110 protein-coding genes and 1 tRNA gene (1 of these 111 cut by a window edge) are annotated in these 113,755 nt (G+C 67.3%); 50 read left to right on the top strand and 61 right to left on the bottom strand.

Annotated elements, in window-relative coordinates; translation table 11 throughout:
• A protein-coding gene (locus tag KV110_RS37085; RefSeq protein ID WP_218471782.1) for a non-ribosomal peptide synthase/polyketide synthase crosses the window boundary here: on the top strand, positions 1 to 1,590 show its final stretch. Its footprint begins 42,159 nt before the window's first position; the window shows 1,590 of its 43,749 coding nt (coding positions 42,160–43,749); its start codon lies beyond the left edge, outside the window; the stop codon is at positions 1,588 to 1,590.
• An 85-nt stretch (positions 1,591 to 1,675) separates the two neighbouring features.
• Here KV110_RS37085 and KV110_RS37080 read toward each other — a convergent pair whose 3' ends face one another.
• Positions 1,676 to 2,296, bottom strand: coding sequence for a YHS domain-containing protein (locus KV110_RS37080; RefSeq protein ID WP_218471781.1), 621 nt, complete (start codon positions 2,294 to 2,296; stop codon positions 1,676 to 1,678).
• 124 nt (positions 2,297 to 2,420) lie between these two features.
• On the opposite strand from KV110_RS37080, the gene KV110_RS37075 reads away from it, so the two are divergent.
• Positions 2,421 to 3,035 carry a TetR/AcrR family transcriptional regulator gene (locus tag KV110_RS37075; RefSeq protein WP_218471780.1) on the top strand — a complete coding sequence of 205 codons (615 nt, stop codon included), beginning with the start codon at positions 2,421 to 2,423 and terminating at the stop codon, positions 3,033 to 3,035.
• 12 nt (positions 3,036 to 3,047) lie between these two features.
• Here the strand turns inward: KV110_RS37075 and asnB are convergent, their stop codons facing one another.
• Positions 3,048 to 4,886: an asparagine synthase (glutamine-hydrolyzing) gene (gene asnB / locus KV110_RS37070; RefSeq protein ID WP_218471779.1), complete on the bottom strand. Its 1,839-nt coding sequence runs from the start codon at positions 4,884 to 4,886 to the stop codon at positions 3,048 to 3,050.
• A 70-nt stretch (positions 4,887 to 4,956) separates the two neighbouring features.
• On the opposite strand from asnB, the gene KV110_RS37065 reads away from it, so the two are divergent.
• On the top strand, positions 4,957 to 5,565 hold the full coding sequence (locus KV110_RS37065) for a TetR/AcrR family transcriptional regulator (protein ID WP_218471778.1): 609 nt from the start codon (positions 4,957 to 4,959) through the stop codon (positions 5,563 to 5,565).
• Between the two features lie 42 nt (positions 5,566 to 5,607).
• On the opposite strand, the gene KV110_RS37060 is transcribed toward KV110_RS37065, so the two are convergent.
• Positions 5,608 to 6,747, bottom strand: coding sequence for a GDSL-type esterase/lipase family protein (locus KV110_RS37060; protein WP_246634200.1), 1,140 nt, complete (start codon positions 6,745 to 6,747; stop codon positions 5,608 to 5,610).
• 109 nt (positions 6,748 to 6,856) lie between these two features.
• On the opposite strand from KV110_RS37060, the gene KV110_RS37055 reads away from it, so the two are divergent.
• A complete protein-coding gene (locus tag KV110_RS37055) occupies positions 6,857 to 7,327 on the top strand; it encodes a MarR family winged helix-turn-helix transcriptional regulator (RefSeq protein WP_218471776.1) in 471 nt (156 codons plus the stop codon).
• A gap of 31 nt (positions 7,328 to 7,358) precedes the next feature.
• Here KV110_RS37055 and KV110_RS37050 read toward each other — a convergent pair whose 3' ends face one another.
• Complete coding sequence (locus KV110_RS37050) at positions 7,359 to 8,027, bottom strand: TetR/AcrR family transcriptional regulator C-terminal domain-containing protein (protein ID WP_218471775.1); 669 nt, start codon at positions 8,025 to 8,027, stop codon at positions 7,359 to 7,361.
• Positions 8,028 to 8,120: 93 nt separating this feature from the next.
• On the opposite strand from KV110_RS37050, the gene KV110_RS37045 reads away from it, so the two are divergent.
• On the top strand, positions 8,121 to 9,137 hold the full coding sequence (locus tag KV110_RS37045) for an NAD(P)-dependent alcohol dehydrogenase (protein ID WP_218471774.1): 1,017 nt from the start codon (positions 8,121 to 8,123) through the stop codon (positions 9,135 to 9,137).
• Positions 9,138 to 9,148: 11 nt separating this feature from the next.
• Here the strand turns inward: KV110_RS37045 and KV110_RS37040 are convergent, their stop codons facing one another.
• Positions 9,149 to 10,099 carry a helix-turn-helix transcriptional regulator gene (locus tag KV110_RS37040; protein WP_218471773.1) on the bottom strand — a complete coding sequence of 317 codons (951 nt, stop codon included), beginning with the start codon at positions 10,097 to 10,099 and terminating at the stop codon, positions 9,149 to 9,151.
• A 63-nt stretch (positions 10,100 to 10,162) separates the two neighbouring features.
• Here KV110_RS37040 and KV110_RS37035 point away from each other — a divergent pair, with 63 nt between their 5' ends.
• Positions 10,163 to 11,311: an epoxide hydrolase family protein gene (locus tag KV110_RS37035; protein WP_218471772.1), complete on the top strand. Its 1,149-nt coding sequence runs from the start codon at positions 10,163 to 10,165 to the stop codon at positions 11,309 to 11,311.
• Positions 11,312 to 11,399: 88 nt separating this feature from the next.
• Positions 11,400 to 11,552: a hypothetical protein gene (locus KV110_RS37030; protein WP_218471771.1), complete on the top strand. Its 153-nt coding sequence runs from the start codon at positions 11,400 to 11,402 to the stop codon at positions 11,550 to 11,552.
• Between the two features lie 5 nt (positions 11,553 to 11,557).
• Here KV110_RS37030 and KV110_RS37025 read toward each other — a convergent pair whose 3' ends face one another.
• The 4 genes from KV110_RS37025 to KV110_RS37010 form a co-directional block, all read right to left on the bottom strand.
• Entirely contained in the window at positions 11,558 to 13,543 is a 1,986-nt protein-coding gene (locus tag KV110_RS37025) for a 5-oxoprolinase/urea amidolyase family protein (RefSeq protein ID WP_393538228.1), read from the bottom strand.
• 83 nt (positions 13,544 to 13,626) lie between these two features.
• Complete coding sequence (locus KV110_RS37020; protein WP_218471770.1) at positions 13,627 to 14,238, bottom strand: urea amidolyase associated protein UAAP2; 612 nt, start codon at positions 14,236 to 14,238, stop codon at positions 13,627 to 13,629.
• On the bottom strand, positions 14,235 to 14,987 hold the full coding sequence (locus KV110_RS37015) for a DUF1989 domain-containing protein (RefSeq protein WP_218471769.1): 753 nt from the start codon (positions 14,985 to 14,987) through the stop codon (positions 14,235 to 14,237). Before KV110_RS37015 ends, KV110_RS37020 begins: the two co-directional genes overlap by 4 nt.
• Before the next feature lie 58 nt (positions 14,988 to 15,045).
• Entirely contained in the window at positions 15,046 to 16,584 is a 1,539-nt protein-coding gene (locus tag KV110_RS37010; RefSeq protein WP_218471768.1) for an amino acid permease, read from the bottom strand.
• Between the two features lie 150 nt (positions 16,585 to 16,734).
• Between KV110_RS37010 and KV110_RS37005 the strand changes: the two genes are divergently transcribed.
• Positions 16,735 to 17,403: a TetR/AcrR family transcriptional regulator gene (locus KV110_RS37005; protein WP_281427837.1), complete on the top strand. Its 669-nt coding sequence runs from the start codon at positions 16,735 to 16,737 to the stop codon at positions 17,401 to 17,403.
• Positions 17,404 to 17,406: 3 nt separating this feature from the next.
• Here the strand turns inward: KV110_RS37005 and KV110_RS37000 are convergent, their stop codons facing one another.
• The 7 genes from KV110_RS37000 to KV110_RS36970 form a co-directional block, all read right to left on the bottom strand.
• Positions 17,407 to 18,747, bottom strand: coding sequence for a TerD family protein (locus KV110_RS37000; RefSeq protein WP_218479352.1), 1,341 nt, complete (start codon positions 18,745 to 18,747; stop codon positions 17,407 to 17,409).
• A gap of 92 nt (positions 18,748 to 18,839) precedes the next feature.
• On the bottom strand, positions 18,840 to 19,370 hold the full coding sequence (locus KV110_RS36995; RefSeq protein WP_218471766.1) for a hypothetical protein: 531 nt from the start codon (positions 19,368 to 19,370) through the stop codon (positions 18,840 to 18,842).
• A 71-nt stretch (positions 19,371 to 19,441) separates the two neighbouring features.
• Entirely contained in the window at positions 19,442 to 20,242 is an 801-nt protein-coding gene (locus KV110_RS36990) for a family 1 encapsulin nanocompartment shell protein (protein ID WP_218471765.1), read from the bottom strand.
• A complete protein-coding gene (locus tag KV110_RS36985; RefSeq protein ID WP_218471764.1) occupies positions 20,239 to 21,258 on the bottom strand; it encodes a Dyp-type peroxidase in 1,020 nt (339 codons plus the stop codon). The genes KV110_RS36990 and KV110_RS36985 overlap by 4 nt, the downstream gene beginning before the upstream one ends.
• A gap of 55 nt (positions 21,259 to 21,313) precedes the next feature.
• Positions 21,314 to 21,646: a cupin domain-containing protein gene (locus KV110_RS36980; RefSeq protein ID WP_218471763.1), complete on the bottom strand. Its 333-nt coding sequence runs from the start codon at positions 21,644 to 21,646 to the stop codon at positions 21,314 to 21,316.
• A gap of 212 nt (positions 21,647 to 21,858) precedes the next feature.
• Positions 21,859 to 22,362, bottom strand: coding sequence for a dihydrofolate reductase (locus KV110_RS36975; protein ID WP_218471762.1), 504 nt, complete (start codon positions 22,360 to 22,362; stop codon positions 21,859 to 21,861).
• Complete coding sequence (locus tag KV110_RS36970; RefSeq protein ID WP_218471761.1) at positions 22,359 to 23,159, bottom strand: thymidylate synthase; 801 nt, start codon at positions 23,157 to 23,159, stop codon at positions 22,359 to 22,361. Before KV110_RS36970 ends, KV110_RS36975 begins: the two co-directional genes overlap by 4 nt.
• A gap of 43 nt (positions 23,160 to 23,202) precedes the next feature.
• On the opposite strand from KV110_RS36970, the gene cobF reads away from it, so the two are divergent.
• Together cobF and KV110_RS36960 are read left to right on the top strand one after the other, a co-directional pair.
• Positions 23,203 to 23,940, top strand: a complete 738-nt coding sequence (gene cobF, locus KV110_RS36965) for a precorrin-6A synthase (deacetylating) (protein WP_218471760.1) — start codon at positions 23,203 to 23,205, stop codon at positions 23,938 to 23,940.
• 40 nt (positions 23,941 to 23,980) lie between these two features.
• Positions 23,981 to 24,850: an Fpg/Nei family DNA glycosylase gene (locus KV110_RS36960; protein WP_218471759.1), complete on the top strand. Its 870-nt coding sequence runs from the start codon at positions 23,981 to 23,983 to the stop codon at positions 24,848 to 24,850.
• Here the strand turns inward: KV110_RS36960 and KV110_RS36955 are convergent.
• The 4 genes from KV110_RS36955 to pdxR are packed head-to-tail and all read right to left on the bottom strand — an operon-like array spanning position 24,843 to position 29,445.
• Positions 24,843 to 26,360: a carboxylesterase/lipase family protein gene (locus tag KV110_RS36955; RefSeq protein WP_218471758.1), complete on the bottom strand. Its 1,518-nt coding sequence runs from the start codon at positions 26,358 to 26,360 to the stop codon at positions 24,843 to 24,845. The genes KV110_RS36960 and KV110_RS36955 overlap by 8 nt on opposite strands.
• 13 nt (positions 26,361 to 26,373) lie before the next feature.
• The gene (locus tag KV110_RS36950) at positions 26,374 to 27,810 is read right to left on the bottom strand and encodes a dihydrolipoyl dehydrogenase family protein (RefSeq protein WP_218471757.1); all 1,437 of its coding nucleotides are present in this window, start codon (positions 27,808 to 27,810) and stop codon (positions 26,374 to 26,376) included.
• An 8-nt stretch (positions 27,811 to 27,818) separates the two neighbouring features.
• Positions 27,819 to 28,064 carry a DUF2630 family protein gene (locus KV110_RS36945; protein WP_218471756.1) on the bottom strand — a complete coding sequence of 82 codons (246 nt, stop codon included), beginning with the start codon at positions 28,062 to 28,064 and terminating at the stop codon, positions 27,819 to 27,821.
• 10 nt (positions 28,065 to 28,074) lie between these two features.
• Complete coding sequence (gene pdxR / locus KV110_RS36940; RefSeq protein ID WP_218471755.1) at positions 28,075 to 29,445, bottom strand: MocR-like pyridoxine biosynthesis transcription factor PdxR; 1,371 nt, start codon at positions 29,443 to 29,445, stop codon at positions 28,075 to 28,077.
• Positions 29,446 to 29,525: 80 nt separating this feature from the next.
• Between pdxR and KV110_RS36935 the strand changes: the two genes are divergently transcribed.
• Positions 29,526 to 30,218: a pyridoxamine 5'-phosphate oxidase family protein gene (locus KV110_RS36935; RefSeq protein ID WP_218471754.1), complete on the top strand. Its 693-nt coding sequence runs from the start codon at positions 29,526 to 29,528 to the stop codon at positions 30,216 to 30,218.
• 31 nt (positions 30,219 to 30,249) lie between these two features.
• On the opposite strand, the gene KV110_RS36930 is transcribed toward KV110_RS36935, so the two are convergent.
• A complete protein-coding gene (locus tag KV110_RS36930) occupies positions 30,250 to 31,488 on the bottom strand; it encodes a hypothetical protein (RefSeq protein WP_218479350.1) in 1,239 nt (412 codons plus the stop codon).
• Positions 31,489 to 31,561: 73 nt separating this feature from the next.
• Entirely contained in the window at positions 31,562 to 32,323 is a 762-nt protein-coding gene (locus KV110_RS36925) for a crotonase/enoyl-CoA hydratase family protein (protein WP_218471753.1), read from the bottom strand.
• 64 nt (positions 32,324 to 32,387) lie between these two features.
• On the opposite strand from KV110_RS36925, the gene KV110_RS36920 reads away from it, so the two are divergent.
• The 4 genes from KV110_RS36920 (at position 32,388) to KV110_RS36905 (ending at position 37,474) form a co-directional block, all read left to right on the top strand.
• Positions 32,388 to 33,035, top strand: coding sequence for a TetR/AcrR family transcriptional regulator (locus tag KV110_RS36920; RefSeq protein ID WP_218471752.1), 648 nt, complete (start codon positions 32,388 to 32,390; stop codon positions 33,033 to 33,035).
• A complete protein-coding gene (locus tag KV110_RS36915) occupies positions 33,022 to 34,641 on the top strand; it encodes an acyl-CoA dehydrogenase family protein (protein ID WP_218471751.1) in 1,620 nt (539 codons plus the stop codon). The genes KV110_RS36920 and KV110_RS36915 overlap by 14 nt, the downstream gene beginning before the upstream one ends.
• 377 nt (positions 34,642 to 35,018) lie before the next feature.
• Positions 35,019 to 36,677, top strand: a complete 1,659-nt coding sequence (locus tag KV110_RS36910) for a M4 family metallopeptidase (RefSeq protein ID WP_218471750.1) — start codon at positions 35,019 to 35,021, stop codon at positions 36,675 to 36,677.
• Between the two features lie 116 nt (positions 36,678 to 36,793).
• Positions 36,794 to 37,474, top strand: coding sequence for a nucleoside/nucleotide kinase family protein (locus KV110_RS36905; protein WP_246634199.1), 681 nt, complete (start codon positions 36,794 to 36,796; stop codon positions 37,472 to 37,474).
• 7 nt (positions 37,475 to 37,481) lie between these two features.
• Here KV110_RS36905 and pgi read toward each other — a convergent pair whose 3' ends face one another.
• On the bottom strand, positions 37,482 to 39,125 hold the full coding sequence (gene pgi, locus KV110_RS36900; RefSeq protein ID WP_218471748.1) for a glucose-6-phosphate isomerase: 1,644 nt from the start codon (positions 39,123 to 39,125) through the stop codon (positions 37,482 to 37,484).
• 146 nt (positions 39,126 to 39,271) lie between these two features.
• On the opposite strand from pgi, the gene KV110_RS36895 reads away from it, so the two are divergent.
• Positions 39,272 to 40,726 carry an NAD-dependent succinate-semialdehyde dehydrogenase gene (locus KV110_RS36895; RefSeq protein ID WP_218471747.1) on the top strand — a complete coding sequence of 485 codons (1,455 nt, stop codon included), beginning with the start codon at positions 39,272 to 39,274 and terminating at the stop codon, positions 40,724 to 40,726.
• Between the two features lie 126 nt (positions 40,727 to 40,852).
• On the opposite strand, the gene KV110_RS36890 is transcribed toward KV110_RS36895, so the two are convergent.
• Complete coding sequence (locus KV110_RS36890) at positions 40,853 to 41,146, bottom strand: chorismate mutase (protein ID WP_218471746.1); 294 nt, start codon at positions 41,144 to 41,146, stop codon at positions 40,853 to 40,855.
• 385 nt (positions 41,147 to 41,531) lie between these two features.
• Between KV110_RS36890 and pcrA the strand changes: the two genes are divergently transcribed.
• Positions 41,532 to 44,153 (top strand): DNA helicase PcrA, encoded by a 2,622-nt coding sequence (pcrA, locus tag KV110_RS36885; RefSeq protein WP_218471745.1) that lies wholly within the window; start codon positions 41,532 to 41,534, stop codon positions 44,151 to 44,153.
• A 74-nt stretch (positions 44,154 to 44,227) separates the two neighbouring features.
• A complete protein-coding gene (locus tag KV110_RS36880; RefSeq protein WP_218471744.1) occupies positions 44,228 to 44,653 on the top strand; it encodes a hypothetical protein in 426 nt (141 codons plus the stop codon).
• Positions 44,654 to 44,667: 14 nt separating this feature from the next.
• Here KV110_RS36880 and KV110_RS36875 read toward each other — a convergent pair whose 3' ends face one another.
• Both KV110_RS36875 and KV110_RS36870 read right to left on the bottom strand, forming a co-directional pair.
• Positions 44,668 to 45,987, bottom strand: a complete 1,320-nt coding sequence (locus KV110_RS36875; protein WP_218471743.1) for a DUF1731 domain-containing protein — start codon at positions 45,985 to 45,987, stop codon at positions 44,668 to 44,670.
• A gap of 120 nt (positions 45,988 to 46,107) precedes the next feature.
• Positions 46,108 to 47,385, bottom strand: coding sequence for a M23 family metallopeptidase (locus KV110_RS36870; protein WP_218471742.1), 1,278 nt, complete (start codon positions 47,383 to 47,385; stop codon positions 46,108 to 46,110).
• A gap of 546 nt (positions 47,386 to 47,931) precedes the next feature.
• On the opposite strand from KV110_RS36870, the gene sucC reads away from it, so the two are divergent.
• The 8 genes from sucC (at position 47,932) to purH (ending at position 59,014) form a co-directional block, all read left to right on the top strand.
• Positions 47,932 to 49,098 carry an ADP-forming succinate--CoA ligase subunit beta gene (sucC, locus tag KV110_RS36865; RefSeq protein ID WP_218471741.1) on the top strand — a complete coding sequence of 389 codons (1,167 nt, stop codon included), beginning with the start codon at positions 47,932 to 47,934 and terminating at the stop codon, positions 49,096 to 49,098.
• Between the two features lie 11 nt (positions 49,099 to 49,109).
• On the top strand, positions 49,110 to 50,024 hold the full coding sequence (gene sucD / locus KV110_RS36860; RefSeq protein ID WP_218471740.1) for a succinate--CoA ligase subunit alpha: 915 nt from the start codon (positions 49,110 to 49,112) through the stop codon (positions 50,022 to 50,024).
• Between the two features lie 187 nt (positions 50,025 to 50,211).
• Positions 50,212 to 50,391 (top strand): hypothetical protein, encoded by a 180-nt coding sequence (locus KV110_RS36855; protein WP_218471739.1) that lies wholly within the window; start codon positions 50,212 to 50,214, stop codon positions 50,389 to 50,391.
• 131 nt (positions 50,392 to 50,522) lie between these two features.
• Entirely contained in the window at positions 50,523 to 53,543 is a 3,021-nt protein-coding gene (locus KV110_RS36850) for an AfsR/SARP family transcriptional regulator (protein WP_218471738.1), read from the top strand.
• A 196-nt stretch (positions 53,544 to 53,739) separates the two neighbouring features.
• A complete protein-coding gene (locus KV110_RS36845) occupies positions 53,740 to 54,819 on the top strand; it encodes a DUF5336 domain-containing protein (protein WP_218471737.1) in 1,080 nt (359 codons plus the stop codon).
• A 232-nt stretch (positions 54,820 to 55,051) separates the two neighbouring features.
• A complete protein-coding gene (locus KV110_RS36840) occupies positions 55,052 to 56,578 on the top strand; it encodes a cell division protein PerM (protein WP_218471736.1) in 1,527 nt (508 codons plus the stop codon).
• 196 nt (positions 56,579 to 56,774) lie between these two features.
• On the top strand, positions 56,775 to 57,431 hold the full coding sequence (gene purN, locus KV110_RS36835; protein WP_218479348.1) for a phosphoribosylglycinamide formyltransferase: 657 nt from the start codon (positions 56,775 to 56,777) through the stop codon (positions 57,429 to 57,431).
• Entirely contained in the window at positions 57,428 to 59,014 is a 1,587-nt protein-coding gene (gene purH, locus KV110_RS36830; RefSeq protein WP_218471735.1) for a bifunctional phosphoribosylaminoimidazolecarboxamide formyltransferase/IMP cyclohydrolase, read from the top strand. Before purN ends, purH begins: the two co-directional genes overlap by 4 nt.
• A 212-nt stretch (positions 59,015 to 59,226) precedes the next feature.
• Here the strand turns inward: purH and KV110_RS36825 are convergent, their stop codons facing one another.
• Complete coding sequence (locus KV110_RS36825) at positions 59,227 to 59,688, bottom strand: hypothetical protein (protein ID WP_218471734.1); 462 nt, start codon at positions 59,686 to 59,688, stop codon at positions 59,227 to 59,229.
• Positions 59,689 to 59,898: 210 nt separating this feature from the next.
• Here KV110_RS36825 and KV110_RS36820 point away from each other — a divergent pair, with 210 nt between their 5' ends.
• On the top strand, positions 59,899 to 60,468 hold the full coding sequence (locus KV110_RS36820; RefSeq protein WP_218471733.1) for a LysM peptidoglycan-binding domain-containing protein: 570 nt from the start codon (positions 59,899 to 59,901) through the stop codon (positions 60,466 to 60,468).
• A gap of 77 nt (positions 60,469 to 60,545) precedes the next feature.
• On the opposite strand, the gene KV110_RS36815 is transcribed toward KV110_RS36820, so the two are convergent.
• Genes KV110_RS36815 through KV110_RS36795 form a run of 5 tightly spaced genes read right to left on the bottom strand, consistent with a single transcriptional unit; the run spans position 60,546 to position 65,698 of the window.
• A complete protein-coding gene (locus KV110_RS36815; RefSeq protein WP_218471732.1) occupies positions 60,546 to 61,334 on the bottom strand; it encodes an AAA family ATPase in 789 nt (262 codons plus the stop codon).
• 11 nt (positions 61,335 to 61,345) lie between these two features.
• Positions 61,346 to 62,974 (bottom strand): MFS transporter, encoded by a 1,629-nt coding sequence (locus KV110_RS36810; RefSeq protein ID WP_218471731.1) that lies wholly within the window; start codon positions 62,972 to 62,974, stop codon positions 61,346 to 61,348.
• Positions 62,975 to 62,992: 18 nt separating this feature from the next.
• Positions 62,993 to 63,661, bottom strand: a complete 669-nt coding sequence (locus KV110_RS36805; RefSeq protein ID WP_218471730.1) for a DEAD/DEAH box helicase family protein — start codon at positions 63,659 to 63,661, stop codon at positions 62,993 to 62,995.
• Entirely contained in the window at positions 63,658 to 64,656 is a 999-nt protein-coding gene (locus KV110_RS36800; RefSeq protein ID WP_218471729.1) for an AvrD family protein, read from the bottom strand. The genes KV110_RS36805 and KV110_RS36800 overlap by 4 nt, the downstream gene beginning before the upstream one ends.
• 52 nt (positions 64,657 to 64,708) lie before the next feature.
• A complete protein-coding gene (locus KV110_RS36795) occupies positions 64,709 to 65,698 on the bottom strand; it encodes a beta-ketoacyl-ACP synthase 3 (protein WP_218471728.1) in 990 nt (329 codons plus the stop codon).
• Positions 65,699 to 65,997: 299 nt separating this feature from the next.
• Between KV110_RS36795 and KV110_RS36790 the strand changes: the two genes are divergently transcribed.
• Positions 65,998 to 66,885 carry a TIGR01777 family oxidoreductase gene (locus tag KV110_RS36790; RefSeq protein WP_218471727.1) on the top strand — a complete coding sequence of 296 codons (888 nt, stop codon included), beginning with the start codon at positions 65,998 to 66,000 and terminating at the stop codon, positions 66,883 to 66,885.
• 70 nt (positions 66,886 to 66,955) lie between these two features.
• Here the strand turns inward: KV110_RS36790 and rpsR are convergent, their stop codons facing one another.
• The 4 genes from rpsR to rpmB are packed head-to-tail and all read right to left on the bottom strand — an operon-like array spanning position 66,956 to position 67,971.
• Complete coding sequence (rpsR, locus tag KV110_RS36785; RefSeq protein WP_040738992.1) at positions 66,956 to 67,210, bottom strand: 30S ribosomal protein S18; 255 nt, start codon at positions 67,208 to 67,210, stop codon at positions 66,956 to 66,958.
• A 33-nt stretch (positions 67,211 to 67,243) separates the two neighbouring features.
• Positions 67,244 to 67,549: a 30S ribosomal protein S14 gene (rpsN, locus tag KV110_RS36780; RefSeq protein ID WP_218471726.1), complete on the bottom strand. Its 306-nt coding sequence runs from the start codon at positions 67,547 to 67,549 to the stop codon at positions 67,244 to 67,246.
• 1 nt (position 67,550) lies between these two features.
• A complete protein-coding gene (gene rpmG, locus KV110_RS36775; RefSeq protein ID WP_011211511.1) occupies positions 67,551 to 67,721 on the bottom strand; it encodes a 50S ribosomal protein L33 in 171 nt (56 codons plus the stop codon).
• A gap of 13 nt (positions 67,722 to 67,734) precedes the next feature.
• Positions 67,735 to 67,971, bottom strand: a complete 237-nt coding sequence (gene rpmB / locus KV110_RS36770; protein WP_218471725.1) for a 50S ribosomal protein L28 — start codon at positions 67,969 to 67,971, stop codon at positions 67,735 to 67,737.
• Between the two features lie 104 nt (positions 67,972 to 68,075).
• On the opposite strand from rpmB, the gene mrf reads away from it, so the two are divergent.
• Genes mrf through rpmF form a run of 3 tightly spaced genes read left to right on the top strand, consistent with a single transcriptional unit; the run spans position 68,076 to position 69,824 of the window.
• Positions 68,076 to 69,389 carry a ribosome hibernation factor-recruiting GTPase MRF gene (mrf, locus tag KV110_RS36765; RefSeq protein ID WP_393537718.1) on the top strand — a complete coding sequence of 438 codons (1,314 nt, stop codon included), beginning with the start codon at positions 68,076 to 68,078 and terminating at the stop codon, positions 69,387 to 69,389.
• Complete coding sequence (locus KV110_RS36760; protein ID WP_218471723.1) at positions 69,386 to 69,649, top strand: type B 50S ribosomal protein L31; 264 nt, start codon at positions 69,386 to 69,388, stop codon at positions 69,647 to 69,649. The genes mrf and KV110_RS36760 overlap by 4 nt, the downstream gene beginning before the upstream one ends.
• Position 69,650: 1 nt before the next feature.
• Positions 69,651 to 69,824, top strand: a complete 174-nt coding sequence (gene rpmF, locus KV110_RS36755; RefSeq protein WP_218471722.1) for a 50S ribosomal protein L32 — start codon at positions 69,651 to 69,653, stop codon at positions 69,822 to 69,824.
• 197 nt (positions 69,825 to 70,021) lie between these two features.
• Here rpmF and KV110_RS36750 read toward each other — a convergent pair whose 3' ends face one another.
• The 7 genes from KV110_RS36750 to KV110_RS36720 form a co-directional block, all read right to left on the bottom strand.
• Positions 70,022 to 70,249: a hypothetical protein gene (locus tag KV110_RS36750; protein ID WP_218471721.1), complete on the bottom strand. Its 228-nt coding sequence runs from the start codon at positions 70,247 to 70,249 to the stop codon at positions 70,022 to 70,024.
• A 433-nt stretch (positions 70,250 to 70,682) separates the two neighbouring features.
• A complete protein-coding gene (locus KV110_RS36745; protein ID WP_218471720.1) occupies positions 70,683 to 71,699 on the bottom strand; it encodes a glycoside hydrolase domain-containing protein in 1,017 nt (338 codons plus the stop codon).
• A gap of 70 nt (positions 71,700 to 71,769) precedes the next feature.
• On the bottom strand, positions 71,770 to 72,528 hold the full coding sequence (locus KV110_RS36740) for an MHYT domain-containing protein (RefSeq protein ID WP_218471719.1): 759 nt from the start codon (positions 72,526 to 72,528) through the stop codon (positions 71,770 to 71,772).
• Entirely contained in the window at positions 72,525 to 73,091 is a 567-nt protein-coding gene (locus tag KV110_RS36735; protein WP_029900001.1) for a GTP-binding protein, read from the bottom strand. The genes KV110_RS36740 and KV110_RS36735 overlap by 4 nt, the downstream gene beginning before the upstream one ends.
• Before the next feature lie 52 nt (positions 73,092 to 73,143).
• Positions 73,144 to 73,515: a DUF742 domain-containing protein gene (locus KV110_RS36730; RefSeq protein ID WP_029900002.1), complete on the bottom strand. Its 372-nt coding sequence runs from the start codon at positions 73,513 to 73,515 to the stop codon at positions 73,144 to 73,146.
• 7 nt (positions 73,516 to 73,522) lie between these two features.
• The gene (locus KV110_RS36725; RefSeq protein ID WP_218471718.1) at positions 73,523 to 73,930 is read right to left on the bottom strand and encodes a roadblock/LC7 domain-containing protein; all 408 of its coding nucleotides are present in this window, start codon (positions 73,928 to 73,930) and stop codon (positions 73,523 to 73,525) included.
• Positions 73,927 to 76,719 (bottom strand): sensor histidine kinase, encoded by a 2,793-nt coding sequence (locus tag KV110_RS36720; RefSeq protein WP_218471717.1) that lies wholly within the window; start codon positions 76,717 to 76,719, stop codon positions 73,927 to 73,929. Before KV110_RS36720 ends, KV110_RS36725 begins: the two co-directional genes overlap by 4 nt.
• 367 nt (positions 76,720 to 77,086) lie before the next feature.
• On the opposite strand from KV110_RS36720, the gene KV110_RS36715 reads away from it, so the two are divergent.
• The 7 genes from KV110_RS36715 to KV110_RS36685 all read left to right on the top strand — a co-directional run bounded on the left by KV110_RS36715 (position 77,087) and on the right by KV110_RS36685 (position 84,426).
• Positions 77,087 to 77,773, top strand: a complete 687-nt coding sequence (locus tag KV110_RS36715; protein WP_218471716.1) for a response regulator transcription factor — start codon at positions 77,087 to 77,089, stop codon at positions 77,771 to 77,773.
• A gap of 8 nt (positions 77,774 to 77,781) precedes the next feature.
• The gene (locus KV110_RS36710) at positions 77,782 to 79,266 is read left to right on the top strand and encodes a sensor histidine kinase (protein WP_218471715.1); all 1,485 of its coding nucleotides are present in this window, start codon (positions 77,782 to 77,784) and stop codon (positions 79,264 to 79,266) included.
• A 202-nt stretch (positions 79,267 to 79,468) separates the two neighbouring features.
• On the top strand, positions 79,469 to 80,908 hold the full coding sequence (locus KV110_RS36705) for a S1C family serine protease (RefSeq protein ID WP_218471714.1): 1,440 nt from the start codon (positions 79,469 to 79,471) through the stop codon (positions 80,906 to 80,908).
• Between the two features lie 80 nt (positions 80,909 to 80,988).
• Positions 80,989 to 81,483: a MogA/MoaB family molybdenum cofactor biosynthesis protein gene (locus tag KV110_RS36700; protein ID WP_218471713.1), complete on the top strand. Its 495-nt coding sequence runs from the start codon at positions 80,989 to 80,991 to the stop codon at positions 81,481 to 81,483.
• A 698-nt stretch (positions 81,484 to 82,181) separates the two neighbouring features.
• A complete protein-coding gene (locus tag KV110_RS36695; RefSeq protein ID WP_218479347.1) occupies positions 82,182 to 82,856 on the top strand; it encodes an MspA family porin in 675 nt (224 codons plus the stop codon).
• Positions 82,857 to 82,927: 71 nt separating this feature from the next.
• Positions 82,928 to 83,596, top strand: a complete 669-nt coding sequence (locus KV110_RS36690; protein ID WP_218471712.1) for an MspA family porin — start codon at positions 82,928 to 82,930, stop codon at positions 83,594 to 83,596.
• Between the two features lie 167 nt (positions 83,597 to 83,763).
• Positions 83,764 to 84,426 carry an MspA family porin gene (locus tag KV110_RS36685; RefSeq protein WP_218471711.1) on the top strand — a complete coding sequence of 221 codons (663 nt, stop codon included), beginning with the start codon at positions 83,764 to 83,766 and terminating at the stop codon, positions 84,424 to 84,426.
• Between the two features lie 3 nt (positions 84,427 to 84,429).
• Here the strand turns inward: KV110_RS36685 and mscL are convergent, their stop codons facing one another.
• From mscL to KV110_RS36665, 4 genes are all read right to left on the bottom strand, one after another.
• The gene (gene mscL / locus KV110_RS36680; protein WP_218471710.1) at positions 84,430 to 84,834 is read right to left on the bottom strand and encodes a large conductance mechanosensitive channel protein MscL; all 405 of its coding nucleotides are present in this window, start codon (positions 84,832 to 84,834) and stop codon (positions 84,430 to 84,432) included.
• 123 nt (positions 84,835 to 84,957) lie between these two features.
• Positions 84,958 to 85,617 carry an SAF domain-containing protein gene (locus tag KV110_RS36675; protein WP_218471709.1) on the bottom strand — a complete coding sequence of 220 codons (660 nt, stop codon included), beginning with the start codon at positions 85,615 to 85,617 and terminating at the stop codon, positions 84,958 to 84,960.
• A gap of 88 nt (positions 85,618 to 85,705) precedes the next feature.
• A complete protein-coding gene (locus KV110_RS36670; protein WP_218471708.1) occupies positions 85,706 to 86,008 on the bottom strand; it encodes an FmdB family zinc ribbon protein in 303 nt (100 codons plus the stop codon).
• A gap of 69 nt (positions 86,009 to 86,077) precedes the next feature.
• On the bottom strand, positions 86,078 to 86,674 hold the full coding sequence (locus tag KV110_RS36665; RefSeq protein ID WP_246634198.1) for a 5-formyltetrahydrofolate cyclo-ligase: 597 nt from the start codon (positions 86,672 to 86,674) through the stop codon (positions 86,078 to 86,080).
• 79 nt (positions 86,675 to 86,753) lie between these two features.
• On the opposite strand from KV110_RS36665, the gene KV110_RS36660 reads away from it, so the two are divergent.
• From KV110_RS36660 to KV110_RS36640, 5 genes are all read left to right on the top strand, one after another.
• Complete coding sequence (locus KV110_RS36660; protein WP_218471706.1) at positions 86,754 to 87,710, top strand: UTP--glucose-1-phosphate uridylyltransferase; 957 nt, start codon at positions 86,754 to 86,756, stop codon at positions 87,708 to 87,710.
• A gap of 211 nt (positions 87,711 to 87,921) precedes the next feature.
• Positions 87,922 to 89,181 (top strand): molybdotransferase-like divisome protein Glp, encoded by a 1,260-nt coding sequence (gene glp / locus KV110_RS36655; RefSeq protein ID WP_218471705.1) that lies wholly within the window; start codon positions 87,922 to 87,924, stop codon positions 89,179 to 89,181.
• Positions 89,182 to 89,193: 12 nt separating this feature from the next.
• Positions 89,194 to 89,844, top strand: coding sequence for a GNAT family N-acetyltransferase (locus KV110_RS36650; RefSeq protein ID WP_218471704.1), 651 nt, complete (start codon positions 89,194 to 89,196; stop codon positions 89,842 to 89,844).
• A 285-nt stretch (positions 89,845 to 90,129) separates the two neighbouring features.
• Positions 90,130 to 91,335: a divisome protein SepX/GlpR gene (gene sepX / locus KV110_RS36645; protein WP_218471703.1), complete on the top strand. Its 1,206-nt coding sequence runs from the start codon at positions 90,130 to 90,132 to the stop codon at positions 91,333 to 91,335.
• Positions 91,336 to 91,439: 104 nt separating this feature from the next.
• A tRNA-Ala gene (locus KV110_RS36640) sits at positions 91,440 to 91,512 on the top strand.
• A gap of 193 nt (positions 91,513 to 91,705) precedes the next feature.
• On the opposite strand, the gene KV110_RS36635 is transcribed toward KV110_RS36640, so the two are convergent.
• Positions 91,706 to 92,161 (bottom strand): hypothetical protein, encoded by a 456-nt coding sequence (locus KV110_RS36635; RefSeq protein WP_218471702.1) that lies wholly within the window; start codon positions 92,159 to 92,161, stop codon positions 91,706 to 91,708.
• 224 nt (positions 92,162 to 92,385) lie between these two features.
• Here KV110_RS36635 and KV110_RS36630 point away from each other — a divergent pair, with 224 nt between their 5' ends.
• On the top strand, positions 92,386 to 92,556 hold the full coding sequence (locus tag KV110_RS36630; protein WP_218471701.1) for a hypothetical protein: 171 nt from the start codon (positions 92,386 to 92,388) through the stop codon (positions 92,554 to 92,556).
• Between the two features lie 132 nt (positions 92,557 to 92,688).
• Positions 92,689 to 93,066: a M24 family metallopeptidase gene (locus KV110_RS36625; protein ID WP_218471700.1), complete on the top strand. Its 378-nt coding sequence runs from the start codon at positions 92,689 to 92,691 to the stop codon at positions 93,064 to 93,066.
• A gap of 137 nt (positions 93,067 to 93,203) precedes the next feature.
• On the opposite strand, the gene KV110_RS36620 is transcribed toward KV110_RS36625, so the two are convergent.
• Positions 93,204 to 94,316 (bottom strand): DNA alkylation repair protein, encoded by a 1,113-nt coding sequence (locus KV110_RS36620; RefSeq protein ID WP_218471699.1) that lies wholly within the window; start codon positions 94,314 to 94,316, stop codon positions 93,204 to 93,206.
• Positions 94,317 to 94,578: 262 nt separating this feature from the next.
• Here KV110_RS36620 and KV110_RS36615 point away from each other — a divergent pair, with 262 nt between their 5' ends.
• Positions 94,579 to 94,980 (top strand): hypothetical protein, encoded by a 402-nt coding sequence (locus KV110_RS36615; RefSeq protein WP_218471698.1) that lies wholly within the window; start codon positions 94,579 to 94,581, stop codon positions 94,978 to 94,980.
• Positions 94,981 to 95,364: 384 nt separating this feature from the next.
• Here the strand turns inward: KV110_RS36615 and KV110_RS36610 are convergent, their stop codons facing one another.
• The 8 genes from KV110_RS36610 to KV110_RS36575 all read right to left on the bottom strand — a co-directional run bounded on the left by KV110_RS36610 (position 95,365) and on the right by KV110_RS36575 (position 104,854).
• Positions 95,365 to 95,691: a hypothetical protein gene (locus KV110_RS36610; protein ID WP_218471697.1), complete on the bottom strand. Its 327-nt coding sequence runs from the start codon at positions 95,689 to 95,691 to the stop codon at positions 95,365 to 95,367.
• A gap of 295 nt (positions 95,692 to 95,986) precedes the next feature.
• Positions 95,987 to 96,280: a tyrosine-type recombinase/integrase gene (locus tag KV110_RS36605; RefSeq protein ID WP_246634196.1), complete on the bottom strand. Its 294-nt coding sequence runs from the start codon at positions 96,278 to 96,280 to the stop codon at positions 95,987 to 95,989.
• 831 nt (positions 96,281 to 97,111) lie between these two features.
• On the bottom strand, positions 97,112 to 97,393 hold the full coding sequence (locus tag KV110_RS36600; RefSeq protein ID WP_218471696.1) for a hypothetical protein: 282 nt from the start codon (positions 97,391 to 97,393) through the stop codon (positions 97,112 to 97,114).
• 1,261 nt (positions 97,394 to 98,654) lie between these two features.
• On the bottom strand, positions 98,655 to 99,626 hold the full coding sequence (locus tag KV110_RS36595) for a helix-turn-helix transcriptional regulator (protein WP_218471695.1): 972 nt from the start codon (positions 99,624 to 99,626) through the stop codon (positions 98,655 to 98,657).
• A 132-nt stretch (positions 99,627 to 99,758) separates the two neighbouring features.
• Positions 99,759 to 100,700, bottom strand: a complete 942-nt coding sequence (locus KV110_RS36590) for a VOC family protein (RefSeq protein ID WP_246634195.1) — start codon at positions 100,698 to 100,700, stop codon at positions 99,759 to 99,761.
• 21 nt (positions 100,701 to 100,721) lie between these two features.
• Entirely contained in the window at positions 100,722 to 101,840 is a 1,119-nt protein-coding gene (locus tag KV110_RS36585) for an alpha/beta hydrolase family protein (protein ID WP_218471694.1), read from the bottom strand.
• Positions 101,841 to 101,893: 53 nt separating this feature from the next.
• Positions 101,894 to 103,021: an FAD-dependent monooxygenase gene (locus KV110_RS36580; protein ID WP_218471693.1), complete on the bottom strand. Its 1,128-nt coding sequence runs from the start codon at positions 103,019 to 103,021 to the stop codon at positions 101,894 to 101,896.
• 660 nt (positions 103,022 to 103,681) lie between these two features.
• On the bottom strand, positions 103,682 to 104,854 hold the full coding sequence (locus tag KV110_RS36575; RefSeq protein ID WP_218471692.1) for a serine hydrolase domain-containing protein: 1,173 nt from the start codon (positions 104,852 to 104,854) through the stop codon (positions 103,682 to 103,684).
• Positions 104,855 to 105,243: 389 nt separating this feature from the next.
• On the opposite strand from KV110_RS36575, the gene KV110_RS36570 reads away from it, so the two are divergent.
• The gene (locus KV110_RS36570; protein WP_246634194.1) at positions 105,244 to 107,037 is read left to right on the top strand and encodes a sugar-binding protein; all 1,794 of its coding nucleotides are present in this window, start codon (positions 105,244 to 105,246) and stop codon (positions 107,035 to 107,037) included.
• A gap of 37 nt (positions 107,038 to 107,074) precedes the next feature.
• Here the strand turns inward: KV110_RS36570 and KV110_RS36565 are convergent, their stop codons facing one another.
• The gene (locus KV110_RS36565; RefSeq protein ID WP_218471691.1) at positions 107,075 to 107,551 is read right to left on the bottom strand and encodes a DUF3237 domain-containing protein; all 477 of its coding nucleotides are present in this window, start codon (positions 107,549 to 107,551) and stop codon (positions 107,075 to 107,077) included.
• A gap of 168 nt (positions 107,552 to 107,719) precedes the next feature.
• Between KV110_RS36565 and KV110_RS36560 the strand changes: the two genes are divergently transcribed.
• Entirely contained in the window at positions 107,720 to 108,310 is a 591-nt protein-coding gene (locus tag KV110_RS36560) for a hypothetical protein (RefSeq protein WP_246634193.1), read from the top strand.
• Here the strand turns inward: KV110_RS36560 and KV110_RS36555 are convergent.
• Complete coding sequence (locus KV110_RS36555; RefSeq protein ID WP_218471690.1) at positions 108,298 to 109,185, bottom strand: esterase/lipase family protein; 888 nt, start codon at positions 109,183 to 109,185, stop codon at positions 108,298 to 108,300. The two genes, KV110_RS36560 and KV110_RS36555, sit on opposite strands and share 13 nt — an antisense overlap.
• A gap of 276 nt (positions 109,186 to 109,461) precedes the next feature.
• On the opposite strand from KV110_RS36555, the gene KV110_RS36550 reads away from it, so the two are divergent.
• Positions 109,462 to 110,718 (top strand): cytochrome P450, encoded by a 1,257-nt coding sequence (locus KV110_RS36550; protein ID WP_218471689.1) that lies wholly within the window; start codon positions 109,462 to 109,464, stop codon positions 110,716 to 110,718.
• An 82-nt stretch (positions 110,719 to 110,800) separates the two neighbouring features.
• Positions 110,801 to 111,844: an ABC-2 transporter permease gene (locus KV110_RS36545; RefSeq protein ID WP_246634192.1), complete on the top strand. Its 1,044-nt coding sequence runs from the start codon at positions 110,801 to 110,803 to the stop codon at positions 111,842 to 111,844.
• Between the two features lie 93 nt (positions 111,845 to 111,937).
• Here KV110_RS36545 and KV110_RS36540 read toward each other — a convergent pair whose 3' ends face one another.
• On the bottom strand, positions 111,938 to 113,098 hold the full coding sequence (locus KV110_RS36540; RefSeq protein ID WP_218471688.1) for an alpha/beta hydrolase: 1,161 nt from the start codon (positions 113,096 to 113,098) through the stop codon (positions 111,938 to 111,940).
• A gap of 69 nt (positions 113,099 to 113,167) precedes the next feature.
• Positions 113,168 to 113,563, bottom strand: coding sequence for a hypothetical protein (locus tag KV110_RS36535; RefSeq protein WP_246634191.1), 396 nt, complete (start codon positions 113,561 to 113,563; stop codon positions 113,168 to 113,170).
• Positions 113,564 to 113,755: the final 192 nt, after the last annotated feature.

Below are 113,755 nucleotides of genomic sequence, written 5' to 3'. Positions count from 1 at the left end.
GGCTGGCTGGCCGGGCGGGACCGCGCGGCATCGCTGCGGGCGTGGGCGACCGCGCTCGACGGTGTCAACGAGCCGACACAGCTTGCGCCGCAACCACGTTCGGCCGAGCAGTACGAGATCGGCAAGCTGATCACCGAGCTGGACGAGGACCGCACGCGGCAACTCACCAAGCACGCCGCCGAACTCGGCGTCACGGTGAACACGCTGGTGCAGGCGGCCTGGGGCATCCTGCTCGGACGGCTCACCGGCCGCGGCGATGTCGTGTTCGGCGCCACCGTGTCCGGACGGCCCGCCGAGCTGCCCGGCGTCGAATCGATGGTCGGCCTGTTCATCAACACCCTGCCGGTGCGGTTGCGGATCGATGATCGCCAGACCATCGGCAAGCTGCTGGAGCGGTTGCAGCACGACCAGGCGGACCTGCTCGAGCACCACTACGTGGGGCTCACCGACATCCAGCGGGTGGCGGGCACCGGATCGCTGTTCGACACGCTGCTGGTGTTCGAGTCGTATCCGATGGACAAGGAGGCCATTTCGGCCGCCAGCTCCATCGACGGCATGTCGGTGACCGGTGTCGGCGTCAACGACGCGACCCACTACCCGCTGACGCTGCTGGTGACCGCCGAGTCGACGATCGAGCTGACGCTCAAGTATCTTGGCAGCCGGTTCACCGCGGACGAGGTGGAGACTTTGTCCGCGCGACTGATCCGGGTGCTGGAAGCGCTGCTCGGCGATCCGGACGGACTCGTCGGCGACATCGACATCCTCGATGCCGGTGAACGGGCCCGTCTGCTGGTCGAATCCGGCATCACGGCAACCGTTTCCGCGCCGGAGCCGACCGGCCGGGTCGGCGCGCACACGGTCGCCAAGTTGCTCGCCGAGGTGGTCGAGGAAGATCCGGAAGCGCCCGCGCTGCTCGCCGACGGCGACGAAATCGCCTACCACGTACTGGATCGACGCTCCTCGCAGTTGGCGCGGGTGCTCATCGATCGCGGTGCGGGACCGGGCGATATCGTCGCGATGGCGCTGCCGCCCACGGTGGACGCGGTCATCGCGGCCTGGGCGGTGCAGAAGGCCGGTGCGGCACTGCTGTTCGCCGGTGATCTGTCCGCGGAAGACATGGCCGCCGCCGGAGCGACATTCGGCATTACTCCGAACCCGGTGCCGGACAGCGCGATCCGCTGGCTGGTCCCGTCGGAGCCGAAGACGCAGGCCGAGCTGGCCGCGGCCCCGGCGCACCCGGTCTCCTACGCCGATCGGGTCCGCCCGCTCGGCGAGGACCACCCGGCCTTCGTCGTCCCGGCGGGCGACGGAGTCCTCGCGATCACCCAGACCGAGGCGCTCGCCCAGGCCGAACACGTCAGGGAGGAGTACGGCATCGACTACGAGTCGACCACGTACACCGCGTCCGTCTCCGGCCGCGCCGCCATGCTCGAGTTCCTGGCCGCGGCCACGGCAGGCGCTCTCTCGGTCCTCCCGACCGGCGACATCGCCAGCGACCTGTCCGACGGCGAGGTCACCCACTGGTTCGTCACCCCCGCCGACGCAACCGACGTGGCGGACGACGAGGTCAAGATCGTGATCGCGGAATAGCTACCCGCACAAAGCGAATCGCCGGTGAAGAGCACAGTCGGTGCTCTTCACCGGCGTTTTCTGCCAGAGCCGGTGGGCGGCGCGGTCAGTGCACGATGTCCAGCGAATGTTCTTCGGCGAATATCTTGCGGCACACCGGGGCGCAGAAGGTGTAGTCGATGCCATTGTGGCTGAGGGTGATGTCGGCGGTGGCCAGGTCGACCGTCATTCCGCAGACCGGGTCGATGGCGTGGCCCTCGGGAGCTTCGGCTGCGGTGGCGGAGTCGCGGTAGTCCTGGGTCATCAGCTTGGTGATTTCGGTGATGGTGGTTTTCCGGCCGAGGGTGCCTGCGCAGTTTTCGCGCAGGCCGATGATCTGTACCACGCAGTGCGGTTCACGGGTTAGGCGTTCCGAGTCGCTTTCGGTGGCGGCGATGGTCCGGGTGATCAGCGGGATGATGTGGTCGCCGAATTCGATGTTGTTGCTCCACGCGCTCGGCACGGTGACGCGCACCAGGTAGCGCGGTGCGGCCACCGTGCTCGGCCCGCCGGTGGCCCAGACCTCCGGCCTGCGCACCAGAACGTGCGTCAGCTCCCTGACCTTGTCCATCACCGCGTCCGGCGCTCCCGGCTCGGTGGTCAACTCGCGGAGCAGGCGCTCGGCCAATTCGCGCTGCTGTTCGGCGCTCATCGTCTCGTCGGAGATGAACAGCTCGACGGTCATCATGGTTGTGTCTCTTTTCGTTGGCGGCAAGGTGAGGGTGACGATCAGCAGAATCAGGGGTTGCCTTTCGTAGGCGTACCTTGTACGCCTACGTCCAGTATGCGGGTGGCTTGTACGCTGTCAAGCCATGCCACGTCCTCGTTCGCTGACGAAATCCGATCTCGGTGCCGCCGCGCTCGCGGTGATCGACCGCGACGGGTTGTCCGCGCTGACCATGCGGGCCGTAGCGAAGGAACTGCGGATGGCCACGATGGCGCTGTACCGCTACGTCTCCGACCGGGCGGAATTGGAGGTCCTGGTCGTCGATGAGGTGCTGGTCGGGCTCGACGTGTCGACTCCAGCGGAGGCCGATGTTCGGGACCGGCTGAGCCTGCTGCTCGAACGGATGCGGGCCGCCATCTCCGCCCACCCGGCTACGGTCCCGCTGGTGCCTCGGCACCGGAAGTCCTCGACGGCCACCCTGCGCTGGATGGAAGCCATGTTGTCGGTACTCACCGAAGGCGGCTTCGCCGGGCCGGATCGGGTGATCGCCCAGCGCACGTTGGTCGCCTTCCTGCTCGGGTTCTTGCAGAACGAGCACTACGCGTCGATCACCGCGCCCGAGACCGCGGCCATCGCCCGACTCTCGCCCGACACGTATCCCATGCTGACCCAGACCGCGGCGCAAGCACGAGAGATGTCGGTCGACGACGAGTTCCGCGGCGGCCTCGGGATCGTGCTGCGCGGCTTGGCGATCGAGTGACGGTGCGCCGGGCTAGGTGAAGGTCGGCGCGTAGCGGTCCAGCCAGACCGCGAAATCGAGGAACTGTTCGAGGTCGAAGCGATCGGGTTCGATCATTTCGTCGGCGGGCCGATCGACCGCCTTGGTCACGGCGTCGTGGTCGTACAGTCGGAAGACCGGATGCTGTTGGGTCGCAAGGATATCGCTCGCCTGCCTGCGTATCGCCTCGGTGTAGTGCACGTCCTTGGTGATCGGGTAGTGGCTCTTGACGCGTTCGACGACGGATCGGGGCAGCGTATCGGCGGTGGCCGCGCGCAACAGGCTCTTCTCCCGTCCGTCAAAGGATTTCAGCGACCATGGGGCGTTGTAGACATACTCGACCAAGCGGTGATCGCAGTAGGGCACTCGGACTTCGAGTCCGACCGCCATGCTCATCCGGTCCTTGCGGTCGAGCATGGTGCGCACGAATCGGGTGAGGTGCAAGTGCGATACCTGCCGCATCCGGAACTCCAGGTCGCTCTCCCCGGCCAGCCGGGTGACCTCGGCGGTCGCGTCCGCGAAGCTGTCCGCGAGGTAGGTGTCGAGGTCGAGTGCGGCGGTCAGATCCGGATCGAGCAACCTGGTGCGCTGCACGAACGGCGGCGGCAGCACCGACAACCAGGGGAAGGTGTGCATCCCGTGCTCCGCGGCGCCGGCGAACCAGCGGTAGCCGCCGAAGAGCTCATCGGAGGATTCGCCGGACAGCGCGACCGTCGACTGTTCGCGAATTGCTTTGAACAGCAGGTAGAGCGACATCTCGCTATCGCCGAAGCCGGCGGGCACGTCGCGGGCCGAGACCACGGCGGCACGGACAGCCGGATCGGACAGGGTGGCGTCGTCGAGCACGATGTCGCGATGGTCGGAGCCGACATGCTCCGCGACGGCTCTGGCGTAGGGTGCGTCGAGCGTCGCCCGCCACTCGTCTGGCACGAAATCCTGCTGCTGGTTGTGGAATTCGATGCTGAAGCTGCGCAACCGCTCGCCGGAATTGCGTAGGTGTCGCGCGGCGAGGGCGGTCAACACGGAGGAGTCCAGCCCGCCGGACAGCAGTACGCAGCGTGGCACGTCGGAAATCAGTTGCCGGGCAACGATGTCCTCGAGTAGTTCACGGATGGTGCGGACGGTCGTGGCGCGATCGTCGCGGTGTTCGAGGGTTCGCAACGACCAGTAGGGGGTCGTGCGAATGCCCTCGCGGCCGACGGTCATCAGGGCGCCCGGCGGCACCTGATGCATGCCTTCCCAGATGGCCAGGTCCGGCCGGGCGATGGTCACGAACAACTCGCGCAGTCCGTCCATGCCGATGGTCTTGTCCGCCAGCGGGTTCGCGAGGATTGCCTTGGGCTCGGAGCCGAAGAGCACGCCGTCCTCGGTGGGGTAGTAGTAGAGGGGCTTGATGCCGAGGCGGTCGCGGACCAGCACCAGCTGATCGGTGCGCGAGTCCCAGATGGCGAAGGCGTACATGCCGTTCAGCCGCTCGGCGAAGGCCGAACCCCATTCCAGGTAGGCCCGGAGCACCACCTCGGTGTCGGATTCGGTCGTGCACCGGTGCCCACGGGCGCGTAGTTCGGCCCGGAGCTCCCGGAAGTTGTAGGCCTCACCCGAATAGACCATGGCGACAACGCCTTCCGGCGTTTCGACGGTCATCGGTTGCGTGCCGCCGACCAGGTCGATGACGGCAAGTCGCCGGTGGCCGATGGCCGCGTGCGGCGCGATCCAGCGGCCGCTGTCGTCGGGGCCGCGACAAGCCATGGTGGCCGTCATCGCATCGATGGTGTTGCTGCTTGCTGTCGAGAAGTCTCGCTGGAAGGAGACCCATCCGGTAATTCCACACATACCCCAATGTTAGAGCTACTAGAAAGATAGAGCAACTATAAGTTTGAGGTGAATATAGTAAGCTGCTCGCATGAGTGAACCCGGCCTGCGCGAACGCAAGAAGCAGCGCACCAGAGCGGCCATCGCCGAGGCGGCCTATAGGTTGTTCGAGGAGCGGGGCTACGACGAGACAACGGTCACCGAAATCGCTGCCGCGGCGGATGTTTCGCCCGCCACGTTCTTCAATCACTACCCGACGAAGGAGGCTGTCCTCTTCGCCGACGGCGGCCAGATCCTCGACGTAGCGCTTGCCGTGATCACCGACCGCGCGCACGACGCCAGTGTCGGGGAGGTGCTCGGTGCGGCGATGCGGGCGATGATCGCGGATATGGCGGGTGGTCCACGCGACCTGACGGGTGAACTCGAGGCGGCCAGGCTCCGGTTGCTGATGTCGGTTCCCTCGCTGCGCGCCGCCACGTTGCAGCGGTTGTTCGAGGTCGAGGATCGGCTGGCCAAGGCGTTGTGTGCGGCGTTTCCCGGTGAGCTGGACGAGGTGCGGGCCGCGGTGCTGGTCGGTGGGCTCTGCGGTGCGCTGTTCGCCGCCGGGCGCACCGCGATGCGGGAGGGGCGCCCGGCGGCGGCCGCGGTCGAGGAGGCCATCGAGTACGCGACCCGCGCCGCCGACGGCAGCGGCCGCTGAGCAGAGCCGTCGCCCGTTGTGGCGCAACGGCTCTCGCCACATTCAGCCGAACAATGCCGTGACGTCGATGGATTCGGCCATGGCGCGGGCGCCCGCGTCGTTGAGATGCATGCCGTCGCCGCAGTCGTAGGCGGGGCGGATGAAGTCGGGCCGCTCCGGATCCTCGACCGCGCGGGCGACATCGAACACCGAGTCGAAAACGTCGGTGGTGCGTAGCCATTCGTTCACCTGGCGGCGCGTCGGCAGGGTTTCCTCGATCGGCATACCTTCGTAGATGCAGGCAGCGTAAGGGCCGATGGTTGCGGCGTGGATGGTCAGTCCCGCGTCATGGGCGCGGCGGGCGATTTCGGTGAACCCGGCGATCAGCTCGTCGGCGGTGGCGGGTGGTTCGCCCGACATGCCGCCGAGGATGAGGTCGTTGATGCCGAAGTTGATCAGCACCGTGGTGGCGCCGGGGACGGTGCCGACATCTCGGCTGAATCGCTCCACGCCCGGCACGCCGATTTCGTTGGTCAGCAAGCGATTTCCGCCGATACCCTGGTTGACCGCCCAGCCGCGGTCGAGCCGACTGTTGAGGACGTCCACCGAGCGGCGGTTCGTGCTCATGGTCGAGCCGACGCCTTCGAACCACGAGTCACCCAGTGCCACGGCGATCGGGGTGTCCGCGGGGGCGAGTACATCGACGCCGGTGACGTAGAAGCGCGCGGGAACCTCATCGGCGATAGCGAGGCTCGTCTCCGAGACCACGTTGCCTGCCGCCACATAGGCTATTTCGTTGGGCTGGTGGGAGAAGGTCGCGAGCCCGGTCTGCTCGGGTAGGTAGAGGCTCAGCATCAAGTCGGCGCCCGCCGTGACGGCAAGCTCGATCGGATCGCTGATCACCTCGCCGCCGACCGGAATGGTGACCTGTGCCGCGCCGTCGAAGCTGAGCCCGGTGTCGGTGTCGGTGATGATGTCGCTGCCGGTCTTCCGCAGCGCGACCCGCGCGGCACCGATGACGAGCGGGACCCGTCCGTAGCGGTTGGTCAGCAGGATCCGGAGCTGTTCGCCGCCACCGGCCAGGTGCAGCACCTGGCGCACGGTTTCGTCGGCGAAGGCCCGTGATTCCGCCAGCTTGACCTGCTCGTACGGACTGATGACCGCGGAACGGAAACCGGCGACCCAGCGGGTGGTGTCAGGCATCGAGAGCTCCAGTAGTTGTCGCGAGGAATAATGCGTATGCATATTTCTACAACGAGATATTCCTCGTGTCAACTATCCTCACAGCAATCACTTCGGGTAGGTTGATGCCATGGATGTGGACCTGTTCGACGACCCCAGGCTGACCACGATGGGTCTGCTCTTCGAGGCGTACGCAGGGGTGGTCAGCAAGTTGGAGCCGGTATGGAACGCGCATGGCCTGTCCGCGCTGGACTTGAACGCCCTTATGCGCCTGAGCCGTTCGCCGAATCGGCGGCTGCGCATGACGGATCTGGCGACGCAGACCTCGCTGTCCACCAGTGGCGTCACCCGGCTGGTCGATCGGCTCGCGCGGTCGGGGCTGGTGGAACGCGAACTCGACCCCGGCGACCGGCGCAGTGCGTACGCGGTATTGACCGCGTCCGGCGCGGACCGGCTCGCGCAGGTGCTGCCGGACTATTTGGTCGCGGTCGACCGCTGGTTCACCGGACTGCTGCCGCCCGCGCAGCTCGACGAATTCATCGCGGCGCTGCGGATTGTGCGTGACGCGACCAATCCCGACGCGACCGTCGGCGCCGACTGATCGGCGCCAGTCGGCGAATTGCTGTTCGCCGCTAGTCGCGGGACTCGGTCAGCAGGCGCTCGAGCCCGTCGAGAATCAGGTCCAGTCCGAAGTCGAAATCGGCGACACCAGCGTGCTTTCCGTCGATCACCAGCTGTGCCAACGCGTTCATGTACGGATACTGTTCGGCGGGTATGCGGGGCAGGAAGTGCTGTGCGGCGGAAGCGTATTCGTCCGGACGTAGCGGGAAGTTGGACTCCTGCAAGGTGAATCCGTAGATATGGCTGTCCATCGCGTTCCATGCACGGTCGGCCAGCTGATAGGAGAAGCCCGCGGCCCGCAGGCAGCCGACGGTGGCGTCGACGTAGCGCAGCATGGCCGGGCCCACGTTCAGTCGCGAGCCGATCAGCCCAGTGGCCCATGGGTGACGCAGCAACACCTCGTGGGCGGCGGTCGCCCGCGCGCGCATGGCCGTCTTCCAGTCCCCGCCGACCTCGGGCACGCCCATCTCCGCGACCACCAGATCGGCGATGCCGTCGAGTAGGTCGTCCTTGTTGGTGACATGGTTGTACAGCGACATCGCCTCGACGCCGAGTGTCTGTGCCAGCTTCCGCATGGACAGCGCCGTGAGGCCATGCTCGTCGGCCAGGCGAACGGCGGTGTGCAACACCCTTTCTCGGTTGAGTGGAGCGCGCTGGCTGGTGGCGGTTGTCTTGGGCATAGGCCCTCTCTCTTGACGCACTTACGGTGTAAGTGTAGCGTCCGAGGTGAGCGACTTACGCTGTAAGTAGCCGTTTTCACGCGAGGAAGTTCCATGGCCGAGGTCCACAGCCCGCAATCCGCAGTCGATGTCAGCACGATGACGGCGATCGTCGCGCCGCAGTACGGTCCCAGCTCGGTACTTCGGACGGAGACAGTGGACCGGCCGACACCGCGCGCGGACGAAATCCTGGTCCGCGTCCGTGCCGCGGCGGTGAGTCAGGGCGACCTGCACTTGCTCACCGGAACTCCCTACCTGTTGCGACTCGGATTCGGCCTACGGCGACCCAAGGATCGGATCATCGGGCACGATCTGGCCGGGGACGTGCTGGCGGTCGGGTCCGAGGTCACCGGATTCCGGCCCGGCGACACGGTATTCGGTGCGGTGGACTCGGGCGCCTTCGCCGAATACGTCTGCGTGCCGGAGCAGCGGCTGGCGCTGGTCCCTGCCGGGCTGGGCATCGAAGAGGCCGCGGCCGTGCCTGATTCGGGAATGACCGCACTGCAGGGCTTGCGTGATGTCGGGCAGCTGCGGGCCGGACAGTCCGTGCTGATCAACGGCGCCTCGGGTGGTGTGGGTACCTTCGCGATCCTGATCGGCAAGGCACTCGGTGCCGAAGTCACCGCCGTCTGCAGCACTCGCCATGTGGCAGCGGTCCGATCCCTCGGCGCCGACCACGTAATCGACTACACCACAGAGGATTTCGCGATGAGCGGCCGCCACTACGACGTGCTTCTCGACCTGGTCGGCAATCGGTCACTGCGCGACTGCCGAAAAGTACTGACCCCGAAGGGCGTATTCGTCTCTTCGGCAGGCGCACCCGGCGGAAACTGGGCAGGCCCGGTCATCTGGATGGCAAAGGTCTTGCTGACCAACCTTTTCACCAGCCAACGGATAGCGCTGCTGCTCATGCGCCCGCGCCGCGCCGACCTCGAGTTCCTTGCCGGGCTGGCCGCGGACGGCAAACTCCGCCCGCTGATCGAAAAGCGCTATCCCTTGGCGCGGGCCGCAGCGGCCGTGCAGCACCTCGCCGACGGGCATGCCGAAGGTAAAACAGTGATCGTGGTCTGAACCACGAGTCTCTAGTTGACCGATTCGGCGAGGCGGGCGGTGAGTTCGCGGATGTGGGCGATGAGTTCGGGTGGCTCGTGGACGCGGAACGGGAAGCCGAAAGTGGCCACGTAGACGGCTAATTCGTCGAGGGAGTTCGAACCGGTGCGGAGGACGCAGGTTTCGGTGTCGACGGCTTCGATGACGCCGACGGTGGGGGCGATGCGGTCCGCTGCGGTCTCGGCGGGGACGGCGAGGGTGATGCGGGCGGAGTAGCGGTACGGCGAATCCGATACTCCCCGGGAGAGATAGCCGGACAGGTCGGTTTCGGGCGGCTCGCGCGGGGTGAAGCGAGGGCCGGTGGGGATGCGGGGGTGTAGGCGGTCGACTCGGTAGGTGCGCCAATCGGCGCGGTCGACGTCCCAGCCGATGAGGTACCAGCGGCGGCCCGCGTGCGCGAGGCGATGGGGTTCGGTAGCGCGCAAAGACGCTGTCCCGTCGTGGCTTCGGTAGTCGAAGCGGAGGCGGTGACTATCCCGGATAGCACCCGCTATCGCGGTGAGCGTGTCCGGGTCGACGGTCGGCCCACCGTCGCGCACCGTGACGGTGACCGACTGCAGCAGGCTGACGCGGTGGCGCAGCCGGGACGGCAGCACCTGTTCGAGTTTGGTGAGAGCCCGCAACGAGCTGTCCTCGATGCCGGTGATGGTGCCGCCCGCGGCGGTGCGCAGACCGATCGCCACCGCCACCGCCTCGTCGTCGTCCAGCAGCAGCGGAGGCAGCTTCGCGCCCGCGCCGAGCCGATAGCCCGCGACGCCGGGAGTGGCATCCACCGGGTAGCCGAGGTTGCGCAGCTTATCGATGTCGCGCCGCACGGTGCGCACGTCGACCTCGAGGCGTTCGGCCAGGTCGGTACCGGTCCAGTCGCGAGGAGTCTGGAGCAGCGACAGCAGCCGGAGCAGTCTCGCGGAAGTTTCCAACATGGATTTCAGTCTGCCGGAAACCTAGGGCGAAAGTTGTCCTAGGTCGGTCATATCGTTTTTTTCATGAGCGACGAGATCCACGAATTCCGCATCGACATTCCGCAGCAGCAACTCGATGACCTGCGCACTCGACTCGACAACGCCCGCTGGCCCGCGCCGCTGCCCGGCGACGGCTGGGACACCGGCGTGCCGACCACCTGGCTGCGCGGTCTGGTCGACTACTGGCGCACCGAGTACGACTGGCGCGCCGCTGAGGCACGGCTCAACTCCTACGCCCAGTACACGACCGAGATCGACGGGCAGACCATCCACTTCCTGCACGTCCGCTCGCCCGAGGCGGATGCGCTGCCGCTGCTGATGACACACGGCTGGCCGGGCTCGATCGTCGAGTTCCTGGACGTGATCGGACCGCTGACCGACCCCCGCGCGCACGGCGGTGATCCGAAAGATGCTTTCCACCTGGTGATTCCGTCGCTGCCCGGGTTCGGTTTCTCGAGCCCCGTGATCGAGGCGGGCTGGACGATCGAGCGGATCGGTGCGGCTTGGGCCGAACTCATGCACCGACTGGGTTACCGGCGCTACGGCGTGCAGGGCGGCGATATCGGCGCCGCGGTGAGTCCGCAGGTCGGCAGGGTCGCGCCGGAACACGTTGCGGGAGTGCATATCAACGGCGGGCCCATTCCGTCGCTGCCGCTGTCCGACGAGGAGATGGCGAGTCTGACCGAGCTGGAGCGGGACCGGATCCGCCGGATCGAGGCGTTCATGCGGGAGGAGTTCGGCTACATCGCGATTCAGTCCACCCGTCCGCAAACGCTGGCCTACGGTCTGGTGGATTCGCCGGTCGGGCAGCTCGCCTGGATCATGGACAAGTTCCGGGAGTGGACACACCCGCGAAACGTGGACCCGGACAAGATCATTGATCGCGATCGGCTGCTCACCAACGTGATGCTGTACTGGCTCAACGGCACCGCCGGTTCGTCGGCCTACGTCGGCTACGCCCAGGACGCGCCGTGGGGAGCGCGGCAGGTGAACTCGGGCGTGCCCACCGCGGCGCTGGTCTTCGCGCACGATGTCGGCATCCGCAAGTACGCCGAAACCGAGAACACCATCACCCGCTGGACCGACGTCGACCGCGGTGGTCACTTCGCGGCCATGGAGGAACCCGAACTGCTCACCACCGATATCCGCGAGTTCTTCCGCGATCTGCGCTGAAACCCGAAGTCCGTGAGCCTGTTCCGGCATGTCGCCGCCGGAGCAGGCCCACAATTATGGACAGCAGGACCGTCGGCGAGGTGCAGCCATGGACAAACCGAAACCATTGAGCCAGGAACACCGGGAAGACTTCTGGCGCCGCTGCGGGTGGTCGCCCGAACTTCCGGACACCGAGCGCGAAGCGATCGAACGCGCCTGGGACGACGAATCGATCGAAATGGCAGAGCTGTTCGGCTGGTGAGCCCACTATCCCGCGGTGAGTTCCCCGGCCAGCTGCCATGAGTTCCGTTCGGCGGCAAAGGCTGCTGCCTGCGTGGCGCGGAAGTCGGCGATGGATCCCTCGTTGGCGGCCAGAAAGGCGCGATAGTCGGCGAGGCGGAACTCGCCGTCCTCGGCGTGCACCTCGACGTTGCCCGCGGCGAAATCGGCGCGCAGGTCGAGCAGCTCATCGGCGGCGACCGGGTACCAGCGGATTCGATCGAAATAGCGGAGCAGCCAAGGCGTTTCGCCGCAGCAGGGACGCCGGTCCGCGCCAGGGCGACCGGCGAGCGGGCCCGCGTGATGGTTCCAGACCTGGGTGGTTCGGCCGACGAACTGGTAGCCGCCGGGCCCCTCCATCCCGTAGATGCACAGGTAGGCGCCGCCGATGCCGACCGCGTTCTCCGGCGTCCAGGTACGGGCGGGATTGTATTTGGTGGTGACCAAGCGGTGGCGTGGGTCGGTCGGGGTGGCGACCGGGGCGCCGAGGTACACGTCGCCCAAACCGAGGACGAGGTATTCGGCGCCGAAGACGGTGTCGTAAACATCTGCCACTGAAGCCAATCCGTTCATGCGGCGGATGAATTCGATATTCCACGGACACCAGGGGGCGTCGGCGCGGACGCCGTGCATGTAGCGGGTGATGGCCTCGCGGGTGGCCGGGTCGTCCCAGGACAGCGGGAGGTGCACGGTGCGGCTGGGGACGACGAGCTGATCGGCGGCGGGCAGGTGCTGTTCGGCTTCGGCCAGTAGATCGAGCAGGACGGGCACCGGCAACACCTGCGGGTCGACCCGGATCTGTAGCGAGCGGATGCCGGGGGTCAGTTCGGTCACGCCACGCACACACGCGGCGAGCAGGTGCTGATGCAGGGCATGCACGCGGGCGCGCAGGCCGAGGTCCAGTGTCATGATGCCGTATTCGACGAGCACAGCGTCGTCGCCCGCTCGGCGGTAGGTCACGCCGGTCGCGTCGTCGACGTCGGTGCGGCGCAGTATTCCGTCGTCACCGTCGCCGCCCGCCGACAGCACGGTGGGCCAGGCGGCACGGCGTGCGGGACCCAGGTCGCGGACCGAGGCGGCGCGATCACTACGGATCGGCACGAAACGCACGGCGTCGCCGGGTGTCAGCTGCCCGAGCTTCCAGCGGTCGGCGGCGACCACGGTGACCGGGCAGACGAAGCCGCCGAGGCTCGGGCCATCGGGGCCGAGCAGGATCGGCGTGTCGCCGGTGAAGTCCAGCGCGCCAACCGAATACGGGGTGTCGTGAATGTTGGAGGGGTGCAGTCCCGCCTCGCCGCCGTCGGTGCGCGCCCACTCGGGTTTCGGGCCGATGAGCCGCACGCCGGTGCGGTCGGAGTTGAAGTGCACCTGGTAGTCGGTACCGAGGATGGTGCCGAAGTCGGTGCGGGTGAAGAACTCCGGCGCACCGTGCGGGCCTTCGGTCACCGCCAGCTCCCAACGCCTGGACAGCGCGGGCTGGTCGTCCATCGGGACGGCGGTCGCGACGCGGCCGTGCTGGGGACCGAGCGGCAGAACCGCGCCGCCGCGCAGGGCATCACCGTCTCTGCCGCCGAACCGTCCGAGGGTGAATGTAGCCGCGCTGCCGAGATATTCGGGCAACTGAATGCCGCCCCCGACCAGTACATAGCAGCGCATCCCCGGTCCACGAACCGCACCGACGTCGAGGACGCCGCCCGCGGGGACTCGAACGGTCCGCCACTGCTCCACCCGAACGCCGTCCACCGTGACGTCGGTCGGTGCGCCGGTGACGCACACCCAGGTCGGCGCGGCGAACTTCAGCGCCGGACCACCGAGGGTGCACTCCAGCCCGGCCGCACCTTCGGGATTGCCGAGTACCCGATTGCCGAGCCGGAACGATAGATCGTCCATCGGTCCAGACGGTGGGACCCCGACGTGCCAATATCCGGTTCGCCCCGGCCAATCCTGCACTGTTGTCCGCATTCCCGGACGGATGACTTCGACGGTCGTGAGCGGAAACCTGCTGGTTTCGAGCGGATGGCCAGTGTGCTTCGTACCGTCGGACAGTTCCGTGACGGTCACCGCGACACCACCATGCGGATCGGCGTCGGGTCGAAACCGTTGCAGGGGTTATTGATCTGCGGGCAATTGGAGACGAGGACGAGCGTATCGACCTCGGCGCGCAGGGTGACTTTCTTTCCCGGAGCGGACAATCCGTCGACGATACCGAGCGTGCCGTCGGCTTCCACCGGCACATTCATGAACCAGTTGATATTCGACACCAGGTCGCGTTTGCCGAGGCCCCAGTGCAGCGCGGCGGCGAGGAAATTCTCCACGCAGGCGTGCTGGTGGCGGGTGTGGTGCCCGTAGCGGAGCGTGTTCGACTCCTGAGAGCAAGCGCCCGCGATGGTGTCGTGGTTGCCTACGTCGTCGGCGACGACGGTCATCAAGGCGGTTCCGGTATCGGTCAGCAGCACGCTGCCGGTGGTGAGGAAGATGTTGCGCTGCGCGGCGACGGTGGCCTGCGCGCTGTAGCGGTCGGTGTGATCGGCCGCCGAATACAACAGGCAGTCGACCGCCTGGTTGCCGTGCAGATCGATGATCTCCAGCTGGTCGCCCGCCGCGACCACCGCCGACCAGGGGGAGCGGGCGGGGACGATCTCGTCGAGCACGGTGGTGCGAGACGTCATCGACTTGCCTCCGTTGTGCGTGCGGCCGACCAGGCGCGTTCGGTGTTCACCACGGCCCGTTGGTATTCCGGATCGGTGTTGTGCGCGACGGCCAGATCCTCCGGCGCGGCCCAGGCGACGACATCGAGATCGGTGGCGGCGCGGTCGTCGAGCGGATGCGCGGCATTGGCGACGAGCAGGATCACCGGCAGGTGCACCAGCAGGTCGACCGAGGCACCGGCGGCGGCGCTGCCGGTGGCGGTCAGCGCGCCGTCGGATTCGACGCGCACGCCGCGGAAGAACGACACCGTCGGTCCGATATCGCGTGGTTGCAGACCATGTTTGGCCCCGGCCAGGCACAGCAGCTGTCGGGCTTCGGCAGTCGGCCCGCACAGGGCGTCGTGCCTGCCCGAGGTATCGGCGAGCACGGTGGCGAGAACGCGGCCCTGGTCGGACAGCAATGGATGCCCGTCGCCGAGGTAGGCCTGCCACGGAACCTTTACGGTGTCCGCGACATTCAGCCGTTCCCACGGTGCCTCGGCGCGCACTAGGAGCAGATGCGCACATGCGGCGCCCGTCGGGTCGGCCAGCCGGACCCGAGTGCCGCGCCCGAGCACGACATTCGCGGAGCCCGCGCCCGGAATGCGCTGAGTGAAGGTAATTCTCGTGGACTCGACACCATCGGGCAGATCCGGTTCCGCGACGGCCGCGGTGGCCGCCTGCGAACGCGCGTGCGCCCTGGCACCGGTGGTGGATGAGGTACTGGTCATTGTTGCCTCCTTCGGCGGGCGCTGTGCGGTGGTGGCGGGAGCGCCACCACGCTGCACATCAGACGGATTGTGTTGTGGCGTCCGAGGTTTCGGCGGCACGCCGCGTACCGCCGACCAACCGGTGTACGACCGCTCCGACGGCAACCACCAGCAGCACGAACAGCGGCGCGGCCCACTGCATCCACCAGCTGCCGCCGTTCGGCGTGTACACCTCGGCACGCGGCCAAGCCAGGTTCACCGCCATCGCGATGCCCCACAGCACCGCGAGCACGTTGATCGGGAATCCCAAGCGGCCCAGACTGAACAGGCCGGTCTCGCTGGCTTCGTCGGCGGGCATGCCCTTGAACCGGCGAATCAGCAGCGGCACCGTGACCAACAGGTAAGCCAGGTACAGCGTCACGATGCACACACTGGCCAGCGTCGCGAAGATCGCGGCATTCCCGAGATTCAGTACCAGCAGGCCGATGCCGAGCAGGCCGATGACGACCGCAGGCAGCACCGGCGTACCGAAGCGCGGATGTACCGCGGCCAGACTGTGAGCGAACGGCAGCTTCCCGTCGCGTGCCATAGAGAACATCAGCCGCGAGCCCGCGGTCTGAATTGCCAAGGTGCACACCGTGACCGCCACCGCAACGCAGCCGAGCAGCACCTTGCCCGCCGGGCTGTCCAGTTTCGAGGTGAGCACGTAGGCCAAACCGTCCGTGGCCAGTGATCCGTCGGACAGGCTCGGTGCGGCCATCAGCGCACCGAGGAGCAGCAGTCCGCCACCGAGCGCGGAGACCGCCAGCGCGGTCAGGATGGTGCGCGGCGCCACCCGGCGCGGATTCTTCGTTTCCTCGGAAAGTTCACCGGCGGAATCGAAGCCGACCATCACGTAGGCGGCCATCAGCCCGGATACCAGGAACGCGGCCCAGTACGCGCCCGGCACCGCTTGATCGGTGTCCAGCACCACGCCGGGCCCGCGCTCGGTGTGCGTGAAGAACAGCGCGATGATCGCGAGTACACCGACGATCTCGACGGTGACGCCGATCGAGTTGATCCGTGACATCAGGGCGATGCCGAGCACGTTGACGACCGTGGTGATCACCAGCAGGATGCTGCCGAGCAGCACCGCGTTCGTCGCGCCGGACGACGAGGTGAGCGCGGTGTCGTCGCCGACCAGCTGGAACCCCGGCCAGATCGACGGCAGCACCACCTGCAGTGCGATCGCCGCCGCGGCGGCGGTCACGATCTGCGCGATGACCATCATCCAGCCCGCGAACCAGCCGACGAGCTCGCCGCCGAGGCGGCGCGACCACTGATAGATGCAGCCCGAAATCGGGTAGCGCGCGGCCAATTCGGCGAAGTTCAGCGCGACCAGGAACTGTCCGGCGAACACGATCGGCCAGGTCCAGAAGAAGGCGGCGCCGCCGAACGAATAGCCGAAGCCGAAGAATTGGAAGATCGTGGTGAGGATGGAGACGAACGAGAAGCCGGCCGCGAACGAGGCGTAGCGGCCGAGTTTGCGGCGCAGGACCGGCTGATAGCCGAATCGGGCGAGGTCGGCGCCGTCCCGGCTGGTGTCGGGCGGCGGGGCGGGGACGAACGTTGTGGCCATGAGGGTCCTTCGGCGAGCGGCCAATACCTATCAGCTGACAGTTTTGCGGTGGCGATCGCGCTTTCGGTGACCCGCGTGTATCGCTTTGGGTAACCCCGGTAACGCCTGCGTTGCGGATCGGTCCAGCGGAGACCTGCCAGAATGAACCTTGTGGCAAACTTCGGCCCCGGCCGTCCTCGAGTGGAGCAACGACGCCGTCGCGGCCAGACGCCGCGCGCCGAGATCCTGGACGCTGCCGGGGAGCTGTTCACCACCAATGGTTATGCGAACACCTCCACCCGTGTGGTCGCCGACGCGGTCGGCATCCGTCAGGCATCGCTCTATCACCACTTCGCCGCCAAGGATGACATCCTCGATGCGCTGCTTGTCGAAACCATAGCTGCCCCATTGGAACTCGCGGAGCGATTGCGCGATGTGCGGGAACCGACGCCCGCGCGGCTGTATGCGCTGGCCTGGTTCGATGTGCGCCAACTCTGCGCGGCCCGGTGGAATCTGGGTGCGCTGTATCTGCTTCCGGAACTGCGCACCGAGCGGTTCGCCGCGTTCCGGCTGCGGCGCGACGAACTGCGTGGGCACTACGAGACGTTGGCGGCGGCGGTGCTGGCCGAAGCCGGCGGCGCGGGCATCGTCGGCGCGGCGGCGCTGCCGTTCCGGCTGGTCGAGATGGTGATCAACATGCGTTCGGACGAGGGCAGCGCGCCGGTCTTCGCGGAGCGGACGATCCCCGAGGCGGCGCTGCGGGTCCTCGGCTGGCCCGGCGACCTGGACGCGCTTCGTGGCCGGGCGCAGTTGCTGCTGGCCCAGCTCGAACCGGCCTGAGACCTACTTCCCCGCGCTACGTCCCCACTCGAGGCCCCAGCGGTAGGCCTTGTCGACTTCCATCTTCCCCCACAGCGGGCGCCGGGCAGGCGGCCGGATGAACACCCCTTGACGGTGAACCACGAACTCCCCGTTGACGTTTTCGATCAACGCGAGCACCATCTCCCGCGAATTGTCGGTGCACCCGCTCACCGACATCTCGATCGGCGGCGAGCCGATCGGGTACAGCGTGGCCGTAGCGTGCACGCCACGGAAATCGTCGGTGCCTTCGTACAGCGAGGCGAACACCAGAATCCGGCGGAACCGCGCGGTGTGGTCCAGGTTGATGTCGAGGTTCTCGCCTGCCGCGACGGCGCCGGTCCGATCGTCCTTGTCGAGTTGGATGAAGGGCGGCTGCTGCAACGAGCCGAACCCGTCGAGTGGGCCGATGGCGCCCTTGGTTCCGTCGGTCAGCTCCCAGAAACAGCACAGGTCCAAATCGAGACCGCGCTTGCGTTTGCCGAACCCGCGTCGGCTGTCGGTGGCACCGGACCAGTTCAGGTTGATCCGCATCACGCCCCCGGTCGCGCCCTGCTTGGTCAGCGAAATCGAGGGCGCTTCCTTGGTCAGCGAGATCTTGCTCAGGTTGACCGGTGCGTCCGGCGGCGGTGCGACCGATCCGGACTGCTGCCCGGGGAGGGCCGGTGGCGCGACGTGCGGACCCGCGGGTTGCGGCGGTGCGTACTGCGGAGCAGGCGGGGGCGGTGGCGGTGGGGCGGCGAACTGATGCGGCGGCGCGGCGGGCGGTGGCGGCGGGGCGAACTGATGCGGCGGTGCGGCGGGTGCCGGGGCATCGTCGACCGAGATGCCGAAATCGGTGGCCAGACCGGCCAACCCGGAGTCGTAGCCCTGCCCGACCGCGCGGAACTTCCACGCCCCCTGGCGCCGATACAGCTCGCCGAGCACGAAGGCGGTCTCGGTGCTCGCGCCGACGCTGTCGAATCGCGCCACCTCGGCGCCGTTGCCCGGATCCAGCAAACGTACATAGAGGCCATGGAATTGGCCGAAGGTGCCGCCATCCGCGGACGCGGCGAGCACGATGCTGTCGATCTGCGGTTCGACCTGGTCCAGGTTCGCCCACAGCACGTCGAGCACGGTCGGCCCCTGCTGCTTGCCCTCGTGCCGGACCGCGCCGGACGGATGCGCGGGCTGGTTGTAGAAGACGAAGTCGGCGTCCGTGCGCACCTTTCCGGCGGCCAGCAGCAGCGCCGAAGCGTCGGCGTCGGGCACCCCTGGCCCGCCCTGCCAGCCCAGTTCGATCCGGACGGCGGACGTCGGCACCGGCACGTTGGAGCCCTTTGTCATCGACACACTTGCCAACGTATCGGAAACGAGCCGCCGGTGTCCCGGCGCGTGAGCAGGCCTCGCCGGGTGACGATGCGGCCGCGGGTCGGAGCTCAGCGCGTCGGCGGCGCGATCTGCCAGTGCTGTTGCAGCGCACCGGCGATCTCCGGCAGTACGGTCACCGGAATGCGCTTGCGCCGCAACATGTCCCGGATCTCGGTGACCTGCTCCCGCTTACGCAGGTCGTAGGCGCCCGAGACCGGTCCGAGCACCGGCGGGATCGACAGCAGTACCAATTCGCCGTGTTGTTCGTCCCCGCCGACCAGGTCGAGTGCGAGCGACCAGCGGGATCGTTCGTCGAGGGTGAAGCGTCCGGCGACCACGCGATCCCAATCGATGCTGGACTCCGTCCACGGGGTGCGCCGGTAGATCACCCGCTCGGTGAGCACGATGGCGTCCCTGGTGAACAGCGCCGCCACCACGGCAACGCCCGCGACCGCGCCGAGCAGCAACCCGGTGACCACCCGGTTCACCCCGAACAGGGCGACCACCGCCGCGCACAGCGCCACGGTCACGAGGATCCCGAGGCAGCTGTAGAGCACCGCGCGCTGTGTGGGCACCACACCCGCCCGCACCATTGTCATCTCATCTACCTGCTTCCGGCGTGCTGCGGCACACGCTACCGCGCACCGCACTACCGCACACCTCGGCTGGGTCAGGCTTCCAGCGCGACCGCGGCCTCGGCGGTGTACACCAGAAAGGTCAGGCTCTGCTGGAAGTACAGCTGCACCGACTCGGCGTCGTGCGACAGGTAGCCGATCGACAGGTCCTGGCCGATCCGCAGGTCGTAGTCGCCGCCGCGGGTGGTCAGCACGAACGCGCCGTCGATGGCGGGCGCCCAGATGATCTCGCCGTCCGGAATGAGGCGCTCGATGTGGGTGCGGATCGGATGGCCGTGGTCGGAGGTCTCGCTGACCGCCGTGAAGAGGTCCGCGCTCAGCAGCGCCGAGTACGGTCCGTCCACGCCCGCCAGTCGCAATGCGGTGAGCGCCTGGGTGACGGACTCCGGCACCAGGCGCGGATCATTCGGCAGTGCGATCGCCTGGTTGGTCGAACTGGCCCGGATGCCGGTGATCTCGGCGGCCGGGTAGCCCTCGAAGATGGCCCGGTCCTCGGCGAACGCGATTCGCTTCGCGGCGTCCTTCACCGGATCCAGGTCGGTGTCGTTGGCGCCGCGTTCGACGTTGTCGAGTTCCTCGCGGGAGAGCCGGAACGGCACCCGCAGCTCGACCAGCGGCGCGACCACCCGCTGCCGGGCGATGACGCCCTCGTCGGGCGCGGCGATCGGGGTGGTGTGCCCGGTGCCGACCGCGGCGTAGTCGAGGCCGTGCGGGCCGGACAGGTCGACGACGCGACGCCCGGCGATGTGCCGTTTGAAGGTGCGCGTCGCCTCTTCCCCGATTGCCGACCACGCCTCGTCGGTGATCGGCGCGAGTTCGCGATGGAGGTTGTTCATGACTGCATGCTCCTTTTCAACGTGCCGATACCGAGTGAGCCCGAGCCGATGTCGTTGGGCTGCACGTTTTTCGCTGCGCTGGCTTCGTCCGGCGGCGGCGGAAGTTCGTCCAGGAAATCCAGGGGTGGCGCGAAGAACGAGGTGCCGGTGACCGCGATGGAGAAGTCGAGAAGGCGGTCGTAGGCCGCCTCCTCGGTGCCGACGAACATCCGGGTGAGCATCAGCTCGGTGACGGTCGGCGTCGCCGCGTAAGCGACGTAGTACGTGCCGAATTCGCCGTCCTTGACGCTGCCGAACGGCATATTGGCGCGCAGGATCTGCCGCTCGGTGCCGTCGGCGTCGACGATGGTGTTCACCGCGACGTGCGAGTCCGCGGGCTGGTCGGCGTCGGAGAGCTCGAAGTCGTCGAGCTTGGTGCGCCCGATCACCTTCTCCTGCTCCTCGACCGACAGCGCCCGCCAATCCGCCAGTGGGTGCAGGTACTTCTGCACGACGACATAACTGCCGCCACGGAATTCGGGATCTTCGTCGCCGACCAGTGCGGCCGCGTACGCGGCCCGGCCTTCCGGATTCTCGGTGCCGTCCACGAAGCCGAGCAGATCGCGCTGTTCGAAGTAGCGGAAGCCGACCGTCTCGTCCACGATCGTCACGGCGCCGGCCAGCCGGTCGGCGATCGTCATGGCGAGTTCGAAGCAGGCGTCCTGGTTCTCCGCCCTGATGTGGAACAGGAGGTCGCCCGGGGTGGCGGGCGCCTGGTGGTGCTCGCCGACGAAGCCGGGGAATTCGTGCAGTTCGGCGGGCCTCGGGCCGGCGAAGAGCCGGTCCCAGGCCGCGGAACCGATCGAGGTGACGCAGGTGAGCCCCGCACCGGGGATGCGGAACCCGACCGAGCGGCGCAGACCGGAAATGTCGGCGAGCGTGTCCCGCACGACCGCCTCGCCGCCCTCGTCGATGGTGGCGACCAGGAAGATCGCGGCCGGGGTGAGCGGATCGAGGATCGGCTGAGGCTCGCTCATGATGATCAGCGTAGTGCCAGGCACCCGATGACCGATCAGATGGCGGGGGGTGTGGCTACTGTGGCGTGGCCACGGTCAGCAGGAACGCCACGTCGTCGACGGCCTTGACGCTGTGCCTGGCCTTGGGCACCACGAGCAGGTCGCCCGCGGAGCCCTTCCACTCATTGCTGCCGCTGATCAAGGTCAGGGTGCCGCTGAGCACGAGCAGGGTGGATTCCCCATTGTTGTCGTGCTCGGCCAGGCTCTGACCCGCGCTGAGTCCGACCACGGTCTGCCGCAGCGAATTCGCGTGACCGCCGAAGATGGTTTGCGAACTGCGCCCGCTAGTGGCAGTGCTGGCCAACTTGAGCTGTTGGCGAGCAACCGCAGTCAGCGATTTCTTGTCCATGGACCGCCTTTCGCAATCGCAGCAACCTGGTGCGGGGCTGGCGCACCGGCTGGGAGCGTTCGGGCGAACGAAGGTCGCCCGCCGCTTACTCAGGAGTATGCCCGACCAGGCTAGGTCACGGGTCGGCTTTGCGCGGCCGGGTCGCCGCGCCGCGGGATCTGTGATCGAACGGTGTTGTGCGGCTCCAGCGATGGATGCGAGGAGTTTGCCGACTAGTCGGGTCGGCCGCGGGTATAGCGCCGGGTCCGGTACCGCAGACCGGTGCTCGATTCGTGCCACGGCGCGGTGTCGTCGGCGGTCCATTCAGGGCCGATGGGTGGGGCGTAGGCGTCGCCCTCGACGGTGGTGTCCACCTCGGTGACGAGCAGGTCGGTCGCAAAATCCATAGCGGCGCGGTAGATCTCACCGCCACCCATCACCCACACGGTGTCCTGATCGCCGAGCGCCAGCGCCTCGGCCACTGAAGCGGCCCGTTCGGCCCCCTCCGCCGCCCAGTCGGTCTGCCTGGTCACCACGATGTTGCGGCGTCCGGCCAGCGGGCGGAATTTCGGCGGCAGCGAATCCCAGGTGCGCCTACCCATCACCACGGGATGTCCCATGGTGACCTTCTTGAAGTTGGCCATGTCCTCGGGCACCCGCCAGGGGATGGTGTTCTGGAAACCGATCACCCCGTCCGGGGTTTGTGCCCAGATCAGTCCGATGGTGCGGGCACTCACACGGCCACCGGGGCCTTGATCGCCGGATGATGCTGGTAGTCGACCACTTCCACGTCCTCGTAGACGTAGTCGAACAGCGTCGGCGCCGGGCGCAGCCGCAGCGTGGGGAACGGGTACGGCTCGCGGGTCAGCTGTTCGCGGACCTGGTCGAGGTGGTTGTCATAGATGTGGCAGTCGCCGCCGGTCCAGATGAAATCACCGGGCTCCAGCTCGGTCTGCTGCGCGACCATGTGGGTGAGCAGGGCGTAGCTGGCGATATTGAACGGCACGCCGAGGAAGAGGTCCGCGCTGCGCTGATACAGCTGGCAGGACAGTCTGCCGTCGGCCACATAGAACTGGAAGAACGCGTGGCAGGGGGCGAGCGCCATCTTGTCCAGCTCGGAAACGTTCCAGGCGGACACGAGCATGCGCCGGGAGTCCGGATTGGTCCGCAGCGTCTGCAATACCTCGGAGATCTGGTCGATGTGCATGCCGTCCGGGGTCGGCCAGGACCGCCACTGCACGCCGTAGACCGGGCCCAGTTCGCCGTCGGCGTCGGCCCATTCGTCCCAGATGGAGACGCCATGCTCTTGCAGCCAGCCCACATTGGACTCGCCGCGCAGGAACCAGAGCAGTTCGTAGACGATCGACTTGAGATGCACCTTTTTCGTGGTGATCAGCGGGAAGCCTGCCGAGAGGTCGTAGCGCAGCTGATGGCCGAAGATGCTGCGCGTTCCGGTGCCGGTGCGGTCCGCTTTTTTCGTGCCGGATTCCAGCACCAGTCGGAGCAAGTCCTCGTACTGGGTATCGGTCGCCACGGCTGCCAACTCTAGTCGTCACCGCACCTGGCAAGCTCGGCGCATGCGCATGCTCTCCGTGATCGGCATCGGTGCGGGCGATCCCGACCAGGTGACCGTGCAGGCCATCAAGGCGATGCGCCGGGTCGATGTGTTCTTCGTCATCGGCAAGGGCGCGGACAAGCGCGAACTGGTCGAGGTGCGGGCCGCGATCCTGGCCGAGCACGTCGACCGGCCGTATCGGATCGTGGAGATCGCCGACCCGCCGCGCGACCGCGCACCGGCCGACTATCAGGGTGTGGTCGAGGACTGGCACGAGCGGCGCTCCGCGCTGCTGGAGGAAGCCTTTTCGCAGGTCGACGGGGTCGGTGGGATTCTGGTGTGGGGCGATCCCGCGCTGTACGACAGCACCCTGCGGATGATCGAGCGGGTGCTGGCGCGCGGTGCGGTGCGCTTCGACTACGAGGTGATTCCCGGTGTCACCAGCGTGCAAGCACTGGCCGCTCGGCACCGCATGGTGTTGCACCGCATCGGTGAACCGGTGCACATCACCACGGGAAGGCGGTTGCGCGAGGACGGGCTCACCGGTTCCGCCGTGGTGATGCTGGACGGCGACTGCTCGTTCACCCAGGTCCCCGGCGACGACATCCACATCTGGTGGGGCGCCTACCTGGGAATGCTGGACGAAACGCTGATCGAAGGCCCGCTGCGCGAAGTGGAGCAGCGGATCGTCACCAGCCGCGACCGGCTGCGCGCCGAGAAGGGCTGGATCATGGACATCTACCTCCTGCGCCGGGGCTGACGACCTGCTCTTGTCGGGGGTGGCCGGTAGCCTGGGATGCGTGCCCGAACTACCTGAAGTGGAGGCGCTGGCGCAGTTTCTGCGAGAACATGCCGTCGGCGCGGTGGTGGGGCGCGTGGATGTGGCGGCGTTGAGCGCCGTCAAGACTTTCGATCCGCCGGTGACCGCGCTGTCCGGGCGGGACGTGACCGGGGCGGGGCGCTGGGGGAAGTTTCTCGGGATGGAATGCGGCGGGTTGTGGCTGATCACCCACCTGTCCCGGGGTGGCTGGCTGCGCTGGATCGATGAACCGAGTCAGACGCCGCCGAAGCCGGGCGGTAAGAGTCCGCTGGCGCTGCGGGTGCATTTCTTCACCCCGGAGGGCGCGACGCCCGCCATCGATCTCACCGAGGCGGGGACCAAGAAGCGGCTCGCGGTCTACATCGTCGATGACCCGAAGCTGGTGCCGGGCATCGCGCGGCTCGGACCGGACGCGCTCGACGTGACCGAGGAACAATTCACCGAGATCCTGCGTGGCACCTCGCAGCGGATCAAGACCGCGATCGTCGACCAGACGTTGCTGGCGGGTATCGGCAACGCCTACTCCGACGAAATCCTGCACACCGCGCGCATCTCGCCCTTCGCCAATACCAAAACCCTTGCGGCGGACAAGGTTTCCGAGCTGTACGCGGCCATGCGCGCGGTGCTGACCGACGCCGTGCGGCGGTCGGTCGGCCAGGACGCCGCCCGGCTGAAGGGCGAAAAGCGGTCCGGCATGCAGGTGCATGCCCGCACCGGCATGCCGTGCCCGGTCTGCGGTGACACCGTCCGCGAGGTCTCCTACGCCGAGCGCTCTTTCCAGTACTGCCCGACCTGTCAGACCGGCGGCAAGATCCTCGCCGACCGGCGGATGTCGCGACTGCTCAAGTAATCGGTCCGGCCAACGTCGGCACGCGAACGCCTTGCCAGGCAAGGCGTTTGGCCTTGTCCGGGTCGTGTTCCAGGCGCGTGGGTGCGTCGATGATCAGGGTGGTGCGCCGCGACTCGGTGTAGGCAGGCCAGGAGGGCAGCGGTGCGCCGGTCCGGGCGAAGGCCAGCCAGTTGTCCTGGAATTGGTGGGTGACGGCCTGCAGGCCGCGACGGCCGCCCGCGGCGGTGATGGCGCGGCCGAACGGCGTCTCGCCCACGCCGAATACCGGGATCAGGTCGGAGGCGTGGGTGGCGCCGAGGCCAGCGAGATGTAGTGAGCGCGGGGCGAAGTCGTAACGGTAGGCGTAGGTGGGGGCATAGCGACTGTGCCCGGCCATCGCGGTGACCGACGGCCGCCAGAAGACGAAGTCGCCACCGGCACGCACCGCAGCCCTCGATGCCGGATAGCCGGGATATACCGCGGCGATCCGGGATTCGGCGTCATCGTCGGGCAGTGCGGCGCGCAGTCGCTCGGGTGTGGTCGGCAGCGAGTCGGCGAACTTCGCGAACAGCGTCCCTTCATCCCGGTTCGTGCCGATGATCAGCGGAACGCGATGCGCGTTGCCTTCGGTGATCGCATCGATCGGCGCCTGCGGGAGAAAGTCGCCGTCGACCATCGGCGCGACGGGGAACAGGCCACGTCGTTCGCGCAGCACCCGGTTGCTGGTGCGGTCGACGGCGCGCCGAATGTCGTTGGCGCTGGCGGTGAGCAGCGCCTCGGCCGCCGTGTCCGGAGTCGCACCGAGCGCGTCGACGCAGCGCCTGGCGAACTGGCGGGCATCGTCGGCGGTCATCGCCCAGTCGGCCGGTGGGCTCTGCGAAATCGCTTGGTGAAAAAGCCCTTTCGAGGTCGGCGTAGCCAGCAGGCTGAGCACCGCGTGCGCGCCCGCCGACTCGCCGAAGATGGTGACGTTGCCGGGATCGCCACCGAACGCGGCGATATTGGTGCGCACCCACGCCAGCGCGGCGACCTGATCGCGCAAGCCCAGATTGGACTCGAAAGAATGTGCGGGCGTGGAGAATTCGCCGAAATCGACATAACCGAACGCGCCGAGCCGGTAATTCAGCGACACCAGCACCGCATCCCCGCGCACGGCGAGCCGCCCGCCGGAATACAGCCCGAGCGCGGAGGTGCCGGTGAGGTAGCCGCCGCCGTGGATGAACACCAGCACCGGGCGCGGTGCCGCTGAAGGTGTCGCGGGCACGGTGACATTCAGTGTCAGTGAGTCCTCGTGGGTCGGTTGGTACCGGCGCGGCCCGATCCGCGCACCTGCCCGATGCTGCATGGCGGCGAAACCGAACTCGGTGCTCTCCCGCACTCCCGCCCACGGCTCGACCGGTTGCGGTGCCCGAAACCGCAACTCGCCCACCGGCGGCGCGGCATAGGGGAGGGAGCGCCAGCGCAACACGCGGCGGCCGCGACGACCGCGAACGACTCCGTCGGCGGTCTTGATATCTGTCGATGCCACCATCCACCGATGGTACTTACGCGCGTCGTGTCTCCAACAGGCGTAACCAGAACTCGCTCACCGCGGGGAAAGCGGGCACCGCGTGCCACAGAGTTGCCAACGGCACCTTGCCGACCACCGCGATGGTCGCCGCGTGCAGTTGTTCGCCCGCCTCGGGGCCGACGAAGGTGGCGCCGAGGAGGGTGTCGGTGGCGGTGTCGATGACCAGTTTGGCGTGCCCCGCGAAGTCGTTGCGCGCCAACGCCGATCCGGCTACCGCGATGTCGAGCTCCGCCGTCTCGACCGCGTGACCCGCGTCGCGGGCCGCCGCTTCGGTCAGTCCGACGGAAGCGACCTCGGGCGCGGTGTACACCACCTGCGGGACCTGTCCGTGGTCGGCACTGGCGGTGAACCGGGCGTCGGTGAGCGGCTTGCCCTCCGCGCGGGCCGCGATCACGTCGCCGCACACCCTGGCCTGGTATTTACCCATGTGCGTAAGGGCGGCGCGGTGGTTGAGATCGCCAACGCAGTACAACCATTCGCCCGCTACCTCGCGCACGGTCAGGTGATCGTCGACCTGCACGTAGCCGTCCGGCAGGCCGACGGCGGCGAGACCGAGTCCTTCGGTGGCCGGGGTGCGGCCGGCCGCCACGATGATCTCGTCGGCCTCGATCTCGGTATCGCCCTGGTCGCTGTGCAGCCGCACGGTGACCGGGCCGCCGTGGATCCGTCCTTCGCCGGTGTTCTTGGCGTCGGGCCGGTCCACGCTCCTGGGTTCGGTGCCGAACAGGACGCGGACGCCGCGCTCCGTCAGCGCGGCGACCACTCGTTCGCTCGCGAAGGGTTCGGCCGAGGCGAGCACCCTGGCCCCGCGCACGACCATGCTGACTTCGGCGCCGAGCGTGGCCAGCCAGGTCGCCGCCTCGCAGGCCACCACGCCGCCGCCGATGATGACCACGCGACGTGGGATCTCGTGCAGATTGGTGGCGTCGCGGGAGATCCAGGGCAGCGCGGCGCGCAGGCCGGGCACTTCCGGGATGCTCGCGCGGGTGCCGGTGGCCAGCACCACCGCGTGTCTGGCGCGCAACACCTGCCCGTCGACCTCGACTTGGCGCTCGCCGGTGAGCCGCCCGGTGCCGCGAACGATATCGATGCGGTTGTCGGCGGCCCATTTCACCTGCGAGCCGTCGTCGTGGTTGTCGACGAAGGAGTCGCGGCGGCGCAGCACGGCCTCGACATCGAGGCCGGTCGCGGTGATCCCGTCCATGGCCCGCGCGCCCGCCAGCACATGGCCGGGCCGCAGCAGGGCCTTACTCGGGATACAGGCCCAGTAGGAACATTCGCCGCCGACGAGTTCGCGTTCCACGATCACCGCGGTGCGGTCGCTTCCGGCGATGGCGTAGGCGGCGGCGTTCTCGCCCGCCGGTCCGCCACCGATCACGATGACGTCGTATTCGCGCTCGTTGTTCGGCATGGCGGCGGCTACTGCAGGTAGCCCTCGACCTGCCCGGGGGAACTCGGTTCCGCGGTGTCCGGAGACTCGCCCTGGTCGATCCGCGCCCGGCGGTGCCGCAGCAGATCCCACGCCTGGTCCAGCATCACCTCGAGCTCGGCGAGCTGCTGGCGCTCCGTCTTGGGATCCAGCTCACCCTTGCTCGCCTGCGCACGAAGCTCGTGCTCCTGGTCGACCAGTGCTTTGATGCGGGCCAAAACGTCCTGTTCGGTCATGTCGACCATGCTACGGCCGCGCCAGGCACGCGGCGGCGATCGGCACGGCCGTGGCCAGGTCCGGCCAGGACAGCGCGGTGTAGCCGAGCGCGATGCCGAAGTGGTGGCGCCGCGGGCCGAGGTGATGCCGCGACAGTGGGTCGAGCGCGACGCCCCGCGCCCTTGCCTCGGCCACGCCGCGTTCCTCCGCCGCGGCCGAGGCGAGCGGCACCACCACATGCGAACCGGCGTCGTCGCCGAGCACGTCGAGTCCGCGGCGGCGCAGCTCCGACACCACCAGCGCCCGGCGCGGTGGCAAGGCGCGGCGCAGGCGGCGCAGATGCCTGGCCAGGTCGCCATGGGTGGCGAGCGAGACGAATACCTGCTGGCCCGCCGGACTCGGACTGGTCCCGGTGCGATGCCGATACGCGACAATGGCGTCGGTGATCTCCGGCGCGGCGACCAGCCAGCCGACACCGAGGCTCGGCGACAGGATTTTGCTCGTGGTGCCCAGATGTACCACCACGTCCGGTGCCATCGCGGCCAATAACGGCAATGGCGCTGTGTCGTAGCGTAATTCACCGTCGTAGTCGTCTTCGATGACGAGTAGTCCGGCTTGTCGCGCGTGCTCGACCAGCTCGACCCGGCGCGCGGCGGGCAGGCGCGCGCCGAGCGGAAACTGATGTGCCGGTGTGCAATACACGGCCTTGATGTTCGGCGGCAGGCGGTCGACGCGGAGTCCGTGCGTGTCGACGGGGACGGGTAGTACGCGGACCCCCGCCGCCGCGAAAGCGCCTGCCGCCCGGTTATATCCGGGATCTTCCATCGCGACGGCATCCCCCGGGCGCAGCAGCGCGGCGGCGAGTTCGCTGACGGCCGAACTGGTTCCGGCCGTAGCGATCGGCACCGTGTCGCTGCCCGCGCCGAGACCGCGATGACGGAGCAGATGCTCGACGACCGCCGTGCGGAACTCCGGCTCGCCCGCACGGTCCTTGCGCACCAGCGGGGAAAGATCGGCGGCAACTCGCCAGGCGCGCCGCCAGGCGGGCCGATCGATGGCCTCGGCGCACGGCGCGCCGGGTTCCAGGTCGAGCAGTGCTGGCCCCTCGCCCGCGCCGTGCTGCTGGACCGGCCGCGTCGGTGCGGCGGGCGGTGCGGTGGTCAGGTAGGTGCCCGAGCCTCGTTTGCCGCTGATCCAGCCCTCGGCGTGCAACTGATCGAAGGCGGCGGCCACGACGGTGCGGCTTACGCCGAGCCGTTCGGCGAGGGAACGCGACGACGGTAACCGGTCGCCGCCGCGCAGCAGCCCATTGCTGGCCGCGGCCCGCAGACCGTCGGCGACCTGCACCGACAGCGGCTCCGGCCGCCCTCGGTCGAGGGCGAGGGGCAGTTCGTCGAGCACCGGTCACCTCACGAATGGACTGTGCGAATTTCGCTGAATTGGCACTTTGATAATGCCACTCGGCGGCCGATTCTGGACACATGAACGGATCAGCCACTTCGAGGCCCCCACTCTCGCCGACCGCGCGCAGCACGCTTACCCGGTCGAAGGAACGAGCGCGCGGCGATCGAGCCGACCTGGACGCGGTCCTCGACGCCGGTCTGGTCTGCCACCTCGGCGTGCTGCTCGGCGGCGCACCGGTTGTGCTGCCCACCATTTACGGACGCGATGGCGACACCCTCTACCTGCACGGCTCGACCGGCGCGGGCAACCTGCGCGCGGCCATCGCCGGTGCTGTCTCGGTCGCGGTCACCCTGGTCGACGGCGTCGTCTACGCCCGGTCGGCAATGCATTTCTCGATGAATTTCCGCTCCGCCGTGGTGCACGGCCGCGCGGTGGAGATCATCGACCCCGCGACGCGATTGCACGCCCTAGAGGTGATCACCGAACACGCCGCGCCGGGTGCCTGGTCGCGGGTGCGCCTGCCGAACAAGAAGGAGTTGGCCGCCACCATGGTGCTCGCGCTGGACCTCACCGAGGCCTCGGTCAAGGTCCGGACGGGTGGCCCCAACGACGAACCGGCGGACATCGAGAACGGCGGCGTGTGGGCGGGTGTGCTGCCGGTGCGCCAGGTATGGGGCGACCCGGTCGCTTCCGCCGACCTGGAGCCGGACATCGCGGTGCCGGCAGACGTACTGGACCGCGCCGCACCCGATCTCGTCCCGGTGCGGTGAGCTCGCGGTGGAGTGGCCGGTGTGCCGCCGTTCACCACCGACGTGCGGGGATACCGTGGGTGCGGAGGGCCTGCTGTGCCAAATCCGCTAGCGCGGTGGGTGATTCGATCCGCGTCGGGTCGAGGCTGACCAGGGACAGGATGTAGTCCTCAGCGAGGCGACAGAGATAGCCGGACAGCCGGGTCCTCGGCAGTTGGGCGGCAGTGAGGCCGGGGTGGATGGCCCGGGCGGCGACGCCGAGGCACCTGTGCGATCCCAAGGTCTGCAAGGTTGCAGGCAGGGTTCCGATATTGGAGCACAAGATGTCTCGCTCGCCCGCGCCCTTGGACAAGGTGTAAGCCAAGCGGTCAGGGATCACCTGGAGCAGTTCCTCGGGCATGCCGCCGGGGCTGGACATGCGGTGCTCGTAGGCGGCACGTGACTTCTCGCGGATCGTCGCGGGAGTATCGGCTTGGTCGACGGTGATGTCGGTCATCGCGAGATCGTTGTCGACCCGTGGTTCATCGCGAGTGTCGACCGGCAGGCTGGCGTCGATCGTCTCGTGCTGGAAGCCGCTGGTCCACAGTATGTTTGCGATCAACGAGATGAACAGGCTATTGGCGGTGCCGTCCTGGGCGGCGGCCGCTCGGTCCCATTCGGCCACGCCACATTGCAGTGTCGCGCTGTGCGTTACCACGGGCGGCTCGTCGATGACTTCGCGAACGGCCGGTTGCGGTGGACGATCGGGAATCCCGCGCCGCAACGCTCGTGCGGTGCCGCCCACCACGATCGACCACTGCCGTCTGGCGTCGGCCCAGTCCGATGCGGGTGCGGCGGAGGCGGTGGTCGCCGATGTTCCGCCGAGGGCATGGTCAACCGCGAGCACCAACGCTCGACCGTCGGCCAAAGCATGCGAACAGGTCAGGGAGACAAGCGAACCGCCGTCGTCCAGGGCGGTGGCGGACAGCCGCCAGCCGGGACCGTACTCGGGATCGAGGCCGCCGCCCTGTTGGTCGGCCCAGGCCAGAAGCGCGATGGTGGGAATCGGCTGTTCGGTGAGCGCCAGCGGGTACGCGCGGGTGCTCGGCTGCCAGGCCCGCCGGGCGCCCGGCACTCGCGACCGAATCACCCGCCGTCCCAACGGTCCGGTGCGCAGCGCCGTGTGCACCACGTGCAACAGCTGAAGATCGATACGGTCGGCGGTGCGCCACAGTCCTTGTAGCGCAATAGGAGTGCCGAGGCCGCGGTGGGTGCGCAGGAAGATTTCGTCGACGACGCTCAACCGGTCCATCGGGCGCACGGCTACACCTCGCTCTCGACCGGGCTCGACGGCGCTGCGCCCGTGGGTGATTCGCGATGCCGGTTCACGCCTGCGTGCCGTGGCGACCCGCGCCGGCGGCGAACCGCTTGGCTCCGTCGAGCGCACCGTGGGTGAGTGCGGTGATGCCGTGCCGCAGCTCGTTGCGCAGCGCGGTCTCCTCGCCCATGCCGTCCTGCTCCAGCAGCGACATGCGGTCCGAGCGCAGACAGGCTTGCGGCAGGGCGGCGAGCTCCGCGGCGAGTTGTTCCGCGGCCCTGCGGGCGTCGCCGGTCGGGACGACGCGGTTCACCAGGCCCATCTGCAGTGCCTCGGTCGCGCCGACGGGGCGGCCGGTGAGCACCATGTCCATGGCGCGGCCGGTGCCGATGATCCGCGGCAGGCGCAGTGTGCCGCCGTCGATGAGCGGCACGCCCCAGCGGCGGCAGAACACGCCGAAGGTGCTGTCCTGCTCGGCAACTCGCAGATCGCACCACAGCGCGAGCTCGAGCCCGCCGGCCACCGCGTACCCGGAGACGGCGGCGATCACCGGTTTGGACAGCCGCATCCGGGTGGGACCCATCGGGCCGTCGCCGTCCTCGGTGACCTGATTGGACCGCTCGGTGCCGAGGCCCTTGAGGTCGGCGCCCGCGCAGAAGGTGCCGCCGTCGCCCCACAGCACCGCCACCGCCGCGTCGGTGTCGGCATCGAACTCGCGGAAGGCGTCGGCCAGTGCCGCCGCGGTCGGTCCGTCGACCGCGTTGCGTGCCTCGGGGCGATGCAGAATCACGGTGGTCACCGGCCCGGTGCGTTCGATTCGTACAGTCATGGCCCGAACATACGCCGTAAAACCCCTCTTGTGGCAAGAAATGAATTCGTGGTTCACTTCTTGTGTGGCCTACCGCAGAACTCCCGCCGTGCAGGCCCGCCTGGACGCCCAGGCGGGGCTGATCGTGCAGGCCGCGACCAAGGTTTTGTCCAGGGCGGGATACGCCGGACTGTCCATGGCGGCGGTCGCCGCCGAAGCGGGCTTGGCCACCGGCACCGTCTACAAGAATTTCGCGGGCAAAACCGAACTGGTCAGCGCGGTGTTCCGGAAGGTGGTCGGCCGCGAGGTTGCCGCCGTGGTCGCCGCGAGCGCCACCGGAACGGCTGTCGAGCGGGTGAGCGCCGCGGTGGAGACCTTCGCCGGACGTGCGCTGAAGAATCCGAAACTCGCTTACGTGCTCCTCGTCGAACCGGTGGATACCGTGGTCGACGCGGAACGGCTGCATTTCCGCCGTGCGTTTGCCGAAGCCTTCGAATCCGCTGTGGCCCAGGGTGTGTCGCGGGGTGAGCTGCCCGGGCAGGACCCGCGGACCACGGCGGCCGCGCTGGTCGGGGCGATCGGCGAGGTCATGGTCGGACCGCTCGCCGCCGCGCCGCACAGCGAATCCGTTGTCCCCGAACTAATTACCTTCGCTTTACGCGCACTCGGTTTGCGCGCGGAACCGAGCACGATCGCTCGGCAGGAATCAGGAGTGTCCGATGCAGACGCATGAAGTCTTCAACCAGGTGCCCGACATCGCGCCGTTCGACGTCGCACGCAACCCCGCGCTCCTCGAAGGGCTGCACCGCGAGGGCGCGGGCTGGGCCGAAGCCGAAGTGCGTGAACTCGGTGTGCTGGCGGGCGGATCCGAAGCCCAGGAGTGGGGACGCCTGGCCAACGAGTATCCGCCGGTGCTGCACACGCACGACCGGTACGGCAATCGGATCGATGAGGTCGAATTCCACCCGCACTGGCACGACTTGATGAATGTCGCTGTGTCGCACGGCTTGCACGGTGCACCGTGGCTGGAGGATCGGCCCGGCGCGCACGTCGCCCGCGCGGCCAAGTTCTACCTCTGGGGCGCCGCCGACGCGGGGCACATGTGCCCGATCTCGATGACCTACGCGGTGGTTCCAGCCTTGCGGCACAACAAGGAACTGTCGGCGAAATACGAACCGCTGCTCGGCTCCCGGATCTACGACTTCGGTCTGCGCGAGCCTTCGTCGAAGGCGGGCCTGATCGCCGGCATGTCGATGACCGAGAAGCAGGGCGGCTCCGACGTCCGCGCCAACACCACAACGGCGACGCCGCAACCCGACGGCTCGTACCGGATCGTCGGGCACAAGTGGTTCACCTCGGCGCCGATGTCGGACATGTTTCTCACGCTGGCGCAGGCGCCGGGCGGACTGTCCTGTTTCCTGTTGCCCCGGGTGCTGCCGGATGGCACGCGCAATCCCATTCGCATCCAACGGCTCAAGGACAAGCTGGGCAACAAGTCGAACGCCTCCTCCGAAATCGAATACGAGAATGCCATCGGCTGGCTCGTCGGTGCGGAGGGTGCGGGCGTCAAGACCATCATCGAGATGGTGAATATGACTCGGCTGGACTGTGTGATCGGTTCGGCCACCGGCATGCGCACCGGTGTCGTGTTCGCCGCGCATCACGCGCGGCACCGGGAAGCGTTCGGCGCCAAGCTGTTCGATCAGCCAGCCATGCGGAATGTGTTGGCGGATCTGGTGATCGAATCCGACGCTGCTACGACGGTGATGATGCGGCTTGCCGGTGCCACCGACCGTGCGACGGGAGATCCGGCCGAGGCCGCACTGCGGCGAATCGCGTTGGCGGTCACCAAGTATTGGGTGTGCAAGCGGGCTCCGTCCCATGCTGCGGAGGCATTGGAATGCTTCGGCGGCAATGGTTATGCCGAGGAGTCGGGCATGCCCCGGCTTTATCGCGAGGCGCCGCTCATGTCGATTTGGGAGGGCTCGGGCAATGTCGCCGCCTTGGACGCGTTGCGTGCCATGGGCAGGCAGCCGGAGACCGTCGAAGCCTATTTCAACGAGGTTTCGCTGGCGCGCGGCGAGAATCCACGACTGGACGACGCGATCACCCGGGTCGGCAAGGAACTGTCGGACCTGAGCGACATCGAATATCGCGCCCGTCGCATCGTCGAACTCATGGCGCTCGTGCTGCAGGGCGCACAGTTGGTGCGGCATGGTCACCCGGCGGTCGCCGACGCGTTCTGTGCCAGCAGGCTCGGCGACGACTGGGGCATCGCCTTCGGCACGCTGCCCACCGGTGTTGACACCGGTGCGATCCTGGAGCGCGCATTGCTCTGAGTTTGTTGCGCAGCACTGGTCGGTAGCCGGAATCGGCTGGACAGCAGGAGATACAGCAGTAGGCCCGGCACATCGGTTGATCTTGGTATCGACATACGGCCGGGCCGACGATGGCTCCGAGTCTGGTGAAACCTGCTCGAGTTGAACATTTTTATACGTCGTCTTCTCAGTTTTATGGCGTATCAATACATTTGGACGTCGGCGTGCACTGACGGGTAAGCCGTGACATGAACGGCTGACCAGAAGATACGAAAGGTATTCGCGCATAATATTTATGCCTGCGCTTGCCGATAGCCCGAAGATATCCGGTCTCGCCATTCCTTTCCCCAGTCCTGTCTCCAGTCGAGTTGACCGCCGGTATGTGGTTCTACTTGGTCATGAAACCCACACAAATACGGGCGGGACGTAATACCGCCTTCGCGTTAATTGCCGTTGCGGCAATGATGTTCGCGTCTGGTCCTGGTGCCAGCAGCCAGCCGCCTGCGGGTTCCGACCTGTCGGCCGTGCCGAAAGAGGTGCTGACGGATCCGCAGGGCGCCGTCCAGCAGGTAGTGCCCAAAGAGCCGGTTCCGGTTCCGGCGGGAACACCGAAGGAAGCCCCCGCCGTCGCGCAAGCGCACGCGGGCGCAGTAGAGAAGGTCTTCGGCGGAAATGGCGATACCGCGGGCGACCTCGTCGTGGAATCCGTGTTCCCAGTCGGTGGTGGGTCCACGGTTCGGTTGCGTCAGGAGATCGACAAGGTGCCGGTGTTCGGTGCATCGGCGGCGCAGTCGCTGGCCCCCGACGGTTCGCTCATCTCGGTGACCGGTGCACTGTCCAAGAAGTCGCAGGGCAAGTACACGACGACTACGCCGGCCGAAGAGGTAAAGGCGACCGCGCTGAAGAAGGTTGTCGAACAGAGCAAGATGCCTGCCGACAAGCTGACCGTCGCCGAGGCGAAGGCCTACTGGTACGACGCGAAGCTGGCCGCCAAGGGCGAGGCGGAGAGCGTTGCGGTCCCGGCTTACAAGGTCAAGATCGACGGCGTTATCGAGAAGGACGAGCCCGCTGAGTGGATCGTGTTCATCGACGCCAACAACACCGGCAAGGTGCTGGACAGCTGGAGCGAGACCAAGCACCTCAACCGTGTGGTGTGCGATAACGCGAACCGGCGCATCGACCCCAGCCGGGCCGGGTGCGGGACCGGAACCCTGCGGTCCACCAGGTCCGAGGGCCAGCCGCCCGTCGGTATCAAGGATGTCGACGACATCTACACCTACCTGGGCAACACCGATGCGTTCTACGCGCGGTACACCGGGCTGAAGGACCTGACGGCCCTCATCGGCTCCGACACCGGGGATGGCAAGGGCCGAGCACTGCGCGCCACCGTCCGTCTCTGCACCCCCACCGCGTGCCCGTACCGGAATGCCTTCTGGTCCGGCAGTTACATGGCCTACGGCGAGGGTCTCACCACCGAGGACATCACCGGACATGAACTCACGCACGGCGTGACACAGCGGACCAACGGTCTCGTCTACCGCAATGAGCCCGGTGCGATCAACGAATCCATGTCGGATATCTTCGGCGAGCTCACCTTCCTGGTGAACACCAGCAACCCGTGCAACACTCCGGCCAATCGGTGGAAGCTCGGTGCCTGCAGTGCCATCGGCGTCATCCGGGATATGAAGAACCCGAACGCCTACCAGGATCCCGACACGTATCGGGGACGCTACTGGTACACCGGTACCGGTGACAGTGGCGGTGTCCACATCAACAGCGGTGTCGGCAACAAGACCGCGCAGCTGATGGTCGACGGCGGCAGCCTCAACGGCGTGAACGTCACCGCGATCGGCCTCGAGAAGACCGCCGCGCTGTACTGGACGACGCAGACGATGTTGTCGTCCAATTCCAACTACGCGGCATTGTCCAGCGCGCTGAAGAACGCGTGCAACACCAATGTCCGGAACGGGACTGCCGGGACGACGGCTGCCGACTGTGTCCAGGTGACCAATGCCACCCAGGCCACCAGGTTGCCGCAACTCCAGGCCCGCACCTGATAATTACCAGTTAACGGACGTCTCACCGTGCCCGTCTCGGGCTCGGTGAGATGTCTTTGTCCGGTCGCGGTGATCACGCCGGGGGCGGTGGGTTTCAGCTCGGTAGGGTGGCTGCGGTGGACAGTCCGTATTCCGAGATATCGTTGCGTGCGCTCGCCGATCGGGTGCGCGCACACGCCGACGGTCGCCGGTATCTGCTCGGTATCGCTGGACCGCCGGGCGCGGGGAAGTCCACCCTGTCGGTCCGGCTCCGGGATGCGCTCAATGCCGAGTCGCCGATGGCCGAAATCGCGCCGATGGACGGCTATCACCTGACCAACGAGGTGTTGCGTGCCGCGGGAAGCCTTGCGCGCAAAGGTGAACCGGACACCTTCGATACCGCGGCCTATCTCGACAACCTCCGCAGACTTCGGGACACTCCGCTCGGCGAACCGGTGCCATGGCCGATCTTCGATCGCACCGTGCACGATCCGATCCCGGCGGGCATCGTCTTCGATCAGCAGCTGATCGCGATCACCGAGGGGAACTACCTATTGCTGGACGATGTCGGGGACCGGGAATGGTCGGCGGTGCGCAAGCTGCTCGATGAATGCTGGTACCTCGACGCGCGGCGGGAGCTGATCGAGGATCGCTTGCTGCGCAGACACATTCGCGGCGGCCGCACGCCCGAGGCCGCTGCCGCGAAGGTACACGACAGCGATCTGCGCAACGCCGATCTGATCGCCGCCACGAAGGACCGAGCCGATCTGCTGCTCCGCCAGACGGCCGGACGCTACGAGGTCGCGTTCCGGCACTGATCCGAAACTAGCCCAACTTCTTGGCGCGGTACCAATGGATCAGCGCGTCGGTAGACGAGTCTCCTTGCGGCTCAGGCGATTCCGTGGAAGTAAGCGAGGGCGCCAGTGCCAGCGCCTGCTGCTTGCCCAGCTCCACACCCCACTGGTCGAAGCTGTCGATGCCCCAGATGGTGCCTTCGACGAAGACCTGGTGTTCGTAGAGGGCGATCAACTGGCCGACGACCGACGGGGTGAGCTGCGGTGCCAGGATGGTGGTGCTCGGCCGGTTGCCCGGCATCACCTTGTGCGGCACCACCGTCGGGTCGGTGCCCTCGGCGGCGATCTCGTCCGCGGTCTTGCCGAACGCCAGCACCTTGGTCTGCGCGAACAGGTTGCTCATCAGGATGTCGTGCATGCTGCCGGTGCCGTCGCGGGTGGGCAGATCGTCGGTGGGGCGGGCGAATCCGATGAAGTCCGCCGGAATGAGACGCGTGCCCTGGTGCAGCAGTTGGTAAAACGCGTGCTGGCCGTTGGTTCCCGGCTCGCCCCAGAAGATTTCGCCGGTGGCGGTGGTGACCGGGGCGCCGTCGGCGCGCACCGACTTGCCGTTCGACTCCATCGTGAGTTGCTGCAGATAGGCGGGAAAACGGGCCAGGTCGTTCGAATAGGGAAGTACCGCACGGGATTCCGCGCCGAAGAAGTTCGAATACCAGACGCCGAGCAGGCCGAGCAGCACCGGTGCGTTCGCCTCCAGCGGCGCGTTCGCGAAATGCTCGTCCATGGCGTGCATGCCCGCGAGGAACTCGGCGAAGCGTTCCTTGCCGATGGTGGCCATCACCGAGAGGCCGATCGCGGAATCCACCGAATAGCGGCCGCCGACCCAGTCCCAGAAGCCGAACATGTTCGCGGTGTCGATGCCGAATTCCGCCACCTTCTCCGCATTGGTCGAGACGGCGACGAAATGCTTGGCGACGGCGTCCTCGCCGAGCGCCGCCACCAGCCAGCGCCGGGCCGCGGTGGCGTTGGTCAGCGTCTCCAGCGTGGAGAAGGTCTTGGAGGCGACGATGAACAGCGTTGTGGCCGGGTCGAGTCCGTCGAGTTTCGCCACCAGATCCGCCGGATCGACGTTGGAGACGAACCGGGCGCCGATCCCGGCGTCGGCGTAATGCCGCAGCGCCTGGTGCACCATCACCGGCCCCAGGTCGGACCCGCCGATGCCGATATTGACCACGGTGCTGATGCGTTCGCCGGTGGCGCCGCGCCATTCGCCGGAGCGCACCGCGTCGGTGAATTCACCCATCCGCCGCAGCACCTCGTGCACCTCGGCGCCGGCGTCGGCGCCGTCCACGGTCAGCGACCGGCCCTCGGGCAAACGCAATGCGATGTGCGCGACCGCGCGATCCTCCGAGGTGTTGATGTGCTCGCCGCGGAACATTGCGTCCCGGCGCTCGGCCACCTTCGCCTCGCGCGCCAATTCGACGAGCAGGTGCAGGGTTTCCCGCGTGATGCGGTGCTTGCTGTAGTCGATGTGCAGGTCCGCCACATCGACGGTCATCGCACGGCCGCGCGACTGATCGTCGGCGAAGAGTTCGCGCAGGTGCCGCCCCGCGATCCCGTCGAAGTGTTCGTGCAGTTTCCGCCAGGCCGCCGTCGCGGTGATGTCGCTGCTCACGTCCGCCGAGGTTACTCACCGCTCCACGGCCGCGCACGGCAAACACCCCGGAGCGTCGATTCAGGCCGGTGGGTACCTCGCATTCACCGCGGTCATCCGCGGTCCGATGACGGCCTGCGTCCGGCCGCGCCGATTAGGCTTGGTTCATGGTGTCCGAACGCGAACTTCTCGAATCCGTCCCGACGCAGCTGTGGATCGGCGGGCCCGTTGCCGCCACGGGCGGCGGCACCTTCGCGGTGCACAATCCGGCGAACGGGGAGGTGCTGACGCAGGTCGCCGACGCCACGCCCGAGGACGCGATGCGGGCGCTGGACGCGGCCGTCGCGGTGCAGGCGGAGTGGGCCGCGCGGCCGTCCCGCGAGCGCGGCGAGATCCTGCGCGCGGTCTTCGAGCAGATCACCGCCAGGGCCGAGGAATTCGCGCTGCTGATGACCCTGGAAATGGGCAAGGCGCTGCCGGAGAGCCGCAATGAGGTCAAGTACGGCGCGGAGTTCTTCCGGTGGTTCAGCGAGGAAGCTGTCCGGGTGCACGGACGCTACCTGCACGCGCCGTCCGGCACCGGCCGGATCATGGTGCACAAGCAGCCGGTCGGGCCCTGTCTGGCGATCACGCCGTGGAACTTCCCGCTGGCCATGGGCACCCGCAAGATCGGTCCCGCGCTGGCCGCGGGCTGCACCATGATCGTCAAGCCCGCCTCGGCGACACCGCTGACCATGCTGCTGCTCGCCAAGCTGTGCAGCGAGGCGGGGCTGCCGGACGGGGTGCTCTCGGTGATCACGTCGAGCCGGTCCGGTGCCGTGACCCAGCCGCTGCTCGACGATCCGCGGCTGCGCAAGCTGACCTTCACCGGCTCCACCGAGGTCGGCAAGAAGCTGGTGGAGAAGTCGGCGAACGGGCTGCTGCGCACGTCGATGGAGCTCGGCGGCAACGCGCCGTTCGTGGTGTTCGATGACGCGGACATCGACGCGGCCGTGCAGGGCGCGATGCTGGCGAAGCTGCGCAACGGCGGCGAGGCGTGCACCGCGGCCAACCGCTTCCACGTCCAGCGGGGCGTGCTCGAGGAGTTCACCAGCAAGTTCGTCGAGGCGATGGCGTCAAGCGTGACCCTCGGCCCTGGCTCCGACCCGAACACCACCCTCGGCCCGCTGATCAACGAAGAGCAGCTCAACACGGTCAGCGAGCTGGTCGAGGACGCCGTGGCGGTAGGCGCTCAGGTCCGGCTGGGTGGCAAGGCGCCCGGCGGGCCCGGTTGGTTCTATCCGGCCACCATCCTCAGCGACGTCCCGCCGCAGGCCAGGATTCTGCGCGAGGAGGTGTTCGGGCCGGTTGCCCCGATCGTCGGCTTCGACACCGAGGAGCAGGGCATCGCGGCGGCGAACGACACCGAATTCGGCCTGGTCAGCTACGTCTACACCCGTGACCTGGATCGCGCCCTTCGGGTCGCCGAGGGCCTGGAATCCGGCATGGTCGGCGTCAACCGCGGCGTAATCTCCGACCCGGCAGCACCTTTCGGCGGCGTGAAGGCCTCCGGCTTCGGCCGCGAGGGCGGCACCGAGGGCATCGAGGAATACCTCTCCACCAAGTACATCGCGCTCAGCTGAGCGCGGACGGAGACGAAACGACCGCCCCGGGGTGATATACACCCGGGGCGGCCTTGGGGATGCGGTTGTCGTGCTTTTGCCGCATGGGTCTAGGGCCGCGTTCCGCGGCCGGTGGACTAGCCGAGGTCAGTGGCCGAGGCGGCCGCGGCCGAGGCGCAGCAGGAGCATCGCGAGGGTGTGGCCTTCCTGGCCGAGTTCGCTGAATCGCTCCAGCACCTTCATTTCCCGATTGTGGACGAGGCGGGGCCCGCCGGACGCCATCCGCGTCCGGCCGATGATCCGGGAGATCTCCGTGCGGCGCTTGATGGCGGCGAGGATCTCGGCATCGAGGTGATCGATCTCCTTGCGGAGCTTGTCGATCTCCGCGTCGCTCTGCGGCAGCGCCGAATCGGACCCGGTCGTCGTTGCGGGGGTGCTCATCATTCATCTCCTCGTGTCAGAACATGGATCGGCGGGTGAGCCCGGCTCGTTACCGATCGGTTCTTTCACCGTGAAACAGCCCTGGTAGGGCCTTCGAATTGTCCCCCCAGGATGGTGCGCTCAGATACCAGCGCCGCGATCACGATATCCGGTCGGTAACCGAAACGGATGTATCGCGTGGGCACTCATCATGTCGCCAGTCTGCCACGGGCCGGTAGGTATGCAAAACGATTCGTTTTGTGAATCTGCTGAGAAGCCGGACACGGATTCATCGCGGCCGCTGCCCGCTGAGTTCACTCTCCGTTCGCTGTCGCGGTACCGAACCGAGCGCGAGACAACCCGGGGCTTCATCTCTGTCGGTGGGCGCCGGTAGCGTGGATGGGCGATGGACATCACGGTGGCTCCCAAGACGCAGGCCGGTCGCGCCCGGCAACCGGATTCGATACATCAACCGCAGGTCACCGGTGGTAACGCCGAGGAAGCGGTGTCGGCTGTGGAGGAGGTGCGAGCGGTGCGGGACACCCAGCGGGCCGCTGTTCCCGAACCACCGCCGTCGGCCGCCGAACAGGAACAGCGGCGTGTCGAACGGGAGAAGCGGCGCGCCGAGGAGGCCGAGCACCTGCTCGACGGCCTCAACCCGCAGCAACGTGCCGCCGTTGTGCACAGTGGCGCACCCCTGTTGATCGTGGCGGGCGCGGGTTCCGGCAAGACCGCCGTGCTCACCCGGCGCATCGCTTACCTGCTGGCCGCCCGTGGCGTGACCCCCGGCCAAGTGCTCGCGATCACCTTCACCAACAAGGCTGCTGCGGAGATGCGGGAGCGGGTAATAGGACTGGTCGGTCCGCGTGCGAACAACATGTGGGTGTCCACGTTCCACTCCAGTTGTGTCCGCATCCTGCGCATGCAAGCGGCCCTGCTGCCCGGCTTGAATTCGAATTTCTCCATCTACGATGCCGATGATTCGCGGCGACTGCTCACCATGATCAGTCGCGACTTCGACATCGACACCAAGAAATACACCGCGCGACTCCTGGCGACCGCGATCTCCAATCTGAAGAACGAGCTGATCGGGCCGCAACAGGCGAGCGCGGATGCCGAGTCGGACGAAACCGAACTGCCCGGCTTGGTCGCCCGCGTCTACGCCGAATATCAACGGCGCTTGCGCGCGGCGAACGCGCTGGATTTCGACGATCTGATCGGCGAGACGGTGGCGCTGCTGCAGAATCACCCGCAGGTCGCCGAGTACTACCGGCGCCGGTTCCGGCATGTGCTCGTCGACGAATACCAGGACACCAACCACGCCCAGTACATCCTGGTGCGCGAGCTGGTCGGTCATCACCGGGAAGATCGCGCCGAGGATCAGGCGCCGCCAAGCGAGCTGTGCGTGGTCGGTGACGCGGATCAGTCCATCTATGCCTTCCGCGGCGCGACCATCCGCAATATCGAGGAGTTCGAGCGCGACTTCCCGGACGCGGAAACCATCCTGCTGGAACAGAACTACCGTTCCACCCAGCACATCCTGTCCGCCGCCAACGCGGTGATCTCGCGCAACGAGAACCGGCGTGACAAGAAGCTGTGGACCGATTCCGGCGAGGGCGACCTGATCACCGGTTACGTCGCCGACAACGAGCACGACGAGGCCGCGTTCGTGGCGCGCGAGATCGATCGGCTGGTCGATCAGGGCGAGGCCAACTACGGCGATGTCGCGGTGTTCTACCGGACCAACAACAACTCCCGCGCGCTGGAAGAGATCTTCATCCGGATGGGCTTGCCGTACAAGGTGGTCGGCGGCGTCCGGTTCTACGAGCGCAAGGAGGTGCGCGACATCGTCGCCTACCTGCGGGTGCTGGAGAACCCCGAGGACGCGGTGAGCGTGCGCCGGATCCTGAACACCCCGCGCCGCGGCATCGGCGATCGGGCCGAGGCCTGTGTCGCGGTGCACGCCGACCAGCGGGGGATCGGTTTCGCCGCCGCGCTGCGCGACGCGGCCGACGGCAAAGTCGCTCTGTTGAATACGCGGGCGCAGCGGGCGATCGCCGGATTCCTCGATCTGCTGGAAGAGATCAGGGCGGCGGGTGTGCAGGACGACCTCGACTTCCCGGATGTCGGCAATGTCGTCGACGCGGTGCTGGAGCGCACCGGCTATCGCGCCGAGTTGGAGGCCTCCGACGACCCGCAGGACGGCGCCCGGCTGGACAACCTCAACGAACTGGTCAGCGTCGCACGGGAATTCAGTTCCGAGGCGCACAACAACGCGGAGGCGGCCCGGCAAGAGGGGCTGTTGCCGGAGGTGGGCGAGGGCGAACCGGACCCGGGGTCGCTCGCCGCGTTCCTGGAGCGGGTCTCGCTGGTGGCCGATACCGACCAGATCCCGGATGAGGGCACCGGCGTGGTCACGATGATGACCTTGCACACGGCCAAGGGGCTCGAGTTCCCGGTAGTGTTCGTGACCGGCTGGGAGGACGGCCAGTTCCCGCACATGCGGGCGCTCGGCGATCCGGCCGAACTGGCCGAGGAACGTCGGCTCGCCTATGTCGGGATCACCCGGGCCAGGAAGCGGCTGTACCTGACCCGCGCCGTGGTCCGCTCCGGCTGGGGCCAGCCGGTCTCCAACCCGGAATCGCGTTTCCTACAAGAGATTCCGGATCACTTGATCGATTGGCGGCGGCTGGAACCGGCGGGTTCCGCCGCGACGCGGGGCATCCGCCGCCGGGGTGACGACGACCGGATGGAACGCGACTGGACCCGCGGCGACGGCTGGTCCGAACAGCGACCCGGGGTCCGTGCGGACCGAGGGCCGCGTCGGCCCGCCCCCGGCGCCGCTGCCCGCAACAACGCGAATCTCGTTCTCGCGGTGGGTGATCGCGTCAGTGACGACAAATACGGTCTCGGTAAGGTGATCGCCGCGGAGGGTTTCGGCCCGCTGGCCACGGTGACCATCGACTTCGGCACCGCGGGCAAGATCCGTCTCATCCCGCAGTACAGCCGCACCTTGGTCAAGCTCTGAGCGGTCGCCGAAGGCCGTTCGGCGGGGCCGTTCGGCCCTGCCGTGCGGCCGCTCCGCATCGGTAAGGTCCACCCATGGACACGGTCGCGCAGCACATCCTGTGGTTGTTTCCCATGCTCTGGCTGGGCATGGTGCTGGCGATTTCGTTCCTGGAGGCACCGCTGAAGTTCCGCGCGCCGGGGGTAACCCTGGCGCTCGGCCTCGGGATCGGCCGGTTGGTGTTTCGCGCGTTGAATATCGCCGAGACCGTGCTGGCCGGTGCGTTGGTACTGGCTGCCCTCGTCGTCGTGCCAGCCCCGGGCGCCTGGGGCTGGCTGGTTGCCGCCGTGGCGGTGCTGGCGGCACAACTGCTGCTGGTGCGGCCACCGCTGACCCGACGGACCGATCGCGTGCTGGCCGGGGAAGAGCTGCCGCGGTCGCACGCCCACTTCTGGTACATCGGCCTGGAAGTGGTCAAGGTGGTGGCGCTGATCGGGTTGGCGATCGCCGCCACTCCCTAGCGGCCGGTCCGCGCTCAGCTGGGCAGCAGGTCGGTGAGGGCTTCGTCCAGGGTGGGGTAGCGGAAGGTGAAGCCGCTGTGCCGCAGCACTTCCGAGGTTGCGTGGCGGCCGGTCAGCCCTAGTGCCGAATCGGAGCGGAGGAAGATCGCGCCGATCTTCAAGAGCGCGACCGGGGTGGGCGGTGCCGGTGGGCGGCGCAGATGCCTGCGCAGGGCGGCCATCAGTTCCCGGTTGCGGACCGGGAAGTCGGTGGCGGCCACCAGGACGCCGTCCGGCAAGGTGACCGTCGGGTCGAGACCGAGGGCGGCGCGGACGATGGCCAGCCAGTCCTCGACGTGAACCCAGCTGAACCATTGATCGCCCGGACCGACGCGCCCGCCGAGACCCGCCATGGTCAACTGGCCGAGGCGTTTCAGCGCCGGGGCTTGCGGATCCAGCACGATCGAGGTGCGCAGGATGGTCGAGTGTGTGGCATCGGCACCGTCGAACGCCCGCTCCCACGGTTCGGCCACGCCGGTCATCTGCGGCAGCCCCACCGGCAGCGGAGTTGTTTCGGTGCACCGGGTTTCGCCCGCATCCGACCAGATCGCGGTGGTGCTCGCCTGCACCCAGTAGTCGATCGGCGCGTCGAGGGTAGCGGCCGCGTCGACCAGCGCGCGAGTGGAATCCACGCGACTGCGCCGCAATTCGTCGATATTTCGTTCAGTAGGCCGACAGTCGACCAGCTTGCCCGCCAGGTTGACGATCGCCGTCGCCCCCGGATTACGCAGCGCGGCAACCCAATTGCCCACTGTCTTCCCGTCCCACTCCACCTGATCGAACGGCAGCACCGCATCCCGTTTACGGGTCAGGATGGTCACGCGATGCCCACGGCAGGTCAGATCGGCGGCGATGTGTTTACCCAATGCGCCTGTGCCACCGGCGATTACCACGGTCAGTGCGGTAGCCCGGGGTTCGATCCCGGCCAGTCCGGCCAGCCGAGCGAAGCAGACCCGAGCGTCGGTCTCCAGCAGCGACCCGACCACCATCCTGGCGACCGATGCCGAGGGACCGCTGAACGTGAGCTGCTGGCTGATCTCGGTGCCCCCGTCGCGCGGCGTCAGCGTCCACGACAACCGCATCTGCCCCGCCGGTTCCGGCTGCTCGATGGCCAGCGCCCGCCCAGGCACCAGCGTGCTGATAACGAATGGCGGCGCCGTCCGCCCATGCAGCGTTTCGTAAACCCGCCCCCTAGGCAGGTAGTCACCCGTCGTACCCACCGCGACCGCCCCGTGCAGCCGCACCGAGGTAACCGCCGGATTCCATTCCGGCCACCGCACCGGATCCGCCAGCACCCCCCCACACGAGTTCCGTTGGTAACGCGATGAACTGGGTGTACGTCGTCGTACGTGCCATACCCCCGACGCTAGCCCCCACCTGCCCCTAGCAGTACGTGCGCCTCGTCACCCACCCCGTCAGTCCCGCTGAGGCCCCAAACTAATTCCCCGAGTAGCCAACCAAGGCACTGGATCAATCTTGTCCGATCCGTTCAACCAAACCTCGAAGTGGCAATGCGGCCCGGTAGAGAATCCCCGGTTTCCGATGGTGGCGATCTGATCGCCCGCCATCACACGCTGCCCCTGGGACACCGTGGCGGTGTCGATGTGCCCGTACACGGTGACCGTGCCGTCGTCGTGCAGCAGGCGAACCCACATACCGAACCCGGCCGCGGGGCCCGCTTCGATGACGGTGCCGTCGGCGACCGCGACGATCGGGGTGCCGATCGGTCCGGCGATGTCGATACCGAGATGCTGTACGCCCCAACGGGCGCCGAAGCCGGAGGTGAAGTTACCCGCGGCGAACTTGGCGAAGAGGGGACGTAACTTCGCGGCTTCCGCTTCTGCCAGATCCTGCGCGTACTTCTGGCCTTTTTGCAGAATGTCGTTGAAATCGCCGAGATGGGTCGGCCCCGAGACGTTGAGCAGTTGGGGCGATTCCGGCGAAGCATTGGGGTCGGCCAGGCTGACGGACTGCGCGGCGATCTCGTGGATCTGCCCGGCCGCCTGGTAGTCGACGGACTGCGCGGGCTGGTCGGGCGAGGCGAGCGCGGCCTGTCCCGCGGCGACGACAGCGCCCGCGGCCACCGCGGCGACCGCGGCACGCCCCTTGAGGGCGGCGGGCGGTGCGGGCAGCCGGTGTGCGCCACCGCGTTTGACGGCGCTGGGTTTGGTGGCGCTGTGGCCGGGGATCACGGTCGGCGTGGCCGGCGTGTCGGACTCGGCGTCGGATGCCCAGGACTCTTCCGGAGCCCAGCAGCCGTCCTCGGGTGCCCGATATTCGTTCTCGGGGGTCCGATACTGCTCGTCGGCCCAGGCGTCGCCCGCGTTCCATGCGGCGCCGTCGGACCAGGAGCTCTGCTGCGACCAGGAGTCCTGCGGTGCCCACGAATCCTGCTGGGACCAAGACTCGTTCGCGGTCCAGGAGTTGGCGGGGCCGTAGTACCCGTCGGCTTGGCGCGCGTCACCGGCGGCGTGGAAGTAGTCGCCCTGCGGTGCGGCATCGGCGTAGTCGGTGCGCGGCGCGGGGTTGTAGTCGGCGGGCGGCGTGTTGTACAGCGAGTTCCGCTGCCGGTCCACCGAGGGGCCCGCGGGCCTGCCGTAGGAAGCCTGCGCGCCGAGGGCGTCATCATCGTTGCGGTAACGATGTCCGGACCGAGCGCGATTTTCAGGAATAAGGGCGGAGCGATGGTTCATCGGCTGTGCCACATCATGAAGCGAGAGATGTTCGCGAGGCCGAGGTGCCTGCTGATCAGCGGCGTCGACGGGTCGTTTGCGGAACGGCTCTCCATCTGCGGAGTGCTGTGCTGCATCAAGCTTGCCGTCCTCCTAGTCGTGACCGTGCTGTGACATCGACCGCAATGACGGTAACGAAACGATTGCGCGTCCCGCAAGCGCTGCGGCCGTTCTGTCCGAACATGTGAGATTGATCACGGTAACACCACGGAATATCTTTCTGTGTATTGGGCACCCGCGCCCGGCGGAGCGACGACGATTTGTAGTAGATCCAGCCGTGCTCCCGGGTTCGGCGGCTCTACCTGGCGCGGTGTCAACAACCTACTCGCGAGTAGCGATGGCCAGCGGTTATTCCGCGCCGCGCACGAGCCCGTGACCTGCGCCACTTAGGATGAACGTGGCCGATTGGCCGTCCATGTGACTGATTAGAGTCCGACCCGACCCGCTTCCGACGTCGGGCCGCCAACAAAGACGTTGTCATCACAACGCAGACGAGACGGTGAGTACATGGATCTCTTCGAATATCAGGCGAAGGAGCTCTTCGTTAAGCACGGAGTGCCTTCGTCCGAGGGCCGCGTCACGGACACGGCCGAGGACGCCCGCGCCATCGCGGCGGAAATCGGCAAGCCGGTGATGGTCAAGGCTCAGGTGAAGGCCGGTGGCCGCGGCAAGGCGGGTGGCGTCAAGTACGCCGCCACCCCGGACGACGCGTTCACGCACGCGCAGAACATCCTCGGCCTGGATATCAAGGGCCACATCACCAAGAAGATCCTTGTCGCCGAAGCCAAGGACATCGCGGAGGAGTACTACATCTCCTTCCTGCTCGATCGGTCCAACCGCACCTACCTGGCCATGTGCTCGGTGGAAGGCGGCATGGAGATCGAAGAGGTCGCCGCAACCAAGCCGGAGCGCCTCGCCAAGGTCGCCGTCGACGCCGTCAAGGGTGTCGACCTCGCATTCGCCCGCTCGATCGCCGAGCAGGGCCACCTGCCCGCCGAGGTGCTCGACGCGGCGGCCGTGACAATCCAGAAGCTGTGGGAGGTGTTCGTCAAGGAGGACGCCACCCTGGTGGAGGTCAACCCGCTCGTACGCACCCCGCAGGACGAGATCCTCGCCCTCGACGGCAAGGTCACCCTCGACGAGAACGCCGAGTTCCGCCACGCGGACCACGAGGCCTTCGCGGACAAGGACGCGACCGATCCCTTGGAGCTCAAGGCCAAGGAGAACGACCTCAACTACGTCAAGCTCGACGGTGAGGTCGGCATCATCGGCAACGGCGCCGGTCTGGTCATGTCGACCCTCGACGTGGTCGCCTACGCGGGCGAGAACCACGGCGGCGTCAAGCCCGCCAACTTCCTCGACATCGGTGGCGGCGCCTCGGCCGAGGTGATGGCCGCCGGCCTCGACGTCATCCTGGGTGACTCGCAGGTCAAGAGCGTGTTCGTGAACGTCTTCGGTGGCATCACCGCCTGTGACGCGGTCGCCAATGGCATCGTCAAGGCGCTGGAGATCCTCGGCGCCGAGGCGAACAAGCCGCTGGTCGTCCGTCTCGACGGCAACAAGGTGGACGAGGGTCGCCAGATCCTCGCCGATGCCGCGCACCCGCTGATCACTCTTGCGCAGACAATGGACGAAGGCGCCGACAAGGCCGCCGAACTGGCAGCGGCCAAGTAAGGAATCCGGAAATGTCTATCTTCCTTAACAAGGACTCGAAAGTCATCGTCCAGGGCATCACCGGCGGCGAGGGCACCAAGCACACCGCGCTGATGCTCAAGGCGGGCACCCAGGTCGTCGGTGGCGTCAACGCGCGCAAGGCGGGCACCACCGTCGCGCACACCGACAAGGACGGCAACGCGGTCGAGCTGCCGGTTTTCGGCACCGTCGCCGAGGCCATCAAGGAAACCGGCGCCGATGTCTCCATCGCGTTCGTGCCGCCGAAGTTCGCCAAGGACGCCATCATCGAGGCCATCGACGCGGAGATCCCGCTGCTCGTGGTCATCACCGAGGGCATCCCGGTGCAGGACACCGCGTTCGCGTGGGCCTACAACGTGGAGAAGGGCAACAAGACCCGGATCATCGGCCCGAACTGCCCCGGCATCATCACCCCCGGCGAGGCGCTGGTCGGCATCACCCCGGCCAACATCACCGGCAAGGGCCCGGTCGGCCTGGTGTCGAAGTCCGGCACGCTGACCTACCAGATGATGTACGAGCTGCGCGATTTCGGCTTCTCCACCGCCATCGGCATCGGTGGCGACCCGGTAATCGGCACCACCCACATCGACGCCATCGAGGCGTTCGAGAAGGACCCCGAGACCAAGCTGATCGTGATGATCGGTGAGATCGGTGGCGACGCCGAGGAGCGGGCCGCGGCCTACATCAAGGCCAACGTCACCAAGCCGGTCGTCGGCTACGTCGCGGGCTTCACCGCGCCCGAGGGCAAGACCATGGGCCACGCGGGCGCCATCGTCTCCGGCTCGGCGGGCACCGCCCAGGCGAAGAAGGACGCGCTGGAGGCCGCGGGCGTGAAGGTCGGCAAGACGCCGTCCGAGACCGCAGCGCTGGCCCGCGAGATCCTGGAAAAGGCAAGCGTCACCGCCTGATCCAAAGTACGAACGAAGGCCGCCACCGGATTCGGGGCGGCCTTCGTCATGCCGCGGACCGATCCGCTTGCCCCCGTGGAAGTCTCGCGGGCGAGCGGGTGTCCCGGGTAGCATGGCGACGGGGACGGCACCGGGGAATGCCCGGGGGAGAGCATTATTGGCCGCCCCCTCTATCGGGAGGGATCACATGATTACCAGAACTGTCTTTGCCATTGCCGTCATCGCGGGGGTCGCCGCGGGGGCCGCGGGCACCGCAACCGCCGATCCGGTGCCACCGGCGCCGGTGGAGCAGGCAGACGCCGCCGCCCAAGCGCCCGGCGACGAGGCTCCGATCGTCGCGGGCGCGTTCAAGGCACTCGGCCGCTAGCGTCCACGCCCGGTCTATTCGAACGAAGGCCGCCTCGGGTTTCGGGGCGGCCTTCGTCATGCCTGGGGCGGACTCGGGCCGGTCATCGGGGCGGGCAGACGTGGGCGGGTCGGGCAGGGCATGCTTGACCCGTGGATGTGCTGGTGTTGGGTCCAGTGCAGGTGTTGGCCGACGGTGTGGTGGTGACCGTCGATCGGCCGCTGGAGCGGGCAGTGTTGGTGCGGTTGGCGTTGGCGAATCGCGTTCCGGTGCCGGATAGGCGACTGGCCGAGGATCTATGGGGCGCCGAGGTCGAGCGACCGGTACAGCGGTTGCGGGTGGTGGTGTCGCGACTGCGGGCGGCGCTCGGGCCGTCGGCCGAGGTCATCGGGCGGACCCCCGCGGGGTATCAGGCGACGGTGTCGGCGCCGGATCTGCTTGCGGCGGAGGCGGCGGCGCAGCGGCTGCATACCGCCCGGCGCACAGGTGATTACGCCACCGTCGCGGCCGCGGCCATGGCCGCCCTCGCGCTCTGGCGCGGGCATGCGCTGGCCGATCTGCGCACCATCCCGTTCGCCGCCGCGGAAGGGGAGCGGCTCGATGATTGGCGGCTCTCGCTGACCGTCGCGGGGCTGGAGGCGAACCTCGAACTCGGCGCGGCGGGCGAGGTGGTGACCGAGCTGACCGGGCTGGTCGCGCGATATCCGATGCATGAGCCACTGTCGTGCCTGCTGGCGCTGGCGTTGTATCGCACGGGGCGCCAGGCCGATGCGTTGGAGCGGCTGGCGCGGCTGCGGCGGGCGTTGGCCGAGGAACTCGGTGTCGACCCGTCGCCGGATACGGCGTCGCTGGAACTTCGCATCCTGGAACATGATCCGTCGCTGCAAGCCGCGGCGTCTGCTGCCGCCACGGGCGAGACCGCTGCGCCGGGGACCGCGGCGGCGGGTGGCCCGGCGACCGGGAGTGCGTCATCCGGTGTGGACTCGGCGAATGTCCCGCGGAGCTTCGGCCCGGAACCGGGCGCGTCCGAATCGGCTCCGCGGCCGGTGTCGGCAATTACCACCCCGTTGACGAGCTTTATCGGCCGTGGTCGCGAATTCGCCACACTCACAACGGCTTTGGTCGAGCCGGGGCTGACGACAGTAGTCGGCGTCGCGGGCAGCGGAAAATCGCGCCTTGCCGCCGAACTCGCGCGATCGACCGCCCGCTCCGGCAGATCCGTCGTCCTCGTCGAGCTGGCGCCGCTGGACCGCGCCGAGGACGTGCTGCCTGCGGTGGCGGCGGCCGTGGCGGCGGGTGGCCTGGCAGCGGAGGAGGCGATAGCCCCACACGACCCATTGCCCGGGATCGCCGCCGCACTCGGCGGCGCAGCGGACGACCGTGGGCCAGCCCTGCTGGTCCTCGACAACGCGGAGCACGTGCTGGAATCGGTGACCGAATTTGTCAGGACGGCAACCGGATTCACCGTCTTGGTCACCTCGCAGCGGCCACTGGGGGTGCCGGGCGAGGCGGTGCATCCGCTGGGGGCGTTGGACCGCAGCGTCGCGGTGGCGTTGTTCATCGAGCGGGCCGGACTGCCAGGCCTGGTGACGGCCGCCGAGCGAGAACAACTGGTGGCGATCTGCGCGGCGGTGGACTGGCTGCCGCTGGGGATCGAGTTGGCCGCCGGTCTCACCAGGACCTTGACGATTTCCCAACTGGCCCAACGGATCGACGATCGGGTCCGGCTGCTGGTCGGTGGTGCGCGCGGTGCCGCCGGCGGACGACACACCAGCCTGCGGGTCGCGCTCGATTGGAGTTACGAGCTACTTGCCGAGCGAGAACGGGCGGTGCTGCGCAGGCTCGGGATCTTCGCGGGCGGGTTCACCCTGGAGGCGGCCGAGGCCGTGCTGCCGGAAGCCGACCTCGAGCCGGGTGACGTCGCACCGGCCATGGCGGATCTGGTCAACCGGAATCTGGTTGCCGTCCAGACCGACGGTGCGACAAGGCGTTTCGTGCTCTTGGAGACGGTGCGCGACTACGCGCTGGCCCGGCTGGCCGAGGCGGACGAGACCGAGGCACTGTGTACCGCGCATCTGCGCTGGTGTCTGCACCTGGTGCGCTCGATCGGCGCGTCCGACGATTTCGCCGCCGCCGAATCGGTGGCAGCGGTGTTCGCGGAATGGCCCAACATCCTGGCGGCGCTGGAGCGCGCACCCGGAACCTCGCGGCCGGCAGATGGTTTGCGGCTGGCGATCGAAATGCATGTGCCCTGGCTGGCCCGGGCTCGGTTCCGTGAGGCGCAACGCCACTATGCGGCGCTGACCTCGATGGCGGGGGCCGATATCGCGCCGCACGAGCTGGCACAGGCGTTGAGCCACTACGGATTTCACACGTTGATGACCGGTGACCTGGACGCCGCCGCCGGGCAGCTGGCGCGGGCGGGTGCGCTGGCGGAGCCGCTCGATGATGCGGAGCTCGCGCAGACTGTGCGCTATTACCAAGGGATCGTCGATATCGAACGGGGCAAACTGCCCGCGGCCGTCGCGCGGCTGCGCGAGGGGGAGCGGCTGGCCGCGCACGACACCCAGGGCGCGTCGTTCGCCGACGCGCTCGGCACGGCATTGCTGTATTCCGGCGATGCCACCGAGGCGCTCGCGGCCTACACCCGATCCAGCAAGGTCGACGCGGCGCACGCGGACGAGCACGGCCTTTCCCGCGGGCTCGGCAATCAGGCCAAGGCGCTGCTCGATCTCGACCGGGTGGCCGAGGCGCTGGCCGCCGCCGAGGAGTCCGACCGGTACGCCCGCCGGCTGGACGACCGGCAGATCCTGCCGCTGAACGACCTGACCCGTGCCGCCGCGGCTCTCGCGTCGGGGCAACTCGACGCGGCCGAGTCGTACTGTCGCGCCGCCCTCGGGCAGGAGGAGGACGCGACCGGCCTCGCCCGCATCGATCTGGCCGACGTGCTGATCGCCAAGGGGGAAACGGCCGCGGCCAGAACCCTGCTCGACGAGGTCTTCGCCTCGTCGACTGGTGGTGTGCCGCTGCTGGCCGCGCGGGCGGTTTCGGTAGCACTGCTGCGTGCGGAGGGCGACGAGAAGGCCCAATCGCTGCAAGAAGAGGTCCGCGCCGAGTTCGCGGCGGCGGGATTCGGCTGGCGTCGCTATACCGACCGGCTGGCTACCTCGTGAAGTGCGGGTGAAACCGCGCTGAGACGCTGCCATCGGAGGTGCTTGCAGTCGGCAAACGGGTCGCGACCTGGGCGAGAGGCGCCGAGCAGGTCGTCCGGCCGGTTTGTTGAGGGTGACCTGGACGAGCGAGTGCAGTAGCGTCAGGAGGGATCCAGCAGTTGAAGACCACGTATGACTCGACCTAGGAGACGACGACATGTCATACCCGTCCGGGGGCTCCGGGTACAACACACCCGCGCCCTCCACACCATCCAGCATCGGTTCGACGGCCGGTGGTGCCAGTTCAGGTTCGAGCGCGTCCGGTGCGGAGGCCAAGGGTCTGCCGTTCTTCCTGGTGGTCGGTGTCGCGGCGCTCGGCGTGATCAACTTCCTGCTCGGTTTCGTGCCCTTCATCGGTAGCAAGCCCATCGACTTCGGCGGCGCCCGGGTGGCGAGCAGCGAGACCGCGAACCTGTTCGAGGCCTCCGGTGCCGCACTGCTCGGCATTCTGCTGCTCGGCGGACTGCTCGCCGGTCTGTCGCTGCTGCCGAAGCAGAACTGGACGGGTGCGGCCGCGGCGGCCTCCGTCACGGGTTTCCTCGCGCTGCTGCTGCACTCCTTCACCCTCGCCGACGGCATCGAGCTGGAGTGGGGGGCGTACCTCCTGCTCGTGCTCGCCTTCGTGCAGGCCGCGGTCGCGGTGGGTGCGGTGCTGTTCGAATCGGGCATCGTGAAGGCGCCCGCGCCGCGGCCCGCCAACCAGCAAGCTTTCGGACAGGGCGGCTACGGCCAGCAGCAGCCGTCGTCGTTCGGCCAGAGCCAGCCCGCGTTCGGGCAGAACCAGCCCGGCTACGGCCAGGGCCAGCCGGGGCAGCAGCCGTACGGCCAGCAGTCGCCCTACGGCCAGCAGCCCGGTTACGGTGCGGCGCAGGGATCGCCGTACGGCCAGAGCCAGCCGAGCCAGCCCGCGTACGGTCAGCCCGGCCAGCCCTACGGTCAGCAGCCCGCCTACGGTCAGCAGCCGCCGACCACGGCTTTCGGTGCGCCGCAGCAGGCTTCGCCGTACAGCTCTCCGAGCACGGCCCAGCCGCGCCAGGACGAGGGCGCCACCCAGCACTTCGGCTCCGCCGCCCAGCCCGCGCAGCAGTCGCCGTACGGTTCGTCGAACTACGGTCAGTCCGGTCAGACCGGCGGCCAGCAGAGCGCTCAGCAGGGCCAGCCGTTCGGCGGCGAGCAGGGCGGCGACCCGTCCTCCGACGCCACCCAGGCGTTCCGCCCGTCCGAAGACAACAAGTAGCAGTCGTTCCCCCGGCGCGCGTTTCGCGGCGCGCCTGACCCGCCCGCGCCGGGGAGCCTGCCACGCTGAATTGTCATGAGTGAGCGTCTGCGAGTGAATCAGGGACACAGCGCGCCTGCGTGCACGAAGCCGAGGGTCAGCGGGGCGCGACCGTGAGCGAGCGTCAGCGAGTGAACCGAAGACTCAGCGCGCTGCCGCGCACGACGGAGCCGAGCGCCAGCGAGGCGGAGTCGTGAGCGGCTCCCGAAACTCCCTTGCGCGCCGGACGACCGGGTCCCGCGGTGCGTCGGAGCCACCTGCCGACGTCGACGAAGCCGGGTTTCTGTCACTGACTCCCGAACGCGCCAGAGTCCTCGTCCTGGTCGCCGGGCGACCGACGACCTACGCGCTCACCGTCATCATCGTGCTGGCGCTCGCGACATTGTTGACCTCGGGCAGCAACCTGGCCGGCACCTCCGGCGCGATCGCCGCGGGATGGCTTGGCGTGCATCAGGTTCCGCTGGTGATCGGCAAGACCTCGCTCGGCCTGCTGCCGCTGTTGCCGACCGCGCTCGTGCTCTGGCTGGCCGCCAGGGAATGTGCCCGCGCCGTCGAACCCGATTGCACGCGTGCCGATCTCGGCTGGATCGTCGGTGCCGCGCTCGGCGGGCCGCTCCTGATCACCGCGATCTGCCTCGCGGTCGCCGAGGACGCCTCCGGCGTCGTCGCGCTGCAACCACCGAACACCCTCGCCGCATTCGCCTGGGTCGGCGGCCTGTACCTGGTCGCGGCGGTGGGCGGGATCGCGACCAAGAACCGGCGGCAGGTGTTCGCGCTGCTGCGCCTGCCCGAGTGGGCGATCTCGGGCATATACGGCGCGGGTCGTGCGGTGCTTCGGCTGCTTGGCTGCGCTGCCGCGCTCACCGTCGTCTCGTTTCTCGCGCACATTCCGCGGATCGGTGACACCTATCAGAGTGCGGGCAACGCCGCCGGGGTGATCGGGCTGACCCTGCTTTCGCTGGCTTACCTGCCGAACCTGGTGGTCCAGGCGGTGGGCGTGCTGGTCGGTTCGAGCGCGCAGGTCGGTGCCGCGTCGTTCGGGGTGTTTTCCGTTGTCGGCGGGCCGATTCCGGCGGTGCCGCTGATGGCGGCGGTGCCGACCGGACCGGCGGCGGGCTGGTGGCCGGTGCTGCTGCTGATTCCGGCCGCGATTGGCGTGCTCGGCGGGCTCGACCTCGCCCGCAGCTCGACCGACCGGATCGGTGCGCCGTGGGCCACGCTCAGCTCGGCGGGACTGGCCACCGTCGCACTGCTGCTGCTCGGCGCGATCGCGGGCGGCGAGCTCGGCACGTTCGGCCGGATCGGGCTCGACCTGCCCGTCTTCGCCGCGGTCACCTTCGCCTGGCTGGCCATCCCCGGCTATGCCGGTCTGGCGTTCTCGCGCTGGTTCCTCGTCCCGGTCGGCGCGGCGCCCGCCGACTACGCCGACCCCTACGACGAGGACGACGACTACTACGCCGACGACGATTACTACGCGGACGACGACTACGCCGACGACGACTATGCCGAGAACGACTACGCCGAGAACGACTACTTCGAAGACGACTACGCCGACTACGACGGACCGGATCTGGAAGTCGAGCTGGACGGCGAACTCGTCGAGGAACAAACCGCGATCGGCACCGTGCGCGCCACCGGCGCGGATACCACACCTGACATCGTCGACGCCGAGGTGGTCGAGGCGGACCTGCCGGAAAGTGACCGTGTCGACGGTAGTTAGGCGTACCTCCGCATTCGCTCCGGCCATGCGCGGTCTGTGGAACGGACTCCGTCCGGCTGCGCCCTTTCTGCGTACCTCCGCATTCGCTCCGGCCATGCGCGGGTGTGCGGACGGACTGCGTCCGGCAGCGCCCGTTAGGCTCTAACGCGGCGGAGCTCTTCCGTCCGCCATCCGATCGACCCGCAGGAGTAGACCCCTGACGCCCCCGCATGCCCCGTGGACACCCGCCGCGGCCCCGGCGACCGTCGTCGTGCTCGCCTCGGGCACCGGGTCCCTGTTGCGCGCGCTGCTCGACGCGGCGAGTGCCGCGGACTTCCCCGCGAAGATCGTCGCGGTCGGCGTCGACCGCACCTGCGCGGCCACCGAGCACGCCGAAGCCGCGGGCGTACCGCATTTCAAGGTGGCGCTGAACGACTTTCCCGATCGCGCCGCCTGGGACGCCGCGCTGACGGACGCGGTCGCCGGGTACGCACCCGATCTGGTGGTCTCCGCCGGGTTCATGAAGATCCTCGGCCCGGCCTTTCTCGACCGGTTCGGCGGCCGAATCATCAATACCCATCCCGCGCTGCTGCCCGCCTTCCCGGGCGCGCACGGAGTGCGCGACGCGCTCGCCTACGGCGTGCGGGTCACCGGCTCGACCGTGCACCTGGTCGACGCGGGCGTCGACACCGGGCCGATCCTCGCGCAGGAGGCGGTGCCGGTGCTGCCCGACGACGACGAGGCCAGCCTGCACGAGCGCATCAAGGTGGTCGAACGGCGGTTGCTGGCGCAGGTCGTCGCCGCCGTCGCGACGCGGGGCATTGTTTCCGACGGACGAAAGGCAGTTATCCCAGATGAGCGAGTACTTCGGTGACTGAGCGCAAGGCGATCAGCAGGGCGCTGGTGAGCGTCTACGACAAGACGGGCCTCATCGAGCTCGCCACCGGTCTGCACGCCGCTGGCGTCGAGCTGGTGTCGACCGGGTCGACCGCGAGCAAGATCGCCGACGCGGGTATCCCGGTGACCAAGGTCGAGGACCTCACCGGCTTCCCGGAGACCCTCGACGGCCGGGTGAAGACGCTGCACCCACGGGTGCACGCGGGCATCCTCGCGGACTTCCGCAAGCAGGAGCACGTCGACCAGCTGGCCGAGCTGGGTGTCGAAGCCTTCCAGCTGGTGGTGGTGAACCTGTACCCGTTCACCCAGACCGTGGCCAGCGGGGCGAGTCCCGACGAGTGCGTCGAGCAGATCGACATCGGCGGACCGTCGATGGTGCGTGCCGCGGCGAAGAACCATCCGTCGGTCGGCGTGGTCGTCGACAGCGCTGACTACGACGACGTACTCGCCGCCGTGAAATCCGGCGGCTTTACCCTGGCCGAGCGGACCGCGTTGGCGGCCAAGGCATTCCAGCACACCGCGAGTTATGACGTCGCGGTGGCGAGCTGGCTGACGAACACGCTGGTCCCCGCGGTCGGCGAGAGTGCGCCTGCGGCCGCGGGTGCTACCGAGCTGTTCCCCGGCTGGCTCGGCGGAACCTGGGAGCGCGCCGCGGTGCTGCGCTACGGCGAGAACCCGCACCAGGGCGCCGCGTTGTACACCAACAACGACGGCAGCCTCGGGCTGGCGCAGGCACAGCAGTTGCACGGCAAGGAGATGTCGTACAACAACTACACCGATGCCGATGCCGCGTGGCGCGCCGCCTACGACCACAACGCGCCGACGGTGGCGATCATCAAGCACGCCAACCCCTGTGGCATCGCGATCGGCGCCGACATCGCGGCGGCGCACCGCAAGGCGCATGCCTGCGATCCGGTGAGCGCGTTCGGCGGCGTGATCGCGGCCAACCGCGAGGTCACCGTGGAGATGGCCGAGCAGGTCGCGGAGATCTTCACCGAGGTGATCGTGGCTCCCGGCTACGCCGACGGTGCGGTAGAAGTGTTGCAGCGCAAGAAGAACGTGCGCATCCTGATCGCCGAACCGCCGCGGCGCGCGGGTGCCGAGCTGCGCCCGATCAGCGGCGGCGCGTTGCTGCAGCAGCGCGACATCCTCGACGCGGCGGGCGACGACCCGGCCAACTGGACGCTGGCGGCGGGCGAGGCGGCCGACGCCGAGACCCTCGCCGATCTCGAATTCGCCTGGCGCGCTTGCCGTGCCGTGAAGTCCAACGCGATCCTGCTCGCCAACGACGGCGCCTCGGTCGGCGTCGGCATGGGACAGGTCAACCGGGTGGACGCGGTGCAACTGGCCGTGCAACGGGCGGGTGACCGCGCCAAGGGTTCGGTCGCGGCCTCGGACGCGTTCTTCCCGTTCCCGGACGGCCCGCAGCAGCTCGTCCAGGCGGGCATCCGGGCCATCGTGCAGCCCGGCGGCTCGGTCCGTGACCAGGAAACCATCGACCTGGCCCGCGAGGCCGGCGTGACGCTGTACCTGACCGGTTCCCGCCACTTCGCCCACTGAATTACCGACACCGAAACGCCACGCCGGTCCGCCGACGTGGCGTTTCGGCGCCACCGGCTCGGGCCGAAGCGGAGCAGATCGCCAAGTCGATCATGATGCTGCTCCGGGTCATGGCGCAGCAGACTCGGGGCCCACCGCAAGCAGCCAGCTATCTCAAATTCGCGGCGCTGGGAGACGCCATCGGCGAACCCGCGTAGTAGCGCGGTCGCGCCCTACGCCGCGCTCAGCACCTGCCGGTTGCCCAGTGGTGCCTTCAGTGGCACCTCGAGCGTGCCGAAGACCGCGATCATGGTGCACATCCGGCCCACCGCGTCCGCGCGGGCGCCGGATCGCAGCTCGACGGTGACCGTCGAATCGGTTTCCCGCACGGTGGCGTCGACGCCATAGCATTCGGGCGAACCGGTCTGGAAGTTGACCGCGATCCGGTTGTCTGCCAGGCGAGTCCACGAGGTGAACGGGATCGGGTGCGCACCGACGATGGTCGGGTCGGCGGTGAACTGTCTGCCCGTGTTGGGGCCAGAGTCCTCCGTCGGCGTACTCGGCGCCGCACTGGTCGAGGTGCTGGTGTTCGGTTGCGCGACACCATCATCCGAACCACCGCACCCCGCCGCGACGAGGCACCCGAGCACAACGGCAACAGCTGCGGCGGCACGCCCGCCCGAGATCCGAGTCATGCCGACAAGCCTAGTGGGCAACACCTCCGGTCATCTCACATCGGAACGGACACGGCAATGGGACACACCCCACAGTGAACTTTCGGCGAACCGTGCGCGTAATCCCTACGTAACCAGGGCCGGAGCAGTATCTTCGGCCTAGATGCGTGCCTGAGCAGCACGGCGCGTGTCGAAGTCGGATGCTCGTCAGAACCTTCGAAAGGAAGAACCGTGGGCGACACACTGCGCGTTGGCGAAGAACTCGGACTGGGTCAGTCCCTGCAGGGTGGTGCTTACACCCTTACGCTGCAGGACGACGGAAATCTCGTGCTGTCCGAGCCGGACGGAAATGTGGTGTGGTCCACCCTGACTCACAATCAGGGTGTCGAGCGCGCGACCCTGCAGGACGACGGCAACTTCGTGCTGTACAAGGGTGAGGGTTCGGCCTGGTCCACCGAGACCAATGGCAAGGATGCCGATCGGCTGGTCGTACAGGCGGACCGCAATGTGGTGCTGTACGGCAAGGACGGCAGTGCGCTGTGGGCCTCGGACACCAAGACCGACAACCCGCTGCAGGCCCCGGAGCCGGAGCCGGTCGCCGAGGCGTCCGCCGCCGAAGAGGTTCCGCCCCCGCCGCCTGCCCCCGAGGCCCGCACCTACACGGTCGAGCCGGGCGACACCCTGTGGGCGATCGCCGAGCGCTTCTACGGTGACGGCAACCGCTACCAGGAGATCGCGGACGCCAGCGGCATCCCGAACCCGGACGCGATCAACCCCGGCCAGGTGCTGACCATCCCGTAAATTATTGCGGTGCAAGACAAAACGTGGGGCCCCGGCGCAAGTAGCCTGGGCCCCCGGTGTCTATCGGTACGGCAAGCTCAGTACCGCATGGCATAGGAGACGCGGCGTGCCAGTGACTTCTTGCGCTGCGCCGCCTGGAACCGGTCGTCTTGCTCGAGCACCTTGGTGGCGCTGGCGACCCGGTTCTGCGCCTGCGCCATGGCCTGCTCCACCGGCATGACCGTGTCGAGGTCGAACAACTCGATAATCCGGGTGACCCGGTCGTACACCGAGCCGCCGACGATCTCATAGGGCAGCCCGAGCTCTTTGACCACGGCGATCAAACTCTCGTCGGACAGCTTCCGAAACGGCTCCGAGACCGGGCGATGCCCGTCGGTCTTCATCGGGAATTCGACGGGCAGGTGCACAAACGCGTCGTACAGGTAGCGGGCCCGGTCCTTGACCACATCGCCGAAGATGTCCACGTATTCACGCAGCGGCTGCTTTCGCCCGAGGCCCGCCACCGACTTCACCGTCCGCAATGCCCATGAGGCGCCAGGATTGATGCCGACCGCCATCCGGGCGGTGCCGTACACCCATTCGTGCACCACCGATCCGTCGGAAATGAAAGAGCCGTCGCGTGATTCGTTGTGTACCCGCTCCTCGAACCGGCGCAGCCCGAGCTGTAGCAGCTCGATCGAGTTCAGCTCCATGACCGTCTTGCCCGGCACCAGGTCGACCAGCAACTCGCGCGAGGTCAGCGCATGGGTGCGCGGGATGCCGGTGGCGATCGACAACGCCTCGGTGGCTGTGCTCTTGCCTACGCCGTAGGTGCCGGAGATGGCCAGCTTGATGTGCTCACGTCGTTGTCCGCCGATCAGGTACACGGGCCCGTCTCCTATCGCTCTTTGCGTAACTGCACGGCGGCGCGCCCAGTGTCGGGCAGCCGGAGCGGGCGGGTGACGTTGTCGTCCTCGGCGGGCACGCCGGGCGTTGCCAAGGCGGCCTCGTTCAGGTCGCCGCGGCGCAGGGTGGCGAAGGCGATCAGTCCCGAGATCGCGGCGAGTACGGCGGCGAGCAGCATCGCCTGATGGAGTCCGTCGAGGAAGGCCGCTTCCGCGGCCGCCCGGACCGGCCCGGTACTCGCCACGTGCGCACCGCCGCCCGCGGCGATCACGTCGGATATCTCGGACACCTTGTCGCCCAGCATGGTTCGGGCCGCTTCCGACTCGGCGAAGGCATCGCCGACCCGGTTCTGGAAGAACGCGCCGACGGCCGCGATACCGATGGCGAGGCCGGCCTGCTGGAAGGTCTCGTTGACCCCGGAAGCCATGCCCGCCTTGTCGGGGATGGTCACGGCGATCGACAGCGCGGCCCGCGGCGGATTGAACATGCCCATGCCGAGCCCGATCAAGACCATGGCGGGGATGAGTGCGGTCCAGCCGGAGTCCACGTCCACCAGGCAGACTGCCGCCAGGCCCGCGGCGATCAACAGCTGCGAGGTGCCGACCAGCACGGCGGGCGCCAACCGGGTGACCAACCCACCCGCGATGGCGGCCGCCACGAACAGCAGCAATGTCAAGGGCAGGAAGCGGATTCCGCTGGCCAGCGCCGAGTAGCCGAGTTGGTTCTGGACGTAGGAGATGAGCAGGAACAGGGCGGGCATGACGGTGAACGCGCACAGTGCGGTAACGACCGAGAGACCGCCGAAAGTATTGTTGCGGAACAGGTTCAGGTCGAACATCGCACGGCTGCGCCGGGTGATCTGGGACCGGGCGCACCAGGCCAGCAGGAGCACCGCGACCAGGAAACAGAGGATGATCCTGGCGCTCGCCCAGCCGTCCTCCTGACCCCGCAGCAGCGCGAGAACCAGGAAGAACAGCCCGGCCGAGAAGGTGATCATGCCCGGCCAGTCCACCGGTGGTGTTGTGTAGCTGCGGGATTCGCGCATCTTCAGCACACCCAGAACGAGCGCGCCGATGGCGAGCGGCACATTGATCAGGAAGATCCACCGCCAACCGGCCGTTTCGGTGAGGCCGCCGCCGATCAGCGGCCCGAAGGCGATCGCGAGACCGGTCACCGCACCGAACACCCCGAAGGCCACGCCGCGGTCCTTGCCTCGGAACTCATGGCCGAGCAGCGCCGGGCCGACCGCGAAAAGTATTGCGCCGCCGAGCCCCTGGACGAGCCGGGCCACGATGAGCACGAACACATTCGGCGCCAGCCCGCAGGCGAGTGAGGACAGCGCGAAGATGATCATCCCCGCGTTGAAGACGGTCCGCCGACCGATGCGGTCCGCCAGGGAACCCGCGGCCAGCAGGATCGCGGCAAGGCCGAGCGCGTAGGAGTCGAGAATCCACTGTAGTGAGGAGAACGAGGAGTCGAAGGCCGCACGGATATCGGGTAGGGCTACGTTCACCACGGTCAGGTCGAGCATCAGCATGAAGGTGGCCACGGCCACCGCGACCAAGGTCCAGATCGCGGTGTCCGATCGCCGGTGCATGGTGTCGGTCGGTCCGATGGCCATATGCGAATTGTCCTCTGTTCAGGCGGCTTTCGACGCGAACGCGACGGCCTTGTCCGCTGGTACGAGTTCGGGGAGACGATACAGTCGCGTCACGTGGGTGATCACATCTTCGAGCGATCCACCGAACACGAAGTAGGGGATGGTCGATGCGTGCAGGGTCTCGAGCAGGATGCGTTCGGTCAGTGTGCGCTGCTCGGCATCGTCGCCGATGAGCGTCTCCGGATCTATCCGGAGGTGAACAAACGCATCGTAGGAGATGTCGGCGCGGCGGGCGACGATTCCCGCGTGCGCGGTCAGAAAACCGTTCTCGAAGAGGCGATTCGGAATATCGAACGGGTTCGTCAGCCAGCTGAGCAACCCGCGGCTGCGGCGAATGGTTTCGGCCACGGCCCACTCGTTCAGCACCGATCCGTCGGAGACGAAACCGGATTCGGCTCTCGCCTCGGCGTCCACTCGCCGTTCGAACATGCGCACCGGCAGTTCGACGGTCTGTGCCAACCGCCGCTGACTGGTCACCACCGACGATTCCGGTGACAACCCGGTATGCGGGAGCCCGGTGGCCAGCGACAGGGCGGTGGCCAGCGTGGTCTTACCGGTGCGCGGCGCACCGGTAATCGCCAGCCGCACAGCGGGCAGCTCCGTCCGTACCGGGGCCGGTGCCGGACGGTCCAGAGTATCGGTGGTCATTCCGGTAGCTGGTGGGCGAGCAGGCAGGAGCCGGTCACACCGTTGAAGGCCTTGATCTGGATATCGGCACTGCGCCAGCGACTCCCGCCGCGATCGATGATCGAGGCGCGCCGGAGTTCGAGGATGCCTTCAAAGGAGTCATCGATCGGGCGATGCGGTCCGGCGGTGACGAACTCCAGCTTGCGCATCCAGAGGGTGTTGCTGTTCGTCCGATCCAGCGAATCCAAGTGGTACAGCAGAATTTGCGAGGACTGGGCCGCGCCGACCACGGAATCGATGGGCGAGGAGGAATCCGAGTACGCGGACTCCGCGCCGGAGTACCCGCCGACTGTGCCCGGAGTGATTCGGTGCTGCCCGGTGATTCGGCCGCCGCTCTCGTCCACCGTGAGCTCGGTGGCGGTCAATGTGTGGTCTACCAGGCCGTTCAGATAATAATGCGGTGCGGGGCCGAAGATTTCGGCGATGCTGCCGAAACGTTCGATCCCTGGCTCGGACCGCAGACCGCAGCCCGGCGGGTGCACGATGGCGAGGGTGCCGTTGAGCGGTCCGACCTGAAACTTGAAGCTGGTCTCGATCTCCGCTTCGCAGGTGTCGGCGGTATCGGAGGTGCCGATCACGGTTGCCGTCACGGGGACGTTCGCCAGGTCCTCGTGTGGCTTCGCGCCTGCCCGTACCGTGGCATGGCGCACCCACGACCGCCCGGATTCGGCGGGAGACAATTCGCGCGTCCGCGCGACCGCGGCGTCGCACAGCGCCACGGCGAGCATGATGGTGTCCACGCTGCTCACGTGGGGTACCAGTTCACTGTTCTTCTTGGTGGACCAGCCTGCCGGATAACTCAGGATGGCGCGTCCGGTGTGCTGAGCGCCGATGGAACTCGACCGGCTGAGTGAGAGCTCGGTGAAGTCCCTACCGACATTCTTGTAGCCGTCTCCGAAATATCGGATGGCGTGCGGGCCGAGTGGTTCGTCGTAACTGGAGAATGACTGTTTCATACTGGGGCACCGCACTTTCGAACACAGATCGAACAGATGACACAGAAGGGGGTCAGGCAACCTTCGGAAGACCGAATACCTGACCCGCGTATGAGAGCCCGGCACCGAAGGACACTTGCAGCGCAAGCTGTCCTGGCTTCGCCCGCGCGGAATTCACCAGGTCGTCGATCGCCAGCGGGAGGGCCGCGGCGGACGTGTTGCCCGACCGGCGGACGTCGTCGGCGATCGCGACGGACTGGTTCTCCCAACCGAGTTCGCGGACGACGCTGTCGATGATCCGCTGGTTCGCCTGGTGCGGAATGAAGACCTCCACCTCGGACAGCGCGATCTCGCCCGCCTCGGCGATCCGGCGCACCAGGCTCGGTACCGTCGCGGTGGCCCAGCGGAACACCGCGGTGCCGTCCATCCGTAGCGAGGGCGCGACCAAGGTGGGATCAGCGCGGAATTCTTCCCAGGTCGGCTCTTGCCGGATCAGGTCGGCATGCTCGCCCGTGCTGCCCCAGACCGTGCGTCGAATGTGTCCTGAATCGACCCGTGTCACAATTGCGGCGCCCGCCCCATCACCGAAAATGGGGGCGACCGACGGTTCTTCGAGGTCAATATTATTGCTGAGCTTTTCGGAACCGATTACCAATATCGTGTCGGCTTGCCCGGCATTGATGAGGGCGGCCGCTTGGCCGATTCCGTGGGCATACCCGGAGCAACCCGCCGATATATCGAATGCGGCCGGGTGGCGGCAGCCTAATTCCGCGGCGACCGCGGGGGCGCAGGCCGGTGTCTGGGTGAGCTGTGTCGAGGTCGCGAGAATAACCATATCGACCAGTTCAGCGCGCATTTCGGCGGCGCTGAGAGCGGTATCCGCCGCCTTGGTCGCCATGGTCGTGACGGTCTCGTGCGGGCCCGCGAAACGACGCTCGGTAATCCCCGTCCGCCGAATTATCCACTCATCGTTTACATTCAGTCCAGGAGCCAGTTCGGCGTTGGACACAATTCGATCGGGTCGGTAGACGCCGATCATTGATATGCCGGCCTGTAAAGTCATGTCGCGACTCCTCAACTCACCCGGCGGCGGCCTTTTTATCAGTCTGTTATCAGTTAGATAATCTAACATCCGGCGATGGGACGGGGTGTTAGAACATCTTGCTATAACACCAGACCCGCCGATTGGTGTGACGGATATCACACCAAATGTGGAGTGTCGTTCAGAATCTACTGTGCGGCAACCTGTTCCGTGTACCGGCAGGTACCTGATCTCCACATCGGGTGCCGTCCGCGCCTCTTCGTCCTGCTCGGCCGGGCGTGCGCGGGCGCGGCGGATTCCTTTGGTGCAGAATGACGTCCATGCGCATCGTTGTGGCCGGATCCTCGGGATTCCTCGGCAAGCACCTGGTCGCCGAACTGAGCAAACGCGGCCACGACGTCATTCGGCTGGTGCGGCGCGACGCCGTGGCGGCTGATGAAATCACCTGGGATCCTTACGGTTCCGCCTTCGCCGCGGACACCGTCGCGGGGGCCGACGCGGTGATAAATCTGTGCGGCGCCGCGGTCGCGGGCAAACGCTGGACACCGTCCTATAAGGAAGAACTGCGGACCAGCCGGATCGTGCCCACCCGCGTGCTGGCCGAGGCGGTCGCCGCCGCGGGAGTTCCGGTACTGCTCAACGCCTCGGCGGCGGGCTGGTACGGCGACACCGGCGATCAAGACGTCGACGAATCTGCACCGGCCGCAACGGACTTCCTCGGCACCATGTGCCGGGAGTGGGAGGCGGCCACCGCGGTGGCGGCCGACGCGGGTGCGCGGGTCGTGTTGCTGCGCACCTCGAATGTGCTAGCCGCGGATGCCGAGATCGTCACCAGGCTGAAGCCGATCTTCAAGCTCGGTCTCGGCGGCCGATTCGGCACGGGCCAACAGTATCTGCCGTGGATCTCGCTGCTCGACTGGACCGCCGCGGTGGCGTCGCTGTTGACCGGCTCGACCGCGGGCCCGGTCAACATGGTGGCCCCAGAGGCCGTCACCAACGCGGAATTCGCCAAAACGTTCGCGGCCGCGCTGCACCGCCCGGCCGCATTAGTACTGCCAGGCGCGGTATTGAAGCTGGTCGGCGGCGAGGCGGGGGCCGAGCTGCTGCACGGCCATAAGATGCGGCCGAAGGTCTTGGAAGCAAACGGTTTCGAGTTCACCCACCCCACCCTGCAACGTGCCATGGAGTGGTCGTTCCCCGGCAAGTAGCCAGCGGCAGCGAGGAGGCCCGCGATGCATCGCATCGAGGGCCTCGTCGTCCGCTGTGCCGCGCTCGGAGCTACCGGCTGGTGAAGGGCAACAGCGCCATCTCGCGGGCGTTCTTCACCGCGACGGCAACCTGACGCTGCTGTTGCGGGGTGAGCCCGGTGACCCGGCGGCTGCGAATCTTGCCGCGATCGGAGATGAACGTGCGCAGCAGGTTCACGTCCTTGTAGTCGACCTTCTCGATGCCTGCGGCAATGAGCGGGTTCTTCTTCGGACGGCGGGCCTGCTCGGCGCGAACCTTCTTCGACGGTGCTCGCTTGACTGCCATATACGGGATCCTTCGTACGAGAACAGTGGTTGTCTACCAGCTCGATTTGCGCACACCGGGCAACTCGCCCCGGTGGGCCATCTCGCGTACACGCACACGGGAAAGTCCGAACTTCCGGAGATGACCGCGCGGTCGTCCGTCAGCGGCGTCCCGATTGCGCAATCGTACCGGACTGGCATCGCGCGGCTGTCGCCGCAGCTCAGCGAGGGCGTCGGCGCGTGCCGTGTCCGATGTGCCCGGCTTGCGGATGAGCTCCTTCAGCTCGGCCCGGCGCGCGGCGTAACGCTCGACGACGGCACGGCGTTGCTCGTTGCGGGCGATCTTCGACTTCTTCGCCATCTCAGCGCTCCTCGCGAAAATCGACGTGCTTGCGGACCACCGGGTCGTACTTGCGCAGCACCATCCGGTCGGGATCGTTGCGGCGGTTCTTTCTGGTCACATACGTGTATCCGGTGCCCGCGGTGGACTTCAGTTTGACGATCGGCCGCAGCTCGGTCGACTTGGACGCCATGGGTTTCTCCTCGTCAGATCTTGTCGCCCCGGGCCCGGATCCGAGCCACGACGGCCTCGATCCCGTCCCGGTCGATGGTCTTGATGCCCTTGGCCGAGACGGTCAGCGTGACGCGCCGGCCCTCGCTGGGCAGGTAGTAGGTCTTGCGCTGGATGTTGGGATTCCAGCGACGACTCGTCCGCGTGTGCGAGTGCGAAACGGACTTGCCGAACCCGGGTTTGCGCCCGGTGACCTGGCAGTGGGCCGACATGCGGGCTCCCTCCGGTAGATGACAATCATTTTCGACAACGATTGATCGACAATGTACCGTTGCTCTGACGCAAATGAAAATCGTTATCGAAAGGAGTGCCGTCCGTGCTTCCACCTGAGGCCGACCGGAGAACACCCGTCGTGGTACTCGCGGGCTTCGCCGGGCTCGCCGCGGCGGGCATGGACCACGCGGCCACAGCGCTGTGCGACGAACCCGGCACCGTCGTCGTCCACCATGACCTGGGCCAGCTGCGCGAGGGCATCGTGCATCGCACGGTGCGCAGCGCGACCTATGAGACGTCGGACGTGCTCGAACTCGCGCACGGCTGTGTCTCCTGCACGCTGCGGATCGATCTGCTTCCGCTGCTGCGCACACTCGCCGCGCGGGACTCCGTCGATCGCATCGTGCTGGCGTTGGATCCCGCCTTCGAGGCCGAGGCGGTCTGCCACGCCATCGAACATGTGGTGGTCGAGGGCATCCTGGGCCGGGTCGACGGCCCGGCCGGGCGCGACGTGCGCATCGAGGCGGTGCTCACCTTCCTGGACGCGGGCGCCTGGCTCGCCGACGCCACCGGCGAGGAGACACTGGCCGAACGTGGCCTGGCCCGCGCCGACGACGAACGCACGGTGGCGCAGCTGGCCGTCGGCCAGGTCGAATTCGCCGACGCGGTAATGGCCTTGGGTCCGGCCGAGCCCGGAGCCGAGGCCGATCGCGGCAAGCTGGCGGCGGTGCTGACCCGACTCGTTCCCGACGCGCCCGTGGCCTGGGTGGACGAGCCGCACACGATCACCACGGACCGGGTCGAGGCACTGCTCGCCCTGGTGCCCGCGCACGCCCGCCGCGGCCGGGTGTTCGACGCGCACGCACCGCTGCTGCGCGGGCAGCCACCGCTCACCAGCGACTACGGCGTCACACTTCTCGAATTCGCCGCGAGTAGGCCGTTCCACCCCGGCCGCCTGCACGAGGCGCTCGACGTGCTCTTCGACGGCGTGGTGACCGCGCGCGGCCGAATGTGGCTGGCCACCCAACCCGACGAGGTGGCCTGGCTGGAGTCCGCGGGCGGTGGCCTGCGCGTCGGCAGCGCGGGTCGCTGGCTGGCCGCGATGTCGGAAGCCGAACTCGCCCAGGCGGATCCGGACCGGCGGGCGATGGCCGCGCTGCGCTGGGACGACCAGTTCGGCGATCGGGACATCTCGCTGGTGATCCTGGTGCACGACGCCGACCCCACCGAGATCCGTGAGGCGCTGCACTGGGCGCTGGTGGAGGACGACGAGCTACGGCTGGTCGAGCGGGCGCCCGAGCGGGTCGCCCAGTGGGAGGACCCGTTCGGCAGCTGGCACGCCGACCCGTGTGAGACCACCGAAGCCACGAACCTGCCGATCGAAGACGTGAAAGGCCCGAGAGGAGAAGCGAAATGAAATCAGGGATTCATCCGGACTACCACCCGGTGGTGTTCGAGGACGCCGGCACCGGCAAGCAGTTCCTCACCCGGTCGACCGCGACCAGCACGCGCACCGTGCAGTGGTCGGACGGCAATACGTACCCGCTGCTGACCGTCGACGTGACCGCCGACTCGCACCCGTTCTGGACCGGCGCGCAGCGCGTGCTGGACAGCCAGGGCCGGGTGGAGAAGTTCGAGCGCAAGTACGGCAAGCGCACGCGCCGCGGGGAGGCCTGAGATGGCGGTACCGAAGCGGAAGATGTCGCGGTCGAATACCCGCAGCAGACGCGCCCAGTGGAAGGCGACACCGCCGGACCTGGTGCCCGTGACGGTCGCCGGTGTGGTGCACAAGGTGCCGCGCCGACTGGTCGCGGCGGTGCGCCGGGGGCTCATCGACCTCGACCGGATCTGACCGGTCCAACGAGAACGACAAAGCGGGTCGGCAGAAGATTCTGCCGACCCGCCGTCGGTTCCCATCGACTTCGGTACGGCATGCCTGGGTCAGGCCGCCCCTGCCGGGGACGGCTCCCGCTGAGGAATTATCGACCCATCGCAACGGAAGCGACAAGCACCGAGCCGGTTTTGCTGGCTCGTGTCAGTGCAACTAAGTCAGGCCCCTTCCTTGGCCGCGAGGTCCGCGAGGGTGGCAGCGAGCCGGAAGTACTTGTTGTTGGCCAGATCGGCGATCGTCTTGATCTTGAGCGCCGCCAGCAGCTGCTTGTCGTGCTCTTCGGTGAGACCGGCGAGGGCCGACGGGGGAGCGGAGAGGATTTCGTTCAGCGACTTGTTCTCGTACGCCTTGTCGAGAGCCTTGTCGAGCACCACGTTGACGGCCATGCGAACTCCTTCGAACGAACCTGGATGTGCGGCACCCGTGCGGGCGCCTTGTGCCAGCCGACGATAACTCGGATGGTGCTGTCGTGGGGGCCGAACGCGGCGGGGTCGAGGGTCGAGCGAGCGGTCAGGACGTCGTATCGGCGTGGTGGTCGATCAGCACTCGATACTGCACAACACCGGCAACTGATTAGCTATCGGCCTGGTAGGGGCGACGTTGCAACCTTGTGCGCGATGCGATTGCGATCGGGTAGCTACCAGGCGAAATACCTACTGTGAGTTGGTTTTTGGCAGGCGGAAAAGTCTCCATGAAGTGATGCGATCGTGTCCTGGCGCCGGTACCCTCGTGCGAGAGGGCGGGTTCTCCCGGTTCCCGAGAGAACCCGCTCATCGCCAACATCCCGGCCGCGAAAGTTCCCCTCCGCGCAAGCCGACATCACCGCGTCGAACGCGATTCCAGCGCACCACTATCAGATGTGTCCCGCGTACCCGCGCCATGCCCCGGCAAACCGGGCAAGTCCGGCAACTTCGACTCCAGTCGCGCCAACTGCTCACCGACCAACGCCGCGGGCCCCTCGATCAACGACAACGGCCACGGCCAATTCCGCCCGCTCAGCCGCTGCACCTGCTCGGTGAGATCGGCCGTCGTCGCCTCCAACTCGCTGATCTCGGTGCGCAATTCACCGACCTCGTCCTCCAGTTCGCCGATCCTGGCCAACGCGGCAGCAACCCCGTCCACCAAGGTGCGATTGCGGCCCTCCGCGTCGGTACCCAACTGCGGCCAGCCGGACAGGCCCGGCCCGCGCAACTGGATCTGGATATCGCGCAGCACTGCCTCTTGCTCCGGCGTCACGTCCGCCTCCTGTATGAAATCCCACTGACCGAAATCGGTCGTCTCGGCCACGTTCACATCGCAGACCACGCCACCGACGATCTGCTGGCGCAGCGTCTGATGGATATTGCGCCGCGTCTCCACATTGCCCCCCGACCAGGCATCGGTCTGCCATGCCCAGGTGGCGCTACCCGAGTCCAGCGCCCGGCTCACCGGCCAATAACCGCCGTAGATACCGACATTCGCGCGTCCGAGCACCGTCGCCGCACCATCCAGGTAGGCATTGATGGGTTGCTGGTCCTGCGGCGTCGCATCGAAATCCGCGGAAAAGTAGATGGGCCGGTCCTCCCGGCCACCGCAGCGCAGCACCTGCGCAAGCCCCGCCCGCGCGTCCACCACGCCAGCGCCGTAACCGTCCAGCATGCGGGCCGCGGTGGTTTCCCAGTTCGACACGATCGAGACACCGTGCGCCCGCAGCTCATCGGCCTCGGCCGGGGTCAAGAGTTTGCCGGGCAGGGTGGGACCACCGTGGGACAGATACCGGACCACGAAATCGAAACCCGCCGCGCGGATCGCCGCGCCGCCCGGACGTGCCGCGGCGTAGTCCAGACCGAAACGCATGTCTCTCACTGTAAAACGGACAGCCGAGGATTTCGGTGGCATCGCCGAACCCGGGCGACGGGCGCGGGAATCACACCGCGGAGTTCGACTTCACTACCCGAACCGGGACGGGGGTGCGCCGGTCCGGCGCGATCAGGATCGCGCTGATCGGGATGGCCAGTGACAACATGCCGAGCACGAACACCGGAACGAAGAAGCCGAACAAATCCTCACCGGGCGGCATCGAGCCGGTCGCCGAGAGCTGGGTCCGCAGACCGGCCAGGTCGGTGTAATGCAGGCCAGCCACGCCGGCCGCGAACAGCAGCGCCGCACCGATCAGGGCAGGCAGCGAGCGCCACGTCTGGGTGAACCACAGTGCGGCCAGCGAGATCACGACCGCGATCGCCGTCGCGGCGAGCAGCAGCAGCGGCGTCAACCTGGTCGAACCCTGAATCCGGACGGCATCCAGTGCCAGGAAGTGCATCAGGCCGAAACCGGCGCCCATCACCAGGCCCGCGGCCACCAGGCGGGGTATCCGCGGCACGGATCCGTTGATCGCCAACGCGGCCCACACCGCGAGCACCGAAACCACGGCCGCCCCGGCGACATTCAACACGTCGTACCGAATCAGGCTGCCACGCACCGAGACACCCAACATCGAGACGAACACCGGAAGCCACACCCCGATGGCACCGATCGAAATCGCCGCCGACACCTGCCACACCACCCGGAACTGGGCCGTCGACGACTTCGCCGCCTGCCGGATGCAGCTGAAACCGATCAGCGCGCCGACCCACGAGACCACGACGGACAGGCCGATGATCCAGTAGCCCATGCTGAAGTAACTCAAAGCACCGCCTGTTCGCGTTCCTGCACGGCGAGACGTTGAATGGCGTACTCGGTCACCGCGGCCAACGACTGCCGCACCTCGTTGGCATTGCGCGCGTCGATGTCCACGATCGGCACACCCTCGCGCACCGCGAGCGCCTCACGTAGCTCGGCGATCGGGAAGCGGGGCGCGTTGGGGAAGCGGTTGACCGCCACGAGGAACGGCAGGTTGCGCGCCTCGAAGAAGTCGACCGCGGCGAAGCTGTCCTCCAGCCTGCGGGTGTCGATCAGCACGACGGCGCCGATCGCGCCGCGGATCAGGTCGTCCCACATGAACCAGAAGCGCCGCTGCCCCGGCGTACCGAACAGGTAGAGCACCAGGTTGCCCGGCAGGATGATCCGGCCGAAATCCATGGCGACGGTGGTGGTCTCCTTCTCCGGGGTGTCGGCGAGATCGTCGATACCGTCGGAGAACCTGGTGACCATGGCTTCGGTCCGCAGCGGAACGATCTCCGATACCGCACCGACGAAAGTCGTCTTGCCCGCGCCGAAACCGCCAGCGACCACGATCTTCGTCGAGGCCATCCGGTTGTTGTCCGAGTCGGTATGGCCGGTGTTGGTGTCGGGCCCGATTTTCCTATAGGGCACGGAGTCCACGCAAAGTCCTCTCCATCAAAGAACGGCGCTCGTCGAAACTCGCCTCGTCAGTCAGTGTCGAATGCACACGCAGGATGCCGTCGACGACGAGGTCGCCGATCATCACCCGGACCATGCCGAGCGGCCGATCCAGGTGGGCGGCGATCTCGGCAACAGACAGTCGGTGCGTGCCGAGCCGAAGAATATCCGTGCGGACATCACCGGTAGGCCAGTCGAGATGCGCAGTGTAGGACAGGGTCTCGATGACCGCCTCCATCGGCAGGTCGACCGCGGGCTCGGTACGCCCCGACGTCAGGGCATAGGGTCGGACGCGCGTGGTCGGTTTTGGTCCAGGTCCGAATGGATTGGACATCTCACGCTCAAACCGCGGTGCGGGCGGTGGCCGTGACCACCGTGCCGACCCGGTCGACCAGCAGTGCCATCTCGTAGCCGATCCGGCCGATGTCGTGCGACTTGTTGGCGAGCACGGCGATGTGCGAGCCATTGCCCACGCTCATCACCAGCAGATAGCCGCGCTGCATCTCGACGATCGACTGCATCACCTTGCCGCCGTCGAACAGCGACGCCGCGCCCATCGACAGACTGGCCAGGCCCGCGGTGACGGCGGCGAGCTGTTCGGCGCGGTCCGCGGGCAGGTGCGGGCTGGTCGCCTGCAACAGGCCGTCGGCCGACACCAGCACCGCATGGGACACGCCGGGCACGTCCCGGGTGAAGCGGGCGACCAGCCAGTTCAGGTTCTCATCCGTGGTGCTGTTCGCGTTGGTCATGCAAGCCCTCCGTCGTTGTACTGCGCATTGGCCCGCCCACTGCGGACCCCACTGAGATGCCTGGTCAGGTTGGTCCGGATCTCCTCGGGGTCACGGGCTCCGGGTTCGTCTTCCTGGGCCAGGCCGCCGGGGACGAGCTGCGCGCCCGGCGTGCGGATAGGAAGCCCACCGCTGGTGCGACCGGTCGGGGTCGGCCGGGTGGCCTCCTCGGCGGCCATCCAGCCGGCATCGGCCGGCGAGGTCCATGTCGTCTCGGTCGCCTGCGAGGTGGCGGGCTCGACCAGCCATTCCGAGACCATGCGTTGATAGATCGGGGTCGGCGAGGCACCCGCCACCGGCTGCAACCGGGAGGAGGTGACCATCGCGGGCTCCGGCGTCCGCGGCGGAGCCGGTTCGGCGGCAGGCACGGTGGCCGGACGCCGGATCGGCAGACCGGACCGCGAAGTGGTCGCCGGGGCGGGCTCACCCGAGCTGTCGCGCTGCTCAGCCGAGCTGTCGCGGCTGTCGCGTTGCTCGGGCTCACGCGCAACCGTCGGCTCCGGCTCGGTCCACAGGTCAGTGCTCTGCTCCTGCTCCGCGGCTGCGGGCCGACCCGGGCTGGTGCTCGATTCGTTCGCCGTCGGCGGGCCGAACGGGGACCGGTCGTCGCTCTGGTTGTTGATCGACCACGGCTGAGTCGGCGGCTGCGAGTCCGGATCGCTGTCCGGCGTGTTGTTGCGGGCGGCCATCGAGACCACCGGCTGCCCGGGTGCCTCGGCGACCCGGATGGCAGGCCGGCGTTGCGGCAGTCCCGACGTGGTCACCTCGAACCGCGGCGCGTTGTGCTGCGGCAGGCTCGGCACCGGAACCAGGTTGCGCGGCTGCGTGTTCTGCGACGGCGCCGCGGGCAGCGCGTACTCGCCGGTGAAGTGCAGCGGCTGCCCGTTCGGATCGGTGGCGTCCAATGGCGGCGAGACCAGGGCACCGGGCAGGTGCACGCTCGCGGTGATGCCGGGCTGCTGGGCCATGGTGGAGGTGCGGCGCAGGCTGGCGGTGATGGTGTGCCGCTTGGCGAGCCTGCCGACGACGAAAAGACCCATCCGGCGCGCCGTTTCGACGGTGACCTCACCACCCGAGGCGAGCCGGTCGTTGATGACCTTCAGATCCTCGGCGGCCATGCCGAGGCCGCGGTCGGTGACCTCGATCAGGTAACCGCCGTCGACCGCGCGGGCCACCGACACGGTGACCGGAGTGGTCGGCGGCGAGTACCGCAGCGCGTTGTCGATCAGTTCGGCGAGCAGATGCTCGATGTCGATCGCGGGTTCGCCCGCGACGATGCCCTCGGGGACGGCGGTGATCTCCACCCGCTGGTAGTCCTCGACCTGGGAGACCGCGCTCCACAGCATGTCCGAGAGCTGGACCGGGTGCAGCTGGCCGCGGCGCAGTGCCGTACCGGCCAGCACCAGCAGGTTGTCGCCATTACGCCGCATGCGGGTGGCGAGGTGGTCGAGCCGGAACAGGCTCTGCAACCGTTCGGTGTTGTCCTCGTCGTGCTCGAGGTCCTCGATCAAAGCGAGCTGCTGCTCGACGAGGGACTGGCTACGCCGGGAAAGGGTCTCGAACATGTTGCCGATCTGCAAGCGCAGCCGGGCCTGGTCCGCCGCGAGGTGCAGGGCGGCCTGGTGAATGTCGTCGACGGCGCGGGCCAGCTGGCCGATCTCCTCGGTGGTGTGCACGTCGACCGGGGCGATCTCCGGGGTGGCGCCGCCGGAACGGGCCTGCTCCAGCTCGCGGGGCAGGTCCTCGTGCGCGACCTTCAGCGCGTCGCTGCGCAGCCGGCGAATCGGCACCACCAGCGAGCGCGCGACGGCCAAGCCGAGCACCAGGCAGGCGAGCAGCGTGGTGACCACGATCGCGACATCGCGCAGCACGCTGCTGCGCACGTCGGCGGTCTGATTGGCGAGCTTGTCATCGATGATGTCGACCAGGTTGTTGGTGACCTGGTCGTAGGCCTTGCTGGAGGTGTTGAGCGAATCCATGATGGCGCCGGGATCGCCACCGCCCTGACCGAGCGCAGCGAGGCGCGACTGCACGGCGTTGAGCAGGGTATCGGCGTTGATCGCCGAGGACGGGTTGAGCTGCGCGTACTGCGCGTTGAGCACCAGCTCGGACCCGGCGGCGATCAGCAGCTTGGCCTGGACGGCCGGATTGCGCGCTGGGTCGGCGGTGGTGATCATCAGGTATTCCTGGGTGAACACCCGGCGGGCGTTGGTGCTGACGCCGAGCTGCAGGAAGTACCGCTGAATGGTGACCTCTTCGAGCGACGGCGACACCGCGATCGCATTACCGATGCGCGCGGCGACTTCGTCGGACTGCTCGGCAATGGTCTGCGGCGAGCTGTTGAGCAGCCCGTTGCGCATGGTCCGGCCCGCCGCGATCGCCGCGCCGAGTTCGGTGGTCACGCGGTTGTCGCCGGTGGCGGTGCGCAGCGTGGTCTCCAGATCGACCGCGGTCTGATCGAAGCGGGCGCTGACCTTGTCGAGCTCCGGGTCCTGCGTCTGGTTGGTTCGCATGGTGGCAGCGGTGATCGCGAGGCGTTCGGTGGCCGCGCCGAAGGCAAGCATCGGACGGATGATTCGCGCCTGCTCGGAGGTCGCGTTCAGCTGCGAAATCGTGCCGAGCTCATCGTTGATCCGCAACACCGCGAAGGTAGAGGCCAGTAGGACGGGCAGCAGGAGAACGATGCCGACCTTCCGGGTTACCGGCAAGTTGGACAGGCTGAAATACCAGGAACGCGGTTTTGCTTCCATTCCGCTTCCGTCGCCTCCACTCCGCGCAGGGGCCCTCGGGATGGCACGTGCTGTTCAACGTAAGTGGGATCTACCCGCCGAGAACCAACTAAAGGTCTTCTTTTTACCGCAGGGAACATACCGCGAGGACTGCCTATCGGCAATCTGAGGGACAAGGTCGGACGGTGCCCGAATATGGCTACACGTAACAGGTTTCGCGTTGTACGACTTCTGGAGTGTACAGACCAACTGGACAGGTGATCTAGGCAGCTCCAGATCGTCGATAGCTGAACGGGTGCTGTCATCCGGCGTACCGGTCGACCGCGGACCCGGCGTGTCGGGTGGCGCCTCTCAGTCGCCTCTCAGTCGATACGGTCAAACTGGTCGCATGCGCATTCTGGTAGTCGACGACGATCGCGCCGTTCGTGAGTCGCTGCGCCGGTCATTGACCTTCAACGGCTACTCCGTCGACCTCGCGGTGGACGGCGTCGACGCCCTCGACAAGGCGACGAGTCAACGACCGGACGCCCTGGTTTTGGACGTGATGATGCCCCGGATGGACGGGCTGGAGGTCTGCAGACGCTTGCGCAGCACCGGTGACGATCTTCCGATTTTGGTTTTGACGGCACGTGATTCGGTATCCGAGCGGGTGGCCGGCCTCGACGCGGGCGCCGACGACTATTTGCCGAAACCGTTCGCGTTGGAGGAATTGCTCGCGCGTTTACGCGCGTTACTGCGTCGCACGACCGCCGATCCGGGCGAGGCATCGGAGGCAATGACGTTCGCCGATTTGTCGCTGGATCCGGTGACCCGAGAGGTTTCTCGCGGCGAGCGCGCGATCAGCCTGACTCGCACCGAGTTCTCGTTGCTGGAAATGCTGATGGCGAATCCGCGCCGGGTGCTGACCCGTAGCCGCATCCTCGAGGAGGTCTGGGGCTACGACTTCCCGACCTCGGGCAACGCCCTCGAGGTCTACATCGGCTATTTGCGCCGCAAAACCGAAGCCGACGGCGAACCACGCCTCATCCACACGGTGCGCGGCGTCGGATACGTGCTGCGGGAGACGCCCCCCTAGGGCAAGCCATGCCGAGAACCGTTCCGAAGCGACCCGTCGTCGCCGGGCTGGGACAGCAACAGCGCCCGCCCGACCCGGCCGAAATGCGGCCACCCATTCCGCTCACCCGCTCGGTCTCGTTGCGTTGGCGGGTGACCTTGCTGGCCGCGTCGGTCGTGGCCATCGCGGTCGCCGTGACCTCGATCGCGGCCTACGCGATGGTGGCGCGCGCGTTGTACGGCGATGTCGACGCGCAGTTGCACACCAGGTCCGCGACGATGATCAACGGCGACATCGACAACATGACCTTCCAGACACTGAGCCTGGCGACGTTGTTCTCCAACGACATCGGGGTGGGAATCATCTATCCGATCCCACCCGGCGCACCCGTGAACCCCATCCCGGCGTACGTACCGCCGCAACCGACCCGGCCGCCCATCGCTTCCGAAGAACTGGCGGTAGCCCGCGGCGAGCAGCCTTCATCGTTGCGCACCGTCGAGAACCAGCGGGTCCTGGCTCGGCGTACCGATTCGGGTGTCACGCTGGTCATTTCGCAGCGGCTGCAACCGACCAGGGAGGTGCTGGACCGGTTGGCCTGGCTGCTGTTCGTCGTCGGCGGCTGCGGGGTCGTGCTGGCCGCGGCGGCGGGCACCGCGGTGGGCCGCACCGGATTGCGGCCGATCGCGCGGCTGACCGCGGCGACCGAGCGGGTGGCGCGCACCGACGACCTGACGCCCATCCCGGTGACCGGCGACGACGAATTGGCCAGGCTCACCGAGAGTTTCAACACCATGCTGCGCGCGCTCACCGAATCACGGGACCGGCAACGCCGATTGGTGGCCGACGCGGGACACGAATTGCGCACCCCGCTCACCTCATTGCGCACCAACATGGAATTGCTGATCGCGTCGAGCCGACCGGGCGCACCGAGCATCCCGGACGAGGACATGGTCGAGCTGCGCGCGGACGTGATGGCGCAGATCGAGGAATTGTCCACGCTGGTCGGCGATCTGGTCGACCTGGCGCGCGAAGACGCGCCCGAGACCGTCTACGACCGGGTCGACCTCGGTGAGGTGGCCGAGCGCGCGCTGGAGCGGGCCAGGCGCCGACGCAGTGGCATCGAGTTCGTCGCCGGGTTGCGACCCTGGTTCATCTACGGCCACGAAGCCGGGCTGGAGCGGGCGATTCTCAATGTCCTCGACAACGCCGCGAAGTGGAGCCCAACCGGCGCGCAGGTCTGGATCAGCATGCACGAAACCGGTCCCGGCCTGCTCGAATTGACGGTCGACGACGCGGGACCCGGAATACCGCCCGCCGAACGGGAGTTGGTGTTCGAGCGGTTCTACCGGACGACGGCGTCGCGCTCCATGCCCGGCTCCGGACTCGGCCTCTCCATCGTGAAACAGGTGGTGACCAAGCACGGCGGCACCATCGCCATCGATACCTCACCGCGCGGCGGCACGTTGGTGCGCATCGTCCTACCAGGGGAGCCGGGCGCGCCGACGACCGAATGACGGAGCGTTCGATGGAATCGGATCCGGTGAATTCGACGGCGCGCGCGGCGGAGGCCGGAGCCGTATCGTATGGCTGGGGGAGCGGTCGGTAGTCCGCTCGGAGTGGGTACGCAGTCTCGGACAATTGCAAGCACGGTCTCAGTCCGCTCTCAGTCGTCGTCGTCAAGCTGGTCGGCAGACGCTGAGGAGAAACGAGGAGTCCATGACCGAGGATTCGAAGGACCGGCGGGACGAGCCGGCGAACGCCGCATCGGACCTGTCCAAGCCGGCCGACCAGATCCCGGCCGCACCGGCGGGTCCCGTTGGCACGCCATACGGGGCGGACGCCGCCTACGCACCGCAGGGCTACGGGCCCCTGGGGGGACAGCATCCGGCGGGGCACTACCCGCCGCCGCATCAGCACACCCAGCCGTTCCCCGGCCCGGACTACGGCGCACCGCACTTCGACCCGCAGCCGCCGCACGGGGCGGGCTATCCCGGCCCGGAGTTCGGTGGCGCGCAGCAGGCACCGGCCAAGCGCCCGGTCCGCACCGGTCTTGTCATGGGAGCGGTCGCGCTGGCCTTGGTCAGCGGTGGCGTCGGCGGCGCGGTCGGCGCGCTGGCCACCCACTCGGACAACGGGCGCGCGCCGATTACCAATGCACTCGACCAACCGAAACCCAATGTCAACACGGTCTCCAACGCACCAGCGGGCTCGACCCAGGCGGTGGCACAGAAGGTGCTGCCCAGCGTGGTGATGATCAAGGTGGCCAGCAGCCGCGCCGAGGGCGAGGGCTCCGGGGTGGTGCTGTCTTCCGACGGCCTCATCCTGACCAATAATCACGTGGCCGCAGGCGGTGGCCCGAGCGCCAAGATGGAGGTCGTGTTCTCCGACGGCAGCTCCGCGCCCGCGACCATCGTCGGTGCCGACCCGGTCTCCGATCTGGCCGTCATCAAGGTCTCCGGCAAGAGCGGTCTGACCCCGATCGAGCTGGGCAGCTCGGACAACCTGCAGGTCGGCCAGCCGGTCGTCGCGATCGGATCGCCGCTCGGCCTCGCCGGGACCGTCACCACCGGCATCGTCTCCGCGCTGAACCGCCCGGTGTCGACCCAGGGCCAGGGCCCGCAGAACCCCGCGGGCGCCAACCCGGTGATCGACGCCATTCAGACCGACGCCGCGATCAACCCCGGCAATTCCGGTGGCGCGCTCGTCGATGGCAACGGCAAGCTGATCGGCATCAATACCGCGATCGCCAGCCTCGGCGCCGGGGAGCCGGGAGCAGGCCAGCAGAGCGGATCGATCGGCCTCGGTTTCGCCATTCCGGTCGACCAGGCCCGTCGCGTCGCCGACGAGCTCATCAAAACCGGGCATGCCACCTACGCGCAGATCGGCGTCAAGATCCAGGCGTTGGACTCGATCAATGGCGCCAGGGTGCTGGAAGTCACTCCCGACGGCCCCGCCGCGAAGGCGGGCATCCCCGCGGGCGCGGTCGTCACCAAGCTGAACGACCGCAGCATCAACACCGGCGACGCACTGGTCGCCGCCGTTCGCTCGCACCAACCAGGAGACAAAGTGAAGGTCACCTACACCGATGAGCAAGGCAACAACCCCAAGACCGTCGAGGTGACCCTCACCGGCGCACCGGCGGACGGTGGCCGATGATGCGGGTGCTCCAGGGTGGCTTGACGCCGCTGCTCGATACGGCCGCTGACGTTCTCGGCACAAGCGCTACGGTGAGCACCATGGAAATCGATGCTCCGGTGGCGGGGCGTGCTCTGGTGGTGGTCGTCGATGATCGAACGGCGCATGGAGGTGTTGACTCGCTCGGCCCGCTGGTCACCGAGTTGCTCACCGAGGCAGGCTTCCTCGTGGACGCATCGGTGTCGGTACAGGCCGACGAGGTCGAGATCCGCAACGCGCTGAACACCGCGGTGATCGGCGGTGTCGATCTGGTCATCTCGGTCGGCGGCACCGGCATGTCCCCGCGTGACGTCACCCCCGAGGCCACCTCCCAGGTGCTCGACCGCGAGTTGCCCGGCATCAGCGAGGCCCTGCGCTCGTCCGGCCGGGTGGCCGGCTCGCTCGACGCCGGTCTGTCCCGCGGTGTCGCCGGTGTTTCCGGCAGCACGCTGGTGGTCAACCTGCCCGGCACCCGGGCCGCGGTACGCGATGGCATGGCGACCCTCGGTCCGTTGGCCAGCAAAGTGATCGGCGAACTCTCCGGATTGGTCGAATAATTACGGTCTCCGGCCCCTCCGACGACATCCCTCGTCCGGCAGCTCGCCGGGCGAGGGATGCGGCGCGTCTCGCCGAAATCTTCGGCGACGCCCTCCCAGACACTACGAGCGACGAACGCGGAGACGACTCGGCAGACGAGTCCGCCGCCGATGATTGGCTGCGCGCGCAGAAGCCGCCGCACCACGGTTGACGCCCTTATCTACGTAGTAACTGCGTATTGAGAAGTTGGCTCGCCGTAATCTCCTCGTGATTGTTTACTTTCGACGAAACTCTGACGATATTCTTACGGCCTTGTCCCGTATTCAGCACTTGGCGCTTTGGTGACTTCACCGGCATCGATCAGCCGCTCGGACTGTCTCCACCAATGCATTTATGCATGTCGAGCGTTATTTGCATGTGTTCGACTGTGACCTACATCACATTGATCTTTATGAAAGCTCGCGTTGCAGTGCCGTTACCTAGCGTTTAATGTTCGCCACGAGCCACCCACACTGGACTTCACCGGCCCGGGTACGGCACGTACGCGTCGGCCCGGCGGAACCTGGCTCGGTTCCGGTCGCCAGCCGGAGCGTCGCGCCGAACTGAATTGCTGGTTACATACCGGCAACAATGGGGCGACAAACTGAGCTGGGCCTGCGAGGACCACTGTCCAGCCTCGATGGTCGAGGCTGACTGTTTTAACCTGATGAGGGGAAGTATGAGCGAGAACCGCACCAACGGTCTGCGCCGCGGTGCCCGCGTCGCGGGCGTCGGCGCTGCCGCGGCCGTGGCCATGGGCCTGCTTTCGACCGGCGCTGCCAATGCTGACGTTTTTGTGCCGTTGCCGGACGGCCAGAAGGTCGGCCCGGGCGTGACCATTACCCGTACCGGGGAGCATGCCCTCGTGTCGCCGTCGCTCGCCGCCAACGGCGCGGGCCGCGTTGTCTGGGTTTCCGGCAACGCCTCGGCCGATGTCACCGAGACCCCGGAAGGCAAGGTCGGTCCCTGGAACGGCGCGACCAACAACCCCGGCACCAACAACTCCTCGACGCACGGTGCGTCCCAGCTCAACACGGGCTACATCATCGGCTGCCAGATCAGCATCGCCGATGACGCGATCGGTCTCGGTCTTTCCGCCAGCGCCGATCTCACCAAGGGCGGCCTCGGTGGCAAGTTCGGCATCAACCTGGGCCCGGGTGACGTGAAGTTCGTGCAGGTCGAACTGAAGGACATCACCAAGCCGGGTACCTACTCCGTGGAGTACCAGGATTTCGAGATGGAGATCCAGGGTTGCGCGGGCTACGCCCAGGCCCGCTCCTACACCGTGGTCGAGATCATCGGTGACAACTACTCGAAGACCACCCTCTACGGGATGCCGTTCAGCATTGGCTGACGACTGTCCGACTGTCGAATTGTTGAACACTCTTCTCGCTGAAACGAACTCAACCCCTGAGGGAATTACACATGATCAACCGTAAGAATGTGGCGCGGGCAGCCGGTGTCTGTGCCGCCGCGACCGTCGCTTTGGGCCTGTTCTCCACCGGTGCCGCGAACGCGGACACCTTCGTGCCGCTGCCCGGTGGCGAGATCACCAAGACGTTGTCCGACGGCACCGTGGTGACCGTTCGCCTGGTCAACGAGTCGGCCAACATCAACCCGTCCATGGGCTCGACTCCGGTGCACCGCAACGCGTGGGTGTCCGGTTCGGCGCGGGTCGAGGTGTCCGGTTCGGGTGCCACGGGCGGCAAGATCCGTCCGGGCTATGTGGTCGGCTGCCAGGTCAACATCGAAGGCGGCGGCGCTACGGCCGGCGTCGAAGGTAGCGGCAACTGGGACGGCAAGAGCGGCAGTGTCGGCGTGGAGGGCGGCGGCAGTCTGAGCCTCGGCCCCGGCCAGGCGAAGGCGTTCTACCTGCTCGATCGCGAGCTGGCCGATGACTACGGGAACGAAGATCACTCCACCCAGATCACGTTCAAGGGCACCAACGGCTCGGTGACCTGGGCCGATTCCACCATCGGCCTGGCAGGCTGCGGCGGTTACGCGCAGGCGCGCTCGTTCGTCAAGGTCAAGGTCGAGACCGACAACGTCATGTCCCACGTGACGCTGTGGGGCCAGCCCTTCAGCCTCGGCTGACACCAAATATCAACTCGCACAAGATAAGCGGGCCCGTCGCCACCGCGACGGGCCCGTTTGTTGTTCCCACCTGCCGCCGATGTCCCTGCCACCCCCGAAGGCATCCCGGCAGGGGCGTCAAATCTCCACTCGCTGTTGAGAATTCGTTCCGCTAGGGGTCGACAACCATGATCAACCGAAAGAAACTGACGCGGCAGGCCGGACTCGGGGCCGCCGCCGCTGTCGCGCTGGGCCTGTTCTCGACCGGCGCGGCCGATGCCGATATCTTCATCCCGCTGCCCGGTGGCGAGACGCACAAGACGTTGGCGGACGGCACGGTGGTGACGATAGAGCTGGTCGACGAATCAGCCGACATCAACCTGTCCGTGGGCGCCACTCCGGAGCACCGCAGTGTATGGGTATCCGGTACGGCACAGGTCGAATTGTCCGGCACGCCCGAGGGCAAAGGCGGCTCGATCTTTCCGGGTTACACCGTGGGCTGTGAGGTGGACATCGCAGGCGGCGGTGCCGCCGGTGGTTTGGACTGGAGTGGGAATGCGATCGAGCCGAACGCCGGTACCGCCATCGGTGGCAATCTGTCGCTCGGACCCGGTCAGATGAAGTCGTTCTACGTGCTGGATTTGGAGCAAGGCGACGATTTCGGAAGCGCGGTGCACGAAACGCGCAATCAATTCGAAGGCAACCATGGCTCGGTCAGTTGGGCCGACGAGACCATCGACCTGACCGGCTGCGGCGGACCCGCGCAGGCGCGCGCGTTCGTCAGTCTCAGCGTCGAGACCGACCAGGTCGTCACCTGGATGACGTTGTGGGGAGAGCCTTTTACGATCTGAAACTCAGGACTCGTGCTTACCGCCCGCGCTGCGCTGGCCCTCGGCCAGCAGGTCGCGGATCTGGATCAGCACCTCCGCATCGCTGAGCTCGGCAGCTTCCGGACTGAACCGCTTCTTCACGTGCATGGCGGGCAGCACGAGCACGAAGTACAACACCGCGGCGACGATCACGAAGTTGATCGCGGCGGTGATGATCGGACCGACCTGGACGAAGGTCGCCGCTTTGTCGGCTACGAGCCGAAAACCGAGACCCAGCTCATCGCTGCCGCCGAAGACGGCCAGGATCGGGTTGACGATGCCATTGGTGAACGCGGTGACGATCGCGACGAACGCGGTACCGATGACCACCGCCACCGCCAGGTCGACAACGTTTCCGCGGAATAGAAAATCCTTGAAACCCTTGAGCATTGCCGATATCTCCCTCCGGAGCTGGCGGAGTGGCAAGCGCTAGTGTGGAGCTGACAGGTGGTGCTCGGCGGTCTTCCGGTACGCCCGATGCTAGTTGGCCGTGATGGCAAATGTGCGGACAACTCAATGGAAGACAACGGTGAGCGCGGTGTGCAGTGACGCGGCCGCGACCACTGCCGCGTGTTCGGCGTCCATCGCCACCAGCACCACCCGTTCCTTGGTGCCGCGTCCGTCGCCGGGGCTGGACACCAGCACCACCGCGGCGTCGGTCGCCAGCGTCCGGGCGGGCCGTGAGCCTTGCTCCTCCCCGCCGATCACGTCGACGCGGTCACCCGCGCGCAGGATTTCGGCGACGGCGGTGTCGGCGAGCCGGATCGGCACGATTCGCGCATCGCGCGCGCCGGTCGCGACCGCGGCCAGCCGGGGTCCGACGACGCGGATGTCGGTGAATACCTCGCCGCCGCGCATCGCCCCGGTCAACGTCGCACCGATCACGTCCGACGGATCACGCACGACGCCATCGGGCAGTGTGGCGGATTCGTGGGGAGCCGAGCGTAGATCGCCCGCGTCGAGGACGTGGCCCGGCGCCAGATCACGTCCGGCGATGACCACCGTGGATCGTTGCGCGCCGGGATCACCACGCAGGAACAGGATCGCCGCCAGCGCTACCAGGCCCGCGGCGAGCAGCCGCCGCGCCAGCACGGTATCTGCCCATGGCGGTCGCTGCCACGTCCCGAAGTGGAAGCCGCCGCCGCGGCCGAGATCGGCGAATGATCGAGTCATGGCCGGATCCTATGGCCGTGATCACACCCGCGGATGGCGGAAAAGGGTTAGCTGTGGATAACGAAGAGGCTGCGGATAACTCGGCGAATCAGCTGGCCACAGCGGTGCTGGCGGCCGCGCTGCTGCCGTTGGACGAGCTGGAATCCGAGCTCGACGAACTCGATTCCTTCGCGCCGCCGTCGGACTTCGCGGGCTCGCTCGCGGTGGACGAGCCGCCGCGGCTATCGGTGCGGTAGAAGCCGCTGCCCTTGAACACGATGCCGACCGAGTTGAACAGCTTGCGCAGCTTTCCGGAGCATTCCGGGCAGACGCTCAGCGCATCGTCGGAGAAGGACTGAACGATGTCGAAGCGGTTGTCACACTGGGTGCACGCATACGAGTAAGTTGGCACAGCATCCTCCGCAAGTTTTCGTCATCTGGCACTCTACAGCCGACAGTGCCAACGTTGCCAATCTACCGTTCATTCCGCGACGTGATCTTCGACAAGCCGATGCAACCCGCCGCGTGGCGTGAGTGCCCAGCCCATTCGCAGGTCGTGCGGTTCCTCGGGCAGGCGGTCGACCAGCTCATCGTCCCGGACCACCGCGACCAGCCGCGCGTCCGGCCTGGCCGCGGCCAGCGTCCGGTCGTAGTATCCCGCGCCGCGCCCGAGTCGGACACCGCGCCGGTCCACCGCGAGCGCAGGAACCAGGATCAGCTCGGCCCAGCCGACCGCCTTGGTGGGCAGCGGCTCGCCGGTGGGCTCTAGCAGGCCGAACCTGGCTCGCCGCAGACTTGCCCGGCCGGTGTATTCGGTCCAGTTCAGCGGCCCCGGCGGCCCGGTGACCGGAACGAGCACGCGGGCACCCGCCTGCCGCAACGCGTCCAGCACCTGCGTCGACCCCGGTTCGCCGCGCACCGGCACGTACGCGCAGACCCACCCGCCGGCTTCCAGCGCACGGGCGGCCGCGACCAGGGCCACGGCGTCCGCCGCGTGCTCCTCGGGTGTCATCGCTGCCCGTCGAGCAAGAATTTCGGTGCGCCATGCATGTTTATCGCGCTCACCGGGCATCTCCATGTCGATCACCATAGGCTGGCCGGAATCCCGGTCGGCTCGACGCCGAGTCAGGGGCTGTGACGATGGATAGGGTATGCGCATGACAGCAAAGGCCGGACAACCCGGCGACGCCACGCTGGTCTCGTGCTTCCGCACGGCCGTGGTGCCCGCAGCCGGGCTCGGAACGCGATTCCTGCCCGCGACCAAGACGGTGCCCAAGGAACTCCTCCCGGTGGTGGACACCCCCGGCATCGAACTGGTCGCCACCGAGGCCGCCGACTCGGGCGCCGAGCGGTTGGTCATTGTCACCTCGCCGGGCAAGGACGGTGTGGTCGCGCACTTCATCGAGGACCTCGTGCTGGAGAGCACCCTCGCCGAGCGCGGCAAATTCAAACTGCTGGAGAAGGTGCGCAAGGCGCCCGGCCTGCTCGATGTCACCTCGGTGGTGCAGGACGAACCGCTCGGCCTCGGCCACGCGGTCGCCCAGGCCGAAGCCGCCCTCGACGACGACGAAGACGCCATCGCCGTACTGCTGCCGGACGATCTGGTGCTGCCTTCGGGCGTGCTCGACGTGATGAGCCGGGTCCGGCGCAAGCGCGGCGGCACCGTGCTGTGCGCCATCGATGTCCCCAAGGACGAGGTCAGCGCCTACGGCGTGTTCGACGTGGCGCCGGTGCCGGACGCGGTGAATCCGAATGTGCTGCGGGTCAAGGGCATGGTGGAGAAGCCCGCGCTCGCCGATGCGCCGTCCACCTTCGCCGCCGCCGGTCGATATCTGTTGGACCGCGCCATTTTCGACGCGCTGCGCCGAATCGAGCCCGGCGCGGGCGGCGAATTGCAACTCACCGACGCCATCGCGTTGCTCATCGCCGAGGGTCATCCGGTTCATGTGGTGGTGCACCGTGGGTCGCGCCACGATTTGGGCAACCCGGGCGGCTATCTTCGTGCTGCGGTCGATTTCGCTTTGGAACGCGACGAATACGGCCCTGCCCTGCGGGAGTGGCTGCAGCATCGGCTCGGTCCCGACTGGGATCCGCAGTTGACTGCCTACGACTGAGGCGGGCGTCGGTTTCGCCGATAGTGGACCGTCGGGTACGAATGATGGTTCACCGCGCGGGGTGAGCGTCAGACCCGGAGGCGGTAGCTTGCGTAACCACGAAGGGGCAGCGAGCACCGCCGATGGAACACTGGCGTGCGCCTAACCGGTTGTGCCGGAGTGGAATCGCGCGGTGCGATCGGTGGTGTGCGAAGAGATCAGGAAGGGCTGGATGCGCTCGGTTGAGGATCAGCAGATCAAGGTGACCGCCGCGGCGGTCGCGCCTCGGCCGGTCCGGGTCGCGATATCCGAGGCCCAGGGCCTGCTGTGTGCCGAGGACGTCGTCACCGAACGACCGTTGCCCGGATTCGACCAGGCGGCGATCGACGGCTACGCGGTGCGCAGCGTCGATGTGGCCGCCGCGGGCACCGACATTCGCAACGAGAACGACGAACTGGTCGATCTGACACTGCCGGTGGTCGGCGAGGTGATCGCCGGTTCGCGCCAGCCGATCCGGCTGCAACCGCGCCAGACCGTCCGGGTCGACACCGGCGCTCCGCTGCCGACACTCGCCGATGCCGTGCTGCCCCTGGACTTCACCGACGGCGGCCGCGCGAAGATCAAGATCTACGAACCGGTCCGCTCCGGCGACTACGTGCGGCGCATCGGCGACGACGTACAGCCAGGTGATGTCGCGGTGCGCGCGGGCACCATCATCGGCGCGGCCCAGGTGGGACTACTAGCCGCGGTCGGTCAAGACAAAGTGCTCGTGCATCCGCGGCCGCGGTTGTCGGTGATCTCGGTCGGCGGCGAACTCATCGACATCGATCGCACCCCCGGGCCCGGCCAGGTCTATGACGTGAACTCCTACGCCCTCGCCGCGGCCGCCAGGGACGCGGGCGCGGACGTGAACCGGGTCGGCATCGTGAGCGCGGATCCGCGCAGGCTGCGCGACGTGGTCGAGGGACAGCTGGTGCGCTCCGAGGTCGTCGTCATCGCCGGCGCGGTGGGCGGCTGGGCCTCCGATCAGGTCAGGGAGGCACTGGAGGGGCTCGGCGAGCTCGAAATCGCCCGGGTAGCCATGCATCCCGGGTCGGTCCAGGGCTTCGGTCGGCTCGGCCGCGACGAAGTGCCCACCTTCCTGCTGCCGTCCAACCCGGTCGGCGCGCTGGTGGTGTTCGAGGTGATGGTGCGCCCGCTCATCCGAATCGCCTTGGGGCGCAGACATCCCATGCGACGGATCATCATGGCGCGGACCATCACCCCGATCAGTTCGATGGCCGGTCGCAAGGGCTACCTGCGCGCGCAACTCATGCGTGACGAGGCCACCGGCGACTACCTGGTGCAACCACTCGGCGGTGGCGCGGGCGCGTCGTCGCACCTGCTCGCCACCTTGGCCGAGGCCAACAGCCTGATCGTGATAGACCCCGACGACACCGAGATCCGCACCGGTGACGAGGTCCGGGTTGCCTTCCTCGCCCAGCGCGGCTGAGGCGTGGAGGCGATGAGCGTGTTCCGGGTGACCCAGCATCCGGGATGGCCCGCGCGGCTCGGTCCGGTCCGGGTCGCGGCCGGGCAGGTGACCCTGCGTCCGGTGCGCCTGCGCGACGCCGCCGCGTGGAGCCGAATCCGGCTGCGGGACAGGGAGCATCTGGAGCCGTGGGAGCCCACCGGCCGCGGCGCGTGGGAGGCGCGCAATCACGCGTCCAACTGGCCGTCGCTGTGGTCGAGTCTGAAGGCCGAAGCCCGGCGGGGCGCGATGATTCCGTTGGTGATCGAGGTGGACGGCGCGTTCAGCGGGCAGTTGACCGTCGGCAATATCGTGCGCGGTGCGTTGCGTTCGGGCTGGATCGGTTACTGGGTGGCCAAGGACCTCAGCGGCCAGGGTGTCGCGACCGCGGCGCTGGCGCTCGGTCTCGACCACTGCTTCGGGCCGGTCGGCCTGCACCGGGTCGAGGCGACGGTGCGGCCGGAAAACCTGGCGAGCCAAGCGGTGCTGCGCAATGTGGGCTTCCGGGAGGAAGGCATGCTGCGCCGCTACCTCGACGTGGACGGCGCATGGCGCGATCATCTGCTGGTCGGCATCACCGTCGAGGAGCTCATGGGCACGGTCGTCGACCGGCTGATTCGCGAGGGCCGGGCCACCCCGCTGTAGTTACTCGTGCAATCCGGACACGCCCGGCGCATTCGACGCGCGGCAGAATTGGTGGCTTTGTGACAGGTGTGGCAGATGTGCACGGCGCGCCTGCCGTATCTCGACGCGTCACGGAATTAACCTACGGACGTCGGAGGTGCGTCTTGCGCCCCCGGCAGGGAGCCTGCGAGGCGACCGGCGTGCACGCCGCACCGGCGGATGAACGCCGGGCGGACGCGGGGCGTGCTACGCACCGCTCGCCGGCCGAACGGACCAATCCAGGCCGGGACGGAGGTGCTGACCGCGATGCCGAATTCGATCCTGTGGATCGGACTGGTCGTGCTCTGGGTCTTCGTCCTGTTCCCGATCCTCGCCGACCGGCACCCGAGGATCCGGCGGACCACCGACGCCGCCCTCGCGACGCGCGTGCTGCACCGTGGAGATTCCAAGCGGCGCACCAGGAGTGGACCGGCCGCAGGCCACGAAACCGACCCCAACTGGCGGCCACGCCGCGCACAGAGAAAGTATTCCCACAGCGATGATGCGGAGGACCGGATGACAACACCGGCCGACGACCCCGTTACCGAAGGTGACATGACCGCGATCGCCGAATCCGCGGCATCCCACCCCGATCCCGACATCGCTGACGCCGAACTCGCCGACGCCGAACTCGCTGACGCCGAACTCGCTGATGCTGAACTCGCTGACGCTGAATTCGACGACGCCGGACCAGATGGTGCCGAACTCGATGACGCGGTAGAAGCGTCCGATAACGAATCGGTAAGTGCGGGAGCGGAAGACATCGATTCCGACAACGCGGACAACGAAGTCGCTGCGCGAAACGACGACGCGGTCGATGATGACGAGGTGGGCGAAGAGCGCACCGAACCGGCAGCAGCCCGGATACCCCCCGCGCGCTCCACCGCGCCCGCGCGCGTCGCCGACGACGACTACGACGACGAGCCCGCCGCGCATCGTGACTGCGACGACTACGAATCCGATTCCGACGACCTCGATTACGTTCCGACCCGGCGCGGCCGCGGCGGCTATGACCCCGAGGCCGACGCCATCGCCCGCGCCGCCCGCTACACCTTCCGTCAGCGCGCCGTCCTCGGTCTCGTCCTCGCCGCCCTACTGTGCGGCGGCCTCGCCGTCGCCATGACACCCCAATTCTGGTGGGGCTGTGGTCTGGCCTGCGTCGTGCTCGTCGGCTACCTGACCTACCTGCGCCGGCAAGTACGCATCGAAGAAGACATCCGCCGCCGCCGCGCCGCCCGCCTCAGCCGCGCCGATCAACTCGGCGAACACCACCACGGCCCACGCCCCTCCCAGGCCACCCGCGCCAGCATGGACCGCGACACCGCCCGCGCCCTCCGCCGCCGCTCCGCCCTCCTCGAAGTCGACGACGAAGACCCCATGTTCGACCACCTCGACCCCTTCGACCCCGCCACCGCCCGCGCCCTGCGCGACCGCACCGGCGGCGGCGACATGCGCCGCGCGGCAGGCGAGTAGAACCACACCAGCGTAACTCCCGATAACCCCAGCTCACCCGCCCGATTCGGAGTCTCGCAACATCCTTTGCTAGAGTGACACAGCGCGGTTCCCCGGAGCCGCACGGGGCTATAGCGCAGTTGGTAGCGCGTCTCGTTCGCATCGAGAAGGTCAGGGGTTCGATTCCCCTTAGCTCCACCTAGTGTCCCTTATCCGAACCCGTGACCATACCGGCACGAGTTCGGATAAGGGACCAGCGTTGACCGACCGAGATGGTCAAATCTTCTTCCTATGTTCTCCATCGCTGTTTCGTGCCTGGGCATTGCTTGAGGGTGGAGCCGATGTCGGTGCGCGTCCTGTGCCGCCTCGGTCGACGATGCGTAGAGCCTGTCTAGGTCAGGTCGTCTACGTAGAAGCGTTCGTAGAAGGTGTGATTCATCAAGCGGCGGGTGTTGCCGTCCGCGTCGCGGTGCATCGCGTGGGGGTTGGACAGTACGCCCAGGGCTTCATGCAGCACGCCTGTACCGGCTGCTAGCTCCGCAGTTACGGAGGAGACCGCTGCTTTTGTCGTGGCGCGATGGGCCTGGATGCGTTGGAGTCGGACTTTGATCTTGGCTTGAGGCAGTGTGCCATCGGCGGAGAGGTCGAGAAGTCCTTCCTCCTGCCCGTCGAGTTCGGCAAGACGTGCCTCGAGGCTGGCGTGGCTGGCATGGATAGTGCCTTGCTCGTCGGCCAGTGTCGATTCGAGCAGGGTGTTGACATCGCTGGCGAAATCTGGCGGCAGGCGAAGCGTCGTGTAGCGGCCGACGATGGGTTCTTCGATGAGAGCGACCGGCAGATGCGGCAAAGTCGCAGATACCTTCCTGGCGGCTGCGGCATACGAAGTATTCGTAGATGCGGCCAGTGTGGCTGCGTGCTTCGGTGTAAATCAGCCGCGATATCCGGCCGTGGTCGCGGTGGCATCGACGGCAGAAGAGGCCGCCCTCGAGGTAGTGCATGAAGACGCGGTCGCACTGCCGGCTTTGCTGCGGAAGTTTCGGACGTCCTGTGTCCGTTCGTAGAGGCGGGTTCGTGGCGACCAGGGTAGATCTGGTTCTTGTGGACCACGAATCCGGTGTAGTAGAGGTCGGCGAGCATGCGGTGCAGTTGGCGGGCTTCGACGGGGCGTTCGGGCAGTTGCCGCGGGCTCGGCTGGTCAATCCGCGATCGGCCATTGCCGCTTCGAGTCGTTCGACGGTGTAGCCGCCGGTGGCGTAGAGCTTCCACGCGGTGCGCGCCAACGGTGCACGCACAGGGTCGAGTCGGATGCTGTTGAAGAGTTCGCCGTCGAATTCGGTTTGGGTGTTGAGGTAGCCGAGTTTGGCGTAGCCGTTGATGGCTTTCTGCAGCAGGACCGAAGGCCGGGCCCAACAATGGATGGCCGGATACTTGCGCGATCACGGCGTGAAAACATGGCTGCACAAACCGATCGCCGCCTTCGCCGAACGCACGCTGGCGCCCGATGCCGAATGGGGCCCAGCCAGAGGAGACGGCTTGACCCTACGGGCGGGCGATGTGGCCATTCTGGACTGCTCGCCGATCGTCGACGGCTACACCGGCGATGTCGCCTACACCGTCAGCGTCGGTGCGAACGCCGAACTCAGCAAGGCTCAGACGTTCCTCAGTGAACTGCGGGACCTGCTGCCGGAGCAGTTGCCGATCCAGCAACGGCTCGACGATCTGTCTCAGCGGCGGATCATCATTGCGCCATAACCCCGCGAACACATCGGCGTTGCACCATCGGGCGTAACAGGGCGCCGGACTGGCAGGGACCGGTATTCGGGTAATCGGGTTCTGGACCGGGAGAGGTCGGTGTGCAGGGGGCCCGCGTGTGTGCGTCTCTGTTCAGCTCAGACGACTCGGGCTGAGGCTTCTGGTGGCTGATCAGCGGTTATCTCGACCTCGGTGGCACCGAGGATGCGTCCGTTGGCTTGGACCTCGATGCGGTGTGGGCCGGGATGGATCGTGCGGATCGCGAGGTGCCCGAATCGGTGTTGGCGTGAGAAGGGGACCGCTTGGCCTGCGGGGAGGTCCCGGACGGTCAGCTTGAACACTTTGCCCGCTTTGGGACCGCGGAATCCTTGGTAGTGGACCAGGTAATCGATCGCCGCTTTGGTTGAGTTGGCGGCGCGCAGTGTGAACGTGAGCGTTGTCGTGTCTCCGATGGAGATGGTGGAAGGTGAGCAGGCGAGGTTCGCGATTTCGATCGGGGCGCTGTGATCGAACCCGAGAACTGCAAGAGCGGCCGGGTGCCCTCGCTTGACGAGGGTTCGCAGGCCGTGGCGCACGACGAAATCGCCCTGTGTGGTGCTGAGGGACCATCGCGTGGCGGTGTCGAGGGCGAGGTCGGGGTGGTCTTTGCTGATATCGTTGAGATGGTTCGCCACTGAACGGCGTACGTAGGAGGAGTCGTCGTTGACCAGAGCCTCCAGCAGCCCCAGCACGGGAGTGGGATCGGCGACGAATCGGGACAGTCGTGGCGCCCAGGGCAGCCGCGGCCGCGTGCCCTCCGAGACGAGCCGCCGCACATGTTCGTCCGGGTCAGTGGTCCACGACCTGAGGTAGTCCATCGTGAGGTGATAGTGGGCGTCGAGGAATGGGCGGATGGCGAACTCGGCGGTGTAGCGGGGAGTGAGTGCGGCAAGTAGCGGGAGCGCGATGTCTGGCCGATCCAGCATCGCTGAGGCAACGTAGGCGTTGACGGGCATGGAAGCCCACCCCTCGAGGCCCCCGTTGTCGAGGGCAGCGCGGATCAGCTGATCGGCTTCTTCCCGGGACGCCGGCATCGTCGCGGAGAGGGCACCGGCGATCCTGTCCATACGAGCTTTCAGCTCGAGTTCACCGATGCCGGTGCCTGCGAGCTGCTCGAACGCGGTCCGGTCGAACGAGGCCGAGGCGCCGGCGAGTTCGCGTGCGAGGCGCGCGATGAGCTCCGGTGACAGTTCTTCTTTGAAGTCGGCCATCTCAACGCCATCCGCTGGCGAGGTCGAGGGCCTGGGCCACTCGCTCCTCTAGGCTCGATGGCAGGAGAGCTTCGATGCGTTCCCACTGCTCGTTCGTGAACTGCGTGAATCTCGACCTGCGCACCATGGATTCGAGTCTGCCGCAGGATCACTCGCACCCACGAATCGGGGACGCGACCTGTAGCTCATCCGAGGACGCGGTAGCCGAGATCGCAGGCTGCTCTGAGCAGAAGTTGTCACCCCGCCTGGATAGTGTGTCGGCATGCCGAATACCGATGCGTCAAACCTGGAGGCCGAAGTCGTCGCCGCGAACCAGTTGCTGGCGACCTGGTTCGGGACCGACGCGGACCCGGAGATCCTCGACCGCCTCGCCGCGACCCAGGCCGAGACGTTCTCGATGGTGAGCATAGACCGTGTCCGAGTCAGCCAATCCGAGCTGCTGGCCCTGCTACGGCAGGCGCGCAATTCCCGGCCCGGCCTCGAGATCCAGATCACCGACTTCGAGGTGCTGTTCAGCGAGGGCGACGTCAGGGTGATTCGCTGTATGGAACGCCATCACTTCGACGGGAAGCGCAGCGATCGCTGGACGACCGCCGTGCTGACCACCCAGCCGACCTCGCCTCGATTCCTCTGGCAGGCACTGCACGAATCCCTGGTCGACTGAAGCAACATCACCGCCATTTCTGAGTACGGTCGCGCTCGCGGCGAATGAGGTATTGGTGCTCGGGGTCGGTGCGATCGCCTTACTGGGCCGTGGTGTGCCCGGCGCAGGCGGGCAATCGGGCCCGAGCGCGGCGGCGTCTTCACCGCCGTGGTGCTGTGGAACGCCGCTCCTTGGGACGCCACCGTCGCCCGGCCCTCATCGGCACACCCGCTAAGCATCAAACACCCAGCCCCGCAGCCAAAATCAGGAAACCCGCTCGACCAGTGACTACCGGAACCTCGTTGGTTTTGCGCGGCTACTATCGGGACCCGCTGACAGCGGCGGGCACTCTGTGGACCGAACAACGTCGGCTGTCGGGAAACCTGGACGACCGGATAGTCCGGTTCAGTGCGGGCCGATGTGCGGTTTCGTGCCGGGCTCCTGTGCGGGTTCGGATTGGGGCGCGGCAGGCACGACCGGCTTGGGCAGTTTGTCGGTCGCGTCAGCCCGCGTGACCTCGGCGTCCACGCCAGGGAAACCGATCGGTTTCGAGGCAGGCGGCTGGGCGAGGCGCAGCGCGGAGGTGAGATCGCCGAAGGTGCGGCGCCGCCAGTCGGGATGCTCGCCCGCGATCTCCGGCGGCATCAGCCAGGTCACCGCAGGCAGCTTGGCCGACTGCGCGTCGGCTTCGAAGGTCCCGGCGGGTGAGGATTGAATTCCCTTGCGGTACAAGGGCGAATCCGGCGCCGCTTCGCATGAACAGCCTTCCGCCGTTCCGGCAAACCGATTGCTGCGCCGACCAGTATCCCAGCCGCCTGAGCCGTTCCACTTTCGGCTTGCGCCGTACGGGCGGACCGGTGCGCCGATCTGCGCGTTGTAGTTACGGTCCTAACCCCAGCTGCGAGCGAACGGCGAGCGAGTGGGCTACAAATCCTCTACCAACCTCTCTCAGGCTGGGATTTTTGGTTTCCGGACTTCCTTCGCGTTGGTGGATCTTCCAACTAAGTCCCAACTAATTCGGCTCTGGTCACCTCTGACCGCCCACTGCCTTGTCGAGGGCTGCAGCAGCTGCCCGGTGAACCCGACCATGTGCCATGTAGTGGCGCTGGGTCATCGCGGGGTCGACGTGCATCAGGACATCCGCCGTCACGCGTGCCGACGAGCCAGCGTCATCGAGAATCGTCGCCACCGCGCCTCGGAAACTGTGCGCCGTCACATCGTCCGGAATGCCCAACGCGTCGCGAACCCGCTGCCATTCATGCCCGACGTTCTGAGGATCACGCAGCGTCCACACGGTCGAAAGAAACACCAGATCGAGCACCGCTTCCTCGGTCGGCGGAGATGCAAGTTTCCGTGCCGCCAGGTTCTTGCGCCGCTGTTCAGCATCTCCACGACGAACTCAGGCAAGGCCAACGCTCCCTTGCGGTTCTCCGGATCGTCTTCGTTCTCGACTCGTACGAGACCTTTGCCCTTGACCCGAACGACCTTTCCGCTCGTGCGCAGCGTTCGCGCTTTCAGATCGATGTCGGACCACAACAGCCCAGTACCTGGCTGCGTCGCAATCCGGTGCCCGCAAGCATCGTTATCCAGTCCGCGAGATCGAGCCGTTCACAGAATTCCGCCACAGTCGGGGCGTGTAGGAGGCCACTGGCTTCTTCCGATTCCGTTCTGCCCGCGACAGTTTTCGAGGGCACGGAGCATCGGAGCTGCGTACGGCCGCCAGCATGGCACACAGCTCCTCGACGGTGATGTCGCGAGAGCCGCCTGTCCGTCCCCTGGCCTCGATATTCTCGGCGACCACCGAACGCCGTGTTCTCGCGTTAGGCCAAGCCCAACCGCCGACTGCCGCAGTGGAACGCAACCCGGCTACGCACCTGGTGTCGAGCGGGGCGGTACCGGGCAAACCCAAGGCCGTGACCGAGGACCGACACGCGACCGCTGACGCCCTGGACTCAAGCCGACACCGCCACCGGCAACGCCTGCAATGATTCCTGAATGCGAAAGATGCCCCCCAGACGAATCTGGAGGGCAGCTCGCGTTAAGGCTCGGTTGAAGCAAATTAACCGGGTATATCGACGTCCAGCAGGCTCATTCGCCGCCCTGGCTTGTTCCGTTCCCCGGCTCCTTAGTCCAGCTGCCACTCCGGCTCCGGCTAGTGCACACCCCCATCGTCGTCCCCCCCATTGTCCGAGTCCTCCTCTGGCTTCGGCTCTGGCTTCGGCTCTGGCTTCTTCTCCTCCTCCTCCTTCTTCTTCTCCTTCAGGCAGTCTTTGAACTTGGCGAAGTCATCGGCTTCCTCCGCGCACTTCACGATGTCCTCGGCCTTCACGGCGGCGGCTGCGGTGGGTGCCGTACCCACGGCGAAACCGGTCGCGACTGCTACCGCAATTGCGCCGACAGTCACCCGGCGACCTATTGAACCGACGATAGACATGGGCGAACTCCTCCTTTGCACGCTCTGTGCGGGCTGGTACCAGCCCGGATTTAGTTCGTCACGGACGGGTCGTCGGATGGTTCGTGCGAACAGCGCTGGGCCAGAAGAGGCACGCGACCTCGGCGGCTCTGATACTCAGTACCGAGGCGGCGACAGCTGCCACCAGTATCCGGCTACGACGCATAGCGTCTCCCGTCCGTAGAGGTCGACCGGCCGATCCGGTCCGGGTCGAGCTGGACTGGCGTCTGTCATTGCGATGAAAGCCGTTGGTGTTCAATACGTTCAGTTAGATGATCTGCATGTATTCCTGCCATCACCAGTCGGATCGGACGGTCTCCTGGACGTCTGCGTCTGCGGGTAATGGGGGCGCCCTCCGCTGCGCTCGGGGCGGCACCCTGGTGCGTAACCGGGATGAAGGACCGTTCGGTAAAGGCCGGGCGCCCAAGGACTGAAGAGTTCCAGGAGACATGACGACCCCTGGGTACGAGTCGAGCCCGATCCGAAGGACGGACCGGGCTCGGCTGCAAGGCCAGGGGGTGGGTTGCCAGCGTCAGATCAGGAGCAGTCCAGCGTCTGATCGTCCCACTGGCCGTTGGCCTGGTCGTATTCTTCTTCGGTGTTGGCGTTTTCGATAGCGGTCGTTCTGGCGGCTGAGCCACGCAGCCCGGGCCCGAGCCGACCTGCAACTGCAACAGGTGGATTCGGCCACATTGAGCCGGGCTGTACCCTCCCGGCGCGGGTGGTCTCACCGACCGATCTCGCCAGTTGTCCAGCAGATCGCAGGCACGCTAGTGAGTCACTGCTCGCCAATAGAAATGTTGTGTCTGGCCAATGGGATCGCGTGTCACTGTGAGGAGGTGCCAGCCGGCGTTGCTCCATTCATCTAGATGCGCCTGAATTTCATCGTGACCGTTGCTGTCGACGCGGCTGTGTTTGTAGATGTAGCGCCCTTGCATACTTCGAGGGTAGGTGGCCGCGCCGTCGCATCGCCCGATTCCTGTTTCCCGTACGCCAGGTACTGACCGTCGCGTCGCGACCGGGCAGGCACATGGTCAGATTCGCGAAAGATAATGTGCCGCAACTTTGATGCGTTCACTCGAGGCGCCGCGCCCCGGACCTCCAGTCGAATCCGCCTACCGCTCAGGTTCGACTCCGCGAATCTGTGCCCGCCCAGAGCCTACCGAGCCGATCCCCCGCAAGGACTGCGCCGCAATGCTTCTGGATCACTACTGGGCGGGAGATGAGCGCGGCGGGAAGCCCGTTATCTGCGCACCGCGGTGTCGGAGGGCAACTCTCCGAACCGGTCGCGATATTCGCGGGCGAAGCGACCCAGATGGGTTATGCCCCACCGATAGGCGATCGTGCCGACCTGGTCGGTGGAGCCGAGGATGTCGGCGCGGATCCGCTCGAGCCGGAGGTTGCGGATGTAGGACATCGGTGACAGGCCGAGGCGGTCGCGGAATGCGGAAGTGAGGGTCCGCGGGCTGCAGGCTGCGGCCGCGGCGATGTCTCCGAGGCCGATGTGCTCGGTGAGGTTCGCGTCGATGAACGCGAGGGCTGCGCGCAAGGAGCGCGGGTAGCCGGGCTGCGGACCGTCACGCAGTTCATCGGTGTGCGAATGTGGCTGGGCCAGCAGCAGGGCGGTGACGATGCATCGGAGCTGGCTGCGCAGTAGCTCCGCGCGCTGGAACAACGGGTCATCCGAATCGAGCTGTTCCACCAGGGAACGCACCAGTAGCCGCACGGCGCGTCCCTTGGGTTCGGCCAGGTCGAGGGCGAAATCGAAACGCACTGTCGACACGGGCGGGTGCCCGGTCAGCGCGGTGAATTCTTGATCGACCAGAGCGGCGTCGATCCGCAGCCCCAGAAACCGCGTTCCGTCGCCGAGTGGCCGCAGCTCCTGGGTGTCTCCGGGGTTGATGATGCCCGCCGTCGCCGGGTCGAGGGTCGCCCGCAGGCTCCCCCTGGTCGCCGCGATCGTGCCTGCCACACCGATATTGACGAAATAGGACCGGCGGCCGACCCCCGAGACCACGCGCACATCGAGTGGCGAGGCAAAGTAGCCGGCCGCGAAGTCGTGGGCGCTGACGCCGCGCAGCTCATGGTCGCCGTGGCGCAGCCCGTCCAAGGGTGAGGTGGCGATCGAGCCGCCGAACAGCCGGGTGGCCGCGTTGAGCAGATCGACCGGGTTCTGCGACTTGGTGAGGAGGAAGTTGTGCAGCGGCGCCGTCACGGCGTTCACCTCCCTTGCACCGGCCGCCACGGTTTTCCGCGTCGCGTGGCGGGTGGCGCTGGTGTCAGTATGTCACCGCATGGCCGGACGCCGAGTCGACCAGCGGCTTGGCGTCCAGCAGTACGAACACGATCAAATCGGTGGAGCGACGAACAGCCCGCGGTCGATGTCGTTGTGGGACTTGGCGGCGATGAACTCGTTCATCTCGTCGGCCGTGCCCCACTGATCCGCGTTGGCCGGGTCGCGCAGGTCGTAGAGGTGCGGATGCCAGGTGTCCTCGTCCAAGATCTCCAGCTCGGTGGTGTATTCCACGGTGTTACCGGCCCGGTCCAGGTAGTAACTGAAGGAGTTGTCACCGGCCCGGTGCCGGCCCGGCCCCCACAGGCGCTCGATACCCAGGCGGCGCATCCGTCCCGTCCCCCGCATGTACTCATCGATGCCACGCATCTCGAAAGATGCATGGTGGAACGCCGCATGCGGTCCGCGCACGATGCCGAAGCTGTGGTGGAAGTTGTTGCACCGCAGGAACCACATGATCTCGTGGCTGGTGCCCAGGCACATGGTGTCCGAAAGGCGGAGCCCCAGGTGCTTGATGTACCAGCGCACCGTCGCCTCAGGTGTGGGCGAGTTCATAAGCACGTGAGACAGCCGGACCGGAACGGGCTCGCGGGCCTCGATCCTGCGGTGGCGCCGCGGGGTGACATCGGCGGAGACCTCTACGACGCGCCCCTCGTTGTCGAAGAAGCGGACCGCGTAGCCGCCCCCGGGAGTATCCAGCAGTTTCGGTTCGTGCACCAGCCGCACGCCCTGCGCGATCAGCTGCTCGGTCAGGGCGTCGACATCGGCGGCTGCGGCCGCGCCGAAAGCGATTAAATCGGTGCGCTTTTCGGCGTCCTCGCGTAGGCGAACCACGTACTGTTCCGGAGACCCTTCGGCCGCCAGAAACGCGACCCCGGTGTCGTGGGCGGTCTCCGTCAAACCCCATGTCTCGGTATAGAACCGCCGCTGCTCGGCGAAGTTCGGCATCGCGATATCGACGTGCCGCAGATGGGTTATCAAGCTATTGGTGCGCACGGGTACTCCTCGATGAGTCGGTTAATTGAGTCGCTCGGTCAGCCAGTCGACGACGGTTTCGAGCACGGGACCTCGGCCCATATGACCGCCGGGGAACATCCGCGCGGCCTTGGGGCTGCCGTGCTCGAGCGCCAAATACAGGTCCGCCGAGGCGTTTTGCCGATCGTCCTTGCCGTTGACCAGCAGCAGCGGGCACGACGGTTGGTCCAGCACCCCTTGGTCGAGCAGGGACAGCTCCGGGCAGCGGGCGACGTAGTCTTCGAAGCTGTTGCCGCCGAAGATGCGCGCCCGCGCCGGCATGAGGTCCATCAGGTAGGACGAGGCATTGCGGCTGCGCTCCTGCCATTCGGGCTGGAACGTCAGATGGATGCCGCCGCCCCAGTTGACGGCGGCGGCCAGCTGTTCGCGATGGGTGTGGGCGAGCTTCATCGCCCAGTAACCCCCGAATGAAAGGCCGAGCGCCGCAACCTTTTCGGAGTTGAGGTCCGGCTGCCCGCGCAGCCAGGCGAAGACGGGATCCCATTGCCGCTCGGCGTCGCGGCCCGCCTGCACCGGCGACTGCCCCACCCCCGGTTTGTCGATGTGTAGCGTCGCGAACCCGCGTTCGCGGAGCATCCGGCCGCGCGCGTAGGTTTCCTCCTTCCATACATCGATCCCGCCCCACATCAGGACTACCGGCGGTCGCACCGCCGCTCCGGGCGGGCGTGCCACGAAGAACCGCAGCGCATCGCCGTCTCCGGCACGCCCGTCGAAGGTCAACTCGACGTGCTGGACAGGTGTGTGCTCCAGCGCGGACATCCGCCCGAAGTACTCCACGGCCAGGTCGTATGCGTGCAGCTTGGCCGGGTGCAGGGGCGAGGGATAGCGGCCCAGGAACGCGAATTGGTATGCCTGCCACCAGTTCTCCAGCGCTTGCTCGCGATCGTCGCTTGCCTCGGCCGCGCGCGCCCGGCTCGCGAATTCCTCCGCTCCGGCCAGCCAGTGCCCGGCCCAGGACTCGGGATCGATGCCGGGGAGCGTTTCGATGTGCCGCGCGGCGGCATCGTGATCGATGGCGTTGAAAGGGTTCCTGCGTTGCTCGAGGTGTTCGCGCAGCCACTGTTGGGCGTCGGACAGGGTTCGGGTGGTTGTAGCGGACACCTGTGTGTCTCCTTCTGATATGTGAACGCCCGGTGCGGCGGCGCGCGGGATGGTTACGCGGGCTCGGCCATCCGCCGATGGCAGGCATCACCCAGCGGATACGCCTCGCTGTGGCGTTGCGCCTGTTCCAAGCCGGAGATTGTCACCGAGGTCCGCACGAGCGTGCGGCACCGCTGTGCACGCCGGGCGACGAACGCCTCGACGCCGCGCTCGACGGTCGAGTGGCGTTTCAGTTCCTCGGCCAGGACGAGCCCGTCCTCGATGGCCAGCGCCGCGCCGCTGGCCATCTGTGGCGCCGGTGCGTGTGCGGCATCGCCGATCACGACGCAGTTTCCGCGGTGCCAGGCGCCGCTCAGGAGAACGGTGTGGACCGGTCGGCGAACGATCGAGTCGGACGCGGATGCCAGCGCGCGGAGTTCTTCCACCCGGCCCGGGAAGACCGCCAGCAGGTCGGCCAGCCGCGAGGCGAGCTCGGCTTCGGGCAGCATGTTCGGCTGCACCCCGTTCTCGGTCAAGAACACATAGGCATGGCGACCCGAGATGGGCACGATGCCGGCCGTGTTGACCTTCCCGGCGAACTGGTGAATACCCGTCGCCCACGCCGGACGCGGCACCAGAGCCCGCCACACCATCTGCCCGAGGTAGTCGACCGGCGTCTCGAAGCCGAGCAAGCCCCGCACCGACGAGCGGATACCGTCCGCACCCACCAGCAGGTCGACCCGTCGGTCCGTGCCGTCCGACAGGCGCACGTCGACCAGAGCCTGTTGCGGGTCAATCGAATTGACGGTCAAGCCGTGGTGTACCAGCACCCCGCACCGCTCGGCCTCCGCGTGCAAGATGCGGTGCAGCTGCGGGCGAGCGATGCCGACCATCGCCGGACGCCGCGCGCCGATGAGCCGCGGCAGCTCCACCCGGTCGCTCGGTATGCCGTCGACGTCCACATGGGTGATCACGCTCATCCCATAACCCTCGGCCAGACACGCGTCCGCCAAGCCCAGCGCATCCAGAGCACGCAGCGACGGACCGGTCAGGCACAGCCCCCATCCAGCGGTCGCACGGTCCCGACTGGCTTCGGCGATCTCGACCTGCCAGCCCGCGCGCGCCAGGGCAGCCGCCGCGGTCAGCCCGGCGACACCCGCCCCCACGATCATGGCCGACCGCTTACCGCGAAACTCGTTCATACCCAACTCCTGAGCGCCGATTTCATCGGAACGATAGGAGCGGCCAGCCACTCTCGTTATCCGAATCTGGCGGCGACCATCCACTTCGGGCAACCGGGTTCTTTCGCACCAACCGGACGCCTCCGAGCGCTGGGACGAGTTGCTATCGGTGGCAATGAGTCTCGGCAACGAGGGCACGCTTTCGGCCGACACCGAGCCGACCGGATTCGGCAAACCGACCCCCGCGGGTGGGTCGCTGCGTGCGATCGCTGCCCGCTTGGGCGGACACCGGCGAGGCCGAGGTTTGCTGTTGAGCCCATGGCTGACTCGGCATGTACCACCGTGACACCGGCCATTCGGGCCTCCGCCGTCGGGACATCGCTCTGGCGGGCGGCTCAATTCGAAGGGGTTGGAGTTGGATCCTCGACACAATGCCACGGCGACGGTCTAGGTCGGGTTTGTGGAGCCTGTCGGCGGGAACAATCTCTCGGCCGAGTCCGTGATCCTCTTGGAACACGACCACCCCATGCCACATACCGTTCCGGTCCCGGCGCCACACGAGGAGAATTCCCTCGCGAGTCTCCGGTCCGTCTCCTCCGACCCTCAACCCATGGCCGTCTTCCCGGTGCCGCGCCCCTGGACGCCTATCCGTGGGTCGCCTCCCGCGCGTGGTAGGGCAGGTCAGGTGAGCGCTTTGCGCAAGGGCTCGGACCACGGTAGCCAGCGGGGGTCGGGGCCTCCGGTGTCGTCGCCGACCATGTTGGTGCAGGTGTAGCCGACGGCGGTGCCGGATTCGGGGTGGGCGAAGCCGATTCGTCCGCCGGTGCCGATCTGTCCGAAGGCGCCGTTGCCGAGGAGTTGGGTGGGGCGAGTTAGTTCGTAGCCGTGGGCGAAGTAGTTGTTTCGCGGCATCATGTCCAGGGGCGCCGGGTGGTTGAGGCCCTCGGTTTGGGGTTGGCGGGCCCGCTCTACCGCTTCCGGGGTGAGCAGGCGGATGCCGTCGATTTCACCGATCGTCGCGGCGAACATTCGTGCCACCGAGCGCGCGTTTCCGATCCCGTTGCCGGACGGGACTTCCGCCGCGTGCCCCGCTCGGGTATTCAGCAGCGCGAGGCCCTCGTCCCTTGTCGCGACCGTCGCGAGCGTCGCGCGAACCAGCCGTGTGCTGACGTCGACCCCCATGCGGATCAGCACCGCTTCCACGTCGGCGGCGCCGGGCATGTACCGGCGGGTGAACTGCGGAACGACCCGGTATTCCTCGTTTTCCGGCAGGCCGATCCACATACTCAACCCGAGCGGCTCGGCGATCTCGGCGGCGAGGAACTCACCGACGCTCTTTCCGGTGACCCGCCGGATCAGCTCGCCGGCCAGGTAGCCCCACGTAAGGGAGTGGTAGTAGAACGCGGTTCCCGGCTGCCACAGGGGAGTCATCGACTCCAGCGCGGACACGCACGCCGACCAGTCCGGCAAATCTCGGGCCCCGATATGGGATTCGGCATCGAAGCTGGACAGCCCACCTCGATGCGACAGCACGTCGGCGACCGTCATCTCGGCCTTGCCCCCGGCCGCGAACTCCGGCCAGTACGCCCGAACCGGGGTGTCGAGGTCGAGCTGGCCTCGATCGACAAGGATGTGCACGCAGGTCGCGGTCATCCCTTTCGACACCGACATGAGCACCGTCAAAGATTCCGCGTCCCACGTCTTTCCGGACTCCGGGTCCTGCCCCGTCCAGAGGTCCACTACGACGCGCCCCTGGCGATACACGCACAGCTGCGCGGCGCCCTCATCACCCTCGTGTGCGCGCGTGAAGCCGTCTCGGACCCCTTCGAACCCGCGCTCTACAAAACCCTCCACCAACGCCTCGAGCCTCCTCGACGAGATCCAGCGGGGGCACCGGACAGGCGAAACCCCTTCGCGCCCAGACGATATCCGACTGGATGGGCCTTTTTCCTGTCGCGCCGGTTCGCTTATCGGGTGAGGCTAGCGGGGCGGGGCAGGGTTACCGCCGGGGAATGTCTCGGTTGTCATGCAGAAGAGGGTGACTGCGGTGTAGTCGTTCGTCTCCCAGCCGATGGCTTCCCAGGCGGACTCGGTGTTGGCGAAGACCGCCGACGGGGAGTCGCCAAGTAGGCGGTAGCTGAGGGCTCTGCGTCGGAACGGAACATGAGTCCGCCGCGGTCGCTTTGGTCCCTTAGGGTGGCCAGATCTCGCAGGTAGCGGGTCCGCGACGACTGGAGGCTTGGGTGGCGCAGGCGAGGAAACTGAGTCGGCGTGCTGTTCTTGCTTCGGGCCTGGCGGTCACCGGGCTGGTGGCGGGCATTCCGTCGGACACTGCTCGGCGCGACGGTCGACGGAACACGGTGGACGCGCGACGGGATCCGGCGCATACCGACGTGTTGTTCATCGGTGCGCACCCGGACGACGAATCGAGCAATCTCTCCACTTTCGGACAGTGGCACGAAGACCTGGGCTGGCGTACCGGCGTCGTCACCGTCACCCGTGGCGAGGGTGGCGGCAATGCCGTCGGGCTGGATGAAGGACCGGAGCTGGGCCTGATCCGGGAGACGGAGGAACGGACCGCAACCGCGTTCGCCGGGATCGAGAACATCTACTACCTCGACAAGCCGGACTTCTGGTACACCCTGTCCGCGCCGCTGACCGCACGCATCTGGGACGAACAGGACACGATGGCCAGGCTGGTGCGCTTGGTCCGCCTGACGACACCGCACACGATCGTGGTGATGGATCCGCGTCCGTTCAATCAGCATGGCGGACATCAATTCTCGGCGCGTCTCGGAATTGAGGCGTTCCGGCTGGCGGGTGACCCGAACGCATTTCCCGGGCAGCTCGCCGACGAGGGGCTGGCACCGTGGCAGCCCAGCAGGCTTCTCGCCCAGAACTACCGGTTCGACTCGCTCCTCGGACCCGAAGCACCCGAACAGCAACGCACCGATCCCGACACTGGGTTGCCGGTCATCGGCGTGTGGTCCGGTGTCCGCTCGCGTGTCCACAACACGACCTGGGCGCAGGTCGAACGCGACGCCGCCCGGCTATATCTGACACAGGGTTTCGCCGCGATGCCCGCGCGCGTGCCATCGGACGCGCGGCAGCTCGGTTCTGATTGGTTCACGGTGCTGGCCGAGGACGGCCGGTTCATCGAGGCGACGGTGCACCGGCAAACCGGATTGAAGCCGCTGTACGCCGAGTTCGCCGCGTGGGCCGACCGAGTCGGCTTGCCGTGGTTGGCCAACCGGGTCCAACCGGACTACCCGCCGAACCCGAGCACTACGATTCCGGCCGTGGCGATCGCGCCGGTCGTCAATGCGGTCGAGGGACCGGGGGAGTATCCGGGACCAGAATTGCCGCTCGCCGTCTGGCAAGGCGGCGGCGGGTGCGCCGCGACCGCGAAGCTGGCCAGGCACAACGACGACCTGTACGTGCTGGTCGCGGTGACTGACGACCGGCGGGGCGCCGAACTGGCGGCCGACGACATCAAGCGGCATTGGCGCACCGACTCGGTCGAGATCGCCCTCGATCCACGCGGCGATTCCGACGACACCTCCACCACCTTCAAGACCGGCATCCTGCCGTACTCGGCAACAGGCGGCCCGGCCGCCGAGCGCGATGCCGACAATCATCAGGGCTCGGCGCTATCGGGGATGCGGGTGGCCGCAGTGGTCACCGAACCGTACCGGGGGTACACGGTCGAGGTGAAGATCCCGCTCACCGAGCTTCCCGCGGCGGTCGACCCCGACAGGTTCGCGATGAACATCCTTGTCTACGACTCAGATACCGACGACAAGACCGGGCAGACCCGCCTGGCTTGGTCACCATTCGGCAGTGCGCAGGCAGACCCGTACGTGTGGGGCACCGCAAAGCTCGCGGACTATCGCCAACCAGTAATTGCGCCGACCGGGATGCCGCCCGTCATCCCGCAGACCGCCGCCCGCAGCGCCGACTCGTCCGCGTCGCTGGCCCAGGCCAGGCGTACCGGAGTGCCCATCGCGGGCGGCCCGAGGCCCAGATCCGCACGCTAACCGAAACTTTCGTGCGGACCTGGCTGGGCGCGTGCCGTCAAATAACCTGCGAGACCTGGTAGGCAACCCCGCCTTCGATCAGATAACCCGAACCGACACAGACGATGTCGTTCAGCCACGCGTACTGCTCCGAGCCGGTTTCGAAGAGCGGAGCGGTTCGAAAGTAATAACGCGCCGGGTCGATCTGACGGCTCTTGACGGGATCGGCGAGGTCGTCTCGCAGTTCGGGCGGAATGACCCAGCGTCCCCCGTAGGTCACCTGGATCAGGGCGTCGTCATGCGTGCGTAGCGTCAGCCGCACATCGAGCGTCATTGCTCGGTCGGGACGAAACAATGCCCAGTCGCCACCGCCCGGCAGTACTTCGCCGCGGAGCTTCGGCCCATCGAACGATCCGCCGGCAGCGCCGAACAGGATCCGATGACCGAACGGCCCCTTCCCGATGTCCAGCGGCGGATTCAAATCGATGGCCATGTCGAACAGGTGGGTCGTCTGGATCTCGGCGACGGCCCGCACTCGTGAATCCGGTGTCATGTCAGTGCTTTTGGTAGTCACACGTTAAGCATACGGTCGACCGTATAGTTGGTAAAGGGCTTGTTGCCGCAAGTGCCGGTCGCCTCGGTGCATGCGCGCAGGTCGCCGGGTCATTCGTCTTTTCATGGGGTGTCGCGATAACTTGGTCGCGTGATCAGGAATTCGGTACCCACGACGGCGGGAGCATGGCGGGCGGGTGACGGCGCCGCGGTGTCGTTGCGTGCGGCGACGGTGGCGTGGGCGCTGGCCGCACATGCCGAGTTGTCCGAGATCGCCACGGGGTACGGGCATTTCATCACCGTCGGCGAGTTGGCCGATCGGGTGCAGGAGGCCTCGGGGGTGCATACCGAGGCGCCGACGCGCACCTGGATGGACGCGATCCTGCGCAAGATCGCCCGTCGCTGTCACAAGGCGGGGGAGCCACCCCTCACCGCGCTGTGTGTGCGGCAGAACCACACCGTCGGCGACACCTACAAATACGTACTGGAGCTTGCCGGATTGCCGATGCCGGACGATCTCGAATTGCACGCGGCCTACGCCCGCTGGCAGTGCTACGAGTTCTACGGCGCCGCAATGCCTTCCGATATGGCGATTCCACCCCTCACCCCCAAGGTGGCGGGCCGTCGTTCGACGAGCAGCACCGCGCAGGTGGAAGTCAAGCCGCAGCCGACGCGTGCGGCCGTATGCGCGCAGTGCTTCATCCAACTCCCCGCCAACGGCGTGTGCCACTACTGCGTATGAGGGACCGACCCGCCATCGGGGCACGGGTCGCCGGAATAGTTCAGGCCGAGGGCCTGGTGCACCAAAAGGGCGACCGCGGGCGAGTCGGGGAGGATGCCGTGGTGGAAAGAATCGGTGGGGCATACGTCTTGGACCCACACATTGTCGACGGTCGAGCCGTGACCGGCGCGGAGGAAGGTGGCTTCGGGCGGGGTGACGACGTGGTCCACGCGCGTCGCGATCGCCGTGTAATGAATGCCGGGTTCGGTGTCGCCCGCGGCATTGAGGGTGCGGATGAATTCGCTGCCGGTCAGCTGTTGCGCCGCCGCGATACCGAGCACCCTGGCAATCACGCCGTCCGTTATTCCGGATGCGCTCCCGGTCGGTAGTAGCTGGCCGAGTCCATCGGCCGTGGTGCCGTGGTGGGTGGCGGCAATGGTGACGAGTCGGCCGACCTTGTTGCGGCTCGCATCGCCGCGATACGCGCCGCCCTCGAACCGCAAGTACTGCCGGGTGAGCGGACCGCCCTGCGAATGCGCGACGATATCCACCTTCGCCGCGCCGGTGGCATCGCGCACCCGGTCGACGAACGCCGCGAGTTCCCTGGCGGAGGAGCGGATGTCCGCCGTGCCGAAGACGCCGGGAGCCGAGCCGCGCACGCTGAACGGCGCGTGGCCATAGTTGAGCGAGAAAACGCATACCCCAAGGCCTTTCAGCTGCGGCGCCAGGGTGTCCCACGAGTTCTGATTGCCCCACGTCCCGTGCACGAGCAGCACCGGTTCCGGCCGGGCCGATGTCGGGACGCACCCCCAATCGTTCGCGCCCGCGGGCGCGAAGGCGCCATCCCGACTGATATCGGCCCACGCGGGAGCGGCCGCGACCATTCCCGCGACCACGAATGTGACAGTCAGAGCGGGGATTCCTCGACGGCATGCACGCGCAGGCATCGACGCACAACTCCTTTCACCAAAAGGTCTGCACGGCAAATTCGACGCCAATCACGCCACCAGGCATTGTGCTTCCATGCAACCATTAGGGCGAATAGGTGGCAAACATGTTGCCGGAGTGGCGCGAAAAGGTTTCTAGAGCGACCGAGCGGTTTTCGGTACATGCGAACTATCGGCTGCATAGGCTCACGAAGCTTGTTGTTCGACCGCCTGGAGTTTTCTGCGATGACGATGCCCCCGCCCACCGCGCATAGCCGGGCCGTGCCCGCCCCGCCCGGTTCGCCGATCGACACCGACGGCCCGCGGGTGTCGCTGTATTCGCCGGAGTTCGCGGCGGATCCGCACGGCGCCTATCGGCAGATGCGCGAACGATACGGATCGTTGGTGCCGGTGGAATTGGCGGCGGGCGTGCCGGCCACTTTGGTGATCGGGTATTACACCGCGGTGCGGATCTTCAATGATCCGGACCATTTTCCGGCCGATCCGCGCACCTGGCAGCAGAGCGTTCCGGCCGACTGCCCGGTGTTGCCGATGATGCAATGGCGGCCGAATGCCTTACGCAACGCGGGCGCCGAGCACGCGCGCTACCGGCAAACCAATACCGCGGGGCTCGACAAGGTCGATCAATACGGTCTGCACGACACCGTCGCCGAGGTCGCGATACCGCTGATCAATTCGTTCTGCGCGGACGGCTCGGCGGACCTGGTGCGCCAGTACGCTTTTCCGCTCGCCTTCGCGGTTCTGAACGCCTTGCTCGGTTGTCCTGCCGAGATCGCGCAGCAAGCCGCGACCGGTATGGCCGCGATTTTCGAGGGCGTCGACGCCGACCGCGGGAACAAGATGCTCATCGGCGCACTGCTGGAGTTGACCCAGCTCAAGCGAGCCGAACCCGGCGACGACGTCACCACCCGAATGCTGCAGCACCCGGCCGGGCTGAGCGATACCGAAATGGTGCACCAGTTGGCCACGCTGTACGGCGCGGGCATCGAGCCGCAGCAAAATTTGATCGTCAATACGTTGCTGCTGATCCTCACCGAGGAGCGCTTCGGCGGCAGTGTGCTCGGCGGCAGCCTGTCGACCAGGGACGCACTCGACGAGGTGTTGTTCAATGACCCGCCGATGGCGAACTTCTGCATCAGCTTCCCGAGGCAGCCGATCTTGATCGATGACATCTGGTTGCCCGCCCACCAGCCGGTCGTCATCAGCATGGCCGCCTGCAATACCGACCCGGAGATCGCCGCGAACCAGTACGCGGGCAACCGTTCCCATCTCGCGTGGGGCACCGGCCCGCACGTCTGCCCCGCCAGTTCGCTGGCCTACCTGATCGCCCAGGACGCCATCGACCAGCTACTCGACGCCTTACCCGAGCTAAGCCTCGCGGTGCCCGCCACCGACCTCACCTGGCGCCCCGGCCCGTTCCATCGAGCACTGACCGCCCTCCCCGTCACCTTCCCCGAATCTCCACCGTTACCGCAGCCGTAATTGCCCGCGCAAAGGGGGTGCGACCGGCGACAGGCCGGGCGGGTGGTGGGGCATCGTGGCTGGTGGGACTTAGGGTGCGGAGATGGCTAACCTGCATGGTCAGCATGAGCGGCGGCGCACCAGGGCGGAGTGGTTGGCGATGGTGCGGGCTTCGCCCTACCTGCCCGCGACCGTGCTGGTGTTGCTGGTTGCCGCGGCGGCGGGATTGTTCGCGGGGTCGTATACGTACGCGCTGGCGAATCCGACGCCGCGCCAGATTCCGATCGCGGTGGTCGCACAGGATCCGCCGGTTCGGGAGTTTCTGGCGGAGATGCAACGTTCGCTGCACGATTCGCTGGCCGTGCGGGGGTATGACAGCGCGGTGGCGGCTCGCTCGGATGTGGACGAGCAGAAGGTTTTCGCCATCGTCGGGGCGGGGTCGCCGGGTGTGCGGCTCGATATTTCCAGTGCGTCCGGTCAGTCGGTCGCGCAACTGCTCAGCGGGACCGCGGCGCAGGCCGGTCCGGTCGTGGGGGTGCCGGTCGAGGTCACCGATGTCGTGCCGTTGCAACGCGGCGATCCGCGCGGGCTGGCGATCTTCTACATCTCGCTGGCCGCGGTGATCATCGGCTTCATCGGCGCAACACAGTTCAGTGTGCAAGCGTCCGCGCTCAACCCGGCCGAGCGGATCGGTTTCACCGTGGCCTATTCGGTGTTCGGCGGTTTCACCATTGCGGCGGTGGCGGATTGGGTGCTCGGTGCGGTTCGGCTGCCGTTCGCGGAATCGTGGTTGATCCTGTCGCTGACGATGTTCACCTCCGGGATGGTGTTCACCATGTTCAACACCCTGGTCGGACGGTGGGCGATCCTGCCGACCTGGGGTTTGATGGTGCTGCTCGGCAACCCGTCCTCCGGCGGCGCGGTCTCCTGGCCGCTACTGCCCTCCCTGCTCGGCCACATCGGCCGCTGGCTGCCGCCTGGCGCATCGGTGAACGCTCAGCACACCGCGGTGTATTTCCGTGCGCACCAACACCTTTTCCCGTTTCTGGTACTCGGCGGCTGGGCGCTGGTCGCGTGCGCGGTGTTCTGGATCTGGCGTCACCGTCATCCGGGCGGACGGCCGACGCGGAGTGCACACGCCGCCTGAAACAATGACCGGTGCAGCGCAATGGTTCTCGGCACGCGCGCATTGTGCTGGCGAAGTGGAGCGCAGCGGGCGGAACTGCGCGCGGGACCACCGTCAGATCGGGAAGTGGTCGGCGAGGAACTTGCCGAAGACGTGCCTGGAGATCTGGGTGCCCCAGTCACCCCAGGTGAAGTCGTAGATGTGTTCGCCGTAAGGGATTGCCAGCAGCTGACTTTCGACGCCGACCCGGCGTAATCTTTCGTTGAGTTCGACCGAGCCCCGGTACGGGGCGACGTGGTCTCTGGTGCCGTGCAGCAACAGCGTCGGCGGCACATTCGGCCGGACGTAGGTCACCGGGGATGCCGCTTTATAGCGGTCGGGCACCTGGTCCGGGGTCCCGCCGGTGTAGTCCGCGAGAAAGGCGTGCATCCGGTCGGGCAGACCGGTATCGCGCCAGGCCTCGGCCAGGTCGGGAACGGGGTAGAACGCCGCAACCGCCTTGACGGCCGTGTCGGTCACCGCACAACTCGGCAGCACTCGGTCGTCGGCGTAGGCGGCCATCAGCGCCAGATTGCCGCCCGCCGAGCCACCCGCGATCATCACCCGCTCCGGATCGATGCCGTACTTGCCTGCCTGCTGCTTGACCCACCCGACGGCGCACTTCACATCCGCGGGCGCTTGATTCCAGCGCGGCGGCGGGGTGAGCCGGTAGTCGATGGCGAAGACGGCATATCCCTTGTCGGTCAACCACTTATGCCACTCAGGCGCCTCCCCGCGATCGCCGTGGGCCCAGCCGCCGCCGTGCACCCAGACCACCGCGGGCCGCGGCGCCGTGCCCGCGGGCAACTTCACGTCGAGCCACAGATCCGCACCCTCGACGGTGTTGTACACGGCGCTCGACGATTCGACGGGTGCGCCGGTATTCGTGCCGCCGGTGAGGTAATCGCCGAACGACAGCTTCGCGTCATGCCGTACGGCCATCCCCCACGACGCGGCCAGCGGAAAGCCCGCGGCGACCACGCCGAGCAGGCACACCAGCCCGGTCACCGCCGCCACCCGGCGTACCCCGATGCGTCCCTTCCTGCCGAATGCGATGAGCGACAGCGCGAATCCCGCCGAGCCGAGCGGGATCAGGTACAACCCATAGTCGCTCACCAGATGCGTCAGCAGCACGAAGGGCGCGGGAATTCGCACCATGAGGATCACGTAGCTGAACGCGACCATCACCACGGCCAGCACCGCCGCCAATGCCGTAATTAGCCAGCGAATGACCATTCGATCATTAACGCATGGCCACCGGCGGCCGCCACGGCGGCACGCCGGTCGCTGGGCGCGGCGCCTGGTTCAGGACTGCCGCCAGGCGGCGATCGCGGCTTCCCATCGGCGGTTGGTAGTGAATTCGAGGATTTCGCGGCGGTCGATCAGCACGTAGATCTCGCCGACCGTGGTCGTCTGCATGATCAGCGGCTTTCCCGCATCGAGCAGGCCACCGATGAATCGGCCGTAGAGCGAGGTGAACGCACGGCGCAGCGAGAGGATCGCCTCGCGCGGCAGCGTCAGATCGCCCGCGTCGCTCCAGTCCGTCAGCACCAGGCCGTGGTCGGTGAGTTCGATTCGGCCGCGCCGCGGAAACAACGCCCGTTGACTGACGATCCCGGCCGCTTTGTCCGCGATGCTGTACTGCCGCAGCTCCGCCACGGTGGCAGCGATGTAGCTCGCACTTCGCACAACATCCGTCACGACGAACACCTTCCGGCCGAATAGCAAGCTCTGTGGGGAATTGTCCGGCCGGGCAGCGATCTTGCACATCGGCCCACCGGCCCGATCGTTATCGTTCGAAGGATGTATTTTCCGGCGTCACCGCTCCGCCTCGGGGCGTATGCCGCGGACTCCACCATCCTGCTCAACGGCTGATGGAGCTCGGCCACAACT

The sequence above is a fragment of the Nocardia iowensis genome (assembly GCF_019222765.1).
Lineage (GTDB): Bacteria > Actinomycetota > Actinomycetes > Mycobacteriales > Mycobacteriaceae > Nocardia > Nocardia iowensis.
The sequence above is the reverse complement of the archived record's forward strand: the minus strand, read 5'-3'. Positions and strand labels throughout refer to the sequence as shown.

Coding starts and splice junctions, on each gene's coding strand:
- KV110_RS36730 (WP_029900002.1), bottom strand. CDS start 73,515: ATGTCCAATCCATTCGGACCTGGACCAAAACCGACCACGCGCGTCCGA.
- KV110_RS36790 (WP_218471727.1), top strand. CDS start 65,998: ATGCGCATCGTTGTGGCCGGATCCTCGGGATTCCTCGGCAAGCACCTG.
- KV110_RS36685 (WP_218471711.1), top strand. CDS start 83,764: ATGATCAACCGAAAGAAACTGACGCGGCAGGCCGGACTCGGGGCCGCC.
- KV110_RS37045 (WP_218471774.1), top strand. CDS start 8,121: ATGGCCGAGGTCCACAGCCCGCAATCCGCAGTCGATGTCAGCACGATG.
- KV110_RS37065 (WP_218471778.1), top strand. CDS start 4,957: ATGAGTGAACCCGGCCTGCGCGAACGCAAGAAGCAGCGCACCAGAGCG.
- KV110_RS37030 (WP_218471771.1), top strand. CDS start 11,400: ATGGACAAACCGAAACCATTGAGCCAGGAACACCGGGAAGACTTCTGG.
- KV110_RS36580 (WP_218471693.1), bottom strand. CDS start 103,021: ATGAACGAGTTTCGCGGTAAGCGGTCGGCCATGATCGTGGGGGCGGGT.
- KV110_RS36870 (WP_218471742.1), bottom strand. CDS start 47,385: ATGAACCATCGCTCCGCCCTTATTCCTGAAAATCGCGCTCGGTCCGGA.
- KV110_RS36665 (WP_246634198.1), bottom strand. CDS start 86,674: ATGGAGATGCCCGGTGAGCGCGATAAACATGCATGGCGCACCGAAATT.
- KV110_RS36825 (WP_218471734.1), bottom strand. CDS start 59,688: ATGACTCGGATCTCGGGCGGGCGTGCCGCCGCAGCTGTTGCCGTTGTG.
- KV110_RS36675 (WP_218471709.1), bottom strand. CDS start 85,617: ATGACTCGATCATTCGCCGATCTCGGCCGCGGCGGCGGCTTCCACTTC.
- KV110_RS37015 (WP_218471769.1), bottom strand. CDS start 14,987: ATGACCAGTACCTCATCCACCACCGGTGCCAGGGCGCACGCGCGTTCG.
- KV110_RS36545 (WP_246634192.1), top strand. CDS start 110,801: ATGGCTAACCTGCATGGTCAGCATGAGCGGCGGCGCACCAGGGCGGAG.
- KV110_RS36615 (WP_218471698.1), top strand. CDS start 94,579: ATGCCGAATACCGATGCGTCAAACCTGGAGGCCGAAGTCGTCGCCGCG.
- KV110_RS37055 (WP_218471776.1), top strand. CDS start 6,857: ATGGATGTGGACCTGTTCGACGACCCCAGGCTGACCACGATGGGTCTG.
- KV110_RS36930 (WP_218479350.1), bottom strand. CDS start 31,488: ATGGACCGGTTGAGCGTCGTCGACGAAATCTTCCTGCGCACCCACCGC.
- KV110_RS36805 (WP_218471730.1), bottom strand. CDS start 63,661: ATGACCACCGATACTCTGGACCGTCCGGCACCGGCCCCGGTACGGACG.
- sepX (WP_218471703.1), top strand. CDS start 90,130: ATGCCGAATTCGATCCTGTGGATCGGACTGGTCGTGCTCTGGGTCTTC.
- KV110_RS36625 (WP_218471700.1), top strand. CDS start 92,689: ATGGCTTTCTGCAGCAGGACCGAAGGCCGGGCCCAACAATGGATGGCC.
- KV110_RS36715 (WP_218471716.1), top strand. CDS start 77,087: ATGCGCATTCTGGTAGTCGACGACGATCGCGCCGTTCGTGAGTCGCTG.
- KV110_RS37010 (WP_218471768.1), bottom strand. CDS start 16,584: ATGGCCACAACGTTCGTCCCCGCCCCGCCGCCCGACACCAGCCGGGAC.
- KV110_RS36550 (WP_218471689.1), top strand. CDS start 109,462: ATGACGATGCCCCCGCCCACCGCGCATAGCCGGGCCGTGCCCGCCCCG.
- KV110_RS36950 (WP_218471757.1), bottom strand. CDS start 27,810: ATGCCGAACAACGAGCGCGAATACGACGTCATCGTGATCGGTGGCGGA.
- rpsN (WP_218471726.1), bottom strand. CDS start 67,549: ATGGCGAAGAAGTCGAAGATCGCCCGCAACGAGCAACGCCGTGCCGTC.
- KV110_RS37040 (WP_218471773.1), bottom strand. CDS start 10,099: ATGTTGGAAACTTCCGCGAGACTGCTCCGGCTGCTGTCGCTGCTCCAG.
- KV110_RS36700 (WP_218471713.1), top strand. CDS start 80,989: ATGGAAATCGATGCTCCGGTGGCGGGGCGTGCTCTGGTGGTGGTCGTC.
- mscL (WP_218471710.1), bottom strand. CDS start 84,834: ATGCTCAAGGGTTTCAAGGATTTTCTATTCCGCGGAAACGTTGTCGAC.
- KV110_RS36995 (WP_218471766.1), bottom strand. CDS start 19,370: ATGACAATGGTGCGGGCGGGTGTGGTGCCCACACAGCGCGCGGTGCTC.
- KV110_RS36810 (WP_218471731.1), bottom strand. CDS start 62,974: ATGGCCATCGGACCGACCGACACCATGCACCGGCGATCGGACACCGCG.
- KV110_RS37050 (WP_218471775.1), bottom strand. CDS start 8,027: ATGCCCAAGACAACCGCCACCAGCCAGCGCGCTCCACTCAACCGAGAA.
- KV110_RS36745 (WP_218471720.1), bottom strand. CDS start 71,699: ATGCGTTTCGGTCTGGACTACGCCGCGGCACGTCCGGGCGGCGCGGCG.
- KV110_RS36620 (WP_218471699.1), bottom strand. CDS start 94,316: ATGGCCGACTTCAAAGAAGAACTGTCACCGGAGCTCATCGCGCGCCTC.
- rpsR (WP_040738992.1), bottom strand. CDS start 67,210: ATGGCAGTCAAGCGAGCACCGTCGAAGAAGGTTCGCGCCGAGCAGGCC.
- KV110_RS36690 (WP_218471712.1), top strand. CDS start 82,928: ATGATCAACCGTAAGAATGTGGCGCGGGCAGCCGGTGTCTGTGCCGCC.
- KV110_RS36760 (WP_218471723.1), top strand. CDS start 69,386: ATGAAATCAGGGATTCATCCGGACTACCACCCGGTGGTGTTCGAGGAC.
- KV110_RS36600 (WP_218471696.1), bottom strand. CDS start 97,393: ATGTCTATCGTCGGTTCAATAGGTCGCCGGGTGACTGTCGGCGCAATT.
- KV110_RS36695 (WP_218479347.1), top strand. CDS start 82,182: ATGAGCGAGAACCGCACCAACGGTCTGCGCCGCGGTGCCCGCGTCGCG.
- pcrA (WP_218471745.1), top strand. CDS start 41,532: ATGGACATCACGGTGGCTCCCAAGACGCAGGCCGGTCGCGCCCGGCAA.
- KV110_RS36985 (WP_218471764.1), bottom strand. CDS start 21,258: ATGAGCGAGCCTCAGCCGATCCTCGATCCGCTCACCCCGGCCGCGATC.
- KV110_RS36980 (WP_218471763.1), bottom strand. CDS start 21,646: ATGGACAAGAAATCGCTGACTGCGGTTGCTCGCCAACAGCTCAAGTTG.
- KV110_RS37000 (WP_218479352.1), bottom strand. CDS start 18,747: ATGACAAAGGGCTCCAACGTGCCGGTGCCGACGTCCGCCGTCCGGATC.
- KV110_RS36945 (WP_218471756.1), bottom strand. CDS start 28,064: ATGACCGAACAGGACGTTTTGGCCCGCATCAAAGCACTGGTCGACCAG.
- KV110_RS36880 (WP_218471744.1), top strand. CDS start 44,228: ATGGACACGGTCGCGCAGCACATCCTGTGGTTGTTTCCCATGCTCTGG.
- KV110_RS36800 (WP_218471729.1), bottom strand. CDS start 64,656: ATGAAACAGTCATTCTCCAGTTACGACGAACCACTCGGCCCGCACGCC.
- KV110_RS36720 (WP_218471717.1), bottom strand. CDS start 76,719: ATGGAAGCAAAACCGCGTTCCTGGTATTTCAGCCTGTCCAACTTGCCG.
- KV110_RS36735 (WP_029900001.1), bottom strand. CDS start 73,091: ATGGCCTCGACGAAGATCGTGGTCGCTGGCGGTTTCGGCGCGGGCAAG.
- rpmF (WP_218471722.1), top strand. CDS start 69,651: ATGGCGGTACCGAAGCGGAAGATGTCGCGGTCGAATACCCGCAGCAGA.
- KV110_RS36955 (WP_218471758.1), bottom strand. CDS start 26,360: ATGGTGGCATCGACAGATATCAAGACCGCCGACGGAGTCGTTCGCGGT.
- KV110_RS36705 (WP_218471714.1), top strand. CDS start 79,469: ATGACCGAGGATTCGAAGGACCGGCGGGACGAGCCGGCGAACGCCGCA.
- cobF (WP_218471760.1), top strand. CDS start 23,203: ATGCGCATGCTCTCCGTGATCGGCATCGGTGCGGGCGATCCCGACCAG.
- glp (WP_218471705.1), top strand. CDS start 87,922: ATGCGCTCGGTTGAGGATCAGCAGATCAAGGTGACCGCCGCGGCGGTC.
- KV110_RS36795 (WP_218471728.1), bottom strand. CDS start 65,698: ATGACTTTACAGGCCGGCATATCAATGATCGGCGTCTACCGACCCGAT.
- KV110_RS36935 (WP_218471754.1), top strand. CDS start 29,526: ATGAACGGATCAGCCACTTCGAGGCCCCCACTCTCGCCGACCGCGCGC.
- sucC (WP_218471741.1), top strand. CDS start 47,932: ATGGATCTCTTCGAATATCAGGCGAAGGAGCTCTTCGTTAAGCACGGA.
- KV110_RS36660 (WP_218471706.1), top strand. CDS start 86,754: ATGACAGCAAAGGCCGGACAACCCGGCGACGCCACGCTGGTCTCGTGC.
- KV110_RS36750 (WP_218471721.1), bottom strand. CDS start 70,249: ATGGCCGTCAACGTGGTGCTCGACAAGGCTCTCGACAAGGCGTACGAG.
- KV110_RS37080 (WP_218471781.1), bottom strand. CDS start 2,296: ATGATGACCGTCGAGCTGTTCATCTCCGACGAGACGATGAGCGCCGAA.
- KV110_RS36540 (WP_218471688.1), bottom strand. CDS start 113,098: ATGGTCATTCGCTGGCTAATTACGGCATTGGCGGCGGTGCTGGCCGTG.
- KV110_RS36845 (WP_218471737.1), top strand. CDS start 53,740: ATGTCATACCCGTCCGGGGGCTCCGGGTACAACACACCCGCGCCCTCC.
- KV110_RS37075 (WP_218471780.1), top strand. CDS start 2,421: ATGCCACGTCCTCGTTCGCTGACGAAATCCGATCTCGGTGCCGCCGCG.
- KV110_RS36895 (WP_218471747.1), top strand. CDS start 39,272: ATGGTGTCCGAACGCGAACTTCTCGAATCCGTCCCGACGCAGCTGTGG.
- rpmB (WP_218471725.1), bottom strand. CDS start 67,971: ATGTCGGCCCACTGCCAGGTCACCGGGCGCAAACCCGGGTTCGGCAAG.
- KV110_RS37035 (WP_218471772.1), top strand. CDS start 10,163: ATGAGCGACGAGATCCACGAATTCCGCATCGACATTCCGCAGCAGCAA.
- KV110_RS37020 (WP_218471770.1), bottom strand. CDS start 14,238: ATGACGTCTCGCACCACCGTGCTCGACGAGATCGTCCCCGCCCGCTCC.
- KV110_RS36990 (WP_218471765.1), bottom strand. CDS start 20,242: ATGAACAACCTCCATCGCGAACTCGCGCCGATCACCGACGAGGCGTGG.
- sucD (WP_218471740.1), top strand. CDS start 49,110: ATGTCTATCTTCCTTAACAAGGACTCGAAAGTCATCGTCCAGGGCATC.
- KV110_RS36915 (WP_218471751.1), top strand. CDS start 33,022: ATGCAGACGCATGAAGTCTTCAACCAGGTGCCCGACATCGCGCCGTTC.
- KV110_RS36650 (WP_218471704.1), top strand. CDS start 89,194: ATGAGCGTGTTCCGGGTGACCCAGCATCCGGGATGGCCCGCGCGGCTC.
- KV110_RS36925 (WP_218471753.1), bottom strand. CDS start 32,323: ATGACTGTACGAATCGAACGCACCGGGCCGGTGACCACCGTGATTCTG.
- KV110_RS36710 (WP_218471715.1), top strand. CDS start 77,782: ATGCCGAGAACCGTTCCGAAGCGACCCGTCGTCGCCGGGCTGGGACAG.
- asnB (WP_218471779.1), bottom strand. CDS start 4,886: ATGTGTGGAATTACCGGATGGGTCTCCTTCCAGCGAGACTTCTCGACA.
- rpmG (WP_011211511.1), bottom strand. CDS start 67,721: ATGGCGTCCAAGTCGACCGAGCTGCGGCCGATCGTCAAACTGAAGTCC.
- KV110_RS36890 (WP_218471746.1), bottom strand. CDS start 41,146: ATGAGCACCCCCGCAACGACGACCGGGTCCGATTCGGCGCTGCCGCAG.
- KV110_RS36910 (WP_218471750.1), top strand. CDS start 35,019: ATGAAACCCACACAAATACGGGCGGGACGTAATACCGCCTTCGCGTTA.
- KV110_RS36855 (WP_218471739.1), top strand. CDS start 50,212: ATGATTACCAGAACTGTCTTTGCCATTGCCGTCATCGCGGGGGTCGCC.
- KV110_RS36725 (WP_218471718.1), bottom strand. CDS start 73,930: ATGACCAACGCGAACAGCACCACGGATGAGAACCTGAACTGGCTGGTC.
- KV110_RS37060 (WP_246634200.1), bottom strand. CDS start 6,747: ATGCCTGACACCACCCGCTGGGTCGCCGGTTTCCGTTCCGCGGTCATC.